Annotated in this window: 120 protein-coding genes (2 of these 120 running past the window's edge); 50 read left to right on the top strand and 70 right to left on the bottom strand. The window is 63.7% G+C overall.

Translation table 11 applies throughout. The features are described 5' to 3' along the window. Positions 1-585: the 5' portion of a trehalose-phosphatase gene (gene otsB, locus K1X15_RS14700; RefSeq protein WP_220304364.1), read on the bottom strand. 228 nt of this gene lie to the left of the window's left edge; 585 of the gene's 813 nt are visible here — the first part of the coding sequence; it begins with the start codon at positions 583-585; its stop codon lies off the left edge, out of view. A 193-nt stretch (positions 586-778) separates the two neighbouring features. On the opposite strand from otsB, the gene K1X15_RS14695 reads away from it, so the two are divergent. Beyond that, entirely contained in the window at positions 779-919 is a 141-nt protein-coding gene (locus K1X15_RS14695) for a hypothetical protein (RefSeq protein WP_220304363.1), read from the top strand. On the opposite strand, the gene K1X15_RS14690 is transcribed toward K1X15_RS14695, so the two are convergent. From K1X15_RS14690 to K1X15_RS14665, 6 genes are all read right to left on the bottom strand, one after another. Beyond that, on the bottom strand, positions 916-1539 hold the full coding sequence (locus K1X15_RS14690; protein ID WP_220304362.1) for a nucleoside deaminase: 624 nt from the start codon (positions 1537-1539) through the stop codon (positions 916-918). The two genes, K1X15_RS14695 and K1X15_RS14690, sit on opposite strands and share 4 nt — an antisense overlap. A gap of 6 nt (positions 1540-1545) precedes the next feature. Beyond that, entirely contained in the window at positions 1546-2307 is a 762-nt protein-coding gene (locus K1X15_RS14685; RefSeq protein ID WP_220304361.1) for an META domain-containing protein, read from the bottom strand. 105 nt (positions 2308-2412) lie between these two features. Next, complete coding sequence (locus K1X15_RS14680; protein WP_220304360.1) at positions 2413-2910, bottom strand: ureidoglycolate lyase; 498 nt, start codon at positions 2908-2910, stop codon at positions 2413-2415. Positions 2911-2913: 3 nt separating this feature from the next. After that, the gene (locus K1X15_RS14675; RefSeq protein WP_220304359.1) at positions 2914-3735 is read right to left on the bottom strand and encodes a bifunctional allantoicase/(S)-ureidoglycine aminohydrolase; all 822 of its coding nucleotides are present in this window, start codon (positions 3733-3735) and stop codon (positions 2914-2916) included. Between the two features lie 6 nt (positions 3736-3741). Beyond that, positions 3742-4428 (bottom strand): glutathione S-transferase family protein, encoded by a 687-nt coding sequence (locus K1X15_RS14670; RefSeq protein ID WP_220304358.1) that lies wholly within the window; start codon positions 4426-4428, stop codon positions 3742-3744. Between the two features lie 56 nt (positions 4429-4484). Next, complete coding sequence (locus tag K1X15_RS14665) at positions 4485-4808, bottom strand: ArsR/SmtB family transcription factor (protein ID WP_220307559.1); 324 nt, start codon at positions 4806-4808, stop codon at positions 4485-4487. An 82-nt stretch (positions 4809-4890) separates the two neighbouring features. Here K1X15_RS14665 and K1X15_RS14660 point away from each other — a divergent pair, with 82 nt between their 5' ends. Both K1X15_RS14660 and K1X15_RS21455 read left to right on the top strand, forming a co-directional pair. After that, the gene (locus K1X15_RS14660) at positions 4891-5373 is read left to right on the top strand and encodes an SRPBCC family protein (RefSeq protein WP_220307558.1); all 483 of its coding nucleotides are present in this window, start codon (positions 4891-4893) and stop codon (positions 5371-5373) included. 69 nt (positions 5374-5442) lie between these two features. Continuing rightward, positions 5443-5574: a hypothetical protein gene (locus K1X15_RS21455; protein ID WP_276315267.1), complete on the top strand. Its 132-nt coding sequence runs from the start codon at positions 5443-5445 to the stop codon at positions 5572-5574. Positions 5575-5582: 8 nt separating this feature from the next. Here K1X15_RS21455 and puuE read toward each other — a convergent pair whose 3' ends face one another. From puuE to K1X15_RS14625, 7 genes are all read right to left on the bottom strand, one after another. After that, positions 5583-7001, bottom strand: coding sequence for an allantoinase PuuE (gene puuE / locus K1X15_RS14655; RefSeq protein ID WP_220304357.1), 1419 nt, complete (start codon positions 6999-7001; stop codon positions 5583-5585). 261 nt (positions 7002-7262) lie between these two features. After that, positions 7263-7688: an SRPBCC family protein gene (locus K1X15_RS14650; RefSeq protein ID WP_220304356.1), complete on the bottom strand. Its 426-nt coding sequence runs from the start codon at positions 7686-7688 to the stop codon at positions 7263-7265. Between the two features lie 11 nt (positions 7689-7699). Further along, the gene (locus tag K1X15_RS14645) at positions 7700-8122 is read right to left on the bottom strand and encodes a DUF1801 domain-containing protein (protein ID WP_220304355.1); all 423 of its coding nucleotides are present in this window, start codon (positions 8120-8122) and stop codon (positions 7700-7702) included. An 11-nt stretch (positions 8123-8133) separates the two neighbouring features. Then, the gene (locus K1X15_RS14640; RefSeq protein WP_220304354.1) at positions 8134-8583 is read right to left on the bottom strand and encodes a DUF1801 domain-containing protein; all 450 of its coding nucleotides are present in this window, start codon (positions 8581-8583) and stop codon (positions 8134-8136) included. Positions 8584-8586: 3 nt separating this feature from the next. After that, positions 8587-8814, bottom strand: coding sequence for a hypothetical protein (locus K1X15_RS14635; RefSeq protein ID WP_220304353.1), 228 nt, complete (start codon positions 8812-8814; stop codon positions 8587-8589). After that, entirely contained in the window at positions 8811-9134 is a 324-nt protein-coding gene (locus tag K1X15_RS14630; protein WP_220304352.1) for an ArsR/SmtB family transcription factor, read from the bottom strand. Before K1X15_RS14630 ends, K1X15_RS14635 begins: the two co-directional genes overlap by 4 nt. Before the next feature lie 72 nt (positions 9135-9206). Next, positions 9207-10187: a LysR family transcriptional regulator gene (locus K1X15_RS14625; RefSeq protein WP_220304351.1), complete on the bottom strand. Its 981-nt coding sequence runs from the start codon at positions 10185-10187 to the stop codon at positions 9207-9209. A gap of 111 nt (positions 10188-10298) precedes the next feature. On the opposite strand from K1X15_RS14625, the gene uraH reads away from it, so the two are divergent. The 11 genes from uraH to K1X15_RS14570 all read left to right on the top strand — a co-directional run bounded on the left by uraH (position 10299) and on the right by K1X15_RS14570 (position 25001). After that, the gene (gene uraH, locus K1X15_RS14620) at positions 10299-10649 is read left to right on the top strand and encodes a hydroxyisourate hydrolase (protein WP_220304350.1); all 351 of its coding nucleotides are present in this window, start codon (positions 10299-10301) and stop codon (positions 10647-10649) included. Positions 10650-10652: 3 nt separating this feature from the next. After that, positions 10653-12119 carry a xanthine dehydrogenase small subunit gene (gene xdhA / locus K1X15_RS14615; protein ID WP_220304349.1) on the top strand — a complete coding sequence of 489 codons (1467 nt, stop codon included), beginning with the start codon at positions 10653-10655 and terminating at the stop codon, positions 12117-12119. Continuing rightward, entirely contained in the window at positions 12119-14446 is a 2328-nt protein-coding gene (gene xdhB, locus K1X15_RS14610; RefSeq protein ID WP_220304348.1) for a xanthine dehydrogenase molybdopterin binding subunit, read from the top strand. The genes xdhA and xdhB overlap by 1 nt, the downstream gene beginning before the upstream one ends. Position 14447: 1 nt before the next feature. Further along, on the top strand, positions 14448-15308 hold the full coding sequence (xdhC, locus tag K1X15_RS14605; protein WP_220304347.1) for a xanthine dehydrogenase accessory protein XdhC: 861 nt from the start codon (positions 14448-14450) through the stop codon (positions 15306-15308). 1 nt (position 15309) lies between these two features. Continuing rightward, positions 15310-16842: an ABC transporter ATP-binding protein gene (locus K1X15_RS14600; RefSeq protein WP_220307557.1), complete on the top strand. Its 1533-nt coding sequence runs from the start codon at positions 15310-15312 to the stop codon at positions 16840-16842. Beyond that, positions 16826-17908 (top strand): ABC transporter permease, encoded by a 1083-nt coding sequence (locus tag K1X15_RS14595; RefSeq protein ID WP_220304346.1) that lies wholly within the window; start codon positions 16826-16828, stop codon positions 17906-17908. The genes K1X15_RS14600 and K1X15_RS14595 overlap by 17 nt, the downstream gene beginning before the upstream one ends. Beyond that, positions 17908-18831, top strand: a complete 924-nt coding sequence (locus K1X15_RS14590; protein ID WP_220304345.1) for an ABC transporter permease — start codon at positions 17908-17910, stop codon at positions 18829-18831. The genes K1X15_RS14595 and K1X15_RS14590 overlap by 1 nt, the downstream gene beginning before the upstream one ends. Positions 18832-18887: 56 nt before the next feature. Then, complete coding sequence (locus tag K1X15_RS14585; RefSeq protein WP_220304344.1) at positions 18888-19973, top strand: BMP family ABC transporter substrate-binding protein; 1086 nt, start codon at positions 18888-18890, stop codon at positions 19971-19973. 285 nt (positions 19974-20258) lie between these two features. Then, a complete protein-coding gene (locus K1X15_RS14580; protein ID WP_220304343.1) occupies positions 20259-21485 on the top strand; it encodes a urate hydroxylase PuuD in 1227 nt (408 codons plus the stop codon). Then, a complete protein-coding gene (gene guaD / locus K1X15_RS14575; protein WP_220304342.1) occupies positions 21482-22783 on the top strand; it encodes a guanine deaminase in 1302 nt (433 codons plus the stop codon). The genes K1X15_RS14580 and guaD overlap by 4 nt, the downstream gene beginning before the upstream one ends. A gap of 55 nt (positions 22784-22838) precedes the next feature. Further along, positions 22839-25001: a malate synthase G gene (locus tag K1X15_RS14570; protein ID WP_220304341.1), complete on the top strand. Its 2163-nt coding sequence runs from the start codon at positions 22839-22841 to the stop codon at positions 24999-25001. A 177-nt stretch (positions 25002-25178) separates the two neighbouring features. Here the strand turns inward: K1X15_RS14570 and K1X15_RS14565 are convergent, their stop codons facing one another. From K1X15_RS14565 to ade, 3 genes are all read right to left on the bottom strand, one after another. Then, positions 25179-26744: a tannase/feruloyl esterase family alpha/beta hydrolase gene (locus K1X15_RS14565; RefSeq protein ID WP_240549504.1), complete on the bottom strand. Its 1566-nt coding sequence runs from the start codon at positions 26742-26744 to the stop codon at positions 25179-25181. Positions 26745-27056: 312 nt separating this feature from the next. After that, positions 27057-28685: a CocE/NonD family hydrolase gene (locus K1X15_RS14560; RefSeq protein ID WP_220304339.1), complete on the bottom strand. Its 1629-nt coding sequence runs from the start codon at positions 28683-28685 to the stop codon at positions 27057-27059. 4 nt (positions 28686-28689) lie between these two features. Continuing rightward, positions 28690-30399, bottom strand: a complete 1710-nt coding sequence (gene ade / locus K1X15_RS14555; protein ID WP_220304338.1) for an adenine deaminase — start codon at positions 30397-30399, stop codon at positions 28690-28692. A 131-nt stretch (positions 30400-30530) separates the two neighbouring features. On the opposite strand from ade, the gene K1X15_RS14550 reads away from it, so the two are divergent. After that, complete coding sequence (locus tag K1X15_RS14550; protein ID WP_220304337.1) at positions 30531-30686, top strand: hypothetical protein; 156 nt, start codon at positions 30531-30533, stop codon at positions 30684-30686. Between the two features lie 6 nt (positions 30687-30692). Here K1X15_RS14550 and K1X15_RS14545 read toward each other — a convergent pair whose 3' ends face one another. Continuing rightward, on the bottom strand, positions 30693-32174 hold the full coding sequence (locus K1X15_RS14545) for a diguanylate cyclase domain-containing protein (RefSeq protein WP_220304336.1): 1482 nt from the start codon (positions 32172-32174) through the stop codon (positions 30693-30695). Between the two features lie 194 nt (positions 32175-32368). Here K1X15_RS14545 and K1X15_RS14540 point away from each other — a divergent pair, with 194 nt between their 5' ends. Continuing rightward, positions 32369-32833 (top strand): MgtC/SapB family protein, encoded by a 465-nt coding sequence (locus K1X15_RS14540; RefSeq protein ID WP_240549503.1) that lies wholly within the window; start codon positions 32369-32371, stop codon positions 32831-32833. 291 nt (positions 32834-33124) lie between these two features. Here the strand turns inward: K1X15_RS14540 and K1X15_RS14535 are convergent, their stop codons facing one another. Continuing rightward, a complete protein-coding gene (locus K1X15_RS14535; protein ID WP_220304334.1) occupies positions 33125-33571 on the bottom strand; it encodes an ANTAR domain-containing protein in 447 nt (148 codons plus the stop codon). Positions 33572-33854: 283 nt separating this feature from the next. On the opposite strand from K1X15_RS14535, the gene K1X15_RS14530 reads away from it, so the two are divergent. Then, positions 33855-35609, top strand: a complete 1755-nt coding sequence (locus K1X15_RS14530) for a tetratricopeptide repeat protein (RefSeq protein ID WP_220304333.1) — start codon at positions 33855-33857, stop codon at positions 35607-35609. Here the strand turns inward: K1X15_RS14530 and murD are convergent. Both murD and K1X15_RS14520 read right to left on the bottom strand, forming a co-directional pair. Next, complete coding sequence (gene murD, locus K1X15_RS14525) at positions 35603-36916, bottom strand: UDP-N-acetylmuramoyl-L-alanine--D-glutamate ligase (RefSeq protein WP_220304332.1); 1314 nt, start codon at positions 36914-36916, stop codon at positions 35603-35605. The genes K1X15_RS14530 and murD overlap by 7 nt on opposite strands. Continuing rightward, positions 36906-38327 (bottom strand): MurL-like N-terminal domain-containing, encoded by a 1422-nt coding sequence (locus K1X15_RS14520; RefSeq protein WP_220304331.1) that lies wholly within the window; start codon positions 38325-38327, stop codon positions 36906-36908. The genes murD and K1X15_RS14520 overlap by 11 nt, the downstream gene beginning before the upstream one ends. 179 nt (positions 38328-38506) lie before the next feature. On the opposite strand from K1X15_RS14520, the gene K1X15_RS14515 reads away from it, so the two are divergent. Together K1X15_RS14515 and K1X15_RS14510 are read left to right on the top strand one after the other, a co-directional pair. Continuing rightward, positions 38507-39772: an MFS transporter gene (locus K1X15_RS14515; protein WP_220304330.1), complete on the top strand. Its 1266-nt coding sequence runs from the start codon at positions 38507-38509 to the stop codon at positions 39770-39772. A gap of 97 nt (positions 39773-39869) precedes the next feature. Continuing rightward, positions 39870-40526, top strand: coding sequence for a glutathione S-transferase family protein (locus K1X15_RS14510; RefSeq protein ID WP_220304329.1), 657 nt, complete (start codon positions 39870-39872; stop codon positions 40524-40526). Here K1X15_RS14510 and K1X15_RS14505 read toward each other — a convergent pair. Beyond that, positions 40523-40918 carry a DUF1801 domain-containing protein gene (locus K1X15_RS14505; RefSeq protein WP_240549502.1) on the bottom strand — a complete coding sequence of 132 codons (396 nt, stop codon included), beginning with the start codon at positions 40916-40918 and terminating at the stop codon, positions 40523-40525. The two genes, K1X15_RS14510 and K1X15_RS14505, sit on opposite strands and share 4 nt — an antisense overlap. Before the next feature lie 91 nt (positions 40919-41009). After that, positions 41010-41900: a metallophosphoesterase family protein gene (locus K1X15_RS14500; RefSeq protein WP_220304327.1), complete on the bottom strand. Its 891-nt coding sequence runs from the start codon at positions 41898-41900 to the stop codon at positions 41010-41012. A gap of 112 nt (positions 41901-42012) precedes the next feature. On the opposite strand from K1X15_RS14500, the gene K1X15_RS14495 reads away from it, so the two are divergent. Next, entirely contained in the window at positions 42013-42486 is a 474-nt protein-coding gene (locus tag K1X15_RS14495; protein WP_240549501.1) for an NUDIX domain-containing protein, read from the top strand. Positions 42487-42632: 146 nt separating this feature from the next. On the opposite strand, the gene K1X15_RS14490 is transcribed toward K1X15_RS14495, so the two are convergent. Next, positions 42633-43592, bottom strand: coding sequence for a glutathione S-transferase family protein (locus K1X15_RS14490; RefSeq protein ID WP_220304326.1), 960 nt, complete (start codon positions 43590-43592; stop codon positions 42633-42635). A gap of 360 nt (positions 43593-43952) precedes the next feature. Between K1X15_RS14490 and K1X15_RS14485 the strand changes: the two genes are divergently transcribed. The 3 genes from K1X15_RS14485 to K1X15_RS14475 all read left to right on the top strand — a co-directional run bounded on the left by K1X15_RS14485 (position 43953) and on the right by K1X15_RS14475 (position 46374). After that, a complete protein-coding gene (locus K1X15_RS14485; RefSeq protein ID WP_220304325.1) occupies positions 43953-44501 on the top strand; it encodes a GNAT family N-acetyltransferase in 549 nt (182 codons plus the stop codon). A 74-nt stretch (positions 44502-44575) separates the two neighbouring features. Next, positions 44576-45202 (top strand): CoA pyrophosphatase, encoded by a 627-nt coding sequence (locus K1X15_RS14480; protein WP_220304324.1) that lies wholly within the window; start codon positions 44576-44578, stop codon positions 45200-45202. Then, positions 45199-46374 carry a CCA tRNA nucleotidyltransferase gene (locus tag K1X15_RS14475; protein WP_220304323.1) on the top strand — a complete coding sequence of 392 codons (1176 nt, stop codon included), beginning with the start codon at positions 45199-45201 and terminating at the stop codon, positions 46372-46374. Before K1X15_RS14480 ends, K1X15_RS14475 begins: the two co-directional genes overlap by 4 nt. A 75-nt stretch (positions 46375-46449) precedes the next feature. On the opposite strand, the gene K1X15_RS14470 is transcribed toward K1X15_RS14475, so the two are convergent. The 4 genes from K1X15_RS14470 to K1X15_RS14455 all read right to left on the bottom strand — a co-directional run bounded on the left by K1X15_RS14470 (position 46450) and on the right by K1X15_RS14455 (position 49290). After that, complete coding sequence (locus K1X15_RS14470; RefSeq protein WP_220304322.1) at positions 46450-46650, bottom strand: DUF1059 domain-containing protein; 201 nt, start codon at positions 46648-46650, stop codon at positions 46450-46452. A gap of 66 nt (positions 46651-46716) precedes the next feature. After that, a complete protein-coding gene (locus K1X15_RS14465) occupies positions 46717-47853 on the bottom strand; it encodes an AAA family ATPase (RefSeq protein WP_220304321.1) in 1137 nt (378 codons plus the stop codon). Between the two features lie 75 nt (positions 47854-47928). Continuing rightward, complete coding sequence (gene hemF, locus K1X15_RS14460) at positions 47929-48801, bottom strand: oxygen-dependent coproporphyrinogen oxidase (protein ID WP_220304320.1); 873 nt, start codon at positions 48799-48801, stop codon at positions 47929-47931. Between the two features lie 18 nt (positions 48802-48819). Beyond that, entirely contained in the window at positions 48820-49290 is a 471-nt protein-coding gene (locus K1X15_RS14455; RefSeq protein WP_220304319.1) for a tRNA (cytidine(34)-2'-O)-methyltransferase, read from the bottom strand. Between the two features lie 226 nt (positions 49291-49516). Between K1X15_RS14455 and petA the strand changes: the two genes are divergently transcribed. The 5 genes from petA to K1X15_RS14430 all read left to right on the top strand — a co-directional run bounded on the left by petA (position 49517) and on the right by K1X15_RS14430 (position 53293). Continuing rightward, positions 49517-50044, top strand: a complete 528-nt coding sequence (petA, locus tag K1X15_RS14450; protein WP_220304318.1) for a ubiquinol-cytochrome c reductase iron-sulfur subunit — start codon at positions 49517-49519, stop codon at positions 50042-50044. A 14-nt stretch (positions 50045-50058) separates the two neighbouring features. Continuing rightward, entirely contained in the window at positions 50059-51309 is a 1251-nt protein-coding gene (locus K1X15_RS14445; RefSeq protein ID WP_220304317.1) for a cytochrome b, read from the top strand. Positions 51310-51323: 14 nt separating this feature from the next. Further along, a complete protein-coding gene (locus tag K1X15_RS14440) occupies positions 51324-52178 on the top strand; it encodes a cytochrome c1 (RefSeq protein WP_220304316.1) in 855 nt (284 codons plus the stop codon). Between the two features lie 360 nt (positions 52179-52538). Further along, a complete protein-coding gene (locus tag K1X15_RS14435; protein WP_220304315.1) occupies positions 52539-52733 on the top strand; it encodes a hypothetical protein in 195 nt (64 codons plus the stop codon). Positions 52734-52759: 26 nt separating this feature from the next. Further along, complete coding sequence (locus tag K1X15_RS14430) at positions 52760-53293, top strand: adenine phosphoribosyltransferase (protein ID WP_220304314.1); 534 nt, start codon at positions 52760-52762, stop codon at positions 53291-53293. Positions 53294-53338: 45 nt separating this feature from the next. Here K1X15_RS14430 and K1X15_RS14425 read toward each other — a convergent pair whose 3' ends face one another. The 6 genes from K1X15_RS14425 to K1X15_RS14400 form a co-directional block, all read right to left on the bottom strand. Next, positions 53339-53740, bottom strand: coding sequence for a GFA family protein (locus K1X15_RS14425; protein ID WP_220304313.1), 402 nt, complete (start codon positions 53738-53740; stop codon positions 53339-53341). Positions 53741-53820: 80 nt separating this feature from the next. After that, positions 53821-54213, bottom strand: coding sequence for a VOC family protein (locus K1X15_RS14420; RefSeq protein ID WP_220304312.1), 393 nt, complete (start codon positions 54211-54213; stop codon positions 53821-53823). Between the two features lie 621 nt (positions 54214-54834). After that, positions 54835-55854, bottom strand: coding sequence for a TerC family protein (locus K1X15_RS14415; RefSeq protein WP_220304311.1), 1020 nt, complete (start codon positions 55852-55854; stop codon positions 54835-54837). Between the two features lie 173 nt (positions 55855-56027). Further along, on the bottom strand, positions 56028-56372 hold the full coding sequence (locus K1X15_RS14410; protein ID WP_220304310.1) for a hypothetical protein: 345 nt from the start codon (positions 56370-56372) through the stop codon (positions 56028-56030). A 31-nt stretch (positions 56373-56403) separates the two neighbouring features. Beyond that, the gene (locus K1X15_RS14405; RefSeq protein ID WP_220304309.1) at positions 56404-56961 is read right to left on the bottom strand and encodes a MaoC family dehydratase; all 558 of its coding nucleotides are present in this window, start codon (positions 56959-56961) and stop codon (positions 56404-56406) included. Next, positions 56958-57437: a MaoC family dehydratase gene (locus K1X15_RS14400; protein WP_220304308.1), complete on the bottom strand. Its 480-nt coding sequence runs from the start codon at positions 57435-57437 to the stop codon at positions 56958-56960. The genes K1X15_RS14405 and K1X15_RS14400 overlap by 4 nt, the downstream gene beginning before the upstream one ends. Before the next feature lie 169 nt (positions 57438-57606). Here K1X15_RS14400 and ychF point away from each other — a divergent pair, with 169 nt between their 5' ends. Continuing rightward, entirely contained in the window at positions 57607-58704 is a 1098-nt protein-coding gene (gene ychF / locus K1X15_RS14395) for a redox-regulated ATPase YchF (protein WP_220304307.1), read from the top strand. Here ychF and K1X15_RS14390 read toward each other — a convergent pair. Then, positions 58656-59039, bottom strand: coding sequence for a hypothetical protein (locus tag K1X15_RS14390; RefSeq protein ID WP_220304306.1), 384 nt, complete (start codon positions 59037-59039; stop codon positions 58656-58658). The genes ychF and K1X15_RS14390 overlap by 49 nt on opposite strands. A 218-nt stretch (positions 59040-59257) precedes the next feature. Between K1X15_RS14390 and melA the strand changes: the two genes are divergently transcribed. Then, the gene (gene melA / locus K1X15_RS14385) at positions 59258-60625 is read left to right on the top strand and encodes an alpha-glucosidase/alpha-galactosidase (protein WP_220304305.1); all 1368 of its coding nucleotides are present in this window, start codon (positions 59258-59260) and stop codon (positions 60623-60625) included. Between the two features lie 142 nt (positions 60626-60767). On the opposite strand, the gene pth is transcribed toward melA, so the two are convergent. The 7 genes from pth to lgt form a co-directional block, all read right to left on the bottom strand. Further along, positions 60768-61484 carry an aminoacyl-tRNA hydrolase gene (gene pth / locus K1X15_RS14380; protein ID WP_220304304.1) on the bottom strand — a complete coding sequence of 239 codons (717 nt, stop codon included), beginning with the start codon at positions 61482-61484 and terminating at the stop codon, positions 60768-60770. Between the two features lie 69 nt (positions 61485-61553). Continuing rightward, positions 61554-62174, bottom strand: coding sequence for a 50S ribosomal protein L25/general stress protein Ctc (locus tag K1X15_RS14375; protein ID WP_220304303.1), 621 nt, complete (start codon positions 62172-62174; stop codon positions 61554-61556). A gap of 137 nt (positions 62175-62311) precedes the next feature. Further along, positions 62312-62674: a hypothetical protein gene (locus K1X15_RS14370; protein ID WP_220304302.1), complete on the bottom strand. Its 363-nt coding sequence runs from the start codon at positions 62672-62674 to the stop codon at positions 62312-62314. 260 nt (positions 62675-62934) lie between these two features. Beyond that, the gene (locus tag K1X15_RS14365; RefSeq protein ID WP_220304301.1) at positions 62935-63867 is read right to left on the bottom strand and encodes a ribose-phosphate pyrophosphokinase; all 933 of its coding nucleotides are present in this window, start codon (positions 63865-63867) and stop codon (positions 62935-62937) included. 117 nt (positions 63868-63984) lie between these two features. Next, on the bottom strand, positions 63985-64746 hold the full coding sequence (pgeF, locus tag K1X15_RS14360) for a peptidoglycan editing factor PgeF (protein WP_220304300.1): 762 nt from the start codon (positions 64744-64746) through the stop codon (positions 63985-63987). Beyond that, a complete protein-coding gene (locus tag K1X15_RS14355; protein WP_220304299.1) occupies positions 64743-65846 on the bottom strand; it encodes a class I SAM-dependent methyltransferase in 1104 nt (367 codons plus the stop codon). The genes pgeF and K1X15_RS14355 overlap by 4 nt, the downstream gene beginning before the upstream one ends. Beyond that, the gene (gene lgt, locus K1X15_RS14350; RefSeq protein ID WP_240549500.1) at positions 65843-66667 is read right to left on the bottom strand and encodes a prolipoprotein diacylglyceryl transferase; all 825 of its coding nucleotides are present in this window, start codon (positions 66665-66667) and stop codon (positions 65843-65845) included. The genes K1X15_RS14355 and lgt overlap by 4 nt, the downstream gene beginning before the upstream one ends. A 258-nt stretch (positions 66668-66925) precedes the next feature. Between lgt and K1X15_RS14345 the strand changes: the two genes are divergently transcribed. The 5 genes from K1X15_RS14345 to proC all read left to right on the top strand — a co-directional run bounded on the left by K1X15_RS14345 (position 66926) and on the right by proC (position 71374). After that, positions 66926-68695: a hypothetical protein gene (locus K1X15_RS14345; protein ID WP_220304297.1), complete on the top strand. Its 1770-nt coding sequence runs from the start codon at positions 66926-66928 to the stop codon at positions 68693-68695. A gap of 90 nt (positions 68696-68785) precedes the next feature. Next, entirely contained in the window at positions 68786-69037 is a 252-nt protein-coding gene (locus K1X15_RS14340; RefSeq protein WP_220304296.1) for an accessory factor UbiK family protein, read from the top strand. Positions 69038-69060: 23 nt separating this feature from the next. Further along, positions 69061-69786: a metallophosphoesterase family protein gene (locus tag K1X15_RS14335; protein ID WP_220304295.1), complete on the top strand. Its 726-nt coding sequence runs from the start codon at positions 69061-69063 to the stop codon at positions 69784-69786. A 261-nt stretch (positions 69787-70047) separates the two neighbouring features. Beyond that, positions 70048-70548, top strand: a complete 501-nt coding sequence (locus K1X15_RS14330) for a type III secretion system chaperone family protein (protein WP_220304294.1) — start codon at positions 70048-70050, stop codon at positions 70546-70548. 1 nt (position 70549) lies between these two features. Then, a complete protein-coding gene (gene proC, locus K1X15_RS14325) occupies positions 70550-71374 on the top strand; it encodes a pyrroline-5-carboxylate reductase (RefSeq protein ID WP_220304293.1) in 825 nt (274 codons plus the stop codon). A gap of 15 nt (positions 71375-71389) precedes the next feature. On the opposite strand, the gene K1X15_RS14320 is transcribed toward proC, so the two are convergent. After that, entirely contained in the window at positions 71390-71911 is a 522-nt protein-coding gene (locus K1X15_RS14320; RefSeq protein ID WP_220304292.1) for a hypothetical protein, read from the bottom strand. 67 nt (positions 71912-71978) lie between these two features. Then, positions 71979-72467 (bottom strand): MarR family winged helix-turn-helix transcriptional regulator, encoded by a 489-nt coding sequence (locus tag K1X15_RS14315; RefSeq protein ID WP_240549499.1) that lies wholly within the window; start codon positions 72465-72467, stop codon positions 71979-71981. A 163-nt stretch (positions 72468-72630) separates the two neighbouring features. Here K1X15_RS14315 and K1X15_RS14310 point away from each other — a divergent pair, with 163 nt between their 5' ends. Then, a complete protein-coding gene (locus K1X15_RS14310) occupies positions 72631-73527 on the top strand; it encodes a branched-chain amino acid aminotransferase (protein ID WP_220304291.1) in 897 nt (298 codons plus the stop codon). A gap of 89 nt (positions 73528-73616) precedes the next feature. Here K1X15_RS14310 and K1X15_RS14305 read toward each other — a convergent pair whose 3' ends face one another. The 12 genes from K1X15_RS14305 to K1X15_RS14250 form a co-directional block, all read right to left on the bottom strand. After that, a complete protein-coding gene (locus tag K1X15_RS14305; RefSeq protein ID WP_220304290.1) occupies positions 73617-74063 on the bottom strand; it encodes a molybdenum cofactor biosynthesis protein MoaE in 447 nt (148 codons plus the stop codon). A 1-nt stretch (position 74064) separates the two neighbouring features. Next, positions 74065-74316, bottom strand: a complete 252-nt coding sequence (locus K1X15_RS14300; protein WP_220304289.1) for a MoaD/ThiS family protein — start codon at positions 74314-74316, stop codon at positions 74065-74067. Beyond that, a complete protein-coding gene (gene pgsA / locus K1X15_RS14295) occupies positions 74313-74879 on the bottom strand; it encodes a CDP-diacylglycerol--glycerol-3-phosphate 3-phosphatidyltransferase (protein WP_220304288.1) in 567 nt (188 codons plus the stop codon). Before pgsA ends, K1X15_RS14300 begins: the two co-directional genes overlap by 4 nt. Positions 74880-75158: 279 nt before the next feature. After that, positions 75159-76232, bottom strand: a complete 1074-nt coding sequence (locus K1X15_RS14290; protein ID WP_220304287.1) for a 3-deoxy-7-phosphoheptulonate synthase — start codon at positions 76230-76232, stop codon at positions 75159-75161. A 348-nt stretch (positions 76233-76580) separates the two neighbouring features. After that, positions 76581-77084, bottom strand: a complete 504-nt coding sequence (locus K1X15_RS14285; RefSeq protein WP_220304286.1) for a pyridoxamine 5'-phosphate oxidase family protein — start codon at positions 77082-77084, stop codon at positions 76581-76583. A gap of 92 nt (positions 77085-77176) precedes the next feature. Beyond that, positions 77177-77977 carry an ABC transporter permease gene (locus tag K1X15_RS14280; RefSeq protein WP_220304285.1) on the bottom strand — a complete coding sequence of 267 codons (801 nt, stop codon included), beginning with the start codon at positions 77975-77977 and terminating at the stop codon, positions 77177-77179. 2 nt (positions 77978-77979) lie between these two features. Beyond that, positions 77980-78777, bottom strand: a complete 798-nt coding sequence (locus tag K1X15_RS14275) for an ABC transporter permease (protein WP_220304284.1) — start codon at positions 78775-78777, stop codon at positions 77980-77982. Beyond that, positions 78774-79778, bottom strand: coding sequence for an ABC transporter ATP-binding protein (locus K1X15_RS14270; protein WP_220304283.1), 1005 nt, complete (start codon positions 79776-79778; stop codon positions 78774-78776). Before K1X15_RS14270 ends, K1X15_RS14275 begins: the two co-directional genes overlap by 4 nt. A 63-nt stretch (positions 79779-79841) precedes the next feature. After that, positions 79842-80195 carry a YciI family protein gene (locus tag K1X15_RS14265; protein WP_220304282.1) on the bottom strand — a complete coding sequence of 118 codons (354 nt, stop codon included), beginning with the start codon at positions 80193-80195 and terminating at the stop codon, positions 79842-79844. 83 nt (positions 80196-80278) lie between these two features. Continuing rightward, positions 80279-81289, bottom strand: a complete 1011-nt coding sequence (corA, locus tag K1X15_RS14260) for a magnesium/cobalt transporter CorA (protein ID WP_220304281.1) — start codon at positions 81287-81289, stop codon at positions 80279-80281. A 64-nt stretch (positions 81290-81353) separates the two neighbouring features. Continuing rightward, positions 81354-83237 (bottom strand): excinuclease ABC subunit UvrC, encoded by a 1884-nt coding sequence (gene uvrC / locus K1X15_RS14255; protein ID WP_220304280.1) that lies wholly within the window; start codon positions 83235-83237, stop codon positions 81354-81356. Beyond that, positions 83234-84022: an SDR family oxidoreductase gene (locus K1X15_RS14250; protein ID WP_220304279.1), complete on the bottom strand. Its 789-nt coding sequence runs from the start codon at positions 84020-84022 to the stop codon at positions 83234-83236. Before K1X15_RS14250 ends, uvrC begins: the two co-directional genes overlap by 4 nt. Positions 84023-84203: 181 nt before the next feature. Between K1X15_RS14250 and K1X15_RS14245 the strand changes: the two genes are divergently transcribed. Together K1X15_RS14245 and K1X15_RS14240 are read left to right on the top strand one after the other, a co-directional pair. Continuing rightward, positions 84204-84524 (top strand): hypothetical protein, encoded by a 321-nt coding sequence (locus K1X15_RS14245; RefSeq protein WP_220304278.1) that lies wholly within the window; start codon positions 84204-84206, stop codon positions 84522-84524. Positions 84525-84616: 92 nt separating this feature from the next. Continuing rightward, positions 84617-85549 carry a DMT family transporter gene (locus K1X15_RS14240; RefSeq protein WP_220304277.1) on the top strand — a complete coding sequence of 311 codons (933 nt, stop codon included), beginning with the start codon at positions 84617-84619 and terminating at the stop codon, positions 85547-85549. A gap of 54 nt (positions 85550-85603) precedes the next feature. Here K1X15_RS14240 and K1X15_RS14235 read toward each other — a convergent pair whose 3' ends face one another. Both K1X15_RS14235 and K1X15_RS14230 read right to left on the bottom strand, forming a co-directional pair. Beyond that, positions 85604-86068 carry an SH3 domain-containing protein gene (locus K1X15_RS14235; protein ID WP_240549498.1) on the bottom strand — a complete coding sequence of 155 codons (465 nt, stop codon included), beginning with the start codon at positions 86066-86068 and terminating at the stop codon, positions 85604-85606. Positions 86069-86173: 105 nt separating this feature from the next. Continuing rightward, complete coding sequence (locus K1X15_RS14230; protein WP_220304276.1) at positions 86174-86596, bottom strand: MarR family winged helix-turn-helix transcriptional regulator; 423 nt, start codon at positions 86594-86596, stop codon at positions 86174-86176. Between the two features lie 241 nt (positions 86597-86837). Between K1X15_RS14230 and K1X15_RS14225 the strand changes: the two genes are divergently transcribed. The 3 genes from K1X15_RS14225 to hemH all read left to right on the top strand — a co-directional run bounded on the left by K1X15_RS14225 (position 86838) and on the right by hemH (position 90536). Further along, complete coding sequence (locus K1X15_RS14225) at positions 86838-87737, top strand: LysR family transcriptional regulator (protein ID WP_220304275.1); 900 nt, start codon at positions 86838-86840, stop codon at positions 87735-87737. 9 nt (positions 87738-87746) lie between these two features. After that, positions 87747-89414: a HoxN/HupN/NixA family nickel/cobalt transporter gene (locus K1X15_RS14220; protein WP_220304274.1), complete on the top strand. Its 1668-nt coding sequence runs from the start codon at positions 87747-87749 to the stop codon at positions 89412-89414. A gap of 99 nt (positions 89415-89513) precedes the next feature. After that, positions 89514-90536 carry a ferrochelatase gene (gene hemH, locus K1X15_RS14215; protein ID WP_220304273.1) on the top strand — a complete coding sequence of 341 codons (1023 nt, stop codon included), beginning with the start codon at positions 89514-89516 and terminating at the stop codon, positions 90534-90536. A gap of 32 nt (positions 90537-90568) precedes the next feature. Here the strand turns inward: hemH and K1X15_RS14210 are convergent, their stop codons facing one another. Beyond that, positions 90569-90937 carry a hypothetical protein gene (locus tag K1X15_RS14210; protein ID WP_220304272.1) on the bottom strand — a complete coding sequence of 123 codons (369 nt, stop codon included), beginning with the start codon at positions 90935-90937 and terminating at the stop codon, positions 90569-90571. Positions 90938-91369: 432 nt separating this feature from the next. Here K1X15_RS14210 and K1X15_RS14205 point away from each other — a divergent pair, with 432 nt between their 5' ends. Next, positions 91370-91864, top strand: a complete 495-nt coding sequence (locus K1X15_RS14205) for a hypothetical protein (RefSeq protein WP_220304271.1) — start codon at positions 91370-91372, stop codon at positions 91862-91864. A 721-nt stretch (positions 91865-92585) separates the two neighbouring features. Here the strand turns inward: K1X15_RS14205 and K1X15_RS14200 are convergent. Both K1X15_RS14200 and uvrB read right to left on the bottom strand, forming a co-directional pair. After that, a complete protein-coding gene (locus K1X15_RS14200) occupies positions 92586-94178 on the bottom strand; it encodes an ATP-dependent nuclease (protein WP_420828341.1) in 1593 nt (530 codons plus the stop codon). Positions 94179-95409: 1231 nt separating this feature from the next. Beyond that, positions 95410-97905, bottom strand: coding sequence for an excinuclease ABC subunit UvrB (gene uvrB, locus K1X15_RS14195; protein ID WP_420828380.1), 2496 nt, complete (start codon positions 97903-97905; stop codon positions 95410-95412). A 464-nt stretch (positions 97906-98369) separates the two neighbouring features. Here uvrB and K1X15_RS14190 point away from each other — a divergent pair, with 464 nt between their 5' ends. The 3 genes from K1X15_RS14190 (at position 98370) to K1X15_RS14180 (ending at position 100653) form a co-directional block, all read left to right on the top strand. After that, positions 98370-99137 carry an amino acid ABC transporter substrate-binding protein gene (locus tag K1X15_RS14190; RefSeq protein WP_220304269.1) on the top strand — a complete coding sequence of 256 codons (768 nt, stop codon included), beginning with the start codon at positions 98370-98372 and terminating at the stop codon, positions 99135-99137. A 74-nt stretch (positions 99138-99211) separates the two neighbouring features. After that, on the top strand, positions 99212-99892 hold the full coding sequence (locus K1X15_RS14185; protein ID WP_220304268.1) for an amino acid ABC transporter permease: 681 nt from the start codon (positions 99212-99214) through the stop codon (positions 99890-99892). Further along, positions 99889-100653 carry an amino acid ABC transporter ATP-binding protein gene (locus K1X15_RS14180; protein ID WP_220304267.1) on the top strand — a complete coding sequence of 255 codons (765 nt, stop codon included), beginning with the start codon at positions 99889-99891 and terminating at the stop codon, positions 100651-100653. Before K1X15_RS14185 ends, K1X15_RS14180 begins: the two co-directional genes overlap by 4 nt. A gap of 25 nt (positions 100654-100678) precedes the next feature. Here the strand turns inward: K1X15_RS14180 and K1X15_RS14175 are convergent, their stop codons facing one another. Continuing rightward, a complete protein-coding gene (locus tag K1X15_RS14175) occupies positions 100679-101353 on the bottom strand; it encodes a spermidine synthase (RefSeq protein WP_220304266.1) in 675 nt (224 codons plus the stop codon). Positions 101354-101516: 163 nt separating this feature from the next. Here K1X15_RS14175 and K1X15_RS14170 point away from each other — a divergent pair, with 163 nt between their 5' ends. The 3 genes from K1X15_RS14170 to K1X15_RS14160 all read left to right on the top strand — a co-directional run bounded on the left by K1X15_RS14170 (position 101517) and on the right by K1X15_RS14160 (position 103019). Beyond that, positions 101517-101888, top strand: coding sequence for a DoxX family protein (locus K1X15_RS14170; RefSeq protein ID WP_220304265.1), 372 nt, complete (start codon positions 101517-101519; stop codon positions 101886-101888). A gap of 71 nt (positions 101889-101959) precedes the next feature. Further along, positions 101960-102526 carry a response regulator gene (locus tag K1X15_RS14165; RefSeq protein ID WP_220304264.1) on the top strand — a complete coding sequence of 189 codons (567 nt, stop codon included), beginning with the start codon at positions 101960-101962 and terminating at the stop codon, positions 102524-102526. Further along, complete coding sequence (locus tag K1X15_RS14160) at positions 102516-103019, top strand: hypothetical protein (RefSeq protein ID WP_220304263.1); 504 nt, start codon at positions 102516-102518, stop codon at positions 103017-103019. The genes K1X15_RS14165 and K1X15_RS14160 overlap by 11 nt, the downstream gene beginning before the upstream one ends. Before the next feature lie 24 nt (positions 103020-103043). Here K1X15_RS14160 and K1X15_RS14155 read toward each other — a convergent pair whose 3' ends face one another. The 6 genes from K1X15_RS14155 to K1X15_RS14130 form a co-directional block, all read right to left on the bottom strand. Then, positions 103044-103418 (bottom strand): hypothetical protein, encoded by a 375-nt coding sequence (locus K1X15_RS14155; RefSeq protein WP_220304262.1) that lies wholly within the window; start codon positions 103416-103418, stop codon positions 103044-103046. 251 nt (positions 103419-103669) lie between these two features. Next, positions 103670-104311 (bottom strand): SH3 domain-containing protein, encoded by a 642-nt coding sequence (locus tag K1X15_RS14150; protein WP_220304261.1) that lies wholly within the window; start codon positions 104309-104311, stop codon positions 103670-103672. Between the two features lie 158 nt (positions 104312-104469). Then, positions 104470-105042 (bottom strand): peptidase inhibitor family I36 protein, encoded by a 573-nt coding sequence (locus K1X15_RS14145; protein ID WP_220304260.1) that lies wholly within the window; start codon positions 105040-105042, stop codon positions 104470-104472. 107 nt (positions 105043-105149) lie between these two features. Continuing rightward, positions 105150-105812, bottom strand: a complete 663-nt coding sequence (locus K1X15_RS14140; RefSeq protein WP_220304259.1) for an SH3 domain-containing protein — start codon at positions 105810-105812, stop codon at positions 105150-105152. Positions 105813-106037: 225 nt separating this feature from the next. After that, positions 106038-106427 (bottom strand): acyl-CoA thioesterase, encoded by a 390-nt coding sequence (locus tag K1X15_RS14135; protein ID WP_220304258.1) that lies wholly within the window; start codon positions 106425-106427, stop codon positions 106038-106040. A 3-nt stretch (positions 106428-106430) separates the two neighbouring features. Beyond that, positions 106431-107024: a thymidine kinase gene (locus K1X15_RS14130; protein WP_220304257.1), complete on the bottom strand. Its 594-nt coding sequence runs from the start codon at positions 107022-107024 to the stop codon at positions 106431-106433. A gap of 360 nt (positions 107025-107384) precedes the next feature. Between K1X15_RS14130 and K1X15_RS14125 the strand changes: the two genes are divergently transcribed. After that, positions 107385-107774 carry a DUF2147 domain-containing protein gene (locus tag K1X15_RS14125; RefSeq protein WP_220304256.1) on the top strand — a complete coding sequence of 130 codons (390 nt, stop codon included), beginning with the start codon at positions 107385-107387 and terminating at the stop codon, positions 107772-107774. 83 nt (positions 107775-107857) lie between these two features. Then, positions 107858-108151 carry a DUF2147 domain-containing protein gene (locus tag K1X15_RS14120; protein WP_220304255.1) on the top strand — a complete coding sequence of 98 codons (294 nt, stop codon included), beginning with the start codon at positions 107858-107860 and terminating at the stop codon, positions 108149-108151. A 123-nt stretch (positions 108152-108274) separates the two neighbouring features. On the opposite strand, the gene K1X15_RS14115 is transcribed toward K1X15_RS14120, so the two are convergent. Both K1X15_RS14115 and K1X15_RS14110 read right to left on the bottom strand, forming a co-directional pair. Beyond that, complete coding sequence (locus tag K1X15_RS14115; protein WP_220304254.1) at positions 108275-109180, bottom strand: DMT family transporter; 906 nt, start codon at positions 109178-109180, stop codon at positions 108275-108277. Between the two features lie 138 nt (positions 109181-109318). Further along, on the bottom strand, positions 109319-110349 hold the 3' portion of the coding sequence (locus tag K1X15_RS14110; protein ID WP_220304253.1) for an aminotransferase class V-fold PLP-dependent enzyme. 202 nt of this gene lie beyond the right edge of the window; 1031 of the gene's 1233 nt are visible here — the last part of the coding sequence; its start codon lies off the right edge, out of view — the gene reads right to left on this strand; the stop codon is at positions 109319-109321.

The raw sequence follows: 110349 nt of genomic DNA, 5'->3' as shown, positions 1-110349 counted from the left end.
GATGGGAGTGCGGCCGATAAAGGGTTCCTCCTGCATGAAGGCACGCAGGGCGCTGCCCTTGTCGAACCCGGAAGGCCGGGCCTCGATCACCATCTTGCCCGGCACGAGTGTGAATTCGGGGTGGTCGGCGACGGCCTCCTGCATGGCAAGCAGGCACGCCTCCTCGAGTTCGGGTGCCTGCCGGTAGTGCAGCGCCACGGCGCCATCCTTGGGTTCAATGATCAGCGCCGGATTGGCGGCGAGCAAGGGTGCCACAGCGTCCGCGATCGCATCGGCAGCTGCACTGATCGATGCGTCCAGTTCGAGGATTGTGCCGTCGGCGCTGCGTCGCTGGGCGCCGTGGGCGCCCGCGACGGGAAGGTGCAGCGGCGACAAAAAGCGATCGATGTCGGCGATTTCCCGCCCGGTGATCACCGCGAAGGCATTGTCGAGGTCGTGCATCGCCTGGGTCAGCTGGTCAGGCAGTTGTGGCGACATCTCGACGGCATCGGGCGTTTCGGCGATCTCGACCAGTGTGCCGTCGAAATCGGTGAAAATGGCCAGCAGCGGCGCAGGGCCGTCTGGCTGTGCTGTTGGGTCGGGCATGGCTACCCCTTTGGTTGCACTTGTGGTCACTGCAAGCAACGCGGTGGGGGGCAAAAGGTTCGAACATGGCTGCCATGCGCCAGGCGGCATTTATGAACGCCAGGTTAATGAGGCATTGGTGTGGGGTTCAACCGCGGCTGACTAGAAGGAGCACAACGTCGGCGGGCAAATCCCCGAACCGGCGGAGCGTCAAATGAGGGTCCTTCACGTCATGTCACAGATCATGCTCACCGCGCTGTTCGCCCTGTCGATCAGCTTCCTGACCTTTGCCGCCTCTTTCGCCGAGGCGCCGCGCAGCGAGTTCCTGCCCACCTCGACAGTGCAGACGCGCTAGGCGAGGGGAATGCCCTTGCCGCCCTTGGTCTTCTGGTAACGGTCCGAAAGGTCGGCATAGAGGGCGCTGATCTCGTCCATGCGCGCCAGCAGCAATTCCCGGTTGCCACGATCAAGACCCGCGATCATGTCCTGCAGGCCGTGGCTGGTCCAGAATTCATTGCGCCGATTGTAGAGGTCGCGTTCGGGCGAAACCTTGCCGGTCTCGGGGTCGGGGACGGCGTAGACGGCCTTGAGGATCTGGATGTCGTAGGGAATGGCAAAGCTGTCGCGGCTGTCCTGGTGGCTGAAGAGATAATAGAAATTGTCGAAGCCCGACCAGGTGATGCCCGAAAGGCAGAGCGAGCAGGGCTCGTGGGTTGCCAGGAACAGGCAGTCGCTGGTGGCGGGTCGCTGGTCCGCGGGCAGCTCGAAGAACCGTTTGATGGCGTGCATCTCGCCATGCCAGAGCGGATTTTCGATCTCGTTATTGGTTTCCGCGACCACGGTGGACAGGTCGGACTTCCTCAGGATCGCGGCACCGAAGAGCTTGTTGCCGCGGGCCACGCCATCGGCGGTGACGGGGGCGATCTGCTGCTCGATGACATCGAGCAGCCGTGAAATCAGCGTGGCAGTCTCCAATCCGAACTACTCCGTGGTGCGAACCAGGCCAATGAGCGGTATGCCGGCGGCATCGAGCAGGCGCAGGCCCGCCTCATCGTGCTCATAGGATGCCACGGCGGCCAGTGCGGCGAAATAGTCCGTTTCCTGGTCCATGATGTCGGGCGCGCAGGCCATGCGGGTGGCCGCAGGTGGCCCGAAACTGATCTTGTGGTCGGCAATGCTGGCTTCGGAGAAATAGCTGTTGCAGCCGCCCGAGCCGCCGACGCGATGATCGGCGGCAATCGAGAGGGTCAGCGGGCGTTGGCCGGTTATCGGTCGGCCACCAATGCTGGTGACGGTCCAGACGACCCCGACGATCTCCGGGTCGAAGGCCGGCTCTGTTGGCGGCGCCACGGTGTGGCGCGTGACCAGGATGGAAACCGGCAGCGCCGTCGTCAGGTCAACCGGTACTGCCTGGTCATTGCGGAAGAGCAGGTCTTCGCCATGACGGATCTCGGCGACGAGGCCGAAGCTGCCGCCGGCGGTGACTGCGTCGCTGCGCACGTTCAGGTTGAAAAGCAGGGGCGCCGCCGTGCGGACGGGAATGGCAGCGCCCGCCCCCACGACGGGGCGTCCGGACGGCAGCGCGACGAGGCCCACATGGAGCGTCGACCCCGAAGGCAGGGCGATGCGCTCGCGGTACAGAACCTCTCCCGAGATGGTCAGTGGATCGGCTTGTGCGGGCATGACGGCGACCAGCAGCGTCAGGACGAGGGCCAGCATATGGGCCAGGATACGGATCAGCATGTGCACCACCTCCGGTTGGCCCCACACTAGCCTATCGGGCTTGCGCTGGCGAACCAAAGCGATCGATGGGGTTAAGCGCGGGACGCCAAGGCCATACGGCCCGGGTCAGGCGACGATCACTGGCGGAACAGCGAAGTGGTGTTCCTCGAGGTTGTCGCCCTCGCCGCCCCGGTCGACGACCAGATAGGCGCTGTCGCGTTCGAGCGGGGTCAGGACGCCATGCCAGGTGTTCATGGCAATGTTGACGCCCTGACCTGATGCCGGACGGAAGGCGCGCAGGCGAACCGGCGTGCCGCCGTCGTCCTCCGCGACGATAACCAGCCAGGGACTATCGGAGAGCGGGAAAAAGGCCTGACTGCCCAGCGGGTGGCGTTCAACCAGCTTGAGCGCCAGCGGCAATTGGTAGGGCTGGCCGTGAAATATGGAGATGAGGGGGCGCGGGTGCACGCCGCCCAGTTCGATGCGCGCCAGGTCGTGATAACGTTCGGTCATGCCCGCATTGATCGGATAGTGGTGCGCGCCGGCGCGTTCGATAACCTGTCCGAAGGGGGCGAATGCCTCGGCCGTCAGCGGCTCGATGTGGATGTGGATGGCGTCGGTCATGGCTCAGAACGGCAGCTTGGCGTGTCGGTTGACGTCCTTGTAGAGCAGGTAGCGGAAGCGCTGGGGGCCGGCATAGCAGGCCTGCGGGCAGAAGGCGCGCAGCCACATGAAATCCCCGGGCTCCACCTCGACCCAGTCGCGATTGAGCCGATAGACCGCCTTGCCCTCCAGCACATAGAGGCCGTGCTCCATGACATGGGTTTCCTCGAAGGGAATGACCGCGCCCGGCTCGAGCGTGACGATATTGACGTGCATGTCGTGGCGCACATCGGCCGGATCGACAAAGCGCGTCGTCCCCCAAGTCTGGTTCGTGCCGGGCATCCAGAGAATGGGCTGGTCCTGCTCATTGGCGACGAAGGGCGCGGGAATGTCGATGCCATCCACGACTTCGTAGCGCTTGCGCACCCAGTGAAAGCGGACGGGCTCGGTGGACTTGTTGACAAGGCTCCAGGCACAACCCGGCGGCAGGAAGGCATAGCCGCCTTCCCCGAGAAGGTGCGTCTCGCCCTCGACCGTGATCGTCATCTGCCCGGAGACGACAAACAGCACGCCCTCGGCCTCTGGATTTTCCTCGGGGCGCTGGCTGCCGCCACCGGGCTGCACTTCGACGATGTATTGCGAGAAGGTCTCGGCAAAGCCGCTCATGGGTCGAGCGATAACCCAGAGCCGCGTATCGTTCCAATGCGGCAGGTAGGACGTGACGATGTCGCGCATGACGCCGCGGGGAATGAATGCATAGGCCTCCGTGAAAGTGGCGCGACCGGTATGGAGGGCCATCTGGTCGGGCAGTCCGGCAATGGGAGAGGCGTAGCTTGTCATGATCATCTCCAATCAGGCCGTGCGGCGCAGGTCGCTGAGCACAGCGCCGGCCGCCAGAGCTTCAGCCTCATGGTCCGGCTCGCGCCAGGTTTCGGCGATACCGGCCTCGTACCATTCGACCATTGGCGGCAGTGCGCGCAGGCGGGCGGCATAGGCATCGGGCACGGCGCCAAGTGCAATGCCATAGGTCTGGAGGCGGAAGGCGACGGGGGCGTAGAAGGCGTCCGCCACGGTGAAACGATCACCGGCGAGGAATGGCCCGCCAAAGCGTTCGATACCCGTCGACCAGATCTCGGCAATGCGGGCCAGGTCGCGTTCGAGGGCCGGTGAGCGGTGGTGCAGTTGCACGCGCAGCCCGCAATTCATGGTGCAGACATTGCGCAGCTCGGAGAAGCCGGAATGCATTTCGGCGGCCACTGAGCGGGCATAGGCGCGAGCGGCAATGTCGGCCGGCCACAGGGCAGGGTAGGTTTCCGCAACGTGTTCCACGATGGCAAGAGAGTCCCAGACCTCGACCTTGCCATCCACCAGAAGCGGGACGCGGCCAGTGGGCGAAAAGGCGCGGAACGTGTCATGGCTGCCGTGATCGATGAAAGGCCGCAGCTCCTCCTCGAAGGGGATATCCGCCATGCGCAGCGCCAGCCAGGGTCGTAGCGACCAGGACGAATAGTTCTTGTTGCCGATGATCAGCTTGAGCATGGGTAAGGTCTCCTGCCTCAATGAAGTAGCGCGGGGCAGGGCCGCGTCGCAAGCGCTCAGGCGTCGAGCGTCTGCTTGAGCTTGCTCAACATGCTGGCGGCATAGGCCGCATAGGGACCAATCCAGCGTTCATGGATGGCGTGCACCGGCAGGGCGTCAAGGTGGTTCCAGCGCTCGCGTCCGCGCTTCTCGGCCACGACCAGCCCCGCTGCTTCCAGCACGCCCAGATGTTGCATGACCGTGCAGCGATCGAGTTCGGGGAAGAGATCGCACAGCATGCCGGTGGTGCGTGGTTCGGTCTTGAGGAAATCGAGAATGCGACGCCTCACCCGGTGCCCGAGGGCCTTGAAAACAGCGTCGTCTGCGTCGTCATTTGACATGTTATAGAAATATAACATATTATGCCGATCGTCAACCAAGGGAGTTTGTTTCATGCGTGCCGTGGTCGCGAAGGAAAAGGATTTGCAGCTGCAGTTCCGGGTGTCGGGTCGTATCGACAAGCCGGTGCATGACGTGTTCGAGGCGGTCGCCGATCCCGGCAAGCTGTCGGGCTATTTCACCACTGGCGGCGCCAGGGGGCGGCTGGAGACCGGCGCTACCGTGACCTGGGACTTTCATGATTTTCCGGGCGCCTTTCCGGTGGAGGTGGTCGAGGTCATCCCCGACAGCAAGATTGTGCTGCGCTGGGATGCGAGCGAGGCCACCGAGCCCAGCACGACCGGCGAGACGCCGCAGCCGGTGGGCTACAAGACCACGGTCACCATGGACTTCACGGCACTCGAGGACGGACGCACGCTGGTCACGATCTCCGAAAGCGGCTGGCGACAGACCCCGGGCGGGCTCAAGTCGTCCTATGGCAATTGCGAGGGCTGGACCGGCATGCTGTGCGCCATGAAGGTCTATCTCGAGCACGGCATCAATCTGCGCGAAGGCTTCTATAAATAGGCGTTAGCGGCGCATTAGGGTTACGCAATCTTCAACACTTGGCGCTAGCCTTTGGGGATCATGCGTCAAGTGTTGTTGAGTATCGGCGTTTCCCCGCACCATTGGGTGCAGCACAACCTGCCCTGGCTGGCCGTGCTGGCCATGATGTTTGGCTTTGAGCGGGACGAGGACGAGGATCGCCAATCCGACCTTCACGGCTGATCAGGCGCTCAGGGCAGGACAGCTTTCAACCGCAGCAGCGCGATACGCTCCACCTGTGCGCAGGCGGTGGCGAATTCCTCCGCAGCTGAATTGGCAATACGCTTCTCAAAGTTCTCCAGGATCGATGCCTTGGTGTGGTCGCGCACCGCGATGATGAAGGGGAAGCCGAATTTCTCCACATAGGCATTGTTGAGGGCGGTGAACTTTTCGCGCTCGGCATCGGTGAGGGCATCAAGGCCAGCCGAGGCCTGTTCGGCAGTCGAGTCGGCCGTGAGGCGCTTGGCGGCGGCCAGCTTGCCAGCCAGGTCCGGGTGGGCGCGCAGCACGGCGAGCCGTTCTTCTGGCGTGGCCATGCGGAACTGGCTCCTGAGCGCGAAGTGCAGACCGATGGCGGTGTCATTGGCTGGCCCCATCTCGGCCTCCCAGGCGCGCTCGGCGATCCAGGGTGAGTGTTCGAAGATCGAGCCGTAGCGGGCGACGAAATCCGCCTTGTCCAACTGGCTCGGCACGACTTCGGGGGCGACATAGGGGTGTTCCCTTGCCCAGTGCCGGGCAATCTCCAGACGTGTCGGCACCCAGACCTTGTCGAAGGTCCGGATATAATCGACGAACTTCTTCAGGCCCTGGTAGCGGCCGGGCTGGCCGACCAGCCGGCAGTGCAGGCCGATCGACATCATCTTGGGGCTGCCCGCCTCACCCTCGGCATAGAGGCAGTCAAAGCTGTCCTTGAGGAAGGCAAAATATTCCTCGCCATTGTCGAAGCCCGGGGCGGTGACGAAGCGCATGTCATTGGCGCTCAGCGTATAGGGAATGATCAGCTGCGGCTTGCCGCCGATGACTTTCCAATAGGGCAGGTCGTCGTCATAGGTGTCCGAGATATAGGCAAAGCCCCCGTGGTCAGCGACGAGGTCGACCGTGTTGAGGCTGGAGCGACCCGTATACCAGCCCAGCGGCCGCGAGCCGGTGGCAATGGTGTGGAGCCGGACGGCCTCGGCGATCTGGGCGCTTTCCTCCGCCGCCGGCATGTCCTTGTGCTGCACCCATTTCAGGCCATGAGACGCGATTTCCCAGCCGGCCTCCTGCATGGCAGCGAGCTGAGCGGGGGCCCGCATCAGCGCCGTTGCCACGCCATAGACGGTGACCGGCAGATTGGCTTCGGTGAAAAGCAGATGCAGCCGCCAGAAACCGGCGCGGGCGCCGTATTCATACATGCTTTCGACATTGGCGTGCCGCTGGTTGGGCCAGGGCGCGGCGCCCAGCACGTCGACGAGAAAGGCCTCGGAGGCGTCATCGCCATGCAGGATATTGTTCTCCCCGCCCTCTTCGTAATTGAGCACGAACTGCACTGCCACATGGGCACCGCCGGGCCAGTTGGCATGGGGCGGGGTCTGGCCATAGCCATGCATGTCGCGGGGGTAACGGTTCATGAAAGGGTCTCGTCATCGTCAGGTGGGAGCCCCGATGGTAAGCAGAAGGCGGGGTGAGGCGCTAGAGTTCTTGCATCGGGTCGGTTGATCACCCGCCCTCATTCCTTCTCACCTCAAAACTCTCCACCGGAGAGTTTTGCCCTTCGGGGCGGTTCGAAGCCCATCAAGGGGAGGGAGGCGCAGGCTGCAATGCCAGTGTTCATCGTCTCCCTCCCCCTTGTGGGGAGGGATCAAGGGTGGGGGTGCCTTTAGTTCTGGCCTTCAAGCCGCACCCACAACCTCTTCGAGCTTGGCGAGGAAGTTCTTCCAGCCGGCATGGGCGCCGCCATAGGCCTGCTTCTGCTCGGGGCGGAACCCGGCCTGCTCGACGCGCAGATGCGTGCCGGCGTCGGTGGGCGTCAGGGTATAGGTGACCACGCTCTTGAGCGCGAAGGCCGGGTCGGGATTGTCGAAATCCCATGAATAGGACAGGGTGCGCTCCGGCTCGATGGCCAGCACCTCGCAGTCGAGAATGCCGCCCCATTCGCCGCGCAGCTTGAACTTGTGCCCGACCCTGGGCTCGAAATCATTGTTCATCAGCCATTCCGAAATCAGGTGCGACTGGGTCAGGGCCTTCCAGATGCGGGTGGCTGGCTGGGGAATTTCGCGCTCGACGATAACGGAGCGGGTGTCGGTGGCGGTGGTCATGGCGGGCGTTCCTACTTTTTTGCTTTCTTGGTGGCGGCTTCGCCATTGGCGTGGGCGGCGGCCTTGATCAGGTCCTTGAAGGCGGCCTCGTCGATGGCTTCGCCCTCGAAAAAGTCAATGGCGCGGCGGACATTGCCTTCCATGCTCGAATTGAACAGGTGGTCGGGGTCGTCGAGCGAAGCGCCCTTGGGAAAAGTGGTCTTCACCGCCGCCTTGTAGACCTCGCCGGTGCACAAAATGCCGTTATGCGACCAGACCGGTTTGCCCCATTTCCACTCCTCCACCACGTCGGGCAGCGCCTCGTGGATGAGCTTGCGGATCTGGGCCAGCTTTTCGCCGCGCCAGTCGGGCAGGGCGGCCAAGCGCTGGTCGATGAGTTCGGTGGGCGTGGCGCCGGTTGCGAGGTCGGCGGCGCTGTTCTTGGAAAAACTCATGGCATTGCCTTTCACATCTTTTCGCCGGGAAGCAGGCTGGCCTGCCTCACCCAATCAGCGAACTGGTCCTGGTCGATAGTGTCGGTCTCGTAGATGTCGAGATAGCGCACCCGCTCCTGTTTCGATTTGCCCGGCGGCATCGGATGAAGCTGGGCGCCATTGTGGAAAGCCACCTTCACGTATTTGCTCATGCAGTGGTAGCTGACGAACCAGATGTCCCTTTCCACCCCATAGAAGGGCGTGTTCCATTTCACCGCCTTTTCGACGCCGAGCACGGTCCTCTCAATGATCGCGTCGAGCGTTTCGCCGACTTCACGTTGCCAGCCGGGCATGGCGGCGATGTATTTCTTTACAATGTCATTGCCATAGCCCTTGGCGATCTGCGGATTGCCGCCCGACAGACGCACAATGCCGTCGGGGCCGGGCTTGAGAGGCGGGCGCTTCGGCTTGCCTTCGGGCATGGGTCAGGCGGCCGTGCGGGCGCCGCGCCAGCGGGCGGCATAGGGCTGGAGGAACATGAACAGCCCCGAGAACAGCAGCAGGAACAGCGGCAGCAGCGGCGAATAGGTCACGAGCGGAGGCACGTTGGCCTGACCCATCATGCCTATTGCAACGAAATTGGCGATCACGGTGAGGGTGAAGGCGATCGAGGTCCAGCGGTGAAACTGGCGAACGAAGCGACTGAAAGTCATTGGTCCATCCTTTCGAGCAAATTTTCCAGGGCATCGAGCCGTGCCTCCCAGAAGCCGGTCATTTCCTTGGTCCAGTCCATCAGCGGGGCGAGGGCCTCGACCCGGGCCGAATAATGCGTCTGCCGGCCGGCATGCCGGTCCTTCACGAGACCCGCCTGCTTGAGCAGAAGCAGGTGCTTGGAGACCGTTGGCTGGGCGACCCCGGCCGCATTGGTCAATGTACCGACCGTCTGCTCGCCCTTGCGGCAGAGCTGTTCGAAAATGGCGCGCCTCGTCGGATCGGCCAGCGAGCGGAACAGGGCATCCTGGGTGTCGTTCATGGCAATTCATTCACGATTGGCTATGAATAAAATCAATAGCTGATCGTGAATGAATGTCAAGTGGACTTGGTTCTAGATTGCGCCGGGCAGCGACAGGCTCTCGAAATAGGCCTTGGCGTGCTCGAAGAAAATGGCCGGCGCCAGGTGCAGAGAACTGCCGGCCCGCACCAGGATGCCAAAGCGATTGGTGGGCAGGCCGCCATCCTGCAGCGGTCGGAAGATCAGCCGGCCGGCAGCAATTTCGTTCTGCGCGCCTATGGGGGTCATGATCGACGCATAATGGCCCCCTATGGCCAGCTCCACCAGGAGACGGATGGAGTTCACTTCCACCAGGGGTGGCGTGATGCTGGCGGACGTCTTGAGGAAAGGCTCAATCACCTCGCGGATGGAGATTTCCGGCTTTCCAACGGCCAGGGGATGGTCGAGACACCGTTCCATCGTGAGAGTATCGACCGTGGCCAGGGGGTGGTCGGGGCTCATGAGCGCACCGATGGAGACGTCGCGACGAAAGGCAATGTCGACCTGGCGCGGCGGCTTGGCGATGAACCCGAAACCGATATCGATGCGCTCCTCTACCAGGCGCTGCACCACTTCCGCGGAGGGAATGATGGCGATGTCGAGTGTCAGGCGCGGATAGCGCTTGCCGAAATCGCTGATCAGGCTGGGCAGGAAGGATAGTCCCACGCTTTCGGCCGCAGCGATCCGTACCGAGCCGGCGCGCACTCCCCGCAGCAATTCGATTTCGGAGACCGCCGCCTCCATGGGCGCGACGAGGCGGCGCGAATGGCGGAAGAGGATTTCGCCCGCGGGTGACAGGCGCAGGCGTCGCTTTTCGCGCAGGAAGAGTGCAATGCCCAGAGCGTCTTCGAGCTGGGCCACCTGCCGCGTGACTGCCGAGGATGCGACGTTGAGGCGCCGCGCCGCCTCGCGGATGGACAGGTGGGTGGCCACGGCGTTGAAATAGAGCAGCGAGGGCTGGTGGAAGACGCGGGCCAGCAGGCTGGCAGAAAGTGCGTGTTCGCGGGGTCTTTCGAGGGACGGCCGATGCTCCACGGGCCTGTGCTCCTGTTGCCGTTTCGGCAGCATAATGCTCCCAATTTGAGAGTATCAAGAGCAAAAGCGCATGCTAAGGTGCTGGCCGGGGAACGAATATGGAGCAGCAGAATGGGCGGAGCCCTCACCACCCATGTCCTGGACACCATGCACGGCAAGCCGGCGCGGGGCATGCGGCTGGAGCTGCATTTCGTGCATGGCGACCACACCCATCACCTGGCCGACAGCTATACCAATGCCGATGGCCGGGTGGACCAGCCGCTCCTTGGTGAGGATCAGTTCCAGCATGGCGAATTCGAGATCCGCTTCCATGTCGGCCAGTATTTCGAGCGCCTTGGGGTAGAGATCGCAACGCCGTTCCTCGACGTGGTACCGATCCGCTTCACCATTTCCGAGGACAAGCACTACCACGTGCCGCTCCTCGTCAGTCCCTTCGCCTATTCGACCTATCGGGGGAGCTGAGCCATGGTCGAGGTCAGCCACGCCATCAAATTCCTGCTCAATGGTGAGGAGGTCATCCTCACCGATGTGGCGCCGGATCTGACCCTGCTCGACTGGCTGCGATTGGAGCGGCGCCTGCGTGGCTCCAAGGAAGGCTGCGCCGAGGGCGATTGCGGCGCCTGTACGGTGCTGGTCGGGCGGTTGATGGATGACGAGATCATCTATGACTCTGTGACCGCCTGCATCCGCTTCGTGGGTAGCCTGCATGGCACGCATGTGGTGACCATCGAGCATCTGCGCGGCGAGAATGGCGCCCTCCACCCCGTGCAGCAGGCCATGGTCGACCATCATGGCAGCCAGTGCGGGTTCTGCACGCCCGGCTTCGTGATGAGCCTTTATGGCCTCTGGATGCGCAATCCCGACCCGTCGCGCGCGGCGATCGAGAAGGCGCTGCAGGGCAATCTCTGCCGCTGCACCGGATATGCGCCCATCATCCGGGCGGCGCAGTCCATGTCCAGCTATGGCCAGCCACAGGGCGATCCGCTCCTTGCCGAGCGCATCGCGGTCAGGGACAAGCTCCGGGCCATGCATGACGGGCGGCGGGTCGAGATCGGTGAGGATGACCGCAAGATCATCATTCCGGCCTCGCTCGATGATTTTGCTGCCGTCTACGAAGCCAATCCGGATGCGCGGATCGTGGCCGGCTCGACCGATGTCGGCCTCTGGGTCACCAAGTTCATGCGCGCCATCGGCCCGGTGATCTTTATCGGCCATCTGCAGGAATTGAAGCGCATTGCCGAGAATGACAGCGAAGTGCGTTTTTATGCCGGGGTTTCTTATTCCGAGGCGCAGCCGGTGATCGCGGCCAACTTCCCGCAGCTGGGCGAATTGTGGGATCGCATTGCCGGCGAGCAGATCCGCAATATGGGCACGATCGGCGGGAATATTGCCAATGGCTCGCCCATTGGCGATACGCCGCCGCCCTTCATCGCGCTGGGCGCCAAACTGCACCTGCGCCGCGGCGAGCATCGCGGCGAGATCAAGCTGGAAGACTATTTCCTGGCCTATGGCAAGCAGGACCGCCAGCCTGGCGAATTCGTCGAAAGCGTCACCATTCCGCTGCTGCCGGCCGGAGAAAAATTCGCCACCTACAAGATTTCCAAGCGCCGCGAGGAAGACATTTCGGCGCTGTGCGGGGCCTTCCGGGTGTTCGTCAACGACGCCGGAGCCGTGGGCATGGTCCGCATCGCCTTTGGCGGCATGGCGGCGACGCCGAAGCGCGCCAAGGCGGTCGAAGCGGCGCTCATCGGCAAGCCCTGGACCATGGATACGATCGAGGCCGTGACCGGCCAGTTTGCCGAGGATTTTTCGCCGATCAGCGACATGCGCGCTTCGGCTGATTATCGCATGCTTGCAGCTCAGAACCTGCTCAAGCGCTTCTTCCTGTGGACACAGGAGCGGAGTGAGCGTCTGGCGAGGGAGGTGGCGTGATGAACAAGCAGAGCGACATTTCTCTCGCCACACTCCATGCCCCTACCCGCCACGACAGCGGCCCCAAGCATGTCACCGGAACGGCCGAATATATCGACGACATGATCGAGCCGGTCGGCACGATGCATGCCTATCTCGGCCTCTCGACCAAGCCGCACGCCGAAATCCTCGGCATGAATCTCGACGCCGTGCGGTCAGCGCCGGGGGTGATTGGCGTTCTCACCGCCGAGGATATTCCCGGCGAGAATGATGTCAGCCCCAGCCACAAGCATGACGAGCCGATCTTTGCCGTCGGCGAGGTGCAGTTCTGGGGACAGCCCGTCTTTGCCGTCATCGCCGAAACGCGGGAAGCGGCCCGACGGGCGGCTCAGCTGGCAAAAATCGACTATCGCGACCGGCCGTGGATCGCCGATGTCCGGGCCGGGCAGGCGGCTGGCGGAAAACTCGTTACCGAGCCACTGAAACTCGAACGCGGCGAAGTCGATGCCGCGCTGACGTCCGCGCCACGCCGGGCCAGGGGTGCGGTCACCATTGGCGGGCAGGATCATTTCTACCTCGAAGGGCAGATCGCCTTTGCTGTTCCGGGCGAAGACGAGGACGTCACCATCCATTCCTCGACGCAGCACCCAAGCGAGGTACAGTTGATGGTCGCCCAGGTGCTGGGCATCCGCCACAATGCCGTGACGGTCAATGTGCGGCGAATGGGCGGTGGTTTCGGGGGCAAGGAAACACAAGGCAATCTGTTCGCGGCCGTGGCGGCCCTTGCTGCCAAGAAGTGGAATCGCGCCTGCAAGATCAGGCCCGACCGCGACGATGACATGCAAGCCACCGGCAAGCGGCACGACTTCGTGGTCGACTATGATGTGGGCTATGACGAGAGCGGCAGGATATTGGCGGTCGATGCCGTCTATGGCGCGCGCGGCGGCTTTTCGTCAGACCTCACTGGCCCTGTGACCGACCGGGCGCTGTTCCATGCCGACAATGCCTATTGGTATCCGGCTGTCCGCGTACGCTCCGAGCCGCTCTACACCAACACCGTCTCCAATACCGCTTTTCGCGGCTTTGGCGGGCCGCAGGGCATGGTGGCTTGCGAGCGCTGGATCGAGGACATTGCCTATGCGCTGGGCAAGGACACGCTCGACATTCGCAAGGCCAATTTCTACGGCACCGACACCGACAATGTGACGCCCTACCATCAGGTTGTGGAGGACAATATCGTCCATCGGGTGGTGGACGAACTCGAAGCCTCGTCGGACTACCAGGCCCGCCGACGGGCCATCATCGACTTTAACAAGACCAGCACGGTCCTCAAGAAGGGCATTGCGCTGACGCCGGTCAAGTTCGGCATCTCCTTCACCGCCACCTGGTACAACCAGGCTGGCGCGCTGGTGCATGTTTACAAGGACGGTTCGATCCATCTCAGCCATGGCGGCACCGAGATGGGGCAGGGGCTCTATATCAAGGTCGCCCAGGTTGTCGCCGACGCCTTTGGCGTCAATCTCGATACCGTCAAGATCATGGCGACCTCGACCGGCAAGGTTCCCAATACCTCGGCCACGGCGGCCTCGTCGGGCTCCGATCTCAACGGCATGGCGGCCTGGGATGCGTGCGAGCAGATCAAGTCAAGGATGCTGGCGCATGCCGCAAAGCTCCATGATGCCGACGAAGCTGATTGCCACTGGGTCACCGGCGGGCTCAATGTGGGCCGCAAGCACATCCCCTTCGCCGAACTGGCGGCCTCGGCCTATCTGAACCGGGTGCAGCTCTCGGCCGCCGGTTTCTACAAGACCCCCAAAATCCACTGGGACCGGGCCACTGGCCGCGGGCACCCGTTCTACTACTTCGCCTATGGCGCTTCGGTGAGCGAGGTGACCATCGATACGCTGACCGGTGAATATACGGTCGACCGCGTCGATATCCTGCACGATGTCGGCAAGTCGCTGAACCCGGCCGTCGATATGGGGCAGATCGAGGGCGGGTTCATCCAGGGCATGGGGTGGCTGACCACCGAAGAGCTGGTGTGGGACGACAAGGGGCAGCTGCGCACCCATGCGCCCTCCACCTACAAGATCCCGCTCGCCTCCGACGTGCCGCCCATCTTCAATGTCAGGATCGCCGAATGGTCGGTGAACCGCGAGCCGACCATTGGCCGCTCAAAGGCGGTGGGCGAACCGCCCTTCATGCTGGCGATCAGCGTGGTCGAGGCGCTGGGCATGGCGGTGGCCAGCATGGCGGATTACAAAAAGGCGCCGCAGCTCGACACGCCGGTCACCCCAGAGCGGGTGCTGATGGGGGTTGAGCGGATGAAGACAGCACGAGGCGCCTGACATGACCTCCCCCGCTGCCCTCGAAGCCTTTTTCGCTGCCAATCCCGATGCGATTGCATGCGAGCTGGTTTCGGTGCGGGGGTCCTCGCCGCGGGCCGAGGGCACGTTCATGTTGGTAGGCCTGGGTGCCATCCTGGGCACGATCGGCGGCGGGGCGCTCGAATATATGGTCATCGATCATGCCCGCCGGCTCATCGCCGAGGGCCGTGCAGAAGAGGCCATGGACGTGCCGCTGGGCCCGGAGATCGGCCAGTGCTGCGGCGGGCGGGTCAGGGTCGGCCTCCGCCATGCCGATGTCGCGCTGCGCCGAGAACTGATGGCCCGAACCGTGGCCGAGAACGACGCCGCCGCCCATGTCTACATCTTCGGTGCCGGCCATGTCGGGCGGGTGCTGGCGCAGATCCTGGCTTTGCTGCCGGTCAAGGTCGAGGTCATCGATACGCGACAGGCAGAGCTGGACGCGCTCCCGGCCGGTATCGCGCATCGGCGGGTGGCCATGCCGGAGGCCGTGGTGCGCTCCGCGCCGCAAGGCAGCGCCTATGTCATCGTCACCCATGATCACGCCCTCGATTTTCTCATTGCCCAGGAGGCCCTGGCGCGCGCCGACAGCCCCTATGTCGGCATGGTGGGGTCCAAGACCAAGCGGGCAAAATTCTCGAACTGGTATCTGGAGCAGGGGGGCGACGCCGCGGCCCTGACGCGCCTGATTTCGCCCATCGGGGCGCAAGGGCTTGGGGATAAACGCCCTTCTGTTATTGCGGCACTGGCGGCCGCTGAAGTTATGGTCCAGATTGGGGGACGGGAAGTTTCAGTCGGGCATGGGTCCACCCCCAGCAAGGAGGGGGTGGCGAGTGGATTCTGATATGCCCAATCGGCTCGAACTGAGCGGCATCACCAAGCAGTTTCCTGGCGTATTGGCCAATGACAATGTGTCATTTGCCGTCAGGCCCGGCGAAATCCACGCCCTTCTGGGCGAGAACGGGGCCGGCAAGTCCACCCTGGTCAAGATGATCTATGGGATCATGCAGCCCGATAGCGGCGAAATCCGCTGGAATGGCGAGCCGGTCGTGGTGCCGAACCCCAAGGCGGCCCGCAGGCTGGGCATCGGCATGGTGTTCCAGCATTTCTCGCTGTTCGAAGCGCTTACCGTCCTCGAAAACATCGCACTGGGCATGGACGCCAAGATCCCCTCGCGGGAACTGGAAGCGCGCATTCGCGAGGTGATGCAGACCTATGGGCTGCTCCTCGATCCCCACCGCACCGTTGCCACGCTGTCGGTGGGCGAGCGGCAGCGTATCGAGATCGTGCGGGCCCTGCTGCTGAACCCCAAGCTGCTGATCATGGACGAGCCGACCTCGGTGCTGACACCGCAGGAGGTGGAGCAGCTTTTCAGCGTGCTGCGCAAGCTTGCGTCCGAGGGGTGCTCGATCCTCTACATTTCCCACAAGCTGCACGAGATCAAGGCGCTGTGCGACACGGCGACGATCCTGCGTGGCGGCAAGCTGGTCGATACCTGCGACCCCCGCCAGGAAACCAGCCGCTCCATGGCCGAGAAGATGATCGGTGCCGGGCTCAAGGATATCGTCAAGCCGGAGGGCCGCAGCTTCGGCCCGCCCAAGCTGGTCGTCAGAGGGCTGCACACGCGAAAGGCGGGACATTTCGACGTGCCGGTCAATGGCGCGAGCTTCACGGTCCGGGCCGGTGAAATCCTTGGCATTGCCGGTGTTGCCGGCAACGGCCAGAACGCCCTGCTCGATGCGCTTTCCGGCGAGATCAAGGGCGAGGATCGCGATGCCATTTCCATAGACGGCATCGGCATCGGCCTGATGGACACCACCGAGCGGCGGCGGCACGGGCTGTGCGCGGTCCCCGAGGAACGCAATGGCCACGCGGCGGTCGGTGATTTCAGTCTGGCGGACAATTCGGTGCTGACAGCGCGCGACCGGCTGGGCATGGTGGTGCTGGGACTGATCAATTCTGGCGCGGCGCGCACCTATACCGGCAAGGTGATCGCCGATTTCGCGGTCAAGGCGCTTGGGCCGGCATCGACGGCTGGGTCGCTGTCCGGCGGCAATCTGCAGAAATACATCATGGGCCGGGAAATCCTGCAGAAGCCGAGCGTGCTCGTGGTCAGCCAGCCGACCTGGGGCGTGGATGCCGGGGCGGCAGCGGCCATCCACCAGGCACTGGTCGACCTGGCGGCAGCCGGGTCTGCCATCGTGGTCATCAGCCAGGACCTCGATGAGCTGCGGGCCCTCAGCGACACGCTGGCGGTGATCAATCTGGGCCAGCTCAGCGTGGCACGACCGGTGAAGGATTTCAGCGTGGAAGAGATCGGGCTGCTGATGGGCGGCGTGCATGGCGAGACGGAGGTGCCCGATGCTGTTCCGGCTTGAGAAGCGTCCCGAACCCAGCCGGCTGATGCTGTACCTGACGCCGGTAGCGGCGGTGGTGCTGACGATGATCGTCGGGGCCATCATCTTTTCGGCCATCGGCTACAACGGTCTGGGTGCGGTCCGCGAAATCTTCCTCACGCCCCTCACCAATGCCTACAAATGGCAGGATCTGGGGATCAAGGCGGCGCCGCTGATCATCATCGGGGTGGGGCTTTCCATCGCCTATCGGGCCAATGTGTGGAATATCGGCGCCGAAGGCCAGTATGTCATCGGTGGTCTGGCCGGTACCTGGGTAGCGCTGGCGACCTATAACATGACCGGCCCCTGGATCCTGCCGCTCATGGTCCTGGCGGGGATTGTCGGAGGCATGCTCTATGCCGCCATTCCGGCGCTGTTGCGCACCCGGCTCAATGTCAACGAAATCCTCACTTCGCTGATGCTGACCTATGCCTCGGTGCAGTTAATCTACTATCTCATCCGGGCGCCGTGGAAGGACCCGATGGGCATGGGCTTTCCCCAGACAAGGCTGTTTGCCGAGGCGGCGCGCCTGCCCACCATCATACCGGGAACCATCGTGCATCTGGGCGTGCCGATCGCCGTTGTCGTGGCCCTGATCGCCTGGTTCATCATGACGCGCTCGGTCTTTGGCTACCAGATGCGGGTGGTCGGCACGGCGCCGCATGCCGCGCGCTATGGCGGTTTCTCGGAAAACAAGACCATCTGGCTGGCGCTGCTGGTCTCGGGTGGACTGGCGGGACTGGCCGGCGTGCTGGAAGTGGCCGGTCCGTTCCAGCGCATGGTGCCGGGATTTCCCACCAATTACGGGTTCACCGCCATCATCGTGGCCTTTCTCGGTCGTCTCAACCCGCTCGGGGTGATCGTTGCGGGCATCGTCCTGGCGATCACCTTTGTGGGCGGGGAAGTCGCGCAGACGACAATCGGACTGCCCAATGCCGCAACGGGCATTTTCCAGTCCATGATGCTGTTCTTCCTGCTCGCGGGCGATCTGCTGGTGCGCTATCGCATCCGCCGGGTGGCACCGCAGCCGAGCCGAGGGGTCGCGTAATGGAGCTGACGATCGCCATCTTCGTCACGCTGGTGGGCGCGGCCACGCCGATCCTCATTGCCGCCCAGGGTGAGTTGATCGTCGAGAAGGCCGGCGTGCTCAATCTGGGCGTCGAGGGCATGATGCTGGTGGGGGCGATCGCCGGGTTCGCGGCGCAGTTCTATACCGGCAACCCCTATGTTGCGCTGCTGTGCGGGGCATTGGCGGGGCTCTCCGTCTCGATGATCTTTGCGCTCCTGACCCTGAGCCTGTCCACCAACCAGACGGCCACCGGCCTGGCGTTGACCATTTTCGGTACCGGGCTTTCAGCCCTGGCCGGGGCGCCGTTTTCGGCGCGGCCGGTCAGCCTCATGGCGCCGCTGTTCCCGGCCGAGCTGTCCGCCCATCCCGTGCTGCGCGTGATCTTCGGCTATTCGGTGCCGGTCTATTTCTCGCTCTTCATGGTGTTTGCCATCTGGTACTTCCTCAAGAAGACGCGTAGCGGCCTGATCCTGCGCGCCGTGGGAGAAAACGATCTCTCGGCCCATTCCATCGGCTATTCGGTCATTGGCGTCCGCTATGCCGCGGTGGGCTTTGGTGGGGCCATGGCGGGCATTGCCGGCGCCTGTTTCCCGCTGCTGCTGACCCCGCAATGGGCAGAGCGCATGACGGCTGGACGCGGCTGGATCGCGGTGGCCCTGGTGGTCTTCGCATCCTGGCGGCCGTTCCGCTTGCTGGCCGGCGCCTATCTTTTCGGGCTGGTGATGACCACCGAGCTCTATGCCAAGGCGGGCAGCGGACCGCTGTCGACCATCCCGTCCGAACTCTGGGCCGCGTTGCCCTATCTTGCCACCATTGCCGTCCTGGTGCTCATCTCATTGCGCCGCGATGGTTCCAATACTGCACCGGCCTGCCTCGGCAAGCCGTTCATGCCAAGCAATTGAAGCGGCGCCCAACGATCGCTTCATGTGACACGGAAATCGTCATTCAGGAGAAAACGATGACTCTATCCAGGCGTAATGTTCTCAAGATCGGCGGGGCGGCTGCGGCCCTGCCGCTGCTCGGCGGTCGGGCCTTCGCCCAGTCCGAGCCGCTCAAGGTCGGCTTCATCTATGTCGGCACCATCAACGACAATGGCTACAACTACGCGCACAACCAGGGCCGCCTCTATCTCGAGGAGAAGCTGGGCGACGCGGTGGAAACCACCTATGTCGAGAACGTGCCGGAGGGCCCGGACTGCGAGCGCGTTCTGCGTGAGCTGGCCCAGCAGGGCAACAAGCTGATCTTCGCAACCAGCTTCGGCTTCGGCGACTCGGTCATCAAGGTCGCCCAGCAGTTCCCGGATGTGAAGTTCGAGCACGCAACCGGCTATATGAAGGCGGACAATGTCGGCCTCTACAATGCCCGGTTCTATGAAGGCCGTGCCGTTTGCGGCACCATTGCCGGCCACATGTCCAAGACCGGCAAGGCCGGCTATATCGGCTCCTTCCCGATCCCCGAAGTGGTGATGGGCATTAATTCCTTCGTGCTGGCCGCCCGCAAGGTCAATCCCGACTTCACCATCAAGCCGGTCTATATCTCGACCTGGAACGATCCCCCGAAGGAAGCCGACGCTGCCCGCGCCATGATCGATCAGGGCATCGACGTCATCGCGCAGCACACCGACGGTCCGGCGGCGCTGCAGGTGGTGGAAGAACGCGGCGCAGTCGGCGGGTTCGGCCAGGGTGCCGATATGAGCGCCTTCGCCCCCGATGCCCAGCTGACCTCGATCATCGATCACTGGGGCCCACATTACGCGGCCTCGGCCCAGGCCGTGATCGACGGAACCTGGACCCCCGGCGACACCTGGGAAGGTCTCAAGGAAGACGTGGTGCAGATCGGCCCTTATGGTCCCAAGGTGCCAGAGGATGTCGTGGCCGCCGCTGAGGCCGTGCGCACCGGGCAGATCGATGGCTCGTTCCACATCTTCACCGGCCCGATCAAGGACAATACCGGTGTCGAACGCGTGCCGGCTGGCCAGACCATGACCGATGCCGAACTGCTCGGCATGGACTGGTATGTCGAAGGCGTTGAACAGCCGGCCTGATCGGCGCTTGATGGCGTGAATTGGGGGGCGGGTTTCGGCCCGCCCCTTTTTATCGGCTCCTTTGCCCTTCTCCCCGCGTGGGAGAAGGTGGCGCGCAGCGCCGGATGAGGGGGCAGCGCGGGTCGAGGAAACCCCTCACCCGCCCTTTGGGCACCCTCCACCACAAAGGGGAGAGGGTTGGGTCGGTGGGTGCTGTGAGTTCGTGCCACTCGAGCGTAGCTCTCGTGGCCTTCTCACCTCAAATCGCTCCACTGGAGCAATTTGCCCTGCGGGACGGAGAAGAAAATGGGCGATCTGGCGATTTTCTATGAATGGGCGATGTTTGCGGCGCGGTGGCTGCATGTCGTGACGGCGATCGCCTGGATCGGCTCGTCCTTCTATTTCATCGCGCTCGATCTGGGCCTGAGGAAAACGCCGAGCCTGCCGCCACTGGCGCATGGCGAGGAATGGCAGGTGCATGGCGGGGGCTTCTATCACATCCAGAAATATTTGGTGGCGCCCGAATTCCTGCCCGAGCACCTGACCTGGTTCAAATGGGAGAGCTATGCGACATGGCTGTCGGGCGCGATGCTGCTGGTGCTGCTCTATTATGTTGGCGCGGACCTGTTCCTGGTCGACCGCAATGTGCTCGACGTCCCGAGCTGGGTGGCGATCCTGCTCTCGGCCGGCTCCATCATCCTGGGCTGGCTGCTCTATGACGCGCTGTGCAAGTCGCCCATCGGCCAGTCCACCACCGGCCTGATGCTGGTGCTGTTCGCCATCCTCGTGGCGATGAGCTGGGGCTATACGCAGCTCTTCAGCGGGCGGGCCGCCATGCTGCATATGGGCGCCTTCACGGCCACGATCATGACGGCCAATGTGGCGATGATCATCATTCCCAACCAGAAGATCGTGGTGGGCGACCTGAAGGCCGGGCGGGTGCCCGACGCCAGATATGGCAAGATCGCCAAGCAGCGGAGCCTCCACAACAACTACCTGACGCTGCCCGTCATCTTCTTCATGCTCTCGAGCCACTATCCGCTGGCCTTTGCCACGCAGTGGAACTGGATTATTGCCAGCCTCATCTTCCTGGTCGGCGTGGTCATCCGGCACTATTTCAACACACGGCATGCGCGGAAGGGCAATCCGCACTGGACCTGGGGAATTGCCGTCATCCTGATGCTGGTCATCGCCTGGCTGTCCACTTCGCCCAAGCTGCCCGGCGCGGACAGCGAAACGCTGGTTACGGCAACAGGCGAGCGCTTCATGGCGACCGAGCACTTCGCCTCGGCGAGCCTGGCCGTGCAGACGCGCTGCGCCATGTGCCACACCGCCGAGCCGGTGTGGGAGGGCGTCTATGAAGCCCCCAAAAATGTCATCCTCGACAATGACATCGCCATCGCCAACCACGCCCACCAGATTGCCATACAGGCCGGCTGGAGCCATGCCATGCCGCCGGGCAATGTCACCGAAATGACCGACGCCGAGCGCGCGCTGCTGGTCGAATGGTACCGCGAGGGGTCCGGTTCATGAGCCGGACCATCCTGCGCGGCCGGGTGCTGAGCTTCCATCGGGCGCCCCAGACCATCGATGACGATGCGAGCTATCTCTATCTCGAGGATGGTGCGGTCAGCATCGAAGATGGAATAGTCGTCGCGGTAGGGGATTTCGGCGCTGCGGACACGACCGGGGCGGTGGTCATCGATCATCGGCCGCACCTCATCATGCCCGGATTCATCGACCTGCACCTGCACTATGTGCAGAGCCAGATGATGGCAGCCTATGCCGGCTCGCTGCTCGAATGGCTCAACACCTATACCTTCATCGAAGAGCAGAAATTCTCCCAGCAAGGCCACGCCGACGCGGTGGCGGTGGATTTCTACGACGCGCTGATCCGGCACGGCACCACCACCGCGGTGGCCTATTGCTCGAGCCATCCGCGTTCGGTCGACGCCTTCTTTGCCGAGGCGCAGCGGCGCAACATGCTCATGGTCGGCGGCAAGGTGATGATGGATCGCAATGCCCCCGAAGGGCTCTGCGACACGGCACAGTCCAGTTATGACGACAGCAAGGCGCTGATTGCGCGCTGGCATGGCCGGGGCAGGGCGCTCTATGCCATTTCGCCCCGCTTTGCCATCACCTCGACGCCGGCACAGATGGACGCGGCACGGACACTCGTTGCCGAGCATCCCGAGTGCTATGTGCAGACGCATCTGAGCGAGAACGACGCCGAGATCACCTATTCCATGGAGCTCTATCCGGGTTCGCCGGACTATACCGGCATCTATGAGGACTATGGGCTTCTGGGGCGCCGGACGCTCCTCGGCCACTGCATCCATCTCAACCACCGCGAGACGGCAGTACTGGCGGAAACCGGCGCCGTGGCCGTGTTCTGCCCGACCTCGAACCTGTTCCTCGGCTCGGGCCTGTTCGATCGCGAGCGGCTGGTGACCCATGGCGTGCGCGTGGGCGTGGCGACCGATATCGGCGGGGGCACCAGCGTCTCGATGCTGCGCACGCTGGATGAGGGCTACAAGGTGCTGCAATTGCGCGGCCAGCGGCTCAATCCCTTCGCCTCCTTCCACATGGCGACGCGCGGCAATGCCGAGGCGCTGGGGCTGGACGAGACGATCGGGTCTATCGCGCCGGGACGCGCGGCCGACCTCGTGGTGCTCGATTCCGCGGCCACGCCGACCATGCGCCTGCGCCACGCGACGATGACAAGTCTTGCCGAAGAACTGTTCCTGCTCCAGACGCTGGGCGACGACCGCGCGATCGCGGAGGTCTATGTGGCCGGCGCAAGGGCGAAGTCCACTTTGGTCGGGTTGTGAAGCAGGGGGGCTTTGGCCTACACCTTGCACACATTCCGTTCAGGAGAGCCCCAATATGACCGACTATCTGACGAAATCCGGCCTGTCCGTGCACCCCCTTCTGGTCGACTTCGTCGAGAAAGAAGCGCTTGCCGGCCTGGCGGTATCGGCGGATCGGTTCTGGGAGGGCTTGGCCGCCCTGGTGCGCGAGCATGCGCCGACCAATGCACGGCTCCTGGCCAAGCGCGACGATATCCAGGCGAAGATCGACGAGTGGCACCGCAAATATGGCCCGGTGGCGAATAACCCGCAGGGCTACGAATTCTTCCTCAAGGAAATCGGCTATCTGGTGCCGGAGCCGGGTGACTTCACCATCGAGACCGAGGGGCTGGACCCGGAGATTTCCAGCGTGTGCGGACCGCAGCTGGTGGTGCCGGTGTCGAACGCCCGCTATGCGCTCAACGCTGCCAATGCGCGCTGGGGCAGTCTCTATGACGCGCTCTATGGCACCGATGCGATCGGCCGCGAGGGCGATCTGGCGCCGGGCAAGGCCTTCAATCCGGCGCGCGGCGCGGCCGTGGTGGCGCGGGCTGCCGCCTTCCTCGATGAAGCCTTTCCGCTGACCTCGGGCAGCCATGCCGATGTCACCGCCTATGTCGTGGCCGAACAGGGTGGTCTGGCCAATCTGGTGATCGACACCAAGGCCGGGCCGGCAACGCTCAGGGATGGCTCGGCCTTTGTCGGCTATGCCGGCGGTGGCGAAAAGGCCGAAATCGTGCTCAGGCACAACGGCCTCCACGCCGTGCTGGTGATCGACCCATCGAGCCCGATCGGCGCCACCCATGCGGCGGGCCTCAGCGATGTGATCGTCGAGGCGGCGCTGACCACCATTCAGGATTGCGAGGATTCGGTTGCGGCCGTGGATGCCGAGGACAAGGTCGGCGTCTATCGCAATTGGCTGGGGCTGATGCAGGGCAATCTCGAAGACACCTTCGAGAAAGGCGGCAAGACCGTCACGCGCAAGCTCAAGGCCGATAGGGCCTACAAGGCGACATCCGGTGGCGAACTGGTGCTCAAGGGCCGCTCGCTGCTGCTGGTGCGCAATGTCGGGCACCTGATGACCACCGACGCGGTGCTGCTCGATGGCAAGCCCATTGGCGAAGGGCTGATGGATGCGGCCGTGACGGCGCTCTGCGCCATGCACGACAAGGGCGCCAATTCCCGCAATGGCGCGATCTATGTGGTCAAGCCCAAGATGCACGGGCCCGAGGAAGTGGCGTTTGCCTGCGCGATCTTTGCCTCCGTCGAGGGCTTCCTGGGTTTGCAGCCGAACACGATCAAGATCGGCATCATGGATGAGGAGCGCCGGACCTCGGCCAATCTCAAGGCGGCGATCTATGAAGCGCGCCAGCGGGTCTTTTTCATCAATACCGGCTTCCTTGATCGCACGGGCGACGAAATCCACACCTCGATGGAAGCGGGAGCGGTGCTGCGCAAGGACGAGATCAAGTCCGAAAAGTGGATTTCGTCCTACGAGGACCGCAATGTGCTGATCGGTCTGGCCACGGGCTTTTCAGGCCGGGCGCAGATCGGCAAGGGCATGTGGGCGCGCCCCGACGACATGGCGGCCATGCTCGAAGCCAAGATCGGCCATCCCAATGCCGGCGCCAATACGGCCTGGGTGCCCTCGCCGACGGCGGCGACCCTGCATGCGCTGCACTATCACCAGGTCGATGTGTTCGAGGCGCAGAAGCGTCGCCACAACCAGGCCCTTCCGCCCCTGTCGGACCTGTTCTCGATGCCGGTACAGGCGCCCTATTCGCTCAGCCGCGAGGAAATCACGCGCGAACTGGAAAACAATGCGCAGGGCATTCTGGGCTATGTGGTGCGCTGGGTACAGCAGGGCGTGGGATGCTCCAAGGTTCCGGACATCAACAATGTCGGGCTGATGGAAGACCGCGCCACCTGCCGCATTTCCTCGCAGGCGGTGGCCAATTGGCTGCGGCACGGGCTGGTGAGCCGGGACGAGGTGACCTCGGTGTTCGAACGCATGGCAAGCGTGGTGGACGCGCAGAATGCGGGTGATCCGCTCTATCGGCCGATGGCGGAAAATTTCCAGTCCATCGCCTTTCAGGCGGCCCTGGATCTGGCGCTGCATGGCGCCGACCAGCCTTCGGGCTATACCGAGCCGCTGCTGCACGCCGCCCGGCGCAAGGTGAAGGCCCGCGACGCGAAGTAGGGCGGCCTCATAGGATCGATCATACTGGATGGGACACCCTCCCCTTGATGGGGAGGGTTGGGGAGGGGTGCTTCAGGCCCGGACATCCCGTGCGTAACGCACCCCCTCCCAACCTCCCCCGTCAAGGGGGAGGTGCCGCGCTGGTGAGTGCGGAAGCATCGATGCTCCGCTGCATGCCTACTCGCAGGTGAAGCTCTCGTGGCTCTTTTCGTCGCCGCCGGTATATCGGGCAATGGCGGGGTGCGGGCAGAGCTTGCGGGTGACACCGATCAGGTCCGGGACATATGGATTGTCCGGGGTGGCAGTGGCGACCAGATGGGTCGGGGCCGTGCCGTTTTCGACCCAATCGACCAGAGCCGTAAATGCATCGAACTTGTCGGTGGCCGGGCTGCCCGAGCCATGGCCCATGCCGGGTACGGTATAGAGCAGGGTGAAATCCTCGGCATTGCCGCCATTGTTGGCGTCGAGTTGCTCATACCAGCGGATGGTGTCGAGGGCCGAGAAGACCGGATCGCTCATGCCGTGGAAGACGATCATCTTCCCCCCAGCGTCGCGGAAGTCGGCCATTTCGGGGTTGTCCACGTCAGTCGGTGTCATGAAGTCCATGGGGGACTCCGTGAATGTCGCATCGGTGGCATCGACGGTGGCGTCGGTATCGAAGTCATAACCGAGCAGGAACTGCTCCAGGGCCGCAGGGCTGCCTTCCACCTGGACTGGCGGGTTGGAGAAGATTTGCGCAAGAGATGATGCGCCCATCGTGGCGATGAGCGGCATGCCATCCCAGGGCGGTATGCCACTTTCGAGCTTCCAGAAGCGCCAGTCGCCCGACTCGATGCCGCGGTCCCAGGCCCAGCTGGAATAGAGCGCCTCGCCCCTGGAATTGGTCGGGCCGGCATGTATGCGGCGGAGCGCCTCGACCTGTGCGGCAGTCAGGCAGGCCTCGGTGGCATTGCCTTCGCATGTGAGCGTCGAAATGTCGAAGGTCGACTGGCAGGCGGGGCTGTCGGCGATGATCCCGTCTTCGAGGCCATCAAGGCCGTCACAGGCGCCAAGGACGGCGTCGGAAACCAGCTTGAGGTCCTCAGGCGTGAAGGCCTTGCGCACGTCGCCATTGATCGCATCAAAGCTCTGCACGTCCCAGGCATGCTGGATCGCGGCGCGGGGCAGGTTGAAACCCGGATAGCCGGCCAGGATTCCGTCGAAGGCCTCGGGTGAACGGGTTGCCTGCACCATGGCATGGCGGCCGCCATTGGAGCCGCCGACGCCATAGCTATAGGCGATCGCGTCGCCGTAATAGGCCTCTACCATGGTGGTAGCGACCAGGTTGAGCTTCATGACGGCGCCATAGCCATAGTCACTGCGGGCCTCCGGGTCGAAGCCGAAAATTGCGCCTCCGGCCAGGCCGGCCTCGGGATGCACGGACCCGTCGTGTCCCGCATCGCTCGACACCACCGCATAGCCGCGGGCCAGCGCGGTGTCGGACGGGTCGGCGTTGAGCAGATTGCCCATGGCCGGGACCACGGCGCCATCATTGCCCCCGTTGAACTGGTGCACGAAGCGGCCGTTCCAGTCATCCGGCAGGCGCAGCTCAAAGCTGATCCGGTAGGTATTGCCGTCCAGGCCGGTGCGCTCGGCGATATGACCGCGCACCAGGCAGTGAGCCACCGGTGCGTTCTCGCCGACGGCTTCGGCCAGGGCCTCGGTAATCACGAGGTCATCGACCCCGAAATCATGCGTTGCCACGTCTGCACAATCGAAAGCCGCAGCCTGGGCCAATCCGGCCCATGAGGCTGCCGTCATTAGTGCGCCAAGCGCGACCGTATTCCGCCATCCTGAAGTCATCTCATTCCTCCCTTGAGCATCATTGATGCAGGAGGATTGTTATGTACAATAACAAAAATGGCAAGGTGCAATGACTGCGCCATGCTGGGAAGGGGGCGGCGAGCCCTGCCTGGGCAGGAGCGGGACGGCACAAATGCCCGCGCTGCCTGGACCCGAGGGCGGGGTTTGGGAGGCCGGTGGAAAACAGAGGCGGGCAATATCGCGCTGCTGGGCTCAGGCCAGATTATAGGTCGGCAGGGTCAGCGCTGTCCCGGCATGCAGGATCTCGATATCATTGGCCTGCATGATGGTGGCGGTGTTGATCGGCTCGCCGGTTCCCATGTTGCGGGCGTAGCGGGGATGGGCACCCGACGCGATCAGCAGGCGAAGGCGGTGACCTGGGCGAAAACTGTGCGCCGTGGCATGCAAGGGGATGGTGAGGCACCAATTGCCCTCCGCGTCGACGGGCGTCTCCGGGGTGACCCGCGTGAAGCCGTCGCAGATATTGCGCGAAATGCCGTCGGGGCCGACATCGTTGAGCCGGACGAAGAAATCGGCATGGGGCAGGCTGGCGCGGGCCTTCAGCGTCACCTGGCACGATCCGATGACGGTGAGCGCACTGGTGAGCACGCGTCCGGTATAGGTCAGCACATCGGGGCGGTTTTCCAGCCGCGCATTGTCCACCGCGCCCGCGCCGGTGAAGGCGAAGATGGCGCCCCCCAGATTGGGCGTCGGGTCGGCCGGATCGAAGCGATAGCGGTTGCTGCCGTTGCTCGGTGTGCCGGAATCGATCAGCTCGCCACTGGCGCCGAGCATCCAGGTCCGCGGCGTTGCCGGGCCGGGGGGATAGCGGTCGAACTCATGCCACTCGTTGCAGCCCGAGATATGGATGCGCACCGGCCGGGATCGCAGGCCGGAGCGGTCGCCATTGAGCCAGGCGCGCATCCAGGCAAGGGTCTCGCGCAGATTGTCGCGCTGCAATTCCTCGGCAATATGGAACCAGGTGCCGATTGTGAGATAGGGCCGGTGTCCCAGTTCCACCAGCCGCTGGTAGTCTGCCAGCAGGGGGTCGAGCATGAAATCGTACCAGCCGGAGATGAAATGGGCCGGCGGCGTTGTTTCGGTCAGCCGGTGGCGGTGATCGAGGTCGGTCCAGAAGGCGTCATTGCCGATGGCGTTTTCAAACCAGTGGCGCCAGAAACCGACCCGGTGACCCACAACGGCCTTGTCGGCTTCGATCAGGGGCAGGACGGCAGCGGCCTTGTCGGTGCGGCGCTCGATATCGCCGGAAAACATGCGGGCAGCGGTGGCCAGAGGCCGGTTGCGCAGTCCCTCGATCACCTGCACCCAGGAGAGCCAGAGATTGAGATGAAAGGCTCCGGCGGGAAAGACCACCGGACGAAAATCGGCGGTAGTCACCTTGGTCGCCAGAGCCGCCGTTTCGGGCAGGGCATCGCAAATGGCCCATTGCGCATAGCCCAGATAGCTGGGGCCTGTGAGCCCGATGCGGCCGTCATACCAGGGCTGGGCCCTGATCCATTCCAGCGTCGCGAGCCCATCGGCGCGCTCATTGGCGAAAGGGTCGAACTGCCCGCCCGAGCGCTCTGTGCCGCGACAGGCCTGTACCACCACATGAAAGCCGCGCTCGGCATAGGCTTCGGCGACCGGGCCGAAGCCGCGTCGTCCATAAGGCAGGCGCATGAGGATGGTGGCGTGGGGACCGGGGGCGTCCGGGGCATAGTGATCGGTCTTGAGTACGACGCCATCGTTCATCGGCACGCCGATGCCACGCTTCTTGCGCACGCCGTTGAGCCGCGGCGGCAGATCCTCCACCCAGGCCAGATAGAGCGAGGGGAGGCTCATCGGGTCAACTCACGAAGTCGAACGCATCGACGTCGAAAAGGCCCCGGTCGGTCATCTTGAGATGCGGGATGACCGGCAGGGCCAGGAAAGCCACCTGCAGGAAGGGTTCGGGCAGGACGCAGTCGAGCGCCCGGGCAGCGTCGCGCAGATGATGCAGGTCATGGGCGACCTGTTCGAAGCTTTCCAAACTCATGAGCCCGGCAATGGGCAGGGCGAGTTCGGCCGTCACCCTGCCGCCATCAGCGACCGCAAAGCCGCCGCCCAGCTCGATCAGGCGATTGACCGCCGCGGCCATGTCCGCGTCATTGGCGCCGACCACGGTGATGTTGTGGCTGTCATGCCCCACCGAGGAGGCGATGGCGCCGCGCTTGAGACCGAAGCCGGTAACGAAGCTGCGGCCGATATTGCCGTTCTTGCCGTGGCGCTCGATGACGGCGACCTTGATGACGTCCGCGTCGAGGTCGGGCTGCAGACCCTGTTCGGTATGCGCCAGGCTCGCCTCCTCGCGGAAGGTGAGAATAAGGCCGGGCCTGACGCCGATGACCGGCACCCGGTTCTGCCCGGGTTTTGGCTCGGTAACGAAGGCCTCGGCGGTCACCGGCTTTGCCTTCATGGACTGCAGGCCCACCGGTGCCACCATTTCGCGTGTGGCAAAGAGTTCGGGCGTGACTAGCCGTCCCCCGGCGAGGACGTCGGAGACGCGGCAATCCTCGAGACTGTCGAGGATGGCGATGTCGGCACGCCAGCCGGGCGCCAGGAGGCCGCGGTCCCTGAGGCCAAAGATGCGCGCGGCCGAGTGGCTGGCGGCGCGATAGACATGGTGCAGTGGACGGCCCATGGCGATCAGCCGGCGGATGGAGCTATCCAGATGCCCCTCCTCGGCAATGTCCAGCGGGTTGCGGTCGTCGGTGCACAGCGCCACGAAGCTCGAACTGTTCTCGTCGAGGATTTCCGCCAGGGCCTTCAAGTCCTTGGAGACCGAGCCCTCGCGGATGAGGATGGCCATGCCCTTGGCGAGCTTTTCGCGCGCCTCTGCGGCGCTGGTCGCTTCGTGGTCGGTGCGGATGCCGGCGGCGAGATAGCCATTGAGCGCCTCGCCACGCAGCAGTGGCGCATGCCCGTCGATATGGCCGTCCTGGAAGGCGAGCAGCTTTGCCAGAATACCCGGATCAGCGTTGAGCACGCCGGGGAAGTTCATCATCTCGGCCAGGCCGACCACCTTGGGGTGATTGCGGAACGGCAGCAGGTCCTCGATCTCGAGACGGGCACCGGCGGTCTCGAACGGGGTCGCGGGCACGCAGGAGGAGAGATTGACGCGCACATCCATGATGGTGCGCTCGGCACTGTCGAGGAAGTAGCGAATGCCCTCGGCGCCCAGCACATTGGCGATCTCATGCGGATCACAGAGCGCGGTGGTGACGCCATAGGGGAGGACGCAGCGGTCGAATTCCAGCGGGGTGACCAGCGAGGATTCGATGTGCAAATGCGTGTCGATGAAGCCCGGCACGGCAAAGCGGCCGCTGCCGTCGATCACCTGTTTGCCGTCATAGCGAGCATGAGTGCCCACGATGCGGTCCGCGACAATGGCGATATCTGTGGTGGTGACGGCGCCGGTGATCACGTCGAGCAGGCCGATATTGCGGATGACGATGTCGGCCGGCTCCTTTCCCTGCCCGGCCATGATCATGCGGGTCAGAAGGGCAGGGCTGGTCATGGGCTTGGTCTCGGAATGGATCATGCCGGAAAGTCGGCTCGCCGACCCTTCTCGTCAAGCCCTTGTTCCGGCACGGCACGGAACCGCAGGCGCTGCGTGCCGTTGGTCTAGCGACCACGGAAGGAAGCCATATGGAAACCTATGACCCGAAGAAGAACCAGACCGAGGTGCGACAGGCCAGTCCGCGTAAGATGAACCTGCGGGTTCTGCTGCTCTCGCTTATCGGCATCGTTGTCGTCTTCGCCGTGCTCTACCTCGTCTATGCGCTGGCGCAGCCGGCGGGCTGACGGGCCTCAGGCCGAGCTGCGCTGTGCCGACAGGGCCTCGCGCAGCTGCGCCTGACGGCGGGCGGGTTCCGGCGGCAAACTGGGGCTGTACAGACAATATCGGTTACGGCCGCCATGCTTGGCCCGGTAGAGCGCGTCGTCGGCAAAGCGCAGCAATTCGGTTTCGCCATGCGCCAGGTCCGGCGCGGTGGCGATGCCGATGCTGACCCCGATATGGGCCAGGCCGGCCGCCAGCGCCACCGGACGCGACAGCGCCTCGATGATCGACTGCGCCAGGGCCTGGGGCTGTTCGTGGCTGGTGATGCCGGGCTGGATGATGGCGAATTCGTCGCCGCCGAAGCGGATCAGCGTGTCCTGGGGGCGGACCAGCGCATTGAGCCGCCCGGCCACGGCCGTCAGCAATTCATCGCCGGCCTGATGCCCCATGGTGTCGTTGACCTGCTTGAACCGGTCGAGGTCCAGGGCGAGGACGGCCAGGCGCGGCTCGCCGGCCGGCATGGCCCGGAAGCTTTCGCCAAGGCGCTGGCGGAAGAGGGTGCGGTTGCCCAGCCCGGTCAGGGGATCGTGCTGGGCGCGGTGGCTGGCTTCCTCGCGCTCGGCCTGCAATGCGAAGAGGGCGCGGTGGAGGCTGCGCAGCAGCAGACCCACGATCAGCAACCCGATCACCATGGCGCTGACCAGCGCGGGGGAAGCCGCCTGCAACAGCCGCGTGCCGGGCAGGTCGGCCTGCCAGGTCAGCCAGGCGATCGGCGTGCCGGCCGCATCGGTGATCGAGAGAGCCGCATCGGCACTGCTGTCCGGCGCGGCAGTCAGGAAGGCGGGGACGCCTATGCGGTACTGGTCGCCGAGTTCGGCGGCGAGCGCCGCATCGAGCAGGATGACCGAGACATAGATCGCTTCCGTCCCCACGTCCGGCGCGTTTTCGCCGCTATAGGAAAGGATGGGCATGGCGCCGATCAATGCCGGTTGCCCCTCGAAATGGGCAAAGTCCATGGCCTGGGGCGGCGTGTCGGCGACGCCGGCATTATAGGCGGAAATCTGTGCCTCGGCCTCGAGGCTGTCGATCCTGTCGAGGAAGGGGGCGAGGTCCGGTTCGGCCCCACCGGCTGCCTTGGCCCGGACCCGTCCACCGTCGCGCATGGCGATCACGACATTGCGGTCGCGGTCCAGGATCAGGGTGCGGCTATGGCCGAAGGTGTCGAAAGCGGCGACGCCCATATTCTCGACGAGCCAATCGGCGTCGCGCTCGTGGAAGGCCGTGACCGCCTCGTCCCAGGTCGCCAGTTCTTCCTGGGCGAGCAGCAGTTTCTCCTGAAGCTCCTCCAGGGCCCGCTCGAGCAGCAACCGGTCCCGGCTCATCGCATCGGCATCAATGCTGCGGGCCGACCAGACCAGGAACCCGGCCAGTGCCAGCATGGTAATCCCGGCCGCCGCGGCTATGGGCAGCAGGAACCGGGCCGTGAAATGGGTTGATCCCGACACCTGCATCAGCGCCCCCGAAAAAATCTCGGCGCAGTCTTTATTGAGGCGCGTTAGCACCGGCTTAATCGCCAGGCGGGACCGTGTTTCTGCGTTAACGACCGGTTGCGGCGGCGGGAACCGTGGACCGGCCTGCGTGTTGTGCTCGCAGCGTCACCATTTCGGGCAACACACTCATGGATATCGGCAATAGCATCGGATGGGTGGACACCTATCTGCCTGCGCACATCATCGGCCTGCGTTTGCTTTTCGCGGCGATGTTTGGCGCCGTGATCGGAATCGAGCGGGAGATGCACACCGCAGAGGCAGGCCTCAGGACGCATATTCTCGTCTCTGTGGCAGCAGCCCTGTTCACCATATTGGCCTTTGAAATCTTTCACACCATCCAGACGGCCAGCCAGACCAACCCCGATCCCATTCGCGCCGTAGAAGCGGTGACGGCCGGCATCGCCTTCCTCGGGGCGGGAGCCATTTTCAGGAGCGGGGCGGGCGTCCAAGGCCTCACAACCGGGGCCGGGATGTGGCTCGCCGGCGCGGTCGGCATGGCCACTGCGCTTGGACACTACGTCATTGCTGCGGGAACGGCGTTGCTGGCCGTCTTGGTCATGGCCGCGCTGCGCTTTTTTGCGCACAAGGTCATTCGCGGCAGACATGGTGAGGCAGATTAGCGGGCCAGGAATGGCCGCGGGGAGAAGCAATCAGGCGTGCCAGGCAGCACTGAGGGACATGCGCCGCCGGCGAATTGCTTCTCCCCCCGTACGGACACGACCGGGAGGTGTCGTATCCGCGCCCATGCGCAAAACCTTGCAAGCAAGATCGGCGCTAGAGGATCGGCGGTGGTGCAGACCGCCGATCTTTTCAAACGGCGGAGAGGGACACTTGGGAATGCAGGCTGATCCAAAGGACCGGCACGCAGCATCACTCTCCGCCAATCGGCATGTAACCTGTGGACGCAGGAGTCACATGCCAACCGCATCCAGGCGCTGGTGGCGCGCCCAGAAACTGACTATGGAGGCCGCTTCGTGCCGATAGGCACTCAGTTCGGCCTGCCGAAAGAACACCACCGAAGCGCCTGCATCCTGCAGGGCCTGGCGACCGGCCCGGTCGGTGGGCTGCATCATGACGGCAAGGGGAATACCCTTCTGCCGGAGCAGCGCCTGTTTGCGCGCCACGAATTCGAGGTTCGCGCCGCTATGGGCCTTGAGATCGACGATCACCAGGCCCGGCCATTCCAGACCGGTATCCGCCAGCGTTATCGACAGGAAATCCTCGCCGGCTTCAGCGGTGTCGAAATGCCTGACATCAGGGGCACCATGCGCCAGCAACATGCGGGTCAGCAGGTGTGCAGAGTGCCCGTCATCATCAATCAACGCGATGAATGGGCTATCGTCGGATAAAACGTTCAACAGTCACCTCTTCCCCGTGCCGCACGGGGTCCGAACACAACAAAACGCCATCGCTGTCCGAAAGCCGTAGTCGCTCGGGCAGGGTGGTTTATACGGTTTGTAGAACACGCCCGGCGGGGCCTGACCGCTCGGGAAACATGTCGAGTTCGTGACATCGACGAGGCGGCGTATGATCGAAGTTGACCGCGCGGGGGAGGCAAAATCGGGTAAAACGGGGGTAACCCACCCTTGTGTTTTACATGTAAAGCGGCGCAAATAGTCGCGTTGTGGCGGGAGTTTCAGGGTGTCGGAGCACGTGGCAGACGCGGGGGAGGTAAAACGGGCGCTGGATCGCCTGCTTGCCTGGCCCGATATTGCCCGCTCGCCGCAGCTTGCCAAATTCCTGAGCTATATCGTTGAACGCCGCCTCAATGGCGATGCGCAGACGATCAAGGCCTATTCCATTGCTGTCGACGTCTTCGGCCGCCCCCCGGATTTTGATCCCCAGGCCGATCCGATCGTGCGGGTGCAGGCCCGACGGTTGAGGGGGCTTCTCGATCAGTACTATCTCGGTCCGGGTGTCGATGAAGCCTTGCGCATTCAGCTCCCGATTGGCCGCTATGTCCCCGAATTCACCGAAGCATCGGCGGTCACGCCCGCACAGGTGATCGGACAAGAAGCCGAACCGGCCCGGCTGGCCCCTGCTTCTCACCGCCCGCGCGGCCATATCACCATATCCTGGTTCGTGCTGCTGGTTCTGGCGCTGGGCGCAACGGCGATCACCTATTCTCTGGCCACCTGGGGACCGCGCCGGGAGCAGCAGGTCGCTGCCGCCGGGGCCATCCAGATGCCCAAGCTGCGGGTGATGGAGTTCCAGAACCTGACGGGCGATCCGACGATCACCGCGGCCATTTCGGCACTGGCCATCGAAGTGGTGACCGGCTTTGCTCCCTTTACCAATGTTGCAGTGTCCCTGGGCAGCCGCAGCGACCTCACCGCGCAACAGAGCCAGCGGGAAGGCTACGAACTGTCCGGTGTGGTGCGCAGGGCGCCGACGGATGCCGGTCTCTATCAGGTCAGCGCCATCCTCACCGACCTCGAGGCCAACAGCATTGTGTGGAACCGGTCATTCGAAGCGACGCAGCAGCAGCTGATCGGCCGCGCGGGCATCGATGCCATCTCGATGGATATGCTGCTGCTGGTGGGCAATACGCGGGGCCCCCTGCATGCCCGCGCCTGGGACTTTCTCGAACGAACCGATGCAAGCGGCCAGCAGAACTTCTATCTCTGCACAGTGCAGTTCGTCATGTACCGGACGACGCTTTCCGCCGGCGCGGCCGAGCGCGCCAATGCCTGTATCCAGTCGCTGCCCGAAAGTCAGCAGAACACGGGAATGGTGCTGGCCGCCAAGGCGAGCCTGATCGCCGAAGGCGGTTTGGCCACGCAGCAAACGGCCGAGGACTACGCCGCGCGAATGCAGCAGGCCGAGGCGCTCCTCGACGCAGCGATGCAGCAGGCTCCGACCTCGTTCTTCGTGTGGGAGCAGCGCGCGCGTCTTCATGAAGTGACGGGTATGCATGATCGGGCCGAGTCCGAATATGGCACGGCGCTGCAGCTCAATCCGGCAAGTGTTGACGCGACGGCCGCGCATGCGCGGCACCTGGCTTTGATCGGTCGCATGTCAGAGGCGCTCCCTCTGGCCCAGAAAGCCATCGAGTCGGTGCCCCTGACCCGGATTCCGAGCTGGTTCTATTGCGTGCCAGCGCTGGGGGCCCTGCGTGCGGGTGCGCTCGATCGCGCTCTCAGCCAGGCGCGGACCTGTGCCCGCGCCGATATCGAACTGGGCTCGGTCCTTGCACTGGTCGCGGCGCAACGGTCCGGCGATGCCGAAACCGTCGCCCGGCAATTGCCGCGAGTGCTCGAAGTGCCCAATTTCCGCAATTTCGGCATCGTGACCTATCTGGGCCGTCGCATCGGCGACCCGGTCCTGCTGGAAGAGATCGGGGCGAGCCTTGCCGAAGTGGGCGTGCCGGCGCAGTCGCTGATCAGCGCCTACTGACCGGGTGCTGTCCCCGAGACCTCGAAGCTCATGCGACACAGGTCGACAAAGCGGGCGCCGCGCTCCTCGAAGTTCCTGAACTGATTGTAGGACGGGGCCCCGGGCGAGAGGATGATGGTATCGAAGCGCGCCTGGTGCTCGACCAGCGACGCGATGGCCGCCTCGAGATCGGGGGCCGGGAGTACGAGAACGTCGGGTGCCGTGGCACTGGCGGCGCTGGCGAGCCGCTCGCCGGTCACCGGTAGGGTTGCCAGCGTCGTGACGCCGCGCTGAGAGAGCAGGGTGGCGAGCTCGGCATAATCCTGCTGGCGCTCATGACCGCCGGCGATCAGCGCAATGCGGCGACCCGGATAGGCCGCCAGCGCCGCCTTGGTCGCCTCGGGCGTGGTCGAGATGGAATCGTTGACGATGGTGAGGGCGCCGAAGCGGTGTTCTTCGAGGCGGTGCGGCAGGGGGCGAAACGCGGCAATGCCGGCAATGATGCCATCGAGTGTTCCCCCGATGCCGAGGGCGATCTGGGCGGCCAGCAGCGCATTGTCGAGATTGTGCGCCCCGCGCAATCGCGACCGGGACACGGCGTTCTCGATGGCCAGGCTCTGTTCCGGTGTCAGGTCGGGCAGCAGGCGGCGGTGGTCGCGCACTGCCTTGGCGACCAGGGCATTGCCGCGGGCCGCAGCGCCCAGGGCAACGGCAAAGCCGCCGTCACGGTCGATCAGGTGCAGCTTGTCGGCGTAGTAGCGCTCGACGCTGCCGTGCCAGTCGACATGTTCGGGATAAAGATTGGTCAGCGCTGCCACATCGGGCAGGAAATTCATGTCCGCCGTCTGGTAGCTCGATAGCTCGAACACGACCACGGCATGCTTGTCGGCGATTTCGAGGGGCGCCAGCCCCACATTGCCCGCAAGGCCCGCATCGATCCCGGATCGCGTCAGCATCAGGTGGACCAGGGTGGCCGTTGTCGATTTGCCCTTGGTGCCGGTGATGGCGATCACGGTGCGCCCGTGCCGGTAGGCGGCGCCCCAAAGATTGAGATTGGAGGTCACCGGGATGCCGGCCGCGCGCGCGATGTCGAAGACCGGCTTGTAGCGCGAAACGCCCGGGCTCTTGACGATCAGGCCGAAGCGGTGTTCGCGAATGGCGGCCGGCAGGTCCGCTATCGCGATCTGCTCGGTTTCGGGCACATCGGCATTGCCGTTATCGACTGTGACGAACACCTTGAGGTCTGGCTGCCGGGTCTTGAGAAAGGCGCGGGTGGAGAGGGCCTCGCGCCCTGCGCCATAGAGCAGGACCGGTTCTTCAAACCGCATAGGCGGCCACCTTGGCGGCGAGCGCCGGCGGAATATGGTGATCATGACTGTCGGTCAGGCATTCGGCCATGGCCAATTGCAGCTTCTCCTCGCCATATTGGGCGAAAAGGTCGGCCTTGATGGCGCGCACGACCGCGTCTTCGTGCCAGTCGGCGAGGCGGGTGAGGGTGTAGAAACACGCCGCGGCTTCGAGAATTTCGCCCACGCATTCCCAGGGCTTCTGCCCGGTGAGGCCGGCCAGTTCCCGGAAGGACTGCTCGTTGGCCGGCTCATCGAGCAGGTTCTTGCCGAATATGGACAAGAGCCGGTCCTTGGCCATGAAGGGCGCAAAGATCAGGAACACGAAGTGACACTTCGGGCATTCGCCGCACCAGAGGGGACCGTCATTGCCGTTGAGACGGAAATTGCGGTTGCAGCTGGAAAAGACGGCGTCAAACTTGGCCTGTTCGGTGAAGAGGGAGGCGATGCGCGCCTCCGAATAGGGTCGCAGCAGCGAGAAATATTTCAGGGCTCCGCCGGTGGCATTGGCCAGGGTGTCGGCGATCAGCAGCTCGAAGCCGAGGGATTTCGAGTACTGGTGGTTGGTCTCGCGCCCGTCGAACACCACATTGCCTTCGCTGGCGGAGCGTTCGTTTGAGAGCACGATCTGGTTGTAGCCAAAGAGCAGGGCGCAGAGCGATGCAATCATGGAATTGATGGCCGTCGAGGGGACGTGGCCATTGTAGTAGCCCGGCTGCTGGCCAAGCCTGATCATCTCCGGGTCGAGCTTGCGCTGGACATAGAGCGGCGGCGAGCCGATGGCCTCGACAGAGGTCAGGATCGGTCCCTTGGGGTTGACGGCAAAGGGCGTGAACGCCTGGCCGGTATGGGTCAGAAGGTCGACGCTGACCAGCGAATCCTTGCCGCCGCCGATGGGCAGCAGGGTGCGGTGGGGTAGCGGTGGCGCGGGCTTGCGCTCCTCCGGGTCGTGCGGGGCGGACAGCTCAAGCTTGCCGAAGCGCGACAATTGGTTGCGGGCGTAGAATTCCCCGAGGCCGTTTTCATAGACATCGATGACAAAGGCACGTTCGGCGGCCGTCAGCGCAATGTCCGGCGCTTCGATGGCGAGGGGTGCCCGCAGCTTGAAATAGCTCACGCCCAGCACGATGGCGGTGAGGCCCATCAGTTTGGTAAAGGCGGGCGAACTGGCCATTTCCTCATCGGCGCCCCGCGGCAGCACCAGCACTTCGGTGAAGCCGAGGTCATTGAGCCTGTAGGCAAAGCGGGCTTCACCCGTTGCCGGGTCGAATGTGGGGCGTTCGATGCGGAAGAATTCGGTCACGGGCAACTCGCTTCGTTTGACCTCCATATAGGTGATTTGCGCCTGTGGTGGGAGTGTGGCGTCGCATGACGGTCTGGCCGGGTCGTTCATCAAGCGGCTCCTGGATCCCCCCGGGGCGCTGGAAGCAGCTCCGCCGATGTGTTTTTGGCTGGGCCGCTCCCCGTGCTAGCCTGCCCGCGAGCACCGATCCGTTTGCCGCTCCCCCGGCCCCGGCAGAGCCCTGCCGTCCGGATCGCCAACGCAAGAACTCGTCCAGGGAAAGTCCCGCCATGCAGCCAATCGTCAGGCCAACGCCGATATTGGCAGCGTTCTCCATTCTGTTGAGCGTTGCCTTCCTGATCATGGGAAATGGGTTGCAACTCATGCTGTTACCCATACGCGGCGGGATCGAGGGCTTCAGTTCCTTTCAGATCGGGTTGCTGGGTTCGGGGTATTTTCTCGGCTTCGTACTCGGCTGCGCGCTGACGCCGCGCATGATCATCCGCGTGGGTCACATCCGCACCTTTGCCGCCCTTGTCGCGGTCGCCTCGGCTGCGGCGCTGGGCTATCCAATGGCCGTGGACGCGCTTGTGTGGGTCGCCCTGCGCATGATCACCGGCTTCTGCCTGGCTGGCCTCTACCTGGTTGTCGAGAGCTGGCTGAATGATCAGGCCACCAACGAGACCCGCGGCGTTCTGATCTCAACCTATGTGACGGTGAATTTTACGGTCATCACCGTCGGTCAGATGATGGTGACGCTGTTCCAGCCCTCTTCGTTCATGCTGTTTTCGATCGCTTCGGTTCTGGTTTCGCTGGCAGCGGTGCCCATCGTGATGACGCGGTCTAGCCAGCCCCCACCAATCACTGTCGTGCGCTTTCGCCCTCGGCGCATGTTCCGGCTGTCGCCCACCGGAACGGTCTCCATCTTCCTGATCGGCCTGGCGACGGGCTCGTTCTGGGCGCTGGCGCCCTCCTATGCCAGCATGGTCAGCGGCAGCGTCAGCGATGCGGCCCTGTTCATGAGTGCCGCAGTCCTGGGCGGCGCGGTTGCGCAGGTCCCGGCGGGCAGGCTTTCGGACCGCACAGATCGGCGGAAGATACTCATAGCCCTCGCGGCCTGCTGCGCAATCGTCGGGATTGCACTGGTGATGACGACGGGCACCTCCATCTACTGGATGGGACTTGGCGCGGTCTTCGGCGCGGGCCTGCTACCGAGCTATGCCATTGCGGCGGCGCATGTGTTCGATTTTGCCGAGCGGGCCGACTATGTGGAGATTTCGGCCGGACTGCTGCTGCTCAACGGCATGGGGTCGACCATTGGCCCGCTCTTGTCATCGACCTGTATCGAGCTTTGGGGTCCCCAGGGCTTCTTCGTCGCCAATGCCACAATACAGATTGCGTTGATCGGTTTCGTGGCGTTCCGGCTGAGCCAGCGCGAGGGCCTGCCCATGGAAGAAAAGCAGACCTTCGACCTGGGAACCAGTGCGGCGGTCGCCGTGGTGGGGGACGAGGATGCCGTTCAGATGAGCGATCTTGTCGTTCAGGAAACCAAATAGGCCGGCATCACGAAGCACGGTCGAGCCTGTCGAAGCGCTCGGGCCTTGGACGTCGTGTTGACGTCTGAGCAAAAAAAAGTCATCCCGGAGCCCGAACATGATCCCAACCATCACCGCTTTCGAAAAGTCGCCAGACGGAGGGCAGGGTCTGGCCCGGGACATGCGCGTGCGCTGGGCGCTGGAGGAGGTCGGACAGCCCTATGAGGTGCGGTTGGTGCCGTTCAATGGGCTCAGGCAGGAAGCGCATGTGTCGCGAAATCCCTTCGGGCAGATCCCGACATTCGAGGCAGGAGGCCTGATCCTGTTCGAGAGCGGGGCCATCATCCTGCACATCGCAGAGACCCATGCGGGTCTGTTGCCCACCGACGCCGAGGCGCGGTCGCGGGCCATCATGTGGATGTTTGCGGCGGTCAGCACGGTGGAGCCGCCCATTGTGGAGCGCGAGCAGGCCGATTTCACCGATCGGGGACAGAGCTGGTATAGCCCGGAGCGTTTCGCGCAGATGGAGGATCGTATCCGGGTACGACTCGCGCAGCTTGCGGCGCGGCTTGGCGATGCCGATTGGCTCGACGGTGAATTCAGCGCCGGTGACCTGATGATGGTGATGGTGCTGCGGCGGGCAGACGAGTGGTTGCTGGCCGAGTTTCCGCCGCTGGTGGCTTATGTCGAGCGCGGCAAGGCGCGGCCAGCCTACAGGCGGGCTTTTGCGGCGCAATGGGCGATCAATGGCGAGGGCCGGTGCCAGACTAGCTAGGTGAGTCGTTCGAGCCGGCCTCGGCGCTTGACGATGTTCTTGTAGTCCCACTGGATGGTGCGGGCCTCTTCGAGCCAACTGACCAATTCGTTGGAATTTATCTGTGCGGACGATGTGTAGCGTTTTTCGGCGGCCTTGAACGTGCCTTCGGGTTCCAGGCCGGGCGTCTCGAAGGACTGGCCGCTCCAGAACAGCAGTCGCACGGGCCCCTTGAGCTTGGAATAGCCCACGATGGGGTTGCCATCGAGAAACCAGACCGGGTGGGCGTGCCAGATCTTGCTCTCGGCTTCGGGCAGGTGATGGTCGATGATGTCGCGTAACTCGTCGCAGATGATGCGAAAATCATCCGCTTGTGCTGCGTTATAGGCGTCGATGGTTGTGGGCTTGGTCATGCGCGTCTCCCTCGGCATCAGATTATACGAGGACGACGGGGGACGGGCGGGGATTTCGACGGATGAGGAAACGCCTTCGCAGCACGGCCGCTCAGTAGATGCGCATCTGCATGCGCATGACGATGTCGGCGCCCAGACGCTGGAAGCCGTATTCACGCATGGTGCAGCGCCACTCTTCGCCGATCTTCTCGATGCGGAAGAGATTGTAGCGCGCCGGGTCGTCCAGCGTGCCGCCCTGCGCGGCGCTTGCGGCGGCGACGCCGATCACCGGGACCTCGTGCGCCTTGCCCGGGATATGGTGGATGGAAGAGCGATGGGTGTGGCCGTGCAGGATCATCTCTGCGCCCTCGCTGGCGATGACCTGGCGGAAGATGCGGTGCCCCTTGAGGCCGAAGGAGGGATGCTGCAGTTCGGCATTGGGCGGGTGGTGGATCAAGACGACACGGAAATAGCCCGCATCGCCCAGGAGCTTGAGAATGCGCGCCAGGCGGGCTGCCTGCTTCTCCTCGAAGCGACCGATGGCCATGAAGGGCGGGGTCGGCACGGCGCTGGAGCAGGATATAATGGCCATCTCGCCCACGCGGCGCACGAACGGGAAGGCTTCGCCTTCCACCGTTTCGCCCCTTAAGTAATCACCCCACTGATCCCTGGCAAAATCCAGGGCCCCGGGCACATAGGCGTCGTGATTGCCTGGGCAGACGGCGGTGCGCTCGGGTCCCCCGAGGGCCCGGAGCCACTGACCGGCACGCTCGACTTCGCTATTGAGCGCCAGATTGGTCAGGTCGCCGGTCACGGCGGTGAAGTCGGCGTTCTGTTCCTGCATGTGCGCGACGAGGCGCGACAGCGTTTCGGTGTTCATCTCGCCGTGGCGCTTGAGCTTCCAGTTGAGAAAACCGGTCAGGCGTTTGCCCAGCAGGTCTCGAAGGCCCACCTCGGGCAGCGGGGAGAGGTGGATATCGGAAATGTGCGCCAGGGTGATCATCGCGGGGGTTTTGCCAGAACGCCTCGACCAAGAAAACGTTCAATCGTCACAACGCACGATTTTGTCGCGGGCCAAGCTCTGCTAGCCAAGGGGCAGATATGGAGCCAAGACCATGATGAATCGCTTTCAGCGCGTGCGCGCCAAGGTTTTCCTGACCCTCAAGGGGCTGTGGCATCGCATGACCATGGGCGCCCGGGTCATGGTGATCGACGGGGACAAGGTCCTGCTGATCCGCCACACCTATGTGCCCGGCTGGCAGTTCCCCGGTGGGGGCGTCGGGCCGGGCGAGACATTCGAGGAAGCCGGGGCGCGCGAAACGCTGGAAGAGACCGGCTATCGCGTGACCGGACCGATGGAGCTGTTCGGCCTCTATCACAATACCAGCCCGGTCACGGATCGCGACCACGTCGCCTTCTTTGTGGCGCACAAGTTCGAACATGCGTTCGAGCGCAAGCCGGATCACGAAATCGCCGAGGTGGGTTGGTTCGACCGCCACAAGCTGCCCGACACGGTGACGCCAGCCACCAGCCAACGGATCGATGAGTATTTCGACGGCCAGGAGAAGCGGACGGTCTGGGGGTATTGAGGCACAGTCACCCTCCTTTTGGGGGAGAGGTCGGCGCGCAGCGCCGGGTGAGAGGGCCTTCATCGGGCAACGCGCTTGCCAAAAGGCCCCCTCACCCCAACCCTCTCCCCCAGAGGGAGAGGGGGCGCAGCAGTCGAACTATCGTTTCACCCAACAAACGGCAGCTCCGGCCCTATGGGGACGATCCGGTGCGGGTTGATGGTGGTGTGGCTCCAGTAGTAGTGGGTGCGGATATGGTCGAGATCGACCGTTTCCTTGACCCCCGGCACCTCGTACAGCGCCTTGAGATAGTGGCTGAGGTTGGGGTAGTCGGCGATGCGCTTGAGGTTGCACTTGAAGTGACCGACATAGACCGCGTCGAAGCGCACCAGCGTGGTGAAGAGACGCCAGTCGGCCTCGGTGATGGTGTCACCAGTCAGATAGGCAGTCTCGCCCAATAGACCCTCGATCCAGTCGAGCGCCTCGAAAAGCTTGGTCACGGCCTCGTCATAGGCGTCCTGGGTGGTGGCGAAGCCGGCCTTGTAGACGCCATTGTTGATGTCGTCATAGACACGGGCATTGATCGCGTCGATCTTGTCGCGCAGGGGCTCGGGGTAATAGTCGTCGGTGTTGCCGGTCAATCCATCGAAGGCCGAATTGAACATGCGGATGATTTCCGAGCTTTCGTTGGAAACGATGGTGCCGCGTTTCTTGTCCCAGAGGACCGGCACCGTGACGCGACCGGTATAGTCGGGTTCGGCTTGGGTATAGACCTGCCAGAGCGTCTGCTTGCCGAACAGGTGATCGCCGGTCGAGCCTTCGTCCGTCTTGAAGCTCCAGCCGGTTTCGTCCGGCATTTTCGGCGAGACCACCGAAACGGAGATGAGCTTGTCGAGTTCCTTCAGCTTCCGGAAGATCAGCGTGCGATGCGCCCAGGGACAGGCGAGGGATACATAGAGGTGGTAGCGGTCCGCCTCCGCGGCAAAGCCGCCCTCGCCGCTGGGGCCGGGAGCGCCGTCGGCGGTCACCCAGTTCCTGAAACCCGCCTGGCTGCGCACGAATTTTCCGCCTGTGTTGGCGGTGTCGTACCACTGGGTGGACCATTTTCCGTCAATCAAACGTCCCATCTCGGGTTCCTTTCGGTCATCTTGCTGTCAGCATTCGCAGGCTCAATCCCTGCGGCCGGCATGGGTTGCGGCGCTGCTGTTCTAGCTAGGGACGGAACAGGGAGCGGAGAAGGCCGTTCTGACGGAACAGTGCGTTGTGCATTCGAGACACAGCGGCGGCACGGGAGAAGGAAATTGCAGCATGAATCCAATATTCCCATTTACGGCCAAATCAGCGGGTGCTAATGCGCAATCAGACGTGGAGGCGTCCAGGATGGTGAAGGTTTTGCAGACTAACCGACGACCCTAGGCGGTCGTTTCGAGCGGAAGGCCCGAGGGTCGACCGCAGCTTGCTCTGCACATCTTTCCTGGATCAGACCCATGACCACGCTCGTTGCGGCCGAGGCCGCTTCCACCCCTGTTGCCGGCCAGCCGACCGTTCGGGCTGCCACCGCTGCCGATGATGTATTTGTCGAGGACCTGCAGGCCATTGCCTTCGGGCCGGGACGGTTTGCGCGGACGGCCTTCCGGGTGCGTGAGCGCTTTCCCATCGATCCCAGCCTGAGCCTAATCGCCGAAGTCGACGGCACGCCTTGTGGTTCGGTGTGGATGACCCCGATCAGTGTCGATGGCCGCAAGGGCTATCTGCTCGGTCCCTTGGCGACCCATCCCAATTTCCGCAAACGCGGCGCTGGCAAGCTTCTGGCGCGGGAGGTCAGCCGACTGGCTCTTGCCCGGGGGGAAGGGGAGTTCGTGCTCCTGGTGGGTGACCAGGACTATTACTGCCCGCTGGGATGGGACATCACCACGCCGGGCAACATACAGTTCCCCGGCCCGGTCGATCCGACCCGCGTGCTGCTGATGGCCGAGGACAAGAGCCTCGCAAAGTCGCTCAAGGGCTCTATCGCTGCCTTCGAGGCCGGTCGGTAACGTCGAAAGAGGGTGCATGCCGAGGGTCGCTGAACTAGACTTCGGCGGCTTTCCTGTTTCCTGCAGAGCGTTTCGTGACCCTTGAACTCGACATAGCACAGAGCCTTGCCGGACGTTTGCTGGCCGAACCGCCCGCCCTCGAACCGGCGCGTGAACTGGTGCCGGACTGGCAGCCGCTCCGGCCCTTTGAACGCCCGCCGGTTCCCGCCGCCGTGCTGATTGCTCTGGTGCGGCGGCCCGAGGGGCACACGGTGCTTTATACCGAACGATCGCCGGATCTGCGGTCCCATTCGGGACAGGTGGCCTTTCCCGGCGGCAAGATCGACGGTGTCGACGCCGGACCGGCCGCTGCCGCCCTGCGCGAGGCCAATGAAGAGGTGGGCCTGGCGACGGATGACGCGCGCATCCTTGGCTACATGCCGACCTATTTCACGGGAACCAATTATCTCATCGTCCCGGTCGTCGCCGAAGTGCTGCCCAGCGGGCCGTTCGTTCCCAATCCGGGTGAAGTGCATTCGGTTTTCGAGGTGCCGCTCATGCGTATTCTTGATGCGGGCAGCTATGGACGCTTTCGCATCAGTCGCGGCGGCAAGGAGCATTCCACCTGGCAGATCGACCATGATGGCCATGTCATCTGGGGGATCACCGCTAATCTGACCCGCCTGTTCCGCGACCGGGTCGTGGGCGAGGTGGCGGCTTGATTCCGGATCGGATCACCGACGCAGAATGGCTGGCGCGCCCGGCGGTACAGGCGATCTTTGCAGCGCTGGACGGACGTGACGGCCGCACGCGAGCGGTGGGCGGGGTGGTCCGGGACAGTCTGATCGGTCGCATTCGAGAGCATGCCGATATCGACATGGCGACCGAGTTCCTGCCGGTGACGGTGATGCAAAGGGCCAAGGCGGCCGGCATCGCCGCCTATCCCACGGGCATCGAGCATGGCACCGTGACACTGCGGCTCGATGAGACCACGGTGGAGGTGACGACGCTACGCCAGGATGTCGTCACTGATGGGCGGCACGCGCAAGTGCAGTTCGGAACAGATTGGGTGGCCGACGCCGAGCGGCGCGACTTCACCCTCAATGCCCTTTATTGCGATGCCGATGGCAGATTGTTCGATCCACTGGGCGGGGCCGGAGACCTGCTTAATGGCCGGGTGCGCTTCATCGGCGATGCGGCGCGGCGGATCGCCGAGGATGGATTGCGGGTCTATCGCTTCTTCCGCTTTTCGGCCAGTCATGGCGGTGAGCAGTTCGATGCGGAGGGGCTGGCCGCATGCCGCGATGCTGCCGATGACCTCGAACATATTTCGCGCGAGCGAATCGGATCGGAGATGATGCGTATGCTTGCCCTGCCCAAGGTCGGCAAGACGCTCGGGGTCATGGACAAGCTTGGGCTGCTCTGCATTGAGCCGGGGGCATTGCCGGCATTGCTGCGCTACGAAGCCATGGGCGGCCGGTCCGCGATTTCACGTCTGGCGCTGCTTGGCCGAGAGGGGCTGGAGCGCCGGCAGGCGGATTGGCGGCTGAGCAAGGCAGTGATTACGAAGGCCGACAGAGTCGCGGAGGCTGCGCGCCTGCTGCGGAACGGCGATCTCGGATGGGCCGCCTATCGTTTCGGTGAAGATGCAGTGGAAGGTCTGGCCGTCGCCGCTGCGGAACAGGACTGGCCTCGAGAGCGCCTGTCGGAGATGGCGCGGGATCTGGGGCGCCTGCCGGTGGCGCCATTGCCCGTCAACGGTGCCGACCTGGAGAATAGGGGCATGAAACCAGGCCCTGAAATGGGCGCCGCCTTGGCCATTCTCGAACGGGCCTGGGTGGAAAGCGACTTTTCCCTCACCAAAGACGCCCTGATGGAGAGAATCTTTCACTAGCGCGCTGTGGCCAGGGATGTGTGCACGGGCCGGTACAGAAAGAAGCCCCGGCGGACCGGGGCTTGTTCGGATGGGTCAGTGCTTGGTCTGCCGGCCCATATCGTCGACATCAACGATGCGTTCCTTGATGCGCTCGACCATTTCGGGGCGCACTTCGGTTTCGCCGTTGAGATTTCGCATGTTCTCGACCGCACGACGAACCACTTCGGCCTCACTTTCGGCCTCGGCACGCCAGGTAGACCCTGGAATGAGCGTCCCGGAGTCAAATCGTTTCATCACGAACCTCCTCATCTCTCGCAATGGACAGTCTGAGGAAACGTGTGGATCGGCATTTGGTTCCGCCTAATCCTCGGGAAAGATGCCGATGTCCGACAGACCCTCCAGCCAGGTGCCGCCATCCCGGCGGATGACGGTGCGGGGTACGATGCCAGTCTCCTCGGCGATCGCCTCTGCCAATGGGACCGAATGGGTTACTACCCAGACCTGGGTCCGCTCGGCGGCGCGGGCAATGGCCCGGGCGAGGGCCGGCAGCAGGTCGGGGTGGAGCGAGGTTTCCGGTTCGTTGAGCGCAATGAACGGTGGCAGGCGGTAGGCCAGTAAGGCCCCGAGCAATGCGAGGAACTGCAGCGTCCCGTCCGAAAGCTCGGCAGGCGCGAAGGAGCGGTGCGGCATTTCGGGAAATATCATTGAGAAGCTGGCATCGCGTTCCGGCGGCGGGATCTCGAGCCTGGCACCGGGAAAGGCCTGTTCAATCGCCGCGTCGAGATCGACGGTGTCGCCGCGAATGTGCTTCAGCGTCGCCAGAACGGCCCCGAGATTTCTCCCGTCAGCATCGAGCGTGGGTGAGGTCACGGCCAGCGAGGGACGTCGTAGCGGCGAATCGGAATCGGTGCGGAAGCCGTGGTAGAAGCGCCATTCGGCCAGCATGTATCGGACTGTATCGAGTTCGGGCAGGGTGCCACGCAGGGCGGACAGAGCGGTCTCGCTGGCCAGTAGTGGATGGTCGAGTTGGCGGATGCGCCCGTCCTCATCGCGATACCACGCGGCCGGTCCCTTGCGCTCCAGCAGCGTGACGCTGCGCCTTCCGGGCAGGACCAGGTTCTCGGCCTTGATCTGCGGCTCCTGTTCGAACACCGCTTCATAACGGGAATTGCCGAACCCCACTTCGACCGAATAGCGGGGCACAAAGGCCGCCTCGTCGTCTCCCGGCAGGATCGTGTCGAGCCCGACCTCGAAGATCAGCCGCGGTTTGTCACTAACCCTGCGCGGTCCGGCCCACATGGCCGAAGCGAGGCCGCCTTCCCGCGCCAGGTTGCGAACAAGGTCACCCGTGGCGGCAGCATGAACCAGTTCGAGACCGCGGTAGAGATTGGTCTTGCCCACGCCATTGCCGCCGACCAGTACCGTCAGGCGTTTCAGGGGGAAACGAATGGAGCGGATCGAGCGATAGCCGGTAATGTCGAGGTCGGTTAGGGACATTGCGGGATGTTAAGCGGGCGGCGCCAGGTCAGGCTATAGCGGATTGTCCTTACACCAAGCCCGAGCAGTGACGGCTTACGGCCACTTCACCGCCGGGGGCATGGACGAGAGGATGGAATTGACGTTACCGCCGGTCTTCAATCCGAAAGTCGTGCCCCGGTCATAGAGCAGGTTGAACTCGACATAGCGTCCGCGGCGCACAAGTTGCTCGTCACGTTCGGCCTCTGTCCAGGGCTTCTCGAAATTGCGGCGCACCAGCTCCGGATAGATCTTGAGGAAGGCCTCTCCCACAGCCTGGGTGAAGGCGAAATCGGCGTCCCAGTCCCCGGAATTGAAATGGTCGTAGAATATGCCGCCAATGCCGCGGGGTTCGTTGCGATGGGGCAGGAAGAAGTATTCGTCGCACCAGGCCTTGAAGCGCTCGTAGTCGACGCCCGGTCGGTTGTCGCAAGCGGCCTTCATGGCGGCGTGAAAGTCGACCGTGTCCGGGTCGGTCTGGGTGCGGCGATTGTCGAGCACCGGGGTCAGGTCAGCACCGCCACCCCACCATTGCTTGCCTGTCACGATCATTCGGGTGTTCATGTGCACCGCTGGAACGTGGGGGTTCCAAGGGTGGACAATGAGCGAGATGCCCGAGGACCAGAAGGCCGTGCCGGCCTCTGTGCCCGGCATCTGGCGGGCGAAATCCTCGGTGAAATGACCGTGGACGGAGGAAATGTGGACGCCGGCCTTTTCGAAGACCCGGCCATGGAGCATCGACATTTCGCCGCCGCCGCCTGCCGCGCGGTCCCAAGGCGTGCGTTCGAACTGGCCGGGCGGCATGTCGGCGTGAATGCCGATCGTCTCGCGCTCAATGGCTTCAAACGCGGCGCAGATCCGATCGCGCAGGGTGCGGAACCAGGCGCTGGCTGTGGTTTTCTTGGTGTCGATGTCGGCTGGGAGGGTCATGAGGGGGGGAATGAACCTTCAGGACAATTCTGTAAAGCGGCCAGTCTGCCGCATGGCTTCGCCCAGGACCATGCTTCCGGCGATGGCGACGTTGATGGAGCGGAGGCCCGGGCTCATCGGAATGCGCAGGCGCAGGTCGGCGATTTCAGCGACAGCATCAGGGACGCCGGCGCTCTCCCGGCCCAGCATCAGGATGTCCTGGGGGGTGAAGCGGGCGTCATAGGCCGACTCGCTGGCCTTGGTGGTCAGCAGGACCAGACGCCTCTGTTCGCCCCGGCGCCAGGCGTCGAAAGCAGTAAAACTGGCATGTTCGACCAGTGCGGCCTTGTCGAGATAGTCCATTCCGGCCCGGGCCAAATTGCGGTCGGTGAGGGCAAAACCGGCGGGATGGATGATGTGGATGGTGACGCCGAGGCAGGCGCCGAGCCGCAGCAGCGTGCCGGTATTGGCGGCGATGTCGGGCTGGTAGAGGGCCAGGACTACGGTCATGAATGGTTCCTGAACGGGACAAGGGCCCCGGTTTTCGCGGTTGCCTCGGGTATAGTGTCGCAGTTGTGGGCTGTCACGGCGCGCGCACTGGACAACTCACTGTGACAGTGCAAAAAGACCTGACCTGACGGGCCGCTTGAGGGCGGACGGCGGTCGATTCCGTTTACGCGGGCGACAGGCGCCGTTGCCGGCTCCGTCAATTGTGCATCGTACGGGGATACGGACCTTGGCCACGCAAGCAGAACATTCATCCACCAACCGGCGGGACTTCCTTTTCGTCGCCACCGGCGCCGTCGGCGCGGTCGGCGCTGCCGCCGTGGTCTGGCCGCTGATCAATCAGCTCAACCCCGATGCCTCGACGCTGGCGCTGGCCAGCATCGAGTTTGATGTCGGCGCGATCCCTGAAGGTCAGTCGGTAACCATCACCTGGCGCGGTCTGCCAGTGTTCGTGCGTCACCGCACGGCGGCCGAGATCGAGGAAGCCAAGGCGGTGCCGCTGAGCGACCTGAAGGATCCGGCGACCGACGAAGAGCGGACCAAGCCAGGCCATGAGCAGTGGCTCATCATGATCGCCAATTGCACGCATCTGGGCTGTATCCCGGTGGGTGAATCGGGTGATTTCGATGGCTGGTTCTGCCCGTGCCACGGCTCGCACTACGATACCGCCGGTCGTGTCCGTCGCGGCCCCGCGCCCAAGAACCTGGTCGTGCCGCCTTATGAATTCGTCAGCGATACGCTGGTCCAGATCGGTTAGTGGGGGCTTTCCCGATGTCAGAACATTCCACCTATACTCCGGGCAGTGCCGTCGAGAAGTGGCTCGATGACCGCCTGCCGATCATCCGGTTCTCAAAAGAGCACCTGATGGACTTCCCCACGCCGAAGAACCTCAATTACTGGTGGACCTTCGGCGCCATCCTGGTCATGTGCCTGGCGGTCCAGATCGTCACCGGCGTGATCCTGGCCATGCACTATGCCCCCAATGTGGGCCTGGCCTTCAACTCGGTGGAACATATCCGCCGCGACGTGAATGGCGGCCGCATCATCCAGGCAACCCACGCGGTGGGTGCCTCGATGTTCTTCGTGGCCCTCTACATCCACATGTTCCGCGGCCTGTTCTACGGCTCGTACAAGGCGCCGCGCGAAATCCTCTGGATCCTCGGCGTCGTCATCTTCCTGCTGACCACCGCCACCGCCTTCATGGGCTATATCCTGCCCTGGGGCCAGATGAGCTTCTGGGGCGCGACGGTTATCTCGAACATCTTCTCGGCCATTCCGCTGGTCGGCGAGAACATCAAGCAACTGGTGTTGGGTGGCTTTGCGGTGGGCAACCCCACGCTCAACCGCTTCTTCTCGCTGCACTACCTGCTGCCGTTCATCATCGCCGCCGTGGTGGCGCTGCACATCTGGGCCCTGCACGTGCCGGGCAACAACAACCCGATCGGCGTCGAGGTCAAGGACAGCCGCGATACCGTGCCCTTCCATCCGTACTATACGATGAAGGACCTGTTCGCGATGGTGCTGTTCATGATCCCGTTCGCGTGGTTCGTGTTCTTTGCCCCCGACATCCTGGGCCATCCTGACAACTACATCATGGCCAACAGCCAGGTGACGCCGGCTCATATCGTGCCTGAATGGTACCTGCTGCCGTTCTACACCATCCTGCGCGCCATCGACTTCAACGTGCTGTTCATCGACAGCAAGCTGGGCGGCGTCATCGCCATGGGCGGCGCCATGCTGATGCTGCTGATCGTGCCGTGGCTGGACACCTCGAAGGTGCGTTCGGGCTCGTTCCGCCCGATGTTCAAGTGGTTCTACGCCCTTTTCGTGATCAACTTCATCGGCCTGATGTATCTGGGCGCCCAGCCGGCCGAAGGCATCTACACGATGATGGCCAAGGTCTGCACGGCCTACTACTTCATCTACTTCCTGGTGGTGCTGCCGGTGCTCTCTCGGATCGAGACTCCCAAGCCGCTGCCGACCAGCATTTCCGAGAGTGTTCTCGGCAAGGCACACGCGTGATCGGGGCGACAGACATGTTCAAGACCAAGATCCTCATCGCTGCACTTGCCGCTGTTGTCGGCATGGCGTCGGCTCCCGCCATCGCCGCCGAGGGCGGTGCCCATATCGAGCGCCAGAGCTGGAGCTTCGCGGGCATTTTCGGCACCTATGACGAACATCAGCTGCAGCGCGGCTTCCAGGTGTTCCGCGAAGTCTGCTCAAGCTGCCACAGTGCCAATCTGATCTCCTTCCGCAATCTGTCGGAGGAAGGCGGGCCGAGCTTCTCGGAAGCCCAGGTCAAGGCTCTGGCGGCCGAGTATGAAGTTGACGATCCGACAGCCGATGGCGGCCGTCGTCCGGCTGTTCCGGCCGACCGCTGGCCCGCGCCCTTTGCCAATGAGCAGGAGGCGCGCGACGCCAATGGCGGTGCATTGCCGCCGGACTTCTCGGTTCTGGCCAAAGCCCGCGGTGTCACCGATCCATTCCCGACCTGGGTCTTCAACTACTTCACTGGTTACCAGGAAGGTGGCGCGGACTATATCCACGCGCTGCTCAACGGCTACCATGAGGAAGTTCCGGAAACCGCGCCGGAAGGGTTCGAACTGGCCGAAGGCAAGTATTACAACGACTACTTCCCCGGCCACGCCATCGGCATGGCGCCGCCGCTTGCCGACGGCTCGGTGACCTATACGCCGGGTGAAGACGGAGTGACCGTTCCGGAGACGCTCGAACAGTATTCAACGGACGTGGCTGCGTTCATGATGTGGCTGGCCGAGCCGCATCTGGTCAGCCGCAAGCAGACCGGTTTTGCCGTGCTGCTGTTCCTGGTGCTGTTCTCCGGCCTGATGTACGCGACCAAGCGCAAGCTCTGGGCCGGCATCGAACACTGACCCACGACGGCGCCCCGCGCCGTCAAAACTCCCCGGTGGGGAGTTTTGAGTGGGTCAGGCCCGAAGAGCTATGCTCGCAGGGCATGCACAGAACGAGCGATTTCGAAGGGGTCCGATAGGGCCCCTTCTTTGTTGCGCCCCACGCCGTCAAAACTCCCCGGTGGGGAGTTTTGAGTGGGTCAGGCCCGAAGAGCCATGCTCGCAGGGCATGCACAGAACGAGCGAATTCGAAGGGGTCCGATAGGGCCCCTTTGCTTTTCGGTGGGCGGTAAAATTGCACGAGGCGCGGCAGTCCGCCCCTTGCCATCGACGCGCGCAATCGCGATATTCCCACAGTCCAGGTTGTTGAAGGAAACTGCGATGTCCGCCGTTCGCCTCGCTGTCACAGTGGTGAGCACCGCGATAGCCGTGAGCCGCCATCCGGCGGTACGGGCCGGGGTGCAGGCCGTGGTCAACAACCCAAAGGCTCGCGAAACGGCAATCGCGACAACGCGCAACGTCGCCTACAATGCCGGCGTCATCGCCCGGCATGTGCTGGGCCGCAACAAGCCCTGACTTCTTCTCCCATTACAAGGCCATCCATGTCGCTCGACCTGAAGTCGCTCGTCCGCACGATCCCCGACTATCCCAAGAAGGGTATCCTGTTCCGAGACATCACAACCTTGATCGAGCATCCGGAAGGATTTCGCGAAAGCATCGAGCGCATTGCCAGCCAATATCGCGGGCAGGGGTTCACCCATGTCGCCGGGATCGAGGCGCGCGGCTTCATCTTTGGCGCGGGCGTTGCCATTGCGATGGGCGTCGGCTTCGTACCGGTCCGCAAGCGTGGCAAGCTCCCGGGAACGACGATCGGGCAGAACTACGTGCTCGAATATGGCGTCGATACGATCGAAATCCACGCTGACGTGCTGAGCAATGTCCACAAGGTGCTGCTGGTCGATGATCTCATCGCCACGGGTGGCACGGCGCTGGCGGCGGTTGGACTGATGCGCCGGACGGGCGCTGTCTGCGACGATGCGGCCTTCGTCATCGACCTTCCCGATATCGGAGGGGCCGCCAAGTTGGAGGCCGAAGGGGTCAAGGTGACATCGCTGATGGCCTTCGAGGGGCATTGAGGCCAGCCGGGGGCGGCTCAGTGGGTGTCGGGACCCGGTCGCGGCCTACCAGTTGTTGCGGCCGTCGACGCGTTCAACGGCGATGGCTGTCCAATCCAGATCGTCGATCAGATTGAGATTGACCGCGTAGATGCGCTCGGTCGGCATCGATCGGGAGTCGCCGTTCTTGGGGGTGCCGTCGGCATTGTACATCGAGGCCCAGTCCGGGGAATCGCCCCAGGTCTGCATGCCGCAATGGCTGCAGAAATGGTGCAGGTTCATCCCGTCGCTGGCCGAGTATGTCGCTTCGCCTTCGCGGGACTGGAAGCTTAGTTCGCCGGCGCGGAAATAGGCCCAGACCGCGCCGGTTCGGGCACAATAACTGCAATTGCAGGCCTTGGCCTCGGTCGGATGGGCCGGCAGGGTGATGCGGGTGGCCCCGCAGTGGCAGGCGGCGGTAATGGTCATGGCAAGGTTCCATCTGGATCTGCCACGAGCATGAAGCAGGGCGCTGACAGGACCTGTCAGCACCCCATAAGCGCTGACAATCAGGCCGCCATGGCCTCGCGCCGGTCAATCAGGCAGAACTGGTTGCCCTCGGGATCGCGCATCACGGTGTAGGTGGGCAGGACGCGGTCGACGGTGGCGCCGGCCTGCTTGAGGCGATCGACCTCAGCGGCGCGCTCATCGACTTCGACGTCGAAATGCACGCGGTTATTGTCGGGGCGCTGACCGTTGACGTTCTGGAAGCAGATGGACGGTCCTGGTCCGTCGATCAGAACCGTGGTGGGCACGGTGGGATCGAGCCCGAGCGCCACGCTGAGGGCCGCATCGGTCGCATCGATCTGCCGGACCGAATAGCCCTCGAGCAGATTGGCCCAGAAATCGGCCAAAGTTGCCGGTTCCTCGCAGTCGAAGACGATTTCGTGGATGGCACCCATTTGCCGGTCTCCTTTGTCGTTTGACAATTCGTTAACCGGCAAATGCGGCAAGAGTCGTGCAAGAGGCCGGCCGTGGAGCCGGCCTCCCGGATGCTACTTGTCGGATGCCTTGTCCAGAAGCACTGCCAGCGGTGGCAGGGAGGCTTCCGGGGGCTTGGCAGGCGTTTGTGGCTGGGGCCGTGCAGCCGGCGGCTGCGGCTTGCCGTGGCGCGGCACTTGATGGGATGGCGTGACCCGCAAGGGGCGCTGGAACTGGTTTTTGGGCATGAGATGTCCTTCCCCGCCCGGTGATGTCCTCACGCGGGCTGGCTTAAGTGAACGACACGCGGCCAGAGCCGCGCGATGAGGCGGTTCATGAATGGACGCAGGGGAAGCGAGGGAGCGCAGAGCGCGGCTGGCCATCAGGCCGGGTTGGCACCATGTCTGCCGATCTCGTCGAACCTTACCTCGAGCACGCGCCGGTCACACGCAGGGCGTGGAACGGGTGTGGGGCCTGTGTCCGGGACGAGTTCTCAGATCATTTCGGCGCGAAACCTCCTTAGGAATGCTGGAGGATAGGCAAAGAGAAAGGCCGGCGTCAACCGCCGGCCTCCAGGTTCCGATGAACGGGGCCTTGGCCCGTTACGGCTTCAACTGCCCGGTTTCGGGTTCGTCCTCGGCGCTGATATCGGGCTCGTTGCGGGTCTTCCACAAGGAGTAGAGGACGCCGCCGGCCAGGATGGCGATGGTGACGCCGAGCGAGAGCAAGGTGTCGATCTTGATGCCCAGCGGCACGAGGAAGATCTTGATGCCGATCAGCACCAGGATGATGGCGAGCGAGATCTGCAGGTAGCGGAAACGGTTCATCGCCGCGGCAAGTGCGAAGTAAAGGGCGCGCAGGCCTAGAATGGCGAAGATGTTCGAGGTGTAGACGATGAAGGTGTCCTGGGTCACCGCGAACACCGCCGGCACCGAGTCCACGGCAAACACCAGATCGACGAATTCGACCATGATGAGGGCCACGGCCAGCGGCGTCAGCCAGGTGACGAGCTTCCCGGTCTTGAGATCGGGTTCCTTGACGGCGAAATGGCGGCCGCGCAGCTCATTGGTGATGCGGAAGCGCTTGCGCAGGAACTTCAGCACCGGATTGGCCTCGATGTCCGGCTCCTCGTCCGAGTGGGAGAACATGCGGATGCCGGTGAAGACCAGGAAGGCGCCGAAAATGAACAGGATCCAGCTGAACTGGTGAACCAGCGCCGCGCCGACACCGATCAGGATGGCGCGGAACAGGATGACCCCCAGAATGCCCCAGAACAGCACGCGATGCTGGTAGAGCCGGGGGATGCCGAGGAAGCCGAAGATCGTGGCTATGACGAACATGTTGTCCATGGCCAGGGACTGTTCGATCAGATAGCCGGTATAGAATTCGAGACCGGATTGTGCGCCGCGGCTGAACCAGACCCAGGCGCCAAAGGCCAGGGCTATCAGAACGTAGAAGCCATAGAGCAGCAGGCTCTCCTTGGCTTCGATCTCGTGCTCATCGCGGTGCAGGATGCCGAGATCGAAGACAAGCAGACCAATGACGATCGCGATGAACGCGACCCAGAAATATGCGGGAGTACCGAGAAAATCGCCCGAAAGGGCGGCAAGAAGCGATTCCATCGCCGGACCTTCTCCATGTGAGTTGTGGAGCAGTTCCGACATCGCCGCAACAAGGGGTCGCGACCAGAGGGGCCCGGCACTGCCCTTTCAAAATGCGGGAAACGGCCGGAAAGTTCAAGCCCCCGCCCGAAAGAGGGGCGTCGGCGGTCCGCCGAACCGGGTTGGCGCTGAAATCAGCGCGGATTGCAGAGCATGACGATGGTGTCGGCGGTTTCGAGCTGCAGGGCCGTGCCATAATTGACATCGTCGATCAGGCGACCGGCCTGGATCCCGCCCTTGGCCCGCAGATTGCCGTCGTTGAAGCCGACGCCGTCCTGATAGGGCGTGATGGTGCCAGTGCCCGAATTGGGATCGTTCGGCGTGCGCGAGGCCCAGCCATAGACCTGGCCATAGATGGTCAGGATGCCCACCCGGTTGGTGGTGGCGTCGCGGCAGCTCCAATTGCCCTGAAAGGCCTGGGCAAAGGCCGGCGCGGCTGTAAAGGCGGTGAGGGCGAGGCAGAGGGCGAATCGGCGCATTGCCAGAGCATGCCGATCCGTCATGACACGATCAAGAGCCGCGCCCGATCAGCTTTCCGAGAAGGGGCAGCCTGGTGAGCGCCAGCAACACCCTCAGCCTGAGCGGCATCACATAGTCTCGCAGCTTGGAGAAGCCGACGAGGTGCGCCTCATAGACCAGATCGCCATGCTGGTTCCTGGCTGTGATCTGATTGAACAGCAGGCCCCAGCCGGGGATGGAGTTCGACGGGCGCTTGTCCGTGACGGTCAGGGTGTAGGTGACGGTGTCGCCGGGGCGGACCGGTGCCTTGAATTCCATCGAATTGACGCCGGGGGAGGGGCCGGAAACGCCTGGCTCCTGGCCCAGGCCGCGCAGGCGTTCCTCTTCGGCGAACAGGGCATCGACCATCTTTCGGTGCCCCACGCTGACGGTGTGCCAGCCCGAGGCGATCAAGCCGCCGAAATGACTGTGGCGGGCCAGTTCGGGATCGGTGTGGAAGTATTGAGGGTCGTACAGCGTGCCGAAGCGAATGATTTCGTCGGCCGTGAAGCTGTGGTCGCCCAGGGGGAAGGCCTCGTCGATATTGATGTCCTCGAACCAGCGGGTCATGCCGGCACCTCGGGGTTGCGGCATTCCACCAGATTGGCCAGGCGCATGGTCATGACCGGCTTTTGCTTCTGGTTGCGGATGTCGAAATCGAGGGTGACGATCCCCCATTGCGGGTGACTGCCAGAGCGCCGCAGCTCGGCAATGGTCACCGTGCCGCCAATGGTGTCGCCGACCATGACGGGCGCTTTCCACTTGAGGTCCTTGAAGCCGAGCCCACCACAGGAGGCAATTCTGGAGAGGAAGCCATCTACCAGCATGCGCAGGCTCAGGGCGCCTGTCTGCCAGCCGCTGGAGGCCAGGCCACCGAGCAGGCTCGCCTTGGCCGCCGCTTCATCGAGGTGAAATGGGAAGGGGTCGAACTCGCGCGCAAAGGTGACGATCATGTCCCTGGAGACGGTGGTGTGCCCCAGGTCGATGACCTCGCCCACGGCGAGGTCTTCGAAATGACGCCGATCTTGGGTGACAGGATTGGTCATTTGCTTGCCCTATACGTCAACGCGCTTTTGCCATGTCCGGCGCGTAGGGGCAAGGGATAGATGGTTGCGGGCCGGGCAGAAACCCGGTTTGGACGGACCGGGCCCCCCAAGCATTGACATCGGCGGTGATCCCGCCCAATTGGTGCGCAACCAATTCCCGGAGATACCCATGGGCTTCAAGATGGGCATTGTCGGCCTGCCAAATGTCGGCAAGTCGACGCTTTTCAATGCATTGACCCGCACCGCTGCCGCGCAGGCGGCCAATTTTCCGTTCTGCACGATCGAACCCAATGTGGGCGAAGTGTCGGTGCCCGATCCGCGGCTGGAAAAGCTGGCCGCCATTGGCAAGTCGCAGGCGATCCTGCCGGCGCGCATGAGCTTTGTGGACATTGCCGGGCTGGTGAAGGGTGCATCGCAGGGCGAGGGGCTGGGGAACCAGTTCCTGGCCAATATCCGCGAGACCGATGCCATTGCCTATGTGCTGCGGTGCTTCGAGGACAGCAATGTCATCCATGTGTCCAACAAGGTCGATCCGCTGGCCGATGCCGAGGTGGTGGAGACCGAATTGATGCTGGCTGACCTTGAAAGCCTCGAGAAGCGCCGCCCGAACCTTGAGAAGAAGGCCAAGGGCAATGACAAGGACGCCAAGCAGGTGCTGGAGCTGGTCGACCGGGCCCTTGCCGTCTTGCGCGAGGGCAGGTCGGCCCGCTTCGTCAAGCGCGAGGCCGAGGAAGAAAAAGCGTTCACCGAGCTGCAGCTTCTGACCAGCAAGCCGGTGCTCTATGTGTGCAATGTCGACGAGGCTTCGGCCGCCACCGGCAATGCCTATTCCAAGCAGGTGGAAGACTATGCAGCGGCCAACCATGCCGGCGTCGTCATCATCTCGGCCGAGATCGAGAGCCAGCTAGCGCAATTGCCTGATGACGAGCAGGCTGAATATCTGGACTCGCTCGGACTGGAGCAACCCGGCCTCAATCGCCTGATCCGCGCCGCCTATGACCTGCTTAACCTGCAGACCTATTTCACGGTCGGCCCCAAGGAAACGCGCGCCTGGACCATCCATCGCGGCGACAAGGCTCCGCAGGCGGCAGGTGTCATCCATACCGATTTCGAGCGTGGCTTTATCCGTGCGCAGACCATCGGCTACGAGGACTTCGTCACCCTGGGCGGGGAAGTGGCCGCCAAGGAGGCGGGCAAGGCGCGCGACGAAGGCAAGGATTATGTGGTCAAGGACGGCGACGTGATGCTGTTCAAGTTCAACGTGTAGTCCCAGGCGTCCATCCGATCCGGTTCGATCTTTCCGGCCGGCGCCTCATGGGGCGCCGGCCTTTTGCTGCTCCGGCCACCGCGATAATCGACAAGGTCGCCCCAGCCGGCTTGCCAGAGCTCAGGGTTTTCCAGATGGACGAAGGTGGCATTCAGGTTGTGGCGATAGCGCAGCAGCGCGGCGCGAAACAGGATCAGGTCCGGCGCAGCCACAACCAGCTCCTCGTCCCCCTCCATGCTCGCCAGGGGGTCTCCGTCCTCGCGCCAGATATGGACCAATACGCTGCCTTGAGGCAGTTCGGCGGGCGATGAAATCCGGTAGTATCTGTCGCGCATGTTCGCCTCCACCACGCTCAAAAGGGTGGCGCGGGGCGGTTAAGCCTGCGCTAGTGTGGGGATCAGGACTGTTCCGCATCAGCCATCGCATTCCTTAGAAAACCGGAAGAGTCACCTTTCATCCCGGATTGCATCATCGGCAATGGACGATAGCATGGGGTCAATGCGGCTGGAGGAGCCGCCGGGCCGTTCGCGGCTCTTCTTTTCGGAGCATCCCCATGGCAAATCCAAAAATCACCTTCATTGGTGCCGGCTCGTCTGTGTTCATGAAGAACATCGTTGGCGACATCCTGCACCGTCCGGCCCTGGCGGGCGCCGAAATCCGGCTTATGGACATCAACCCGACGCGGCTCGAAGAAAGCGCGATCATTGCCGGCAAGCTGGTAAACACGCTGGGCGTGCCGGCCACCGTCAAGACCTATTCGAACCAGCGCGAAGCGCTGGACGGGACAAACTTCGTGGTCGTCTGCTTCCAGATCGGCGGCTATGAGCCCTCGACCGTTGTCGATTTCGACGTGCCCAAGAAATACAATCTGCGCCAGACCATTGCCGACACACTGGGCGTGGGCGGCATCATGCGCGGGTTGCGCACGGTGCCGCATCTGTGGAGCATCTGCGAGGACATGCTCGAGGTCGCGCCCAACGCGGTCATGCTGCAATATGTCAACCCGATGGCCATCAACACCTGGGCCATTTCGGAGAAATACCCGACGATCAAGCAGGTGGGCCTCTGCCACTCGGTGCAGGGCACGGCCCATGAGCTGGCGCATGATCTCGACATTCCCTACGAAGAGATCCGTTACCGCTCCGCCGGTATCAACCACATGGCGTTCTTCCTCAATTTCGAGCATCGCCAGCCGGACGGCTCCTACAAGGACCTCTATCCTGAGCTGCACCGCGCCTATCGCGAGGGCCGCGCGCCCAAACCCGGCTGGAATCCACGCTGCCCCAACAAGGTGCGCTACGAGATGATGACCCGCCTGGGCTATTTCGTCACCGAAAGCTCGGAACACTTCGCCGAATACACCCCCTATTTCATCAAGGAGGGGCGCGAGGACATCATCGAGAAGTTCGGTATTCCGCTCGATGAATATCCCAAGCGCTGCGTCGAGCAGATCGCCAGGTGGAAGCAGACGTCCGACGACTACAAGAAAGCCGACCGCATCGAGGTCAAGCAGTCCAAGGAATATGCCTCGTCCATCGTCAATTCGGTCTGGACCGGCGAGCCTTCGGTGATCTACGGCAATCTGCGCAATAACGGCGTCATCACCTCGCTGCCTGATGCGGCGGCTGTGGAAGTGCCATGCCTCGTCGACGACAATGGCTTGCAGCCGACCTATGTCGGTGAATTGCCGCCGCAGTTGACGGCGTTGATCCGCACCAATATCAACGTGCAGGAATTGACCGTGCGGGCGCTGATGGAAGAAAAACGCGAGCACATCTACCACGCGGCCATGATGGACCCGCACACTGCCGCCGAACTGGACCTGGACCAGATCTGGAGCCTGGTGGACGACCTGATCGACGCCCATGGCGCCTGGCTGCCGGAATGGGCCCGTGGGGCGAAGAAGGCTGCAGTGGCTTAAGGTTCTGCCGAGCGAACTGCCCTCGGGCTTGGCCCGGGGGCGGCACATGGGGCCTGCTCTGCTACCGCATTGACTGGGCTCCTTTGGCCGCTCGCGCCGGCACGCGAGCGAGGACGTGGAGCGGCGGGCGACCGCGTAAGGCCTAGTCGCCTTTTTTCCCGAACAGCTTGCCGAGCATGTCGGCCATGGGGCCGGTTTTCGGTATGTCTGCCTGGGGCTTTGAGGGGCGGGCCTGGCGAATGTGGCTTTGGCCCTTGGGGGCAGGCGCAGTCTTGTCGGCCTTTGCCGGCTCCTCGCCCTTCACGGCCAGGGCGAGCTTGTTCATGAAGCCGCTGTCGTCGCCCTTGAGCAGGAGCGGCGCCTGGCGGGCAATCTCGCCAAGCAGCGGATCGAGCCAGGCCTTGTCGGCCTTGGCGAAATCACCCAGCACGTGATGGGTGACGAATTCCTTGCCCGGATGGCCGATGCCAAGGCGCACGCGCTTGTAGTCGAGGCCGATCTGCGGGTCGATTGAGCGCAAGCCGTTGTGGCCGCCATTGCCGCCACCGACCTTGACGCGCACCTTGCCGGGGGCCAGGTCGAGTTCATCGTAGAAGACGATGATGTCGGCGTTGGCGAGCTTGTAGAAGCGGGCCACCTGCTGGACGCTGTCGCCGGACTTGTTCATGAAGGTCTGCGGCTTCAGCAGCAGCACCCGTTCGCCGCCCACCGAACCTTCGGCCAGAAGCCCGGCATGCTTGGACTTCCAGGTGGAAATGCCATGGGCCGCGGCGATGGCGTCCACGGCCATGAAGCCGATATTGTGGCGATTGCCTTCATATTGGGCGCCGGGATTGCCCAGACCAACAAGCAGTTTCATGGTTCGGACCTCAGCAAATGAATGAGGCGGCCATTGGCCGCCTCACACGTTCTGTCGCTGAAGCGAGGATTATTCCTCGCTGGCAGCTTCTTCGGTCTCGCCGGCAGCGTCGGCGGACTTCAGGCCCGACGGCGCCACGAGGGTGGCGATGGTGAAGTCGCGATCGGTAATCGCGGGCTTGACGCCCTTGGGCAGGGTCACGGCCGAGATGTGCAGCGAGTCGCCGATTTCCGAACCGGTCAGGTCGACGGTGACGGCCTCGGGAATCGCGTTGGCCGGGACGATCAGTTCCACGGTGTGGCGCACAACGTTGAGGGTGCCGCCGCGCTTGAGGCCGGGGCTCTTCTCTTCGTTGATGAATTCCACATGCACATCGACATGCAGCGTGGCGTTGCCCGACACGCGCAGGAAGTCGATGTGGATCGGCTGATCCATGACGACGTCGAGCTGGTAATCGCGCGGGATCACCTTGTGGACGGTGCCATCGACGTCGAGGTCGAGGATGTGCGACTTGAAGCCACCGGCATAGATGAACTTCAGCGCGTCCTTATAGGCCACGGAAACGGTGACGGGGGGCTTCTTGTCACCATAGATAACAGCGGGAACACGTCCCTGACGACGCACTTCGCGAGCGGCCCCCTTGCCCACTCCGTCACGCGCCTGTGCCTTGAGCACTTTGGTCTCAGCCATGGAATTTTTCCATTTGGTTGGTGTATGGCGTTATCACAACGACATACGCGCCCGTCCTCCAGGGGTGACGAGCGCTTCATGGCGCTGGGCTATAGAGGAAAGCCGGGCGCCCGGCAAGGCAAAGCTGATCCTTTGCCCTATTCCGGTATCGTTGGCATGGGCAGGCATTGCAGGATCTCGACCCCGGTGCCGGGAAAGATGGTGAAATGCGGGTGGTTCCGGAACATCTGCGCCGCCTCGTCATGGGTGGCAGCCTCGACGATGACATAGGCGGTGATGGCATTGCGGGTGGGCGAGACGCCCTCGGGGGACGCCAGCAGCGTCTTGCCCAGAGGCGCCCCCATGTCCACGATCACATGGCTGTGGCGCTCAACCCAATCGCCCCATTCCTTCATGGCGCGTTGGGAACGCTCGGCTTTTTCCATATCGGAAAGACGCTCCCAGGCCTGCTGGACCTCGGAATCGCCGGACCCCATGTACAAGGCGAGAAAACGTGGCATTTGGGCCTCCCGTGCTGGATCGCGGGCAGGATAGCGCAGGCTGGCCATTCCAGCATAGCGGGGTCGTCCTTCGCGCCTGAAATCGCTCCGCTCTAGTGGCGCGATTTTGCCGCGATGCTCGCCACTCGACCATAGGTCTCGTGGCCCTCGCGCCTGAAATTGCTCCGCTCCAGTGGCGCCTTCGTGCCATTCGAGCATAGCTCTCATGGCCTAGCCTGCTAAAATCGCTCCACCGGAGCGATTTTGCCTTCGGCCGCAGTCTAGTCAAAAAGGCTGGAGACGCTTTGCTCGCTGGCGGTGCGGGCGATGGCCTCGCCGATCAGGGCCGCGATGGACATGCGGCGGATATTGGCGGCGGCCTTGGTGGCCTCGGTCTCAAGGATGGAATCGGTGACCACCAGTTCCTTGAGCTTGGAGGCGGCGATGCGCTCGGCGGCACCTTCGGAGAGGACGCCATGGGTGATGTAGGCGGACACTTCCTTGGCCCCGGCCTTGAGCAGGGCTTCGGCGGCGTTGACCAGGGTGCCGCCGGAGTCGACGATGTCGTCGATCATGATGCAGGTCTGGCCTTCGACATCGCCGATGATGTTCATGACCTCGCTGACACCGGCACGCGGGCGCCGCTTGTCGACAATGGCGAGGCTGGCACCGATACGGCTGGCAACATTGCGGGCGCGGACCACGCCGCCGACGTCGGGCGACACGATCATGACGTTCTTGACGTCGTAATTGTCCTTGATGTCGCGCACCATGACGGGGGCGGCGGTCAGATTGTCGGTGGGGATGTCGAAGAAGCCCTGGATCTGGGCGGCGTGCAGGTCGAGCGTCAGCACGCGGTTGGCACCGGCCTCGGTGATGAGATTGGAGACGAGCTTGGCCGAGATGGGCGTGCGAGGTGCCGATTTGCGATCCTGCCGCGCATAGCCGAAATAGGGCAGCACGGCGGTGATGCGGCGGGCCGAGGAGCGGCGCAGCGCATCGGCGATGATCAGCAGCTCCATCAGATTGTCGTTGGCCGGGTAGCTGGTGGACTGGAGGATGAACACATCCTCGCCGCGGACGTTCTCATGCACCTCGACATAGACTTCCTTGTCGGCGAAGCGCTTGACCGTGCAGTCGGTGAGGGGAAGTTCGAGATAGCTGGCGACGGCCTGAGCCAGAGGGCGGTTGGAATTGCCGGTCACCAGCTTCATGGGCGCGATCCTGTCTCAACCGGTCCCTCGGGGGCGGGACCTTCCAGTTTCGCGGGCAGCTTTAGCGGGTCAGTTTCGGACTCGCAACGACACTTTGGGCTAAGCGGTAAATAAACCTCATGTCATTCCGATGACGGCGATCTGCCGGCCTGTGCTGGTGCCCCGGTGGGTGGCATAGCGATGCGAGAAGTAGCGCTCGGGCGCGGCATAGGTGCAGGCGCCAAGGTTCTCGAGGGACCCGATTCCGGCCGCGGCAAGCTGTTCCACCACGAAACCGGGCAGGTCGAAATGCGGCCGGCCGCCCTCGGGCGTCTGGAAATGATGGGCGCCGGAGGGGTGCAAGGCCAGGAAATCGGCGCGGAATGTCTCGCCAACTTCGTAATTGGGGACGGAAATGGTAGGGCCGATGGCGGCGCGGATGCGCGCGGGAGCGGCCCCCAGGGCAACCATGGCCGCGATGGTGTTGCCGATGATGCCCTCGGCGGCGCCGCGCCAGCCGGCATGGGCGGCACCAACGACGCGCGCTTCGGGGTCGGCGAAGAGGATGGGCGTGCAATCGGCGGTGAGGATCGCGAGGGCCAGTCCGCGCGTGGCGGTGACCATGGCGTCGGCGTCGAGCGAGGACGGCGCGATCGGGCCGGCAAGGGTTTCGACGCGGGTCGAGTGTGTCTGCCTCAGAATCATCAGCGGACCGAGGCCCATGGTGCCGGCGATGATGTCGCGATTGGCGGCGACAGACGCGGGGTCATCACCCACCGCAAGGGAGACGTTGAGGCCGGCAAAGTCGCCTGCGGACACACCACCGGCGCGGCCGAAAAATCCGTGACGGATGCCGGGCAGGCCTGCAAGATTGCCGGCGGTTTCGAAGGGCGCACTCACGCGGTGAACCCCGCGGGGGCAAGGCCGGGGCTATGGGCGCAGAACACCTTGAACAGGGTGCCCATCTGGTCCTGCCCGACAAGACGATCATGGGCGGTGCGGATATCGGCGGCCGCGGCGGGATTGGCCCGGGTGAGGGCGGCCGCGCGCTCGCCGATGCCCAGGCGGGTCAAAAACTGGCCCTGGGTGGCCAGCGGCTGGGTGGCGAGACCGGCGGCTCGCGCGACATTGCCCAGGGCGCCGAAATCGACATGGGCGGAAATATCGGTTTCGCCGGGCGCTTCGAGCACATCGGCATAGGCATGGCGGCGCACGCCCTGCAGGGTGTCGCCGGTTTGCGTGGTGCCATAGCCATAGTCGATGGCCAGAAGGCTGCCACCTTGCTTGGCAATGGCCTTTGCGAGGCGAGTCAGCACCTCGGCGCCGGCGAAGGAGACCTCCAGCATGGTGTCAATTTCGGCATTGGCGACAGCTTCGGGCATGGCGGAGGCCGGGATGGGCGTGGGCGAGAGGCCGAAGGCGCGCTTGCCGTCCACAAGGCCCACCTGCCGCTCGTGCCAACCATCGATCTTGCGGATGAACTGGCGGATGGGCAGGGCATCGAAGAATTCATTGGCGATGACCAGCACCGGGCCATTCTCGAAGCTCTCGAAATCCTGGAGCCATCTGGGCTCATAGACCTCCAGCCGGGCCTGTTGCTCGGCCATGAGCGGGGGGCTGGTTTCGAAGAGGCGGAGTTTCAGCGCGTCGCGAAATCCGGGGGCGCGGCAGGCGACGCGCAGGATATCGGCCATCAGCGTGCCGCGGCCGGGGCCGAGTTCGAGCAGGGTGAAGCTTTTGGGTTCGCTCATCTGCTGCCAGAGATTGACCAGCCAGAAGCCGATCAGCTCGCCGAACATCTGCGAAATTTCCGGCGCGGTGATGAAGTCGCCGCTGGCGCCCAGAGGATCGGCCGCGCGGTAATAGCCCTTGGAGGGATGGGTGAGGCAGAGACCCATATAGGTGGCCACCGAGATCGGGCCAGAGGTGACGATCTGCAGGTCGATCTGCTGTTCCAGCGTCAGGCTGTCGAGCTTGGGTTCGGCGGGCTTTTCAATCATGGACGCAACGGGTTTTCGCGGCGGGTGGCCGCATAGGTGACGAGGATGAGACCGGCGACGAGAATGGGCAGGCTCAGCAGCTGGCCCATGGTCAGCCAGCCACCATAGAGATAGCCCAGCTGCACATCGGGTAGGCGCACGAATTCCACCGCGATGCGCGAGAGCGCATAGCCGATGGCGAAGATGCCGGCGACCAGGCCCGGCTTGCGCAGCGCGTAGAATATGTGGGTGGCCACGCGGATGATGAGGAAGAGCAGCAGGCCCTCGAGCGCGGCTTCGTAGAGCTGGCTGGGGTGGCGGGCGACCTGCAGCGGGTCTGTGGGGAAGACGACGCCCCAGGGCATTGTGGTGGGCGCGCCATAAAGCTCGGCATTGATGAAATTGGCGATGCGGCCGAGGAATATGCCGATGGTGGCGACGGCGGCGATGAGGTCGAGGCTGGAAAGCCAGTTGCCGCCCCTGGATCGGGTGAAGAGGATCGCCGCCAGCATCAGGCCAAGCATGCCGCCATGATAGGACATGCCGCCATCGAGCGTGTTGATGATCTGGCCCGGATACTCGAGATAGTAGGGCAGGTTGTAGAACAGCACATAGCCGGTGCGCCCTCCAATGACGATGGCGAGCATGGCCCAGAAGGCGAAGTCCCAAATGTCCTTGGCGGGGAAGGGCGGCGAGCCGCGATGCCAGAGCCGCTGATTGGCCAGGAGCAGATAACCATAGCCGGCGCCGAGAATGACCCCGAAGAGATAGGCCAGCGCATACCAGCGGATGGCAATGGGGCCGATGGCAAAGGCGATGGGGTCGATATTGGGGAAGGGCAAGACGTGTCTCTCCTTGGCCTCAACCGGGCCGGAACTGCCCGGGTGTCGGCACCATGTCTGCCGTAACCCGATGCCGTTGACCATTCAAGCGTAGCGCTCATGCCCCCGGCGCAAAGATTTCGCGATCGGGTGTGTCATGACCCAGGATCCGATGCTCCCGGAAAGTGCCGGGTGGGCAATTTATCGCCGGGTTTCAATTCAGCTTAACGCGCGTTTCCTATCATTGGGTTCAAGCCTATCGAAACGCGGGGAAGGCAGATGAACCGGATTGCCTGGAACTGGCCCCAGATCGTCTTGGTCTGGGCGGTGCTGGCATTTGCGCTCAGCCTTCCCACCCTCAAGACCGGGGTGCCTCCTGGTGTCACCGGCGACGATGCCATGCGACTGGTCGAAGCGATCGATCTGTTCAACGGCCAGTCCTGGTTCGACACCACCCAATATCGCGACAATGCGCCGTTCGGTGCGCCGATGCACTGGTCGAGGCTGATCGATGCCCCACTGGTCGCGCTGATGGCGCTGGCGAGGCCGTTTGCGCATGACATGGCGCCTTATTGGGCGGCGTTCGCCTGGCCGTTACTGGTTTTGCTGGTTGTTGTTGCCCTGGTATCGAAGCTGGCCGAGATCGTGGCCGGACCGGCTGCGCGCCTGCCCGCCCTGGTGCTTCTGACGATGACGCTGGCCGTCTATACCGAGTTCATCCCCGGACGGGTCGACCACCACAATGTCCAGATCGCCCTCACGCTGGGGATGATCATAGCCAGCCTTCTGGGGCGCAGCAGCGTGGGGTGGGCCCTTGGAGCTGGGGCATTGGCGGCCACGGGCGTGGCTATCGGGACTGAAATCCTGCCCTCGGTTGCTGCTGTGCTGATCTGCTTTGCGCTATATTGGGCGGTTGATCCGCGGCGGAACAAGGCGCATTTGCTGGCTGTTGCGGCGAGCTTCTCCCTGGGCTTGTGCCTACACCTGATGGCCAGCAAGTCTCCCTGGGGCTGGCTGGAGCCGGCCTGTGACGCCCTTTCGATCACCTATGTGGTGGCCGGCGCCGGATTTGGAGTGGCGGCCCTGGTGGCCACGCTGATGATGCCACTTCTCCGTCACCCGGCCGCTCGGGTCGTGGCGCTGAGTGCGCTGGCGGCAGCGCTCGTGCTGGCCTTGGTCTGGTTGTTCCCCGAGTGCCGGTATGGCCCCTATGGAAACCTCGACCCCGATGTGGCCAAAATCCTCATGCCCGATATCGGCGAGGCGCAGCCGCTGTGGGCCTGGGCTGACGGCCTGCGGCCACAGACCGCCCTGTTGATCACGCCCTTCCTCGGCATGGCTACGCTATTTTTGGTGCCGCTGCTGGTTCCGGCGGAGCAGAGGTGGCGATGGCTTGTTCTGGGCGGTTTCTCCCTGGCCCTGTTCGCGGTGTTTTGCCTGCAGATCCGAGGATTCCGCCTGCTCAGCATCGCGCTATTGCCAGGCCCGGCATGGATTGTCGTGCATGCCCAGGCATGGTTCCGCCAGCGCCGAACCCTACGATCAGCGGTCTCAGTCGTCCTCGCCGTCGTGGCATTCATGGGCCCGGCGCATTGGGCCTTCTTCAGCCTGGCCTATGCCGCATCCGGGCCTGCACAGTCCAGTTCGGTCACGGATCACTGGAATGCGTGCCTCGAGCGCTCGGCGTTCGCGCCGCTGGCTGCACTGCCTCGCGGGCATTTGATGTCCTTTCTGCTGATCGGTCCACAGCTCCTGCTTGAGACCCCGCATACCGTGGTCTCTTCTGGCTATCACCGCAATGAAGCGGGCCTGCGGGACATGGTGCGGTTCTTCCGTGACGGAGAGGCCGAAGCCCGTTCGGTCGTGGAAGAGAGGGACATAGACTATCTCGTGTTCTGTCGCGGCATCCCGCCCAGCCAGGCCCTGGCCGGCCTGCCGGATTTCGATGGTTTGTCCTGGCCCTGGCTGGTGCAGTTGAGCCCGCCCGAGGCACCAATCCAGATCTATGCCGTCAAGCGCGATCAGAGCGCCCCAAAGCTGCCGTCCTGAGCCCGATGCCCTTTGGCCGCACTGGTCAAGCGGGAGCCCTTCGCCTACATATCGAAGCAACTGGACGAAACGTATGAAATGGATGAGGCCATGAACCAGAACAACCGGATTTTTGACGGGCTGGGCCGGGTGATGAACGAGGCGGCCGGGGTGGCCGATGGGGTGCGGCGCGAGGTGGAGACAGTCGTCAAGTCCCAGGCGCAGCGGATCGTCAACGACATGGATCTGGTCAAGCGCGAGGATTTCGACGCGCTGCGCGAACTGGTGCAGGTGCAGGGCGAGGAAATCGAGGCGCTGCGCAAGGAACTGGCGGCGCTGCGCGGCGACAAGCCGGCGGCCTGACGTCGTCATGAAGGCCTGACGCCTTGCGGATCGCGGTCCTCTCCGACGTTCACGGCAATGTGCCGGCGCTCGACGCCGTGCTGGACGACATATCGCGCCAGGGCGTCGAGGCGGTGGTATGCCTTGGCGACCATGTCAGTGGGCCGATCGACCCGGCCGGGGCGGCCGAGCGGATCATGGCGCTGGGGGCGACGTGCATTCGCGGCAATCATGATCGCTGGGTGCTGGAGGCGGACACCCGCACAGACCCCTGGTCGTCCGACCGCTTCGCGCGCGAACGGCTCGGCGCGGCGCAGCTCGAGTGGCTGGGCAGCCTGCCGGCGACGGCAGCGCTTGGCACGGCGGTGTTCCTGTGCCACGGCACGCCGGGGGACGACGAGGCCGCATGGCTCGACAATTTCTACGATGGCCGCACCACGACCCTGCCCTCGGAGGCGGAGGTGGCGCGCGAGGCGGTGGGAATTGCCCACAAGGTCATCCTTTGCGGGCACACCCATATCGCCCGGACGCTGCGCCTCAGCGACGGCCGGCTGATCCTCAATCCCGGCTCGGTGGGGATGCAATTGGTGCGCGGCACCCCGGATGCGCATTATGCCATCATCGAGCGGCGGCTGGGCCAGTGGCGGACGGCACTGATCGGCGTGCCCTATGACACCGAGGCGGCGGCCCGCTTGGCCGAGGACAATGGCTTCCCCCAATGGGGCGAAGCGATCCGCTATGGCTGGGCGGGGCCGGAGAGCCTGGGCTAGGGACCTCCCGAGAGGTGGAAAAGCCTCAATTCGGCACAGGCGTTAAGGCTCCGTTAACCATAAGCTCGCGATCATCATCCACAAGGAAATGACGTTCTCCCTTTCCCTCGCGTCCCCTGAATCAGAGACGCGGTGTAGGGTTCGATCCGGAGGACGATTCGACGGCTGCAGTTGCGGCGATTGTGTTCCTCCAGCGTATCCAGAGATTGGTGGCCCAAGGCCGCACCAACGACCAACGCCTTTTGAGGACGGACTTTTTGCATGTCCCTGATTGAATATGAGCCCGACCGCGTGTCCCATCCGGTGGACCTTGTCGAGCACATCGCATCGATCAACGACTGGACTTTCGAGCGGCAGGATGCCGACGAGATTTCCATTTCCGTCCGTGGCGGGTGGAGCGACTATCACGTGTCGTTCAACTGGATGGAGGATCTGGAAAGCCTGCACATCGCCTGTGCGTTCGACCTCAAGGTACCCGACGGGCGCCGGGCCGAGATCAAGCAGCTGATCAGCCTGATCAACGAGCAGCTCTGGATCGGCCATTTCGACATCTGGAACAAGGAAGGCGTGGTCCTGTTCCGCAATTCGCACCTGCTCACGGGTGGGGCCGATGTTTCGCCGCAACAATGCGAGGCCCTGTTGCGTTCTGCTACCGATAGTTGCGATCTCTACTATCAGGCATTCCAGTTCGTGGTGTGGGCCGGCAAGTCGGCCGCCGACGCACTGAGCCATGTGATGTTCGAGACGGTAGGCGAAGCTTGATATGACTGCAAATCTGAGGACTGTCGGACCCGTCATGCTGGTGGGCGCCGGCAAGATGGGCATGGCGCTAGCGCGCGGCTGGCTCGATGCCGGCCTGGCACCGACCAATCTGGTGCTGGTCGATCCGGCGCCGGGCGAGGCGGCGAAGGACCTGGCCGAGGATTATGGCCTCACCATTCATGCCGAGGCGGTTGGGCTGACCCCCAATGTGCTGGTGCTGGCGGTCAAGCCGCAGATTATCGGCGATGTGATGGAAGGGCTGAAACAGGCCGTTGGTCCGCAGACGCTCGTGCTGTCCATTGCGGCCGGGATTTCGATTGCGACCCTGTCGGCGGGGCTGGAGACCGGGCGTGTGGTGCGCACCATGCCCAATACGCCTGCACAGATCGGCAAGGGTGTTACCGGCGCTGTCGCTGGTCCCGGGGTCGATGCTGATGATCGCGCGGTGGCCGATGCGCTGCTGGCGGCGGCGGGGCAGGTGTCCTGGTTCGATGCTGAAAGCGATCTCGATGCGGTGACGGCGGTCTCCGGCTCAGGCCCGGCCTACGTCTTCAACCTCGTTGAAGCGCTGGCCGCTGCGGGCGTTGCACAAGGTCTGTCGGACCATGTGGCGATGCAGCTGGCACGGCAGACGGTGATCGGCGCGGCGGCTCTGATGGAGGCCGATCCGGCCCCGGCCAGCGTGCTCCGGCAGAACGTGACCTCGCCCAATGGCACCACGGCGGCTGCGCTTTCGGTGCTGATGGCCGATGACGGCCTCGCGCCGCTGATGGCGCGGGCGGTGGATGCCGCACGCCAGCGCAGCGAGGAACTGGGTCGCGCCTGATCGGGAGGGATGGGATCAGCGCGGGGTCCGGCGCCGGTCCACATGCTCGAGCAGTATGTCGCGGACAGAGCGGATCCAGTCGCGGGTTTCCGGATCGTCGGTGGCGGCGGCTTCGGCGCCGTCGAGCGCGACATGGGCTGACATCAGGTCGGCATCATCGCCTGCCAGGCGGTGCCGCTCGAAATAGGCCAGCGCCAGATTGGTGCTGGTGACCGCTGCATTGCCCGCGCCCTCGCCAGACTGATAGCCCGTCCGGGCATTTCCGAGCAGTTCGATGGCCTGTTCGAGTTGCTGGTGCACCTCCGCCCCGCCCGGGTCGATGCGCGCAGCATGCAACAGCAGGGCGCCGAAATTGGCCTGCGCCTCCGTGCGGGCGGCGGGCAGGGCGTCGAGTATGGGTTCGCTCAACACCTGGCGGTAGTGGGCCGCGGCGGCGGCGAGCCGGTCTGCCTTGATGTGCCGTTCGGCCAGGGCAAGCAGGTCCAAAACCTGTTGCTGGTCCAGTCTTTTGGGGTGCGGCACGGCCATGGCTGTCACGATTCAATCTGCCCAGATTGCGGTCTCGGGTGATGGTCGTTCAGTGTTCGGGCACCGGGTGTCCGGGTTAGAGTTTAGCAGTCAGGTTGAGCCGGTCCAGCACCGGCCGATCGGCTGGGTCAACCATGCCGACCAGGAACTGGCGGACGATGCGGGCGGCTTCGGGCGGCATGGCCTCGATGGCCCCGTCGATGCGGCTGGCCTGGGTCGCCGAGAGCTGGGCGAAGAACTGCCGGCCCTTGTCGGTGGCATGCAAAAGGCGCTGGCGGCGGTCGGCATGGCCGGTGCGCTGCTCGATATAGCCATTGTCGATGAGCTGGCGCAGCACCCGGGCCAGGCTCTGTTTGGTGATCTTGAGAATATCGAGCAGGTCCGCCACCGGCATGCCGGGACGCAGATTGACGAAATAGAGGACCCGGTGATGGGCGCGGCCGAACCCTTGCCGCTCCAGCAGCGCGTCGGCGTCGCCGGTGAAGTCGCGATAGGCGAAAAAGAACAGGCCCATGATGTCGAGCGGAAGGCTTGTCGATCCTGCCAGAGAATTTATGTCAGCCATGTTGACATTTTTTTTGTCCGCTGGCATGGTCCCTCCATCGGCGCCGCCGTTTCGTCTTATCCCAAAGCCATTCCGGTTTGCCAAGGGTATGACCCTGAGGCATGATTGACGAAACGGTCGGTTCAGCAAGAACGGCGCCAGCACGGATTTTCGGAGAGGAACAATGGCAGGCCTGCCCATGGACCAGCGCGATGGCTGGATCTGGTTTGATGGCGAACTCAAACCCTGGAAGGACGCGAAGGTGCACGTGCTGACGCACGGGCTGCACTATGCCAGTTCCGTATTCGAGGGCGAGCGCGCCTATGGTGGGGAAATCTTCAAGTCCCGCGAACATACCGAGCGGCTGATCCGCTCGGCGGCGACGCTCGACATGAAGCCCTTCCCCTATTCGGTCGACGAAATCGAGGCGGCCAAGCAATTGGTGCTCGAGAAGAACAATCTGGTGGACGCCTATGTCCGCCCCGTCGCCTGGCGCGGTTCGGAGGAGCTCAGCGTTCCTGCCCGCAAGAACAAGATCCATGTGGCCATCGCCGCCTGGGTGTGGCCGAGCTATTTCTCGGTCGAGGAAAAGCTCAAGGGCATTCGCCTCGAATGGAGCAAGTGGAAGCGTCCGAGCCCCGAGACCATTCCGTCCTCGGCAAAGGCTGCGGGTCTCTACATGATCTGCACGCTCTCGAAAGACGCGGCCATGGCCAATGGCTTTGCCGATGCCCTGATGCTGGATTATCGCGGCTATGTGGCGGAAGCCACCGGCGCCAATGTGTTCTTCGTCAAGGGCAAGGAGATCACGACGCCGACGCCGGATTGCTTCCTCAACGGCATCACGCGGCAGACGCTGATCGCTCTGGCCAAGGAGAACGGCTTCACCGTCACCGAGCGGCACATCATGCCCGAGGAGCTGAGCGAGTTTGACGAATGCTTCCTCACCGGCACGGCGGCCGAGGTGACGCCGGTGTCGCTGATCGGGGAGTACAAGTTCACCCCGGGCGACGCCTGCCGCACGCTGATCGACGCCTATTCGGCGGCGGTGCAGCCCAAGAAGGCGGCGGCAGCGGAATAAGTTTCGCTGGTTTTGCGTTTGAGAAGGCCGGGCAGGGATGCCCGGCCTTTTCTGTTGGGGTTTGTCGCAAGCCGGCGGGTGAGGGGGCCTTACCGGCTCCACCGCTCCCGTGCCGCGTCGTCTTGTGATTTTGCCTCAACCCAACGCAATCCGTTCGGCGTCTCTTCCTGCTTCCAGAACGGCGCGCCGGTTTTCAGATAGTCCATGAGGAACTGGGCGCCGTCGAAAGCAGCCTGGCGGTGGGGGGCGAGCGTGGCCACCATCATGATGGTTTCGCCCGGCACAAGGCGTCCATAGCGGTGGATGACCTGGGCATCGATGAGACCGAAGCGGGCGCTCGCCGTGTCGGTCATGGCCGCAAGCTCATTCTCGGCCAGTTCGGGATAGCATTCGAGGATCAGGGCGGTGATCGGGTCTTCGGGCTTCGAGCGGACGATGCCGGTAAAAGTCACCATGGCGCCGGCCCCGGTATGGGCGGCCTGGAAGGCATTGGCCTCGGTGCCGGGGTCGAAGGGGTCTGTGGTGACGCGGATCATGTCAGCCGCCGGTCATGGGCGGCAGGATGGCGACTTCGCGGGCGCCCGCGATGGGGGTGTCCCAGGGGACGATGCGCGCATCGCGCGAGAGCTTGAAGATAGCCGGGTTGGACATGGCGAGGTCCAGCGCTTCGTCCCGGGCGCGGAGCCAGGTCACGAGGTCGGCCAGGGTGACGATTTCGGGTGGCGGTGAGACCTCGTCGCTGGCGCGGTTGAGGCGCTCGCGCAGCCAGGCGAAGTAGAGCACCTTCATTTGCCGATGCCCGACAGATGCGGCCAGGAGGCGCGGAGATAGGCCCAACCGGTCCAGAGGGTGATGGCGCCCGCGATCCAGAGGACAACGTCCGACGCGAGCGCGAGGCCGGGGACGATGGCTTCGGCGAGGACGAGGCCCAGTGCCACGAGCTGGATGGTGGTCTTCCACTTGGCGAGCCGGGTGACGGGCAGCACCACGGTCTTGTTGCCGAGGAATTCGCGCAGGCCCGGAATGAAGGTCTCGCGGAAGAGGATGGCGATAGCAGGTATCAGGTCGAGCGCAGACAGGCTGCGGTCCCAGGCGAGCACGGCTATGAGGATGATGACGAGAATCTTGTCAGCGATGGGATCGAGCATGCGCCCGAGATCGGAATACTGGTTCCACGCCCGGGCGAGATAGCCATCGACCCAGTCGCTGACGGCGGCGGCGATATAGAGAAACAGCGCCACCGAACGCGCCGCCGGAGCACCGGACATTACCAGGGCCGCGATCGGGATGATCGCCGCGATGCGGGCGATAGTGATGATATTGGGGACGAGGAAGAGTGGGTTCCGGTTCATGGCGCGAGAGAACAGCACGGCGGGGGAGGGGTCAAGGACCTCTTTCCATCTCTCAATTGGGAGAGGGTGGGGCGCGCGAGTCCGGAGACGGGTGAGGGATTGTCCGAGGCCGGGATTGGTTGGGAAATTGCGCACCCCCACCCTGCTCGATTCAACGGACTTCGCGAGCCAAGTCCTATCTCACTTCCCTCCCCACATGGGGGAGGGAGACGATGAACACTGGCGCCTCAGTCCTGCGCCTCCCTCCCCTTGATGGGGAGGGACCGAGGGTGGGGTGGCCTATGCCACCGCCTTCTTGTTCACTTCGCGGCGCTTTTCGACGGCGTCGGCGAGATGGCGGAGGGCAGTGACCGTGGTGTCCCAGTCGATGCAGCCATCGGTGATGGACTGGCCATAGACCAGCTCCTGGCCGAGGACGAGGTCCTGACGGCCGGCCACGAGATTGGATTCGACCATGACGCCGACGATACGTTTGTCGCCATTGGCCAACTGCGAGCCGATATCGGCGAGCACCTGCGGCTGAAGCTCGGGCTTCTTGGAGGAATTGGCGTGGCTGGCATCGATCATGATGGCCGGATTCACGCCGGCCTTGATGGCGGCCTGGGCGGCAGCCTCGACGCTGGCGGCATCGTAATTCGTGGTCTTGCCGCCCCGGAGGATGATGTGACAGTCCTCGTTGCCAGTCGTGGCGGCAATGGCAGAGCGTCCGTCCTTGGTGACGGCCATGAAATGATGCGGCTGGGACGCCGAGAGCACGGCGTCCAGCGCGATCTTTACATTGCCATCGGTGCCGTTCTTGAAGCCGACCGGGCAGGAGAGGCCGGATGCCAGCTCGCGGTGAATCTGGCTTTCGGTGGTGCGCGCACCGATCGCGGCCCAGGAAACGAGATCGGCGATATATTGCGGGGTCGTCATGTCCAGGAACTCGCAGGCCGCAGGCAGGCCCAGATTGGCGATGTCGAGCAACAGGGTGCGGGCGGTGTGCAGACCCTGGGTGATGTTGAAGCTGCCATCGAGATCGGGATCGTTGATCAGGCCCTTCCAGCCCACGGTGGTGCGGGGCTTTTCGAAATAGACGCGCATGATGATCTCGAGCCGGTCACCCAGTTCTTCGCGCAGGGCGACGAGGCGGTTGGCATAGTCCATCGCCGCCTTGGGGTCATGGATGGAGCAGGGGCCGACAACGACGGCGAGGCGATCGTCCCGACCGGCCAGGATATTGTGGACGTCGTGGCGGGCAGCAATGACGGTGCGGGTGGCGGCATCGGTGCGGGGATGAGTGCGCATCACCTCGATGGGGGTGGGCAGCGGCTTTATTTCGGTGATGCGCAGGTCGTCGGTGGATTTGAGCATTTCGTCGGTCCTCGGGTTTTGTGACGCGAGGGGCCAACAAAAAAGCCGCCTCGGAAGTCGGGCGGCTGGCTTGCGATTTGGTGGTCTTTTCTGGGGTCAGATCACACGCGCGCAATAGCCTCCGCCGGGAGCGGATAGCTAAAGTACCAATAAAAGGTCGCTGCGTTGATCATGGGCGTGAAGCTAGCCGAGGATTGGGGGACTGTCGAGTCCCCACTTTGGTAGGGGTGGTTGGGTTTGGCGGCTGACACGGTTCCGCCCTCGGGTTTGACCCGAGAGCCTGCTGCCAAACCCCTTGCGTTGTGAGTGGCCCCCGGGTCAGGCCCGAGGACGGCACGGTGGTTGTAATTAGAGCCGCGCCTTGCCGGTATCGCCCATGTCGGGCTTGGCGCTGGTGGCGGCGGCGGTGAGCATCTTGGCAGCAGAGACAAGCATGTTGGGGCTATCCCAGACCTCGCCGTCGTCGGGAACGACCTTGAGCAGGCGAATGGATGGATCGCTGGCATCGTCCCACCAGGCCTTGTCGAACTTGCTCCAGAGCTCCTCGATTTTGGCGCGGTTGTCGGAAATCTCCGCTTCCCCGGCAATGACCACATATTTGTGGCCGCCATTGTCGGCCCAGGCGAGGGAGACATGCGGGTAATTCTCGATCTCGGTCAGCTTGTGGCCTTCCAGGTCGGTGAGGAAATAGATGGCGTGCTCATCGCGGCGGACGCGGGCCGACATGGGGCGGCTGCGCTGCTGGCTACCGTCCCAGGTGGTGAGCATGCAGATGTCGATCTTGTCGGCGAGGTCCCAGATGCGGTCGATCGCCTCCTGGGGCGAGAGGGTCTCGTTGTTGCGGTCTGTCATGGTGGCGCTCCTTGATGCTGTGCAAGGAGAACGGGCCATGCGGCGGCGAGTTGCCGGGCAATGGCACCTTGCCGATCACTTGTGCGCCAATGTTAGCCGCCGGCGCCCTGGTAATTGCGCAGGCAGTGGCGCCAATGGGCCATGGCGACGAGCACGAAGAGCGGTCCGATGGCGAGGGAAGCGGGCCCGGCCCAATCGCCCAGGATGGGCACGGGCTTGCCCAGGGCCACGGCGGTGGGGATGAATGCGAGGAAGCCGAGCGGTGCGAAGGTGATCATCATCACCTGCAGGGGCACGGGGAAGATATTGAGCGGATAGCGCGCCAGTTCCCAGAAGCCGAAGAAGATCGCGAACAGGTGCCGCGAGCGGACCCAGACAAGGGCGGTGGCGCCGATCATGGTCATGAGCGCGGCCGTGAGCATGGCGGCGCTGATTAGGGCGGCGGCGAAATAGGCGATGAGGCCGGGGCTCCAGTCGAGCCCGAGGCTGCCCAGCGACCAGGTCATGAGCGCAATGGCGAGGCCTATGTGGCCGGCATATTCGATATTGAGGCCGGAAAAGGCGAGGAAGGTCCAGGGGCCGATGGGCTTGACGAGAATGGCGTCGAAGGTGCCGAGCCGGACTTTCTCCTCCATGTCGCGGAACTGCACGAAACTGAGCGAGGCGCCCAGGGCATAGGCGAGAAGGTGGAAGGCCAGCAGCAGGGCCATCTCGGTCCAGTTCCATCCGCCCAGGTTTTCGAAGCGGGTGATGATCAGGGCAATGGAGGCATAGGTGCCGGCATAGCCAATGGCCTGGGCCACCCAGCCGATGAAGAGCGCGCCGCGATACTGCATATGCGTGCGTACATGGATGCCGACGAGATGGGGCAGGACGCGCAGATAGTGGAGCATGTTCAGCCTCCCTGCACGATGAGCCGATGGCGGGCGCGGGACCAGAGCCAGGCGAGGAAGCCGCCCAGCACGACCAGCCAGACAAGGCCCAGCCCCAGATGCAGGAGCGCCGCGGGAAGGTCGAGTTTTCCCAGATAGACCGCGCTGGGATAATAGCTGACCCAGGCAAAGGGGAGCTTGCCGAGGACGGCAGCCAGTGGCGCCGGCATGAACCAGAGCGGCACGATGGCGCCGGAGGCGACGGCCATGATGCCGCGCAGGAACCAGTCGAGCGCGAAGGCCGTAAGAACCCAGAAGGCCAAGAGGCCGATGATCGTTGCGATCAGGAACAGCATGACCCAGGAGATCGCCCAATAGAGAAGAAACAGCATCGCATGGGCGGCGCCGGCAGGCGGCAGCAGGCCGACGGTCAGGGCGACGATGACGAGGACCGGCAGGGTGATGGTGAGCTGCTCGAAGGCGCTGTTGCCCAATTGGTTGAACAGCAGCAATCCGGGATAGTGCAGCGGCTTGAGCAGGTAAGCGGTGACATTGCCGGTGCGAATGGCCTCGCCGACATCGCGGATGAAGGGTGTGGTGTTCCAATGCAGCAAGGGGCCGGCGATCAGCACATAGGTGACCATGTCGGGCAGCGTGACCCCATCGACACTGCCGGTGCTGGCGAAGGCCGCGGTCCAGACGGCGATGAAGGCGAAGGTCGCCACCAGTTCACCGAACACGCCCGACCAGACCTGATTGCGATAGGCCAGCCGGGACTGGAATGCAGTGGCGGTGAAGGCGGGATAGGCGCTCAGTCTCATGACGCCGGCCCGGCGAGGTTCGGCTTGTTCTGGTAGAAGGTGCGGATGACCTCCTCGATGTCGGGCTCTTCAAGCTTGACGTCCTGCAGACCGTGTCCGCGGCCGACTTCGTTGAGGACGTCGATAAGCGAGACGGCTTCGTCCTCCAGGATGAAGTGTTTGGCCGCGCCGTCATCGGCCGCCAGGGTGGCGGTGGTCAGCGTGATCGGGCCGGGATCGGTGGCGAATTCCAGTGTCAGGCGGCGGCGCGAGCCGAGGCTGGCGCGCAGACGTTTCAACTCGCCGTCGAACAGCAGCTTGCCATCGTCGACCATGATGAGGCGGGGGCAGATTTCCTCGATGTCCACGAGGTCGTGAGTGGTGAGGATGATGGTGGTGCCGCGGTCGCGATTGATCTCGGAGAGAAATTTTCGCACCGCATCCTTGGCGACCACGTCGAGACCGATCGTAGGTTCGTCGAGAAACAGGATTTTTGGGTCGTGCAGCAGCGCCATGGCGATCTCGGCGCGCATGCGCTGGCCGAGGCTGAGCTGGCGCACGGGGCGATCGAGAAAGGATGCCATGTCCAGCATGGTGGTGAGATAGGCGAGGTTGTCGCCGAAGCGGGCCTCGGGGATGTCGTAGATGTGGCGATTGAGATCGTAGCTGTCGCGCACCGGCAGGTCCCACCAGAGCTGGCTGCGCTGGCCGAAAACGACACCGATCTCGGCGGCATTGGTCATGCGATGGGCATGTGGTTCACGGCCCAGGACCGAGAGCGTGCCGGCACTGGGGGTGAGGATGCCGGTCATCATCTTGATCATGGTCGATTTGCCAGCGCCATTGGGGCCGAGATAGCCGACGGCCTCGCCCGGCTCAATGGCAAAGGAAACGCCGGCGACGGCGCGGATTTCCGTATAGTCGCGCGAGAACAGGCTCTTTATGGCGCCGCCGAAGCCGGACTGGCGCTTGAGCTGGCGAAAGGTCTTGCCCACGCCAGCGGCTGAGATGATCGGTGCCATCGGTGGCGCTCCCCTTGGGACAGGGAAGCTAGCCGATTCTTCGTTATGTGTGCGGCTTTACGCTCAGCCGGCCATGTTGAACTGCTGGAGCTGCAGGATGGTCACCTCGCCGTCCCATTCGGGCCAGTACTTCCGGTGCAGGTCGACAAAGCGCTCCGTCCAGTTGACGATTTCGGCGTCGCTGTCGAGCTCGTAGACCGCGTAGCCGCCGACCATTTCCTTGGCCTCGGCAAAGGGACCATCGGTGACCATCTGGCCCTTGCGGGTGGTGACGGTGCCGGCCAGAGCCATGCCGCCGGTCTCGGTCATCTTGGCGCCGGCCTCCATGCCGAGCTGGACGATCGCGCCCATCAGTTCGGCAGGCGGATTGGTGGCCACTTCGGGATTGAGCGTCTTGACCATGGTGATGAATTTCATCGGTATCTCTCCTGTGGGGGATGCCAGAGCGACGAACGAGACCTGGCAGGTTCGACACTTTTTCGATGGTGGACGAAGGATCGTTAGAGCCAGCCGCTTTTGCGCAGGCGATAGTAGAGGGTGAGGCAGATGGTGGTGACGGCCCCGAGAACAACGACGTAGCCGTATTGCCACTTGAGCTCGGGCATGAACTCGAAATTCATGCCGTAGATGCCGGCGACGGCGGTGGGGACAGCCAGAATGGCCGCCCAGGCGGCGAGGCGGCGCGAAATGTGGGTCTGCTGCACTTGCCCCGCCATCATCGAGGCTTCAAAGGCGAAGGCCAGCACTTCGCGCAGAGCGTCGATCTCGTCCTGGACACGATGGATATGGTCGGTGACGTCGCGGAAGAGGGGTTGCATGGAGGCTTCGATGGGCCGGACTTCGACCCGCTGCACCCGGCGGCAGACGTCGACCAGGGCCGAAGCGGCGTTGCGCAGGCGCAGTAGGTCGCGACGCAGCATGTAGAGGCGCATGACCTCGGACTGGCCCAGTTCACCGGCCACGACCTTGTCTTCCACCTCTTCGACTTCGGCGTTCACCGTTTCGAGCACCGGCATGTAGTTGTCGACGATGAAGTCGAGCAGGGCATAGAGGATGTAGTCCTCGCCATGCGACAGGACCGTGGGGCAGGATTCAGCGCGCTGGCGCACGGGGGCATAGGAAGTCGAGGCGCCATGCCGGACCGAGACGATGTAGCCCTTGCCCACGAAGATATGCGTTTCGCCGAAGCTGATGCGGCCATCGACCATGTGGGCGGTGCGCGCCACAATGAAGACGCAGTCGCCATATTGCTCGAGTTTGGGCCGCTGATGAGCCTTGCGGGCATCCTCGATGGCCAGTTCATGCAGGCCGAACTGCCTCTGAACACGGGCAAGAAGTGCTTCGCTGGGTTCCAGAAGGCCGATCCAGACGACGTGGCCGGGGCGGGTCGCCCAAGCGCCGGCGTCATCAACATCGATATCGGCCAGGCGCTGGCCATTGGCGTAGACACTGGCGGCAACGACTCCGGGTTCGAGCGCGGGCCGATCCTCGACAGGAACTGCATGCAACATCGTGACCTCCTCCCCTGGAGCGGAGAGAGTGTAGGCCTTTCAATGCGCTAGAGCCAGCCCGGCATCAGCCGCTGCGGTTGAAATGATCGTAGATCAGCTGCGCCATGGCCTTGGAGATCGTCGGCACGGCTTCGAGGTCGGCGAGGGAGGCGCGGGAGACGGCCTTGGCGGAGCCGAAATGGTGGAGCAGGGCGCGCTTGCGGGCCGGGCCGATGCCCTCGATCTCGTCGAGCGGATTCTTGACCACGTCCTTTTTGCGGCGGGCGCGGTGGGTGCCGATGGCGAAGCGGTGGGCTTCGTCGCGCAGGCGCTGGACATAGTAGAGAACAGGATCGCGGTGCGGCAGCATGAAGGCGTCCTTGCCTTCCATGAAGAACTTTTCGCGGCCCGCGTCGCGCTCTTCACCCTTGGCGATGCCGATGAAGGTCACTTCGCGTGGCAGGTTCAGTTCGGCAATGACCTCGCGCACGGCATTGAGCTGGCCGGCGCCCCCGTCGATGAAAACCACGTCGGGCCAATCGGGCATGCCGGTCTGCTCGTCTTCGGCGTCGGTTTCGCTTTCGGTGGCGAGGCGCGAGAAGCGGCGCGTCAGCACTTCGCGCATCATGCCGAAATCGTCGCCGGCGGAGATGTCCGACTTGATGTTGAAGGTGCGGTAGTGCTTCTTGGAGAAGCCTTCCTCGCCCGCAACGACCATGGCGCCGACCATGTTGGTGCCGGAAATGTGCGAGTTGTCATAGACCTCGATGCGGCGCGGCACGTCTTCGAGGCCGAAGGTCTCGGCCACGCCTTCAAGCAGGGTGCGGTTGGACGCGCCTTCGGCCAGCTGGCGACCAAGGGCTTCGCGGGCGTTGTTGAGGGCGTGATTGACCAAGTCGCGCTTTTCGCCGCGCTGGGGCACCTCGATGCGGACCTTGCGACCTGCGCGCGAGGAGAGCGCTTCCTCGATCAGCGTCGGTTCGGTCATCTCGTGGCTCAGGAGAACGAGCCTGGGCGGCGTGCGATCCTCGTAGAACTGCACGATGAAGGCCTCGAGCACTTCGGCATCGGTGAGACTGTCATCGGCCTTGGGGCGGAAGGCATGATTGCCCCAGTTCTGGAAGGCTCGGAAGAAGAAGACCTGTACGCAGAACTGCCCGCCCTCGTGGTGGATGGCGAAGACGTCGGCTTCTTCCACCGAGCGGGCCGTTGCGTCACCCTGGGACTGGACAAGGGCCAGAGCAGAGAGACGGTCGCGGATCAGGGCGGCGCGCTCGAAATCGAGGTCCTCGGCGGCCTTGTTCATGTCGGCCTGGAGATGACTGCGCACGGCGTCGGATTTTCCAGACAGAAACTGGCGGGCGTCTTCGACCAGCTCGGCATAGCCTTCCAGGCTGATCTCGCGGGTGCAGGGACCGGCGCAGCGCTTGATCTGGTATTGCAGGCACGGGCGGGTGCGGGCGGCGTAGAAGCTGTCCGAGCAATTGCGCAAGAGGAAGGCCTTTTGCAGGCTGGCAATGGTGCGGCTGACGGCGACCGCAGAGGCAAAGGGGCCGAAATAGTGGCCCTGGCGCCGGCGCGAGCCGCGATGCTTGGTGAGTTCGGGTGCCTCGTGGTCGGTGGCGATCAGGATATAGGGAAAGCTCTTGTCGTCGCGCAGCAGGACGTTGAAGCGCGGCTTCATCCGCTTGATGAGGTTGGCTTCGAGCAGCAGCGCTTCGGATTCGGTCTCGGTGCGCACGAATTCCATTGAGACGGTCGCGGCGATCATGCGCTGGATGCGGACCGGCAGGCCCTCAGGGCGGGTGTAATTGGTGACACGCGCCTTGAGGCTGCGCGCCTTGCCCACATAGATCACGCCACCTTCGGCATCGAGCATACGATAGACGCCGGGGGCCGCGGGGAGGGTGCGGACGAAAGCGCGGATGACCTCCGGGCCGGAGGGGGGCGAGGCGGTGGTCTCGGTCATGATCGTGGCGTGGGCCCGCGACGGGCGGGGTAGCTCAGATGCTGGCCGCCATCGAGAGCCAGCATCTGGCCTGTGAAGGAGGGCATTGAAAGGATGTTGAGGACCCCCTGGGCGATGGCCTCGGGGTCGGCATGCCGCTTGAGCGGCAGGTTGTCGACAGATTGATCGAACTCGGCCTGAGACTGGCGCGCATGGGGCAGGACCGGGCCGGGGCCGATGGCATTGACGCGGATGGCCGGCGCCAGCGATTGCGCCAGCGTCTGGGTGGCGGTCCAGAGGGCGGCCTTGGAGAGAAAATAGCTGAAATAAGCCGGGCTTGGGCTCAGCACGCGCTCGTCGATGATATTGACGATATTGCCGTTGACGTTGGCCGGAAGCTGGGCGGCGAAGTCGCGGGCAAGAAAGACCGGCGCTTCGGCGTGCACGGCGAAGTGCGCGTCCCACAGGGTTTCGTCGATATCCTGGGCGCTATCCGGTTCGAAAGTCGAGGCGTTGTTGACAAGGACGGTGAGCGGGCCGAGCAGTGCCGCGGCGCGCGCGACCAGCGTCCTGCGCTGGGCCCGGCTCGCCAGATCTGCCTTCAGGATTTCGGCCCGGCCTCCCTCGGCGCGGATGCGAGACCGCAGTGCCCGGGCGCCTTCGGCATCCGAACGATAGTGGATAATGACACCGTGGCCCGCCCGTGCGAGCGCCGATGCGATCGCCGCGCCGATGCGGTCGCCAGCCCCGGTGACGAGGGCGACCGAAGCGGGCCGATTCGAAAGGGATTTGTTCGTCTTGGACATCGGGCGGACCATAGGCCGGAACGGGGGGCGGCATCAATCAGGCTTGCGTGATAGCCGGGCATAGGCGAGCGGGTTGACAGTCCCTGGCAGCAGGCTTTGGGGCTTTGCCCCACCCCGAAACAAGCGTAGCCTGACAGCGTTGCGGAGCGGGAGGTTCCGCACAAAAAGAAGGGGGACTAGCATGGACGTCATCGTGCCCATTCTGGTGCAGTTGATCGCCGGCGGCGCCGGAGGCAACGTCATCGGCCAATTGGCAAAGCAGCTCAATCTCGGAACAGCCGGCAATTCGCTTGTCGGTGCGATTGGGGGGCTTGCCGGAACCTGGCTTGCCGGCATGATTCCCGGACTGGATTCACTGGTGGGTGCAGCCACCGGTGCGGCTGGTTCGGCAGGATCTCTCGACCTGGGGGCCTTGGCCGGCCAGGGAGCGACCGGCCTGATTGGCGGCGGCTTGCTGACCGCCATTGCCGGCCTGATCAAGTCCGCCATGTCAAAAAGCTGAGCGGTCGAAGGCCCGATTTTCAAACCGGGCGCGTTCGCATAGGTTTGAGGCGCCCCGCCAGGTTTGCGGGGCGTTTCGATTCGAGTGTTTCCATGTCCGCGATTGCCGGTGCTTCGCGTCCCGACCAGGTCGGGCGCGCCATCATACTCACCCTGATCACCATCGGCGTTTTCGGCGTTCAGGACGCCATCGCCAAGATACTGGTGCAGGACTATTCGCCGTTTCAGATCACCATGATGCGCTATTGGGGCTTTGCGGCCTTCGCGCTGTTCCTGGTGGCGCGGCAGGCGCCATTGCGCCAGGCCCTGCGATCACGCACGCCCAGGCTGCAGATCCTGCGCGGCGTGCTGCTGATGGCCGATATCTGGTTTTTCGCGCTGGCGCTGAAATCGGTGCCGCTGGGGGAATTGCAGGCCATTGTCATCGTCTATCCGCTGCTGGTGACGGTGTTTGCCATTCCCATCCTGGGCGAACAGGTCGGCGTGTTCCGCTTTGCCGCAGTGCTGGCGGGATTTGTCGGTGCGCTGATCATAATGCGGCCAGGGGGCGTGCCGCTCGACTGGGGCGTCGGCTTTGCGCTGGCTTCGGCCTCGCTCTATGCGCTTTATATCGTCGTGACCCGGAAGGTGGCGGCCATCGACAGCGCGGCGACCAGCATGACCTATGCGGCGCTGGTTGGCCTGGTCCTTTCGGGCGGTGTCGGCGTGTTCTTCTGGCAACCCATGGGGTGGGGTGATTTCGCCCTGGTCGTGATGGTGATGGCGACCACCTGCGCCGGCCACGGGCTGATGACGATCGCATTGACCATGGCCCCGGCCAGCGTCCTGCAGCCGTTCAACTATTTCTCACTGCCCTGGGCCATCGTGCTCAGCATTGTGGTTTTCGGGCAATGGATTGATCCGGTATCCCTGTTCGGTGCCGGCGTCATTGTGGCGGCGGGACTGGTGGTGATGGCCCGCGAGCGCAGTAGGCGCGTGCCCAAGGTTGCCGAAGAAGCAATACCCGGCGGCGAGCTGGGCAGCTGACAGAACGATGAAAAACGCCGCCCCGAAGGGCGGCGTTTGCTGAATGGTCGGCGCTCAGTTGCCGATGCAGAAATAGCCGTTGGGGCCGTTGAAGCAGATGCTGCCGTGCGAATTGCCGGGATAGTTCGGCCGCGGGCGGGGGTGCGGATCCCAATGCGGCGGGCGTGGCGGGTTCGGGTCCCAATGTGGGGGACGAGGCGGGCGCGGGCGGTTCCAGCCATCGTCCCATCCGTGATCCCAGTCGTCGTCCCAGCTGGGGCGGCCGCTGCGCAGATAATTGGCCGAGACCCAGCCATCCGGACCGCGCTTTTCCACGAAGCACCAGCTGCCGCGGCAATATTGCACGTCGACAACTTCCCCGCGGCGCAGGGTATCGACCACGCGGAAGCCGGTGCCGGGGCCGGAGCGCACATTGACATTGCCGGAGGCAACGGCCGGCGCAGCCGAGGCGGCCATGGTGGTGGCGATGACGGCCATGGTCGCAAGGCCGGCGGTGATGAGTTTTTTCCTGAGGGTCATGGGAGAGGTCCTTTCCCTATGGGTGGCATCGATGCCTTGACCCCACAAAAGCGCATTGCGCATGAACCCAAGCTGAACAGAACCTTAAGGAAAGCGGCCGTGTGATCAGAAGCGCAGCAGGTCCACGAAGCGGCCGAGCGCTTCGGCAAACTTCTTGCGCTGCTTGGGCTTGAGCTCACCCATCAGGGCCTCTTCGAGCTGCGCCCAGTGATCCGCGAGGGCGTTGCGGATGCGCACCCCTCGTTCGGTCAGTGCCAGGCCCGGTTCGAGTTCGGGGCCGACGGCCTGGCGGGTGATGAAATCGCGGCTGGCCAGGCGTTCGATGCGGGCGGACAGCATGTCTGCAGTCAGTCCCAGTTCCTCGGCCAACTCGGCCTCGGTGGTGCCGGAACGACCGAGCACGAACAGCACCGCATCGTCGCCCGGTTCGAGACCCTTCTCGACCACGGGCACCAGCAGCGCCTTGTGCGCGAGTTGACCGGCTTCGATGAGCCGATAGAGCGCGGAGCGGGAAGAGGGTCTGGACATAGGCGGGAAAATAGTCCGATCTCCTTGTCGCCGTCGATTGGGCATCCATCCTATCGTTAATCGCTCAACGACCAAGGGGCGTTGTTGTTCACCCGGTGCAGATGAGTTATGCGTCCATGGCCCCATATCGGGCGGTCCGTCGTGCGTCATCGGACGGCGGGGTGCCTTGTCTCAGACCCGTTTCCGAAGTGAAGGTGGACCTCACTTTTGCCGGAAGCGCTCCGGATCGAACGGACCCGTCATGACGCAGGATATTTCCCGCATCCGTGCCTTTGTGCAGGTGTTCGATGCTGGCGGCTTTTCCGCCGCGGCGCGCCAGCATGGCCGCTCGAAGGCGCTGCTCAGCAAATATGTCACGGACCTCGAGGACTATCTGGGGGTCCGGCTGATGAACCGCACCACGCGGCGGCTGAGCCTGACCGAGGCGGGTGAGGCCTATTACCGCGAAGCATCGAGCCTGTTGCAGCAACTTGACGATCTCGATGCCACTATTGCGGACCAGCAGACCGAGCCGCGGGGCATGCTCAGAGTGTCCGCCCCGCGCAATTTTGGCGAGAGCACGCTGGCACCGGCCATCTTCGCATACCTGGCCAAATATCCCAGGGTAACGCTCGATCTCAGGCTCGAAGACCGCTATGTGGACCTCGTGGACGAGGGGATCGATGTGGCGCTGCGCATATCGACGCTCGCCGATTCCTCGCTGATTGCCCGCAAGATCGCCGATATGCACGTGGTCGTGGGCGGTGCACCGTCGCTGATCAGCCGAGTCGGGACGCCCCGGCACCCAGAGGATCTGCGCCATCTGCCCTGCATCGTCGATGTGAACCTGCAGGGGCAGTCGAACTGGCGCTTCACCGAGGAGGGCAAGACCATCTCGGTACCCGTGGGCGGGCCGTTGCGCGTCAATTCGCCCCTGGCAGCGCGCACGGCAGCCATCATGGGTCTTGGATTTGTCGTATTGCCCTCCTATCTGGCCGAGCCGGCGGTCATTCGGGGCGAGCTTGTGCCTGTGCTGGCGAATTACCTGCCGACCGGGCAGACGCTTCAGGCCGTCTATCCGCATCGGCGGCACCTGGCCGGCAAGGTGCGGGCGTTGATCGATCATCTGGTGGAGTGGTTTGCCACCCATCCCATCCACTAGGGGCAGGACGTGAACAGGTTTTCGGGGTGGTTGATCGGTGCGGCGCTCGGCCTGGTCGGGCTTGCCCAGCCCGCATTGGCGCATCCCCATATCCTGATCGATGCCAGCACGACGATCACCTTCGATGATGCCGGACGGGTCGCAGCACTGCACCATAGCTGGACATTCGATACCGCCTTTTCGGTGTGGATGGTGCAGGGGCTCGACACCAATGGCGATGGCGAGGTCAGCCCGGACGAGATGCAGGAGCTGGCGGACGAGAACACTACCAGCCTCGCCGATTTCGGCTTCTATACCTATGCCGGCGATGCCATGGCGTTCGAGGCAGTCGGAGACCAGGGCATGGTCTATCGCGACAACCGGGTAACGCTGGATTTCTCGATTGCGGCCAAGACCCCGCAGGCGTCTGGCGAGCGCTTCGAACTGGGCGTCTATGACCCAGAATACTACGTCGCCATCACCGTCAATTCCCCGGCCGACGTGATCCTCGAGAACGCTCCGCCGGGGTGCTCGGTGGTGCTGGAGCCGCCGGTGCCCATGTCGCCCGAGGTCGAGCGGCGTCTCTATGAACTGGGACCTGAAGTGCTCGAACTGCCGCCGGACCTGGCAGCGGCGATGCGCGGAACGCAGGGCCTGGTGGTGGTCTCTTGCGGGGCGACAGCGCCCGCTGCCACGGCGATGGACGCGGTCAATCAGGTGGCCGCGGCGCGTCCTGCTGCCCCGTTCGGTGGGCCGCCACCCGAAGTGGGCATCACCCTGCCGCGCACCGGCTTTTTTGGCTGGCTGCAGCAACAGCAGCGCGATTTCTATGCAGCGTTGACGGCATCGCTCGATGCCTTGCGCACGGACTGGACGGCCTTCTGGGTGCTGGGAGGGCTGAGCTTTCTCTACGGTATCCTGCACGCGGCCGGCCCCGGCCATGGCAAGGTTGTCATTTCCTCCTATGTGCTGGCCAATGAAAGCCAATTGCGGCGCGGGGTCGCCCTCAGTGCGCTCTCGGCGCTGGTGCAGTCGCTGGTCGCCATCGGTTTCGTGCTGGTGCTGGCGGGTGCGCTGAACCTGACGAGCGCGGCACTGGGGGAGGCGGCGCATTGGGTGGGCGTCATCTCCTATGGCATGGTGGCGCTGCTGGGCCTGTGGCTGGTGCTGCGCAAGCTGTTCGGCTGGGGGCATCACCACCACCATGACGACATGGCGCACAAGGCGCATGCCCATCTGCACGCGGACCATGATCATGGGCATGAGCATCATGAGCATGAACACCATTCCGATCATGGACCTTCCGTTTCCCACGCTCATGGCCATGACCATCATGGGCACGAACGCAGCATGCACCACGCGGTGGGGCCCGGGGATATCCGCGGCGGCTGGCGCGAGCAGCTGGGGGTGGTGCTGGCGGTCGGGATGCGACCGTGCTCGGGGGCGCTGATCGTCCTGGTCTTTGCCCTGTCGCAGGGATTGCTGGCCGCCGGCATCGTGGCGGTGCTGCTGATGGGGCTGGGCACCGCGATCACCGTGGCGACGCTGGCGACCATCGCAGTGGGCGCCAAGGGCCTGGCGCGACGGATCGGCGGGGCCGACAGTGCGATGGCCGGCGCCGTCGTCTGGTGGGCCGAACTGGGCGGCGCGGCGGCGGTTCTGGGCTTCGGCATAGTGCTGCTGATCGCCAGCTTCTGATCCGGATCACCCCGATCAGCGCGACCCATCGCCGCTTTGCGTTGGGTCTGCAAATCAGTAAGGTGCCGCCAAACTGGAACATTTCCAAACTGGCCCCCGATGTCCGCTGTGCTTCCCCCCGACCATCCGCCCGTGCCCCAGCAGAAGATCGGCGTGTTGCTGCTCAATCTGGGGACGCCCGACGCCACCGATTATTGGAGCGTGCGGCGCTATCTCAAGGAATTCCTCTCCGACCCGCGGGTGATCGAGACCAACAAGTTCATCTGGTGGCCGATCCTCAACCTCGTCATTCTCTCCTTCCGGCCGCAGAAGAGCGGGCATGCCTATGCCCAGATCTGGGACAGGGAGAAGAATGAAAGCCCGCTCAGGGTCATCACCCGGGAGCAGACGGAAAATCTAGCAGAGCGGCTCAAGGGCGAGGATATCGTGGTGGAATTCGCCATGCGCTATGGCAATCCGTCCACCCAGAGCGTGCTCGAAAAGATGCAGAAGGCGGGGTGCCAGCGCATCCTCCTGGTGCCGCTCTATCCGCAATATTCGGCGACGACGACGGCGACGGCCAATGACAAGGCCTTCGATGCGCTCAAATCCATGCGCTGGCAGCCGGCGGTGCGGACGGCGCCGGCCTATTTCGACGACCCGGCCTATATCAAGGCGCTGGGCGACTCGATCCGCGATGGTGTCGCCGCGCTCGATTTCGAGCCGGACCTGGTGATCACCTCCTATCACGGCATGCCGGTGGAGTATCTGCAGAAGGGCGATCCGTACCATTGCCAGTGCTTCAAGACCACGCGGCTGCTGCGCGACTATCTGGGCTGGGACAAGGACCGGCTGATGGTCACCTTCCAGAGCCGGTTTGGACCGACCGAATGGCTGCAGCCCTATACCGACAAGACGCTGGAAGCCCTGCCGGGCAAGGGCGTCAAGAAGGTGGCCATCCTGGCGCCGGCCTTCCATGCCGACTGTATCGAGACGCTGGAAGAGATCGCCATGGGCGGCAAGGATAGCTTCATGGAAGCGGGCGGGGAGAAGTTCGCCTATATTCCCTGCCTCAATGCCTCGCCCGGCGGCATGGATTTTGTCGAGACCATGGTGCGGCGCGAGCTGAGCGGGTGGCTCTGACACCTCTCCCCCAGAGGGAGAGGTGAAGCGCGTTACCACCCCGGGCCGACAAAGTCCGGCGGGGTGACGTTGACCAGGCCCCGGCCGACGATATAGCTGCGCTCGACCCAGCCATAATCGGGGATGCGGCACCATTGGGTGGCGCCATTGGGCCAGAGCGGGTGGCCGGCATCGCCGATCCAGCTGCCCCGGTCGCTGTCGCTATCGGTCTGGGTGCAATAGTCGATGGGGATTTCCTCGCCCTCGCGCACATAGCCGAGGATCTCGAAGCGGTCATCGGGCCCGGCATGGACGGGAATGGTGCCGCCCGAGACGCGGGCCGTGACGGTGAGCGCCAGAGCGGGCGCGGCAAGGGTGGCGGCGGCAAGGGCGGCGATGGCAAGGCGGGCGAGGGCGCGCATTTGGGCCTCCTGGGTGGTTTTCTCCCGCATGCCGGATGGGTGTGGCCTTTGCAAGGCGACCCGGAGCCGTGGCTATGGCCACAGGGGCCTTGCGGGCACGGGTAAGCGCCGGCCGGCGTGATCGCCTCCGGTTGCGAGATGGACGGTCCCGAGGGGCGTGCGTCTCAGTAAGTTCTAGTAGATAGAGACGTCGCCGCCTCGGGACACCGGTTTTTCGTAGAGGACTCCGGTCCCCATTGACCGCTCGTCGCAGGGTGACCGTTTCCTGGACGCGCAACTGGAGCGACCCAGTTACGCCCGGCTCCCCCCGCAAAGTTCGCTGCAGTTCGTCCGCGCGGGAGTGATGGGGGCAGTATGCGGGCGGATTTGGACCCGGGGATATCTTTTTGCTGGGGCGCGGATAGTATCGGCCCGAAGGCGTGGGAGGCGCAATTGGGACAACACTCTGCTGCATATGCCTTGGGACTGCTGCTGGCGCTGACGGGCGCGGCCGGGGCGCAGGAGCCGGAGAAAATGCCGCTGGGCTGGTTTCTCGAAGAGTTCGAAAGCGCGGGCCTGACCGATATCTATCTCTACTGGCTGGATCCGGCGGCGGGTGGGCCGCTGCTGCAAGTCTCCTGCCAGGAAAAATGGCCCGACGTCGTGGTCAGCGCCTATATGGACGCGCCGGCGAACGCGCCGAAATCAGTTGAGCTGGTCGATGGCGACACGCGGCAGGGGCTGGATTTCGTCAGCAGCGGCACTGTGGACGGGCGTTATTCAGCCGGAGGCGTCACCCGGTTCACGCCGGAGGTGATGGATATCCTGTCCGGGCAGTTTTCGGTGGCGGTCGATGGCGTGGAGCAGGGGCGCTATTCCACCAAGGGCGCGGCGGACATGTTCGAGCGACTGTTTGAAGCCTGTCCAGTCAATGGGGACGGGACCTAGGGGCGCTGCCTTGAGTTGACCCCCAACTCTTCTCCTCCCCCTGACAGGGGGAGGCCGGGTGGGGGTTCTAGTACCGCACCCCGCGCTTTGCCACGATCTGCGCGATCTTCGAGCCGGGCCATAGGCGAATTCGCTCCGGTGGAGCGAATTCAGGTGAGAAGGCCATGAGCGCTAGGCTCGAATGGTGCGGGCCACGCACGCGATGCAACTCCCTCCCCCTCGCGGGGAGGGTTGGGGTGGGGGGCGGCGCACCCGATGGTCCGACGAGACTACCAGTGCGCGGCGCACCCCCGCCTAGCTGCGCTAAGGCCTGGCGGCCAAGCTTTGCTCCGCCATTCGCGCATAGCGCTCGTGGCCTTCTCGTTTCAAATCTCTCCACAGGAGAGATTTGTCCTTCGGAATGCCTCGAAGCCCGTCAAGGGGGAGGTGACGAAGGAGCTGCAGCCTCAACCCTCAAAACACCGGCCAATGCCTCAGCCATTCGCGCATAGCGCTCATGGCCTTCTGGTCTTGGAAAGCTCCACCGGAGCTTTCCATCCGGCTAAGCCGGACCGCCTGCGAAGCCCCAAGGCGGCACATAGGTGTCGTCATCATCAAGCGGTGGGCCGCCGTTGGAGAGGAGCGCGGTGGTCATGTGGGGAGTGTGGAGTTGGGCGGGCGGGGTGTCCAACGAAGGGTTTTTATTGGGGGGATTGGGTGGAGTGATCTGTATCGCACACCGCTAAGATGTCCTAAATGCCTCCAGTTTATCCAGAAGCTCGTACATTTCCGCAGGAAATTCCGTCTTTTGGAACGAAGTTACTAGTCTGTGATCTGTAAGGCTAACAGAGTACTTGTCTGTGATAGCGGCCCTCATAGACGCAATCACCCGTTTCCCTGGTACAACTGTGTATCGAGTGTCTATGTTCTGCCATTTCTCATTGAACAATTCACTCGCTTCCTCGGCCAGCGTTGCGAGATTTTTGGGTGTGCTCCGGAAGAACTCTTGCCTCTTGGCGATAAACTGTGAGCGCAAACCATTCTCCAACGGTTCAGTAACATCTCTAAAAATTTGCTCAGCTGACCATTCGATGCTCGTCTCCGTTCCGTTCCGAGTATCCTTTTCTCTGACTGCGGAGCCGAGTGCTCGCTCTATCACCGTAGGGACTAGGAGGTAGTTCTCGATCTCCTTGCACTTGTGGATGTGCCAGTGGCTAATATGCTTTCCAAGTTCTCCTTCCACGTGCGCTACTTCTTCGTCGCACCAGTAGTCGCGGTCGAAAATGGCGGCAACTTTAAGGTCAAACCCAAACGCATCCTGAAATGACGCAGCTAGGCTGCGAACTCGCTGCCAGCCCGAGAAACCTCCAGATTCCAAAGTGGTGAAAGCCGTACCAGAAGCGATCTGCTCGTAGCCCATCACACGTGCAAATCGCCTAATTAGCCGGAAATCTGTCTCTCCCTCAGTGAACAGTATCCGCCGGTTCTGCGCCAGACGAGTCAGCGTGATGTTCTGGATGGAGCCTACCGAGTCCAAAGCGGACTGAACGCCCTCTACATCCTTGATCCTCTCCGCGGTCTTCTTTTTCTTGTCTATCAGCAGTATTTCGGATGGATCAGCTTCGCTCATAATTTCTGTAGAATGCGTGGCCAGAATTATATCGGGGCCAATGTCTCTCAGTATAGAGAGAAGTTGTCTCTGAACATCTGGATGCAGATAGAGTTCTGGCTCATCTACAATCAGAATTGAAGAGGAAGGGGACCTTACGACATGGGTTAGAAGCTGAAGCCAAATTTGGAAGCCAAATCCCGACCAATATAGTTCTCTGTCCTTCCTATTCTCCTTACAGAACATTGCCACTATGTCATCGATTTCCTCGGGTCTCCCTACCTCCATCCCGGGCCAAGTCAGGCTGACAAGTTCAGAAAATTCATCGAATCCTTCAGGATTGTGGAGCCAGTAGTTTCTGAAATTGCGGGATGCCCTTGTTGTTAGCAGATTCTTCCTCACTGTTTCTTCGCTGACCTTGGCCTCTCGATGCTCAAGGGGCCCAAGGATGGGAACTACTCTTACGTCGATGCCAAGTTTCTTGATCTCCTGCGGAGTTCTCAAGTAGTGGCCGTCTCTGAGACCAAATACAAAACACCCGCCATCGGCGGGAAAAAATAGCGTGATCAACAGGTTTTCCGAGGCGCGAAACTCCACCGTTGTTGGAATTTCTGCGTAGTTGGTATGAATGTTCTCTGATGAGATCGGAAGGGCATCGTCCGGAATGCGCCAACCTGGGACGTACCCTGAAGGACCCAAAATCGATCCGGCCTTCTTCGATCGCATTTGCCTCAGTCCTTGGGACAAGACGCGGAATGCACCTATTATAGTCGACTTGCCATTGTTATTCGCCCCGACAAGTATGTTCATGTGACTTAGTCGGATGGTGAATTCGTCTAGTGCTTTGTACCCAGAGAATTTTACCGACAGAAACTTCACCATTTGGCGGCCCTGGATCATTCATCTGCCGGCAAAGTTGCGGCGATTCGCTAAAAACGGCAAAGGGATGCGACAGCAAATATAGCGCAATCAAACCTCAGGCCCGTTCGGGATCAATCTTGAGATCTTAGGATGGGCCCCGGCTTTCGCCGGGGTGACAATCGAGCGGGCTGGGGACGCGGTGGCTAGCGCCCTCCTTCGACGAGCTCAGGACGGTTCGAGGCTTCGCTGCGCTGCGCACCTCACCATGAGGGCTGCGGGAGGGGTGCGCGCGGAGCTTTTGGTTCTGGCTTCCCTCCCCCTTGAGGGGAGGGCAAGCAGAGCTTGGGTCCGACAGGACCTTAGCGGCGCTCGGGTGGGGGTATCAGCGCCTCCGGCAACCATCGAGACTTGCAGCACAATCCGACACCCCCACCCTAGTTGCGCTAGGCTGCTCCGCAGCCAGCTTCACTACCCTCCCCTCAAGGGGGAGGGTAGTGAAGGGCCGACATTCTCGCGCAAGTCACGCGCTCTATATGAACAGCCCCATCGAGGGGGAGGGTGGGCAGGTCAGGACACTTCCGGTCATTCGCGCATAGCGCTCAAGGCCTCGCGCACTCAAATCTCTCCATCGGAGAGATTTGCCCGACGCTATGTTGGAATCGGATGCTACCAGCATACACCGGCTGTCACCCCGGCGAAGGCCGGGATCCATCTTGAGGTCTCGTTCCAGGCAATTATCTCAGGATGGGTCCCCGACTTTCGCCGGGGTGACAATCGAGTGTGCTGGGGAGGCGGTGGCCACCGCCCTCGCGGTTCGAGGCTCCGCTGCGCTGTGCGCCTCACCATGAGGGCTGCGGGGGGGCGCACGCGGAACTTTCGGTTCTGGCTTCCCTCCCCCTTGAGGGGAGGGCAAGCAGAGCTTAGGTCCGGCAGGACCTTAGCGGCGCTCGGGTGGGGGTGTCAGCGCTCTCGGCAAACTCCGCATTTGCAGCATAATCCGACACCCCCACCCTAGTTGCGCTAGGCTGCTCCGCAACCAGCTTCACTACCCTCCCCTCAAGGGGGAGGGAGGCGACGGAGGCGAGCGTTCTGTGGCTTAGGACACCTCACCCTCCAACGCATCCAGCTCCATCTCCCGCAACCGCTTGACCTCGTCGCGCAGTCGCGCGGCTTTCTCGAATTCCAGGTTCGTGGCAGCCTCGCGCATCTCGCGTTCCAGGTCCTTGATGACCGTGGCGAGGTTGTCGCCGGTGACGGTCTTTTCCTTGCCGTCCTTGCCTTTGCCGATGCTGACGGTGACGTGGTCCTTTTCGTAGACGGAGTCGACGATGTCGTTGATGCGGGCTTTCACGCTCTGGGGCGTGATGCCGTTGGCCTCGTTATAGGCGATCTGCTTTTCGCGGCGGCGGTTGGTTTCGGCAAGGGCGCGTTCCATCGAGCCGGTCATGTTGTCGGCATAGAGGATCACCTTGCCGTCGACATTGCGGGCGGCGCGGCCGATGGTCTGGATCAGCGAGGTTTCGGAGCGGAGGAAGCCTTCCTTGTCGGCGTCGAGAATGGCGACGAGGCCGCATTCGGGGATGTCGAGGCCTTCGCGGAGGAGGTTGATGCCCACCAGCACGTCGAAGGCGCCGAGGCGCAGGTCGCGGATGATCTCGATGCGCTCGATGGTGTCGACGTCCGAATGCATGTAGCGCACGCGAATGCCCTGTTCGTGCATATATTCGGTGAGGTCCTCGGCCATTTTCTTGGTGAGGACGGTGACGAGCGTGCGGTAGCCGGCCTTGATGGTGGTGCGGATTTCGTCGATGACGTCGTCGACCTGATGGGTGGCCGGGCGGATTTCGACGGGGGGATCGATGAGGCCGGTGGGGCGGATGACCTGTTCGGCGAAGACGCCGCCGGTCTGTTCCATTTCCCAGGAGCCGGGCGTGGCCGAGACATAAACCGATTGCGGGCGCATGGCGTTCCACTCCTCAAAGCGCAGGGGGCGATTGTCCATGCAGCTGGGGAGGCGGAAGCCGTATTCGGCCAGGGTCGCCTTGCGGCGGAGGTCGCCGCGATACATGGCGCCGAGCTGGCCGATGGTGACGTGGCTTTCGTCGACGAAGACCAGCGCATTGTCGGGCAGGTATTCGAAGAGGGTCGGGGGCGGTTCGCCGGGCTTGCGGCCGGAAAAGTAGCGCGAATAGTTCTCGATGCCGGCGCAGGAGCCGGTGGCTTCCATCATTTCGAGATCGAACAGCGTGCGCTGTTCGAGGCGCTGGGCTTCGAGGAAACGGCCGGCGCCGTTGAGCTCCTGCAGGCGCGCGGCGAGGTCCGAGCGGATCTGCTTGATGGCCTGGTTCATGGTGGTGCGCGGCGTCACGTGGTGTGAATTCGCATAGACGCGGATGAAGGTGAGGTCGGCGCTTTTCTTGCCGGTCAGCGGATCGAATTCGGTGATCGACTCGATCTCGTTGCCGAAGAGGGAAACGCGCCAGGCGGCGGCCTCATAGTGGGCCGGGAAGATCTCGACGGTATCGCCGCGCACGCGGAAGGTGCCGCGCACGAAGCCGGTATCGCCGCGCTTGTATTGCAGGGCAACGAGCTTGGCGAGGAGCTGGCGCTGGTCGATCTGCTGGCCCTTCTGCACGTCGATGGTCATGGCGGTGTAGTCTTCCACCGAGCCGATGCCGTAGATGCAGGAGACCGAGGCGACGATGATGACGTCGTCGCGTTCGAGGATCGCGCGCGTGGCCGAGTGGCGCATGCGGTCGATCTGCTCGTTGATGGTGGATTCCTTCTCGATATAGGTATCGGTGCGCGGGACGTAGGCCTCGGGCTGGTAATAGTCGTAGTAGGAGACGAAATACTCGACCGCATTGTCGGGGAAGAAGCCCTTGAACTCGGAATAGAGCTGGGCGGCGAGGGTCTTGTTGGGGGCCAGGATCAGCGCCGGACGCTGGGTGCGGGCGATGACCTGGGCGGCGGTGAAGGTTTTACCACTGCCGGTGACGCCGAGCAGGACCTGGTCGGTCTCGCCGTTTTCGACGCCCTCCACCAGCTCGGCAATCGCGGTGGGCTGGTCGCCGGCGGGGACATAGTCGGTGGCGAGGCGGAAGGGCTTGCTCTCGCCGGACTTGGCCGGGCGCTCGGGGCGATGCGGCACCCAGGGGGCGGAGCCTTCCACCTCCTTGCGGCCATGCAGGATGATCTGCTCGAGCGCCTTGACCGTGGCAGTGACGCCGACGGTGGTGGCGTTGGAAGCGTCCTCGTTCTTGCGGGCCTTGTTCTTCTTCACCGAGGCGTCGAGCGCTTCGCGCAGCTTGGCCTGGGTTTCGGGATCGGCGGCGGCGGTGCGGGAAATGTCGCGGGCCGTAAGAGGCTTGCTCGGGACGTGGCCGAAGCCGGCCTGCGGGGCCTCGCCCATGCCATCGAAATCGACGCGGTCGACCGAGTTGATCCTGGTCTTGCCGGTCTTTTTCGCCATGCCGGTGGCGGTGTCGTGGCTGGCCTTGGTGGTGCGGCGCTTTTCGAGCGCGGTCTTGGGTTCGGCCGCGGCTGCCTTTTCTGCCGCCTCGGCACGATCGAGGGCGCGCTTGTTCTTCATGCGCTCGGCATAGAGCGGCTTGGACGCAGCGATATCCTCGGCCTTCTCGATCTCGGCGAAGAACTCGTCGATGGAGAATTCGGCTTTACCGGGGCGTGTCGATTTGGGGGCCATGGCGCGCTCGCGAGGTCAGCAACAGGGGCGGGTACAGATGAACCCATAGATGGGCGCTCTGTCACGCAATGTCAGCAGGGGAATGGATCACGGTTGTTAGCACGACGCGAACGGAATGGGAACAGGGCGGTGCCATGGCGGCGGGGGCCGCCGGGATGGCTTGCGCGCTTTGCCCCAAACCGGGCAATGGCCGGCTCCGGACAGGGCTCCTGCGAGCATGGTCGCCTCGGCCATCGGGCGGAAGGGAAACATCCATCCAGGCGGTTGAAACCGGACGTGGCCAGGCGCAGATTTCAGGCCAGAATGACCTCTCCCGCAGACCTATGGGCGAGGCGAAAGAAGGACATGACATGAAGCTCTCGAACGTTTTCCTCGCCCTCGGGCTTGTGGCACTGGCCACGCCCGCGTTCGCGCAGACGGCACTGGACCAGATCAAGGATACCGGCACGCTGCGGATCGGCACCGAGGGTACCTATGCCCCGTTCACCTTCCACGATGACAGCGGCGCCCTGGTCGGCTTCGATGTCGAGATCGGCCGCGCCATCGCCGACAAGCTCGGCGTCGAGGCCGAATTCGTCGAAGGTCCGTGGGATGGGCTGATCGCCGGTATCGACGCCAACCGCTATGACGTGGTGATCAACCAGGTGGGCATCAATGCGGAGCGCCAGGCCAAGTACGACTTCTCCGATCCCTATATCGCCTCCAAGGCGGCGCTGATCGTGAAAGCCGACAATACCGATATTGCCGGCTTCGAAGACCTGGCGGGCAAGAAGTCGGCACAGACGCTGACCTCGAATTTCGGCAAGCTGGCCGAGAGCTATGGTGCCGAACTGGTCGGCACCGAGGGCTTCGACCAGTCGATCGCGCTGGTGATCCAGGGCCGCGCCGATGCCACCATCAATGACAGCCTGTCGTTCTTCGACTTCAAGACGCAGCAGCCCGACGCGCCGGTCAAGGTGGTCGCCACCGCCGAGGATGCCGACTTCTCGGGCGTGATCCTGGCCAAGGGCAAGCCGGAACTTCTCGCCGCGATCAACGAGGCACTGGCGGCCATCAAGGCCGATGGCACCTATGCGGACATCTCGCAAAAGTATTTCGGCGAAGACGTCTCGCAGTAGCACCGGCTGTAACCAGGCTTTAGAAGGATCGGTCAAGGGTCGACCGATCCTTCTTGTTTTTGCAGGAATGCGCGATGCCGCACTGGCTTTCCCTGATGATCGAGTCGCTGCCCTCGCTGTTGTGGGCATGCCTGCTGTTCACCGTGCCGCTGACGCTATTGTCCTTTGTGCTGGGACTTGGCGTCGGCTTCGTCGCGGCACTGGCGCGGCTGTTCGCGCCCTGGCCGATTGCGGCACTGGTGCGCTTCTATGTGTGGATCATTCGCGGCACGCCGCTGCTGGTGCAGCTGTTCCTGATCTTCTATGGCCTGCCGAGCGTCGGCATCGTGCTCGATGCATTTCCCGCCGCGCTGATCGGCTTCACGCTCAATGTGGGGGCCTATACCTCCGAAATCGTGCGGGCCGTGCTGCTGGCCGTGCCCAAGGGGCAGTGGGAGGCCGCCTATTCGGTGGGCATGACCTGGGCGCAGGCCATGCGCCGCACCATCCTGCCGCAGGCCACGCGGATTGCCGTGCCGCCGCTGTCGAACACATTCATCTCGCTCGTGAAGGATACGTCGCTGGCGGCCGCGATCACCGTGCCGGAGCTGTTCCGTGCCGGACAGCGAATCGTGGCGACGACCTATGAGCCGCTGATCCTCTATATCGAGGTGGCACTGGTCTATCTGCTGGTGAGCTCGGTGCTGTCATCGCTCCAAGGGCATGTCGAGCGGCGCTTTTCCCGCTATGGCGGGTTCATCGGGGCCGCATCATGATCGCGCTGGAAAACATCGAGAAGAGCTTCGGCGACAATCCGGTGCTCAAGGGTGTGAGCGTCGTGGTGCCCGAAGGCAATGTGACGGCGCTGATCGGCGCTTCGGGCAGCGGCAAGAGCACGCTGCTGCGCTGCGTCAACCTGCTGGAAATTCCGCAGGCTGGCCGCGTCTCCATCGACGATACAAGCATCAGCTTCACGCCCGACGGCAAGCCGGACCGCACCGCCATGCTGGCACTGCGGCGCAAGACCGGCATGGTGTTCCAGAACTTCCAGCTCTTTCCGCACCGCACGGTGGTGGAGAATGTGATGGAAGCGCTGGTGACGGTAAAGAAATGGCCCCGGGACAAGGCCCGCCAGCGCGCGCTGGAACTGCTCGACAAGGTGGGCATGACAGCCAAGGCCGACGCCTGGCCCGCGAGCCTTTCGGGTGGGCAGCAGCAGCGCGTCGCCATTGCGCGGGCGCTGGCGCCATCGCCCAAGGTGCTGCTCTGTGACGAACCGACATCGGCGCTCGACCCGCAACTGGCCGTCGAGGTGGTGGAAGTGCTGGCGCAGCTGGCCCGCGAGGGCACCACCATGCTGATGGCCACGCATGACTTGCGCCTGGCATCCACGATTGCCAGCAATGTCGTCTATCTCGATGGCGGCCATGTCGTTGAGGCCGGGCCGGCCCGGCAGGTGTTCGGCGCACCGGCGGACCCCAGGACCCGAACCTTCATTTCGACGCTGACGGCACAGGCGGGTGAGGCCACTGGCTGACCAGCGGCCCGGGCTCCCCGATGCGTCAGCCGCCCGCCTTGGTCGCGAACCAGAGCGTGTGGCGGTCGCCCTTGCCGTTGCTCCTGGCGCGGACGGGGACTTCGTCGACCTGCATGCCGGTCTGCCTGAGGCGTTTGGTGAAGCGGGCGTCGGGGTGAGACGACCAGATCGCCAGATGGCCGCCCGGCGTCAACGCAGCGCGGGCCGTGGCGAGACCTGCGGCATTGTAGAGCCGGTCATTGGCGGGTCGGAACAGACCATCGGGGCCGTTATCGACATCGAGCAGGATCGCGTCGAACGGCTTGCCGCCATTGATGGCGGTGGCGACATCGCCAAGGTGAATGTGGACGCGGGGATCGTCGAGGCTGTCGCCGTGCAGGGGTGACAGCGGCCCACGCGCCCATTCGACGATCTCGGGTACCAATTCTGCCACGACAATCTCGCTGTCGGCGGCGAAGCATTTGAGTGCGGCGCGGAGGGTGAAGCCCAGGCCAAGGCCCCCAATGAGAATTCGCGCCTTCGGACGGGCGCCGAGGCGGGCCGCCGACAGATTGGCGAGCTGCTCTTCCGAATTGCTCATGCGGCTGTTCATCAGGGTGATGGTGCCGGACATGACGGAAAACTCCGTGCCGCGCTGCATCAGTGTCATCGGTCCACCGCCGGGCATGGTGGTCTCGCCGAGTTTTTGCCAGGGCAGCATGGGCAGGGTCCTGTGGGCCGGGGGATCGGATGTGGGGTAGCAGGAAGGCCGTGGCACCCGCAAGGGCAGGGAGCCGCGCTGGGGCAATGTCGAAACCTCAGAAGCTGGTTCGTCATCACGGCAGGAGCGCAGCAAGGGGCTGCCACATCCGGGGGACGAGAACATGAAGATCGCAGGCTGGGTTCTGAGCGGGTTGATCGCGCTGTTTCTGGCGGTAGCGTCGGCGGCGCCGAAATTGATGGGGCTGGAGGTGGCGCTGCAGCCCATGGAGGTGGTGGGTTGGCCTGCCAAATATCTGGTGCTGATCGGCTGCATCGAGCTGGGCTGCATGGTGCTGTTCCTCATTCCGCGCACGGCGCTGCTGGGCGCGGTGCTGACGACGGGACTGCTGGGTGGTTCGCTGGCGGCCAATCTGCGGGTCGACAATCCACTGTTCAGCCACACGCTGTTTTCGATCTATCTGGGGATCGCGGTGTGGGTGGCGCTGTGGCTGCGCGAGGAAAGGGCGCGGATGGTGTTTCCGCTGCTGCGCTGATCGGCGCGCCGCAAATTGGGGCGCGTCCTTAAGGGAGTATCAGCAGTTTTCCGCTAGACTACGTATTCATCATGGCGCTCAAATTTGCGGAAGACTCGGTCAATCTCTCGGAAATCGGCTTTCTGGTAGCCGAGCCGAGCGATTTGTATCGCGAACTGTTCCGGCGCCTGCTCTATGGCTTCGGCGCCAAGACGGTGCATGAGGCCGCCAATGCGCAGACGGCGGTGCGGCTGCTCAACGATCGCGACGTCGACTTCCTGATCTGCGCGGTCGACCTGCCCGGGCCGGGCAAGGAACGGCGGATGGGCAGCGGGATCGATTTTGTGCGCTCCATCCGGCTCGATGCCAAGCATCCCCGCCGTGCCATTCCCATGATCATCACCATGGGCACGGCGCGGCGCATCAGCGTGGGCCAGGCGCGCGATTGCGGGGCCAATTTCGTGCTGTCCAAGCCGGTGGCGCCCGTGGTGCTCTACGACCGCATCAACTGGATTGCCCGCCGGCCTCGGCCGTTCTGGGACAGCCCGACCTATTTCGGCCCGGACCGTCGCTTCCGCGAGGAAGACCATGAGGGCGTGCCCAAGCGCCGGCAGGGCGACGAGCAGATCATTTCACTGGAGGACGCCGATGCCCAATGAGGAAACCGGCCGCCTGGTGACGGTCAAGACCAAGTTTCATCGCGAGGCGGTGCGTCCCGGTGGGATCAATCGCAGTGGCGCGAACATGTCCGCGGACCGCTCGATCGCGGCGCTCAGGGCCGAGGTGGATTCCCAGATTGCCGGTGCCGTCGCCCCGCTGGTGGCGTTGCTGCGCAATTGGGGCGAGGGGGACGCCGTAAAGGGTTGCGAATGGGCCGCGCTGACGCGCGACCTGGCAGGGCTGGCCGGCCGGCACCTCTTGACCGAGGTCGCCATGCATTGCTTCGATTGCCTGGACGCCGTGGTCATCGACGGAGCCGAGATGCGGGTCGAGGAAGCGGCGTGCTATGCCGATGCGCTGGTGTTTGCCGAGCAGGATATGTGCCGGGGCTGCGACCTGCAGCCCTACGCGCCCTTGCTGGGCGACCTCGACAAACTCACCAGCAGGGTGATCGGGCGGGCCACGCCCGCCGCGGTGGCAGAGGCGCGCTGACGTCTGCCAGCGCGCCGTGACCCGCTATTTGCGGGCCGGCATGAAGATGATGACGGCAAAGAGCAGGACGCCGGCAAAGGCGATCAGCGAGGCCGCCGCGACCACCGGCGTCATGGCGGTATTGCCATCGAGCATCAGGTAGAGCGAGCCGCCCATGACCACCACGCCCAGCACATAAATGATGTATTGCAGGCGGGGCAGCAGGCCGGTCGCCTTGGCCGGGTTGAGCGCCAGATAGGTGCCGAACAGGGCGCTGGTGACCCAGCCGAGCAGGTTGATATGGGCGTGGGCGCCCACCACGGCATAATTGCCGCTCATGGACATGTAGATGCCGATGCAGATGCCTGCGATCAGGAAGAGTATGGCCGTGCGGAAGTAAAGGTGTGCCATGGCTGGCATGATGAATTTCCCCCCAATTGGCGCGAGGCGCCGGGCTGACGACTCTGCGCGCGGCGCCCAAGATAATACTGCGCCCTTTGGCGCGGAAGTGGCTCCTATGGGCCATGGGACAGGGCCTCATCTGCCTGCCTTGTCGCGCTTTCGAACCGCAAGAGTGGCGTCCACTTTTGCTGAAAGGGCTCCTTGCGCCCCGAGAGAACAGGCGCCGCCTGCTGGGCGGCGCCTGTTTGCGTCCGGGTGGGGTGACCGGATCAGAAGACCTGGTAGCTGGAGATGGCGTTGTTGTAGCCGCCCAGCGAGGGCTTGTCGGCCGAATAGGTGGTGCAGGCGCCGGCATACCAGTTGTTCTTGCACACGGTGACCTGGGCGCCGCCCTGGAGGCGAATGGACGAGATGGTGTCGTTCCAGCCGCCGGGCAGGTGCGGATCGTCATTGCCGACCGCGACGCAGAACTGGGCCCCGGTGAAATTGTTGCCCTTGAAGAAGCAGGCCTTGGCCGGAACCGGTGGGGCTGGCGGCGGGGGCGGCGGGGGTGCCTCGCCGATGCCGAAGGAGAAGCTCGGGCCGCCCGGGCCGACGCTCATGCCGAAATTGAACGGGATATCGGTGCTGCCACCGCCGCCCCCGCCACCCTCATAGGCGGCCAGGTAGTTCTTGGACACCCAGCCATCGGTGCCGGCGTCGCGATCGACGAAACACCAGGAGCCCTGGCATTGCTTGACATCGACGACTTCGTTCTTGGCCAGGGTGCCGACCTTGGCATAGCCGGTGCCGGGGCCGGTCCGGACATTGACGGCACCGGTGGCGATGCCGGGGGCGGCCGAAGCGGCCAGGGTGGAGAGCAGGGTGATGGCGGCGAGACTGGCGCCAAAGGTGATGCGCTGGATGGACATTGGGTTTCCCTCATCTGTTGTGACAGGCCGCGGGGCGGCCCGTTTCTGAGGGGATTAGGCGGTTTCTGCGCTGAACCCTGGCTGAATGCCGCATTTAGGCGCGAAAACAGGAAAGGCCCGGAGACCGGGCCTTTCACGGGTCGAAACTGAACGTGGAGTCAATAGACGCGAATGGAGGACAGGCTGTCGCGCAGATAGCGGGTGAGCACGGGTTGGCTCTCGACGATACGTTCGCAATAGGACTGGAAGAAGCGGTCGCGGCAGATGGCGGCGCTGGTGGCGGTCGTCACCTGGATCGAGGAGATGCGGTTGTCCCAGCCCCAGGTGGCGAGGTCGAGAAAGACTTCGCCGGTGCCGGCGCAGAAGGAGCGCCCAGTATAGTTTGTGCCCTCGAAGAAGCACATCTGGCCGCCCTCGAGATCGGGCCATTCATTATCGGGGTCGAGGATCGGCCAATAGGGGTCCTTGCCGAAATCGACGGCGGCCTTGCCGGTCCAGCCGCGGCCGCCCGGGCCATCGACATTGCACCAGAATTTCTGGCAGCGCAGGACCTTGATGGCGACTTCGGCGGGGATCTCGCCGGTAATGTCATAGGCAGCGCCGGGGCCGCTGCGCAGGACCAGCGTTTCGCGGCTCCAGCCGTGGCTGCCGGCAGCGGTTTCGGACAAAGCGGGGGTGGCGGGGAGCAGGCAGAGGGCGAAGGCTAGTCCAAGGGCAAGTATCGAGCGCATGGCAATATCCACCTTTGTGAGCGGGCCGAACTTAGCGCGGCGCGTGCCGCGATGCAAAGCAAAGCGCCGCCCAGGAGGGCGGCGCGATAGAGGGCAGGTGCTGGGCGTTACCGCACACGGACCGAGGCGATGTAGTCGTCGAAATCACCCAGCGAGGAAGCGCCGGTGGTATAGGTGCGGCAGGAGCGGAAATTGGGCTGCGAGCACACCTGAACTTCCAGGCCATCGGGATTGTCGAAAGACGAGATGCGGTCGGTCCAGCCGCGCAGGTCACGGATAGCCTCGCCATCGCTCATGCAGAAGCTGTCGCCCCGGAAGCGGGTGCGGTCGTAGAAGCAGACATCGTCATACACGGGCTGGATGACGGGCGGGCGCGGCCCGGGACGCGGCGGCTGGGGCTGGTTGCCCACGCCGATGCTGATCTGCGGGCCATCGGGACCACCAATGGTGAAGCCGAAGGAAATGCCTGGATTGGACGGGTTGACCGGACGGCCGCTGGCGCTGAGATAGCTGGCCGAGACCCAGCCGTCGGGGCCGGACTTGACCACATAGCACCAGGAACCCTGGCAGCGCTGCACATCGACCTGCTGGCCGGCGCGCGCGACATCGACCACGGCGTAGTTGGTGCCGGGGCCGGAGCGCACATTCACATTGGTGGTGACGGTACCCGGCGCGGCCTGGGCGGCGGGCAGGAAGACCACGACCGCCGCGGCGGCGACGGCGACGCCAGTGGCCAGGTTCAGAATTCTCTTGCGGGTCTGACGATGCATGACATGCTCCCTCCGGCGCGGCTTTTCCGGTTCCGGACCTCCGGAACGACGCTGTGCGGCAGCCTTGCCATTTTGTTCGTGACTCCAGAAACGAAGTCGATGGGTAAAGAGTTCCGGCGGTGCGTTTACTTGCGAACAGAAGAATTGCCCCAACGCACCAGCGGTGTGTTGAGACGGAGATAAGCAAAGTCTGGCTGAACGCAGTCTGAACGAGAGCGGAGCCGTTCAGGTGGCTGGAATGGGGCGCTTCTGGCCGTTCTCGTCGAGCGAGACATAGACGAAGCGCGCCTCGGTGACCTTGGTGCGGTCGTCTAGGCGATTGCGGCGCACCCAGGCTTCGAGGCCCACGGTGATCGAGGTGGTGCCGATGCGCTGGATGTCGGTATAGATGCAGAGTACGTCACCCACCTTGACCGGGGCGATGAAGGTCATGGAGTCCACGGCCACGGTGACGACGCGGCCCTTGACGCGCTCGACCGCGGCAATGGCCCCGGCAATGTCCATCTGGCTCATCACCCAGCCGCCGAAGATGTCACCGGCCGGATTGGTATCGGCGGGCATGGCGAGGGTGCGGATGGTGAGGGCGCCCTTCGGCTCGGTCGCGTCTGTGTGCATTTGTCAGGGTCCTTTCACCGGCCAGCGGCCAACCGCCTCTTCCCAATGCTTGCGGCAGAGGGAGAGATAGACGGACTTTTCGATCGACACCTGGTCGCCATCGGTGAGGACGCGACCGGACATGTCCTGGCGGACCACCATGGTGGCCTTGGCGCCGCAGGTACAGATGGTGCGGATTTCGCGCAGGGCATCGGCGACAGCCAGAAGCTCCATGGAGCCGGGAAAGAGCTTGCCCTGAAAATCGGTCCGCAGGCCATAGCACATGATGGGGATGTTGAGCCGGTCGGCGACGCGCGCCAATTGCCAGACCTGGTCGCGGGTGAGGAACTGGGCCTCGTCGACAAAGACGCAGTCGACCTTGGATTCCTCGTGGTAGTCGCGGACGGACTGGTAGAGGTCGTCACCGGCCGCATAGAGTTCGGCCTCCTCGGCGATGCCGATGCGTGACGTGATGAGGCCCACCCCTTCCTCGGCGTAGAGGGCGGATGTGTAGAGCAGGGGGCGCATGCCCCGCTCGCGATAATTGTAGGCCGCCTGCAGCAGCAGGGTCGACTTGCCTGCATTCATCGCAGCATAGGAAAAGTAGAGCTTGGCCATTCTCGCGCCCGAAAGTTCGAGTTCTGTTTTGGCGCAGGGCGGAGATGGGGGCGAGGCAAAAACCGTCCCGCTCCACAAAAAAAGAGGCCGCCCGCAGGCGGCCAGGACCGAATGGATCGGTCGGGAAGGCCGGGAGTTGGCGGTCCGGGGCCTTCCGATGCCGGCGCGGCGTTGGGGAACGCGGGGTCGGCGATCCTGGCCAATGGGGGGAGCCGGGACAGGGCGGACCCTAGAGATGGTAAATGACAGAGACGTGACGACACTATTGCAGGGCCGCATTTATTGCCTGGAGAGTCCGTTCAGCTTGGGTTCAGATGGCGGACGCCAGGCTTGATGCAGCAGAACTTCCAGAGGCCCCCAATGCACAACTTTACCCGATGGCTTGCTGTCGCACTTGTTTCCCTTGCGCCGACCCTGCCGGCCCTGGCCTCACCCGAGGGCGTGTGGGAGCTGGAAACCCGCGACACCCGTTTCTCGCTCAATCTGTGCGGGGACGGCACAAGGTTGTGCGGCCAGCTCGTCTGGCTGTCCGACGTCGACTATAACGAGCAGTACAAGCCCTATCTCAACCGGCCCATGGCCGAGATGCTGACGCCCGTGGGCGCCAATCAGTGGAAGGGTACGCTGCATCTGTTCGGACAAAGGTTCAGCGGCACCATTACCCAACGCAGCGAGAACCAGTTGACCCTATCCGGCTGCGCCTTCCTGGTGGTCTGCAAGACCTATCAGATGTATCGGCTCGTCCCATGAGGCGGGCGGGACTGGGAATAGCCGCCGCGCTCCTGGCCGCTGCGCCGGCAGTGGCCTCGCCGGTGGGCTTGTGGGAAATCGAGATGCGCGATTCGCGTTATGACGTGACCCTATGCGGCGATGGCACGCAACTTTGCGCCGAACTGGTGTGGCTGGGCAATGGCGCCGACAATGCGGAAAACCTGCCCTATCTCAACACGCTGCTGATCGATCATGCGCAGCAGACCCGGCCCAATCAGTGGAAGGGAGACCTGCATATCTATGGGCAGACGGCGGCGGGGACCATTACCCAGGTCAGCGCCGACCAGATTACGCTCAAGGGCTGCGTCGCCTTCGTGATCTGCAAAAGCTACCAGATGTATCGGTATGTGGAGTAGCGGCTGCGGCTGCCGCACAAGCGCTAGAAAATTTCCCGTTCTGATTGAAATCAGAGCGGGAAGGTCATCTGTTTGTCGCGCTTTCGAACCGCAAAAGTGGTGTCCGCGTTTGCTGATAACGCTCTAGTTGACGATGCGCGGCTCGTGCGGCTTGCGCCGGGCCCAGAGGGCCGGGATGGCCTCGACGAGCAGGATGGCGGTGAAGATGAGCGCAGCACCGGCATAGCCGATCGCCGGCAGCCTTTCACCCAGCACCACCGCGCCACCCAGAGCCGCGAACAGGCTTTCTGCCGACAGGATGATGGCGGCATTGGCCGGCGGCACATGCTGCTGGCCGATGGCTTGCAACGTGAAGCCGACAGCGGTCGAGAGCACGGCCGCATAGGCGATCTCGATCCAGCCGACGGAAATGGCTTCCAATGTCGGGGCCTCGGTGCCGAGCGCAATGGCGCTGGCGGCGATGCCGGCGAACAGGAAGCTGATGGAGGATACGAAGACAGGCAGGCCGGTCATGCGCGCGACATGGCCCAGCAGGATGACGTGCATGGCCCAGAAGACGGCGCTGGCCACGATCAGCCAGTCGCCACCATTGAAGGTGTCGAGACCGCCGCCGTTGAGGAAGTAGATGCCGACCAGTGCCAGCGGCACGCCGGCATAAACCACCGGGTGCGGCCGTGTGCGAAACAGCAGGAAGCCAAGCAGCGGCACGAAGAAGACGTAGAGCCCGGTGAGGAAGCCGCCATTGGTGGCCGTGGTGGTCGCCAAGCCCGCCTGCTGCAGCCAGGAGCCGAGAAAGAACACCGTGCTCATGGCCAGGATGAAGAACCAGTGCGTGCCGGTGAGCCGGATCGCCTTGCGGCGCAGTTCATGCAGAGCCAGCGGCAGGATGAGCAGGCCGCCGATGAGGAAACGGACGCCGGCAAAGGTGAGCGGTCCCATGGAATCCATGGCCGATTTCTGGGCGATGAAGGCAAAGCCCCAGAACATGGTGCAGAGCAGGAGAAGCGCGGAGGCGAGGGGACGGGACATGGGGAGATGATCTCGAGGCGGTGCAAAACGATGGGCCGACACCCCCACCCTGCTCGATTCAACGGACTTAGCGAGCCAAGTCCTATCTCGCTTCCCTCCCCACAAGGGGGAGGGTGGGGGCTGGTGGTCGTGGCAGGGCTAAAGCTCTGTGTCGAGTGCCGTGATCAGCCGCTGGATTTCGTCGGGCGTGGTGTAGTGCACGAAGGAGAGGCGGAGGACACCGTGATTGTGCGGGTCGATGCCCAGGGCTTCGAGCAGGCGTACGGCGTAGAAATTGCCACCCGAGGCCATGATGCCATGCCGGGCCAGGCGGCGGGCAATGTCGATGCCGGGTTCGGCGTGCAGGACTGAAATGGTCGGGGCGCGGACGGCCGGATCGGACGGGCCGATGAGGCGGATATCGTTGCGGGTGCGCAGGTAATCGAGCAGCGGGGTGGCGAGGGCGATTTCCTGGGCGCGCATGGCGGCATGGGCGCGGCGGAAGGGGTCGACGCCTTCGACGGTGGCCGGGGCGAGCGCGGCGACCTGTTCGAGATAGTCGACGATGCCGGCGGTGGCGGCGATCTGCGCATGGTCGGGACCAGAAGGGGTCAGGCGGTAGCGCAGCTTGGTGTCGTTGAAATAATGGCCCTGATTGGGCAGGGCGCGAGCCAGTTCGGGGCGGATGGCCATGACGCCCTGATGCGGACCATAGGTCTTGTAGGCTGAGAAGAAATAGATGTCGGCGCCCAAAGCGGCGAGATCGGGCAGGCCGTGCGGGGCATAGCTGACGCCATCGACCGCAAGCACGGCGCCCACGGCATGGGCGCGGGTGGCGATGTCGGCGATGGGGTTGATGTCGCCCACGATATTGGAGCAATGCGGGGCGGCGACCAGCTTGACCCGCTCATCGAGCAGGACATCGAGCGCGTCCAGCGAGAGACGGGCGGTTTCGGTATCCACCTGCCATTCGCGCACCTCGATGCCGCGCGCGGCAAGGCGCCGCCAATTGCCGGTATTGGCCTCGTGATCCTGATTGGTGACGATGATGGCGTCGCCGGGCTTGAGCCAGGCACCGAACGCATTGGCCAGCACATAGGTATTGGCGGAACTCGAAGGGCCGATATGGATCCAGTCCGATGGGACGTTGAGTGCCCGGGCGAGACGTTCATAGGCGAGGTCCATGGCCG

The sequence above is a fragment of the Devosia salina genome, assembly GCF_019504385.1.
GTDB lineage: Bacteria > Pseudomonadota > Alphaproteobacteria > Rhizobiales > Devosiaceae > Devosia > Devosia salina.
Note: the sequence above shows the minus strand (reverse complement) of the source record. Positions and strands in the feature narration are given on the sequence as shown.

Excerpts from the sequence above, each read along its gene's own strand:
- K1X15_RS14240 (WP_220304277.1), top strand. The coding sequence starts at position 84,617 with ATGTCCGCGATTGCCGGTGCTTCGCGTCCCGACCAGGTCGGGCGCGCC.
- K1X15_RS14645 (WP_220304355.1), bottom strand. The coding sequence starts at position 8,122 with ATGAGTTTTTCCAAGAACAGCGCCGCCGACCTCGCAACCGGCGCCACG.
- K1X15_RS14185 (WP_220304268.1), top strand. The coding sequence starts at position 99,212 with ATGCCGCACTGGCTTTCCCTGATGATCGAGTCGCTGCCCTCGCTGTTG.
- K1X15_RS14310 (WP_220304291.1), top strand. The coding sequence starts at position 72,631 with ATGGCAGGCCTGCCCATGGACCAGCGCGATGGCTGGATCTGGTTTGAT.
- K1X15_RS14590 (WP_220304345.1), top strand. The coding sequence starts at position 17,908 with ATGGAGCTGACGATCGCCATCTTCGTCACGCTGGTGGGCGCGGCCACG.
- K1X15_RS14600 (WP_220307557.1), top strand. The coding sequence starts at position 15,310 with ATGCCCAATCGGCTCGAACTGAGCGGCATCACCAAGCAGTTTCCTGGC.
- K1X15_RS14145 (WP_220304260.1), bottom strand. The coding sequence starts at position 105,042 with ATGCGCTCGATACTTGCCCTTGGACTAGCCTTCGCCCTCTGCCTGCTC.
- K1X15_RS14345 (WP_220304297.1), top strand. The coding sequence starts at position 66,926 with ATGAACCGGATTGCCTGGAACTGGCCCCAGATCGTCTTGGTCTGGGCG.
- K1X15_RS14440 (WP_220304316.1), top strand. The coding sequence starts at position 51,324 with ATGTTCAAGACCAAGATCCTCATCGCTGCACTTGCCGCTGTTGTCGGC.
- K1X15_RS14650 (WP_220304356.1), bottom strand. The coding sequence starts at position 7,688 with ATGACCACCGCCACCGACACCCGCTCCGTTATCGTCGAGCGCGAAATT.
- K1X15_RS14455 (WP_220304319.1), bottom strand. The coding sequence starts at position 49,290 with ATGACCGTAGTCCTGGCCCTCTACCAGCCCGACATCGCCGCCAATACC.
- K1X15_RS14300 (WP_220304289.1), bottom strand. The coding sequence starts at position 74,316 with ATGAAGGTGCTCTACTTCGCCTGGCTGCGCGAGCGCCTCAACCGCGCC.
- K1X15_RS14340 (WP_220304296.1), top strand. The coding sequence starts at position 68,786 with ATGAACCAGAACAACCGGATTTTTGACGGGCTGGGCCGGGTGATGAAC.
- K1X15_RS14415 (WP_220304311.1), bottom strand. The coding sequence starts at position 55,854 with ATGGAATCGCTTCTTGCCGCCCTTTCGGGCGATTTTCTCGGTACTCCC.
- K1X15_RS14130 (WP_220304257.1), bottom strand. The coding sequence starts at position 107,024 with ATGGCCAAGCTCTACTTTTCCTATGCTGCGATGAATGCAGGCAAGTCG.
- hemH (WP_220304273.1), top strand. The coding sequence starts at position 89,514 with ATGTCCGCTGTGCTTCCCCCCGACCATCCGCCCGTGCCCCAGCAGAAG.
- K1X15_RS14190 (WP_220304269.1), top strand. The coding sequence starts at position 98,370 with ATGAAGCTCTCGAACGTTTTCCTCGCCCTCGGGCTTGTGGCACTGGCC.
- uvrB (WP_420828380.1), bottom strand. The coding sequence starts at position 97,905 with ATGAAGAACAAGCGCGCCCTCGATCGTGCCGAGGCGGCAGAAAAGGCA.
- K1X15_RS14545 (WP_220304336.1), bottom strand. The coding sequence starts at position 32,174 with ATGCAGGTGTCGGGATCAACCCATTTCACGGCCCGGTTCCTGCTGCCC.
- K1X15_RS14510 (WP_220304329.1), top strand. The coding sequence starts at position 39,870 with ATGATCCCAACCATCACCGCTTTCGAAAAGTCGCCAGACGGAGGGCAG.
- K1X15_RS14160 (WP_220304263.1), top strand. The coding sequence starts at position 102,516 with ATGCCCAATGAGGAAACCGGCCGCCTGGTGACGGTCAAGACCAAGTTT.
- K1X15_RS14550 (WP_220304337.1), top strand. The coding sequence starts at position 30,531 with ATGGAAACCTATGACCCGAAGAAGAACCAGACCGAGGTGCGACAGGCC.
- pgsA (WP_220304288.1), bottom strand. The coding sequence starts at position 74,879 with ATGAACCGGAACCCACTCTTCCTCGTCCCCAATATCATCACTATCGCC.
- K1X15_RS14490 (WP_220304326.1), bottom strand. The coding sequence starts at position 43,592 with ATGGGACGTTTGATTGACGGAAAATGGTCCACCCAGTGGTACGACACC.
- K1X15_RS14200 (WP_420828341.1), bottom strand. The coding sequence starts at position 94,178 with ATGCGATCGAAGAAGGCCGGATCGATTTTGGGTCCTTCAGGGTACGTC.
- K1X15_RS14630 (WP_220304352.1), bottom strand. The coding sequence starts at position 9,134 with ATGAACGACACCCAGGATGCCCTGTTCCGCTCGCTGGCCGATCCGACG.
- K1X15_RS14230 (WP_220304276.1), bottom strand. The coding sequence starts at position 86,596 with ATGTCCAGACCCTCTTCCCGCTCCGCGCTCTATCGGCTCATCGAAGCC.
- K1X15_RS14210 (WP_220304272.1), bottom strand. The coding sequence starts at position 90,937 with ATGCGCGCCCTCGCCCGCCTTGCCATCGCCGCCCTTGCCGCCGCCACC.
- K1X15_RS14420 (WP_220304312.1), bottom strand. The coding sequence starts at position 54,213 with ATGGGTGCCATCCACGAAATCGTCTTCGACTGCGAGGAACCGGCAACT.
- K1X15_RS14685 (WP_220304361.1), bottom strand. The coding sequence starts at position 2,307 with ATGCTGATCCGTATCCTGGCCCATATGCTGGCCCTCGTCCTGACGCTG.
- K1X15_RS14250 (WP_220304279.1), bottom strand. The coding sequence starts at position 84,022 with ATGTCCAAGACGAACAAATCCCTTTCGAATCGGCCCGCTTCGGTCGCC.
- K1X15_RS14515 (WP_220304330.1), top strand. The coding sequence starts at position 38,507 with ATGCAGCCAATCGTCAGGCCAACGCCGATATTGGCAGCGTTCTCCATT.
- K1X15_RS14270 (WP_220304283.1), bottom strand. The coding sequence starts at position 79,778 with ATGGCACCGATCATCTCAGCCGCTGGCGTGGGCAAGACCTTTCGCCAG.
- K1X15_RS14400 (WP_220304308.1), bottom strand. The coding sequence starts at position 57,437 with ATGACCAATCCTGTCACCCAAGATCGGCGTCATTTCGAAGACCTCGCC.
- K1X15_RS14140 (WP_220304259.1), bottom strand. The coding sequence starts at position 105,812 with ATGCATCGTCAGACCCGCAAGAGAATTCTGAACCTGGCCACTGGCGTC.
- K1X15_RS14640 (WP_220304354.1), bottom strand. The coding sequence starts at position 8,583 with ATGCCCGAAGGCAAGCCGAAGCGCCCGCCTCTCAAGCCCGGCCCCGAC.
- K1X15_RS14245 (WP_220304278.1), top strand. The coding sequence starts at position 84,204 with ATGGACGTCATCGTGCCCATTCTGGTGCAGTTGATCGCCGGCGGCGCC.
- K1X15_RS14355 (WP_220304299.1), bottom strand. The coding sequence starts at position 65,846 with ATGATTGAAAAGCCCGCCGAACCCAAGCTCGACAGCCTGACGCTGGAA.
- K1X15_RS14375 (WP_220304303.1), bottom strand. The coding sequence starts at position 62,174 with ATGGCTGAGACCAAAGTGCTCAAGGCACAGGCGCGTGACGGAGTGGGC.
- K1X15_RS14330 (WP_220304294.1), top strand. The coding sequence starts at position 70,048 with ATGTCCCTGATTGAATATGAGCCCGACCGCGTGTCCCATCCGGTGGAC.
- K1X15_RS14560 (WP_220304339.1), bottom strand. The coding sequence starts at position 28,685 with ATGAGCCTCCCCTCGCTCTATCTGGCCTGGGTGGAGGATCTGCCGCCG.
- hemF (WP_220304320.1), bottom strand. The coding sequence starts at position 48,801 with ATGACCCTCCCAGCCGACATCGACACCAAGAAAACCACAGCCAGCGCC.
- K1X15_RS14265 (WP_220304282.1), bottom strand. The coding sequence starts at position 80,195 with ATGAAATTCATCACCATGGTCAAGACGCTCAATCCCGAAGTGGCCACC.
- xdhA (WP_220304349.1), top strand. The coding sequence starts at position 10,653 with ATGGTCGAGGTCAGCCACGCCATCAAATTCCTGCTCAATGGTGAGGAG.
- K1X15_RS14670 (WP_220304358.1), bottom strand. The coding sequence starts at position 4,428 with ATGCTCAAGCTGATCATCGGCAACAAGAACTATTCGTCCTGGTCGCTA.
- K1X15_RS14280 (WP_220304285.1), bottom strand. The coding sequence starts at position 77,977 with ATGCTCCACTATCTGCGCGTCCTGCCCCATCTCGTCGGCATCCATGTA.
- K1X15_RS14430 (WP_220304314.1), top strand. The coding sequence starts at position 52,760 with ATGTCGCTCGACCTGAAGTCGCTCGTCCGCACGATCCCCGACTATCCC.
- K1X15_RS14585 (WP_220304344.1), top strand. The coding sequence starts at position 18,888 with ATGACTCTATCCAGGCGTAATGTTCTCAAGATCGGCGGGGCGGCTGCG.
- K1X15_RS14305 (WP_220304290.1), bottom strand. The coding sequence starts at position 74,063 with ATGATCCGCGTCACCACAGACCCCTTCGACCCCGGCACCGAGGCCAAT.
- ychF (WP_220304307.1), top strand. The coding sequence starts at position 57,607 with ATGGGCTTCAAGATGGGCATTGTCGGCCTGCCAAATGTCGGCAAGTCG.
- K1X15_RS14595 (WP_220304346.1), top strand. The coding sequence starts at position 16,826 with ATGCTGTTCCGGCTTGAGAAGCGTCCCGAACCCAGCCGGCTGATGCTG.
- K1X15_RS14175 (WP_220304266.1), bottom strand. The coding sequence starts at position 101,353 with ATGCTGCCCTGGCAAAAACTCGGCGAGACCACCATGCCCGGCGGTGGA.
- K1X15_RS14120 (WP_220304255.1), top strand. The coding sequence starts at position 107,858 with ATGCGCGATTCGCGTTATGACGTGACCCTATGCGGCGATGGCACGCAA.
- pth (WP_220304304.1), bottom strand. The coding sequence starts at position 61,484 with ATGAAACTGCTTGTTGGTCTGGGCAATCCCGGCGCCCAATATGAAGGC.
- K1X15_RS14520 (WP_220304331.1), bottom strand. The coding sequence starts at position 38,327 with ATGAACGACCCGGCCAGACCGTCATGCGACGCCACACTCCCACCACAG.
- K1X15_RS14635 (WP_220304353.1), bottom strand. The coding sequence starts at position 8,814 with ATGACTTTCAGTCGCTTCGTTCGCCAGTTTCACCGCTGGACCTCGATC.
- guaD (WP_220304342.1), top strand. The coding sequence starts at position 21,482 with ATGAGCCGGACCATCCTGCGCGGCCGGGTGCTGAGCTTCCATCGGGCG.
- melA (WP_220304305.1), top strand. The coding sequence starts at position 59,258 with ATGGCAAATCCAAAAATCACCTTCATTGGTGCCGGCTCGTCTGTGTTC.
- K1X15_RS14665 (WP_220307559.1), bottom strand. The coding sequence starts at position 4,808 with ATGTCAAATGACGACGCAGACGACGCTGTTTTCAAGGCCCTCGGGCAC.
- K1X15_RS14290 (WP_220304287.1), bottom strand. The coding sequence starts at position 76,232 with ATGCTCAAATCCACCGACGACCTGCGCATCACCGAAATAAAGCCGCTG.
- K1X15_RS14425 (WP_220304313.1), bottom strand. The coding sequence starts at position 53,740 with ATGACCATTACCGCCGCCTGCCACTGCGGGGCCACCCGCATCACCCTG.
- K1X15_RS14695 (WP_220304363.1), top strand. The coding sequence starts at position 779 with ATGAGGGTCCTTCACGTCATGTCACAGATCATGCTCACCGCGCTGTTC.
- K1X15_RS14495 (WP_240549501.1), top strand. The coding sequence starts at position 42,013 with ATGATGAATCGCTTTCAGCGCGTGCGCGCCAAGGTTTTCCTGACCCTC.
- K1X15_RS14135 (WP_220304258.1), bottom strand. The coding sequence starts at position 106,427 with ATGCACACAGACGCGACCGAGCCGAAGGGCGCCCTCACCATCCGCACC.
- K1X15_RS14680 (WP_220304360.1), bottom strand. The coding sequence starts at position 2,910 with ATGACCGACGCCATCCACATCCACATCGAGCCGCTGACGGCCGAGGCA.
- K1X15_RS14485 (WP_220304325.1), top strand. The coding sequence starts at position 43,953 with ATGACCACGCTCGTTGCGGCCGAGGCCGCTTCCACCCCTGTTGCCGGC.
- K1X15_RS14405 (WP_220304309.1), bottom strand. The coding sequence starts at position 56,961 with ATGACCCGCTGGTTCGAGGACATCAATATCGACGAGGCCTTCCCCCTG.
- puuE (WP_220304357.1), bottom strand. The coding sequence starts at position 7,001 with ATGAACCGTTACCCCCGCGACATGCATGGCTATGGCCAGACCCCGCCC.
- K1X15_RS14410 (WP_220304310.1), bottom strand. The coding sequence starts at position 56,372 with ATGCGCCGATTCGCCCTCTGCCTCGCCCTCACCGCCTTTACAGCCGCG.
- K1X15_RS14165 (WP_220304264.1), top strand. The coding sequence starts at position 101,960 with ATGGCGCTCAAATTTGCGGAAGACTCGGTCAATCTCTCGGAAATCGGC.
- K1X15_RS14170 (WP_220304265.1), top strand. The coding sequence starts at position 101,517 with ATGAAGATCGCAGGCTGGGTTCTGAGCGGGTTGATCGCGCTGTTTCTG.
- K1X15_RS14505 (WP_240549502.1), bottom strand. The coding sequence starts at position 40,918 with ATGACCAAGCCCACAACCATCGACGCCTATAACGCAGCACAAGCGGAT.
- K1X15_RS14180 (WP_220304267.1), top strand. The coding sequence starts at position 99,889 with ATGATCGCGCTGGAAAACATCGAGAAGAGCTTCGGCGACAATCCGGTG.
- xdhB (WP_220304348.1), top strand. The coding sequence starts at position 12,119 with ATGAACAAGCAGAGCGACATTTCTCTCGCCACACTCCATGCCCCTACC.
- K1X15_RS14275 (WP_220304284.1), bottom strand. The coding sequence starts at position 78,777 with ATGAGACTGAGCGCCTATCCCGCCTTCACCGCCACTGCATTCCAGTCC.
- K1X15_RS14470 (WP_220304322.1), bottom strand. The coding sequence starts at position 46,650 with ATGAAACGATTTGACTCCGGGACGCTCATTCCAGGGTCTACCTGGCGT.
- proC (WP_220304293.1), top strand. The coding sequence starts at position 70,550 with ATGACTGCAAATCTGAGGACTGTCGGACCCGTCATGCTGGTGGGCGCC.
- corA (WP_220304281.1), bottom strand. The coding sequence starts at position 81,289 with ATGTTGCATGCAGTTCCTGTCGAGGATCGGCCCGCGCTCGAACCCGGA.
- xdhC (WP_220304347.1), top strand. The coding sequence starts at position 14,448 with ATGACCTCCCCCGCTGCCCTCGAAGCCTTTTTCGCTGCCAATCCCGAT.
- K1X15_RS14465 (WP_220304321.1), bottom strand. The coding sequence starts at position 47,853 with ATGTCCCTAACCGACCTCGACATTACCGGCTATCGCTCGATCCGCTCC.
- K1X15_RS14285 (WP_220304286.1), bottom strand. The coding sequence starts at position 77,084 with ATGACAGACCGCAACAACGAGACCCTCTCGCCCCAGGAGGCGATCGAC.
- ade (WP_220304338.1), bottom strand. The coding sequence starts at position 30,399 with ATGACCAGCCCTGCCCTTCTGACCCGCATGATCATGGCCGGGCAGGGA.
- K1X15_RS14115 (WP_220304254.1), bottom strand. The coding sequence starts at position 109,180 with ATGTCCCGTCCCCTCGCCTCCGCGCTTCTCCTGCTCTGCACCATGTTC.
- K1X15_RS14445 (WP_220304317.1), top strand. The coding sequence starts at position 50,059 with ATGTCAGAACATTCCACCTATACTCCGGGCAGTGCCGTCGAGAAGTGG.
- K1X15_RS14235 (WP_240549498.1), bottom strand. The coding sequence starts at position 86,068 with ATGACCCTCAGGAAAAAACTCATCACCGCCGGCCTTGCGACCATGGCC.
- K1X15_RS14125 (WP_220304256.1), top strand. The coding sequence starts at position 107,385 with ATGCACAACTTTACCCGATGGCTTGCTGTCGCACTTGTTTCCCTTGCG.
- K1X15_RS14500 (WP_220304327.1), bottom strand. The coding sequence starts at position 41,900 with ATGATCACCCTGGCGCACATTTCCGATATCCACCTCTCCCCGCTGCCC.
- K1X15_RS14150 (WP_220304261.1), bottom strand. The coding sequence starts at position 104,311 with ATGTCCATCCAGCGCATCACCTTTGGCGCCAGTCTCGCCGCCATCACC.
- K1X15_RS14370 (WP_220304302.1), bottom strand. The coding sequence starts at position 62,674 with ATGCCACGTTTTCTCGCCTTGTACATGGGGTCCGGCGATTCCGAGGTC.
- K1X15_RS14580 (WP_220304343.1), top strand. The coding sequence starts at position 20,259 with ATGGGCGATCTGGCGATTTTCTATGAATGGGCGATGTTTGCGGCGCGG.
- K1X15_RS14675 (WP_220304359.1), bottom strand. The coding sequence starts at position 3,735 with ATGATCATGACAAGCTACGCCTCTCCCATTGCCGGACTGCCCGACCAG.
- K1X15_RS14390 (WP_220304306.1), bottom strand. The coding sequence starts at position 59,039 with ATGCGCGACAGATACTACCGGATTTCATCGCCCGCCGAACTGCCTCAA.
- murD (WP_220304332.1), bottom strand. The coding sequence starts at position 36,916 with ATGCGGTTTGAAGAACCGGTCCTGCTCTATGGCGCAGGGCGCGAGGCC.
- K1X15_RS14315 (WP_240549499.1), bottom strand. The coding sequence starts at position 72,467 with ATGGCTGACATAAATTCTCTGGCAGGATCGACAAGCCTTCCGCTCGAC.
- uraH (WP_220304350.1), top strand. The coding sequence starts at position 10,299 with ATGGGCGGAGCCCTCACCACCCATGTCCTGGACACCATGCACGGCAAG.
- K1X15_RS14570 (WP_220304341.1), top strand. The coding sequence starts at position 22,839 with ATGACCGACTATCTGACGAAATCCGGCCTGTCCGTGCACCCCCTTCTG.
- K1X15_RS14435 (WP_220304315.1), top strand. The coding sequence starts at position 52,539 with ATGTCCGCCGTTCGCCTCGCTGTCACAGTGGTGAGCACCGCGATAGCC.
- K1X15_RS14225 (WP_220304275.1), top strand. The coding sequence starts at position 86,838 with ATGACGCAGGATATTTCCCGCATCCGTGCCTTTGTGCAGGTGTTCGAT.
- K1X15_RS14155 (WP_220304262.1), bottom strand. The coding sequence starts at position 103,418 with ATGCCAGCCATGGCACACCTTTACTTCCGCACGGCCATACTCTTCCTG.
- K1X15_RS14365 (WP_220304301.1), bottom strand. The coding sequence starts at position 63,867 with ATGAAGCTGGTGACCGGCAATTCCAACCGCCCTCTGGCTCAGGCCGTC.
- uvrC (WP_220304280.1), bottom strand. The coding sequence starts at position 83,237 with ATGACCGAGACCACCGCCTCGCCCCCCTCCGGCCCGGAGGTCATCCGC.